Origin of the sequence: Comamonas sp. w2-DMI (assembly GCF_040187735.1) — a bacterium.
Classification (GTDB): Bacteria; Pseudomonadota; Gammaproteobacteria; order Burkholderiales; family Burkholderiaceae_C; genus Comamonas; species Comamonas terrae.
The window spans coordinates 56,237-166,785 of sequence record NZ_JBANEL010000005.1 but is presented as its reverse complement, the minus strand read 5'-3'; the positions used below and the strand labels follow the sequence as shown (position 1 = coordinate 166,785).

The window sequence follows — 110,549 nt, the reverse complement described above, 5'->3', positions numbered from 1 at the left end:
AATACCGACTGGGAGAACGAGCAGCGAGGCCAGGAGCTGGACGAAACCGCTGCGCAGTGGCCGCAGCTGGGCATCGAGGAGCCGGGCCGCCAGCTGCGCGACAAGGGCTACGCGATCACCAGCCTGGACCGCCAGACCGGCGACTGAAACGGCGGCCGCACTGTCAAGCAAGGGACGCCAGCGGCCGGCGCGGCACGCTAAGCTGGCTGCATGCACAGCCGCACCGCCCAACCCCCCTTCGTTCCCCAGATCCGCCTCTACCAGGACTGGCTGCGCGAGACGCGCGGCCTGCAGTTCGACAGCTACGACGCGCTGTGGCGCTGGTCGGTCAGCGATCTCGATGCGTTCTGGCAAAGCATCTGGGACTATTTCGACGTGCAGTCCCCCACTCCCCATACGGGGGTGCTGGCGCGCAACGTCATGCCCGGGGCGCAGTGGTTTCCGGGCGCCCAGGTCAATTACGCGCGCCAGGTGCTGCGCCATGTCGATGCCGCGCATGCGGCCGGCATGCCCGCGGTGGTCAGCCGCAACGAGAAGGGCCTGCACCGCGAGCTGTCCTGGCCCGAGCTGCGCCGCCAGGTCGCGGCCCTGGCCCTGCACCTGAAGGCCCAGGGCGTGAGCAAGGGCGACCGCGTGGCCGCCTACCTGCCCAATATTCCCGAAGCCATGGTGGCCTTTCTCGCCACCGTGAGCCTGGGCGCGGTGTGGAGCATCTGCGCGCCCGACATGGGCACGAATGCGGTGCTGGACCGCTTCCAGCAGATCCAGCCCAAGGCGCTGATCGCCGTGGACGGCGTGCACTACGCGGGGCGCGACCTGGACCGCACGGCCGTGCTCGACGAACTGCGGCACGGCCTGCCCAGCGTCTCCCATGTGGTGCTGGTCGCCAATCTGGATGCTGGAAAAAAGATAGCGGATACCGCAGACTACGCAACCGTTACGGCCAGAAATGATGCGGAAACGGCGGCCTTCGAGCCCGAATGGGTGCCGTTCGACCACCCGCTGTGGATCGTCTACTCCAGCGGCACCACGGGCCTGCCCAAGCCCATCGTCCACGGCCATGGCGGCATGGTGCTGGTGGCCCTGCAGCTCAAGGGCCAGCACAACGACATAGGCTGCAGCTACGACCCCAACAGCTGGGGCGAGCGCTACCACTGGTACAGCTCCACGGGCTGGGTGATGTGGAATGCCCAGGTTTCGGGCCTGCTGGGCGGCACCACCTGCGTGATCTTCGACGGCAGCCCGGGCGGCAGCAAGGAAAAGCCCGACTGGACCGTGCTGTGGCGCTTCGCGGCCGAGACCGGCGTGACCAGCTTCGGCTCGGGCGCGGCCTTCTATGCCAACTGCATGAAGGCCGGCGTGGATCTGTCCGCCTGCGGCGACCTTTCGCGCATCCGGGGCCTGGGCAGCACGGGCTCGCCGCTGTCGGCCGAGGTGCAGCAGTGGGGAACCGAGCAGTTCCGCAAGATCCGACAAATGAGCGGCGCCGGGCCGTCCCAAGCCGCGAAGGCCCCCCTGGGGGGCAGCGACCCACACGCAGTGGGGGAGCGTGGGGGCGACATCTGGTGGAACAACCTGTCCGGCGGCACCGACTTCGCCGGCGCCTTCATCGGCGGCAACCGCGAGCTGCCGCTCACGCCGGGCATCATGCAATGCCGCCAGCTTGGCGCGGCCGTCGAGGCCTGGAACGAGCAGGGCCAGCCCGTCATCGACGAAGTCGGCGAGCTGGTCTGCACACAGCCCATTCCCTCCATGCCGCTGTACCTGTGGGGCGATACGGACGGCAAGCGCTACCTGTCCAGCTACTTCGACATGTACCCGGCCGGCCACGGCCGCAAGCCCGGCGGCGGCGACGGCCCGGCCGGGATGGGGCCGGTCTGGCGCCACGGCGACTGGATACGCGTGCTGCCCGATGGCGGCTGCATCATTTACGGCCGCAGCGACGCCACCATCAACCGCCACGGCCTGCGCATGGGCACCAGCGAGATCTACAGCGCCGTCGAAGGCCTGCCCGAGGTGCTGGACAGCATGGTGGTGGACCTCGAATACCTGGGCCGCGACAGCTACATGCCGCTGTTCGTGGTGCTGCGCCCCGGCATGGCACTGGACGCTACCCTGCGCGAGCGCATCAATGCCGCCATCCGCGCGGCCCTGTCGCCGCGCTTCGTGCCCGATGCCATCTTCCAGGTGGCCGAGATTCCGCGCACGCTCTCGGGCAAGAAGCAGGAGCTGCCCATCAAGAAGCTGCTGCTGGGCCAGCCGCTGGCCAAGGTGGTCAACAAGGAAGCCATGGCCAACCCCGGCTGCCTGGACTGGTACGAGCAGTTCGCGCGCGCGCATCTGGCGCGCACGGCCCCGGCGGCCTAGGGCGGCCAAGAGGACCGGCCGCCGGCGCATCCGGGCCGCCGTGTGGCGATAATCGGCCATGCTGTTACTGGATGTCGGTTCTTGGACGCGCTGAGCTGTCGCATGGTGCGCGGTTTGCGCGCGGCGCGGCTCGGCCTGCTATGGGCCGCAGGGGGCTGCATGGCATGGGGCTGCGCGCTGGCATGCGAGGGCCCGCAGCATGTCCACCTGCTCCATCCCGTGGCGCTGAGCGCCGCGGAGCAGGCCGAATTCCGCGCCATGGCGCCGCTGCGCGTGCTGGCGGTCGACGCTCCGCCCATGGCGCGCTACGACCGGGAACGCAACCGCTACGCGGGCATCGGCGTCGACGTATGGTGCTTCATCGCCGCCGAACTGGGGCTGCGCTACGAGATCCTCCCGGACCGGGACATGACCGTCGCCGACAAGATCCGGCAGGTGCAGCAAGGGCGCGCCGACGTGTTCCTGCCGCTGAGCCAGCAGCCCGACCGGGCGCGCCTGGGCCTTTTCACGCTGCCCTACTATGCGAGCTACTACGCCATCATTGCGCGCACCGGGCGGCGCCTGCAGGTGCACGGGCTGGACGACCTGGCGCCCTACCGTGTCGGCGTGGTCAAGGGCGTGGCGCTGGAGCCGCGCCTGCAGGCGGCCCTGCCGGCCTCCCGGCTCACCAGCTTCGACCAGGCGAACAGCAACGGCATGTTCCAGGCCCTGCTCGACGGCGCGCTGGACGTGGCCGTGTTCAACAAGAGCATCTTCGACGAGAAGCGCTACGCCTACGACTACTTCGACCTGGAGGTCATCCATACCCTGCGCGACGATCCGCGCGAGTACAGCTTCTATTTCAGTCCCACGCCCGAGCATCGGCGCCTGGTGGAGGTGTTCAACCGCTATCTGGGCGCCATCGACGCCTCGGAATCGGTGGCACAGCACGAAAAGGGCGATCGCCAGCTCATCGAGCGCTATGTGGCGCAGCGCAGCCAGCGCACGCTGCTGCAGGTCGCCAGCGTGGCCGCGGTCCTGATGATGCTGGTGTTCGGCCTGGCCTTTCTGCGCTACCGGCGCCTGGCCCGTCTGCTGGCCCAGAGCAACCGGCAGATCCTGGAGCAGCAGCAGGCCCTGCGGGAGGCCAATGAGCAGCTGGCACGCCTGAGCCTGTGCGACGAGCTGACCGGCCTGGCCAACCGCCGCGCCTTCGGCCAGGCGCTGCAGCGCGAGCATGCGCGCCGCCAGCGCACGGGCGCGCCCCTGAGCATGCTGGTCATCGACGTGGACCACTTCAAGTGCGTGAACGACCACTACGGCCATGCGACGGGCGACGACTATCTGCGTTCCGTCGCGCAGGTGCTGTCCCAGGCGGCGGGCCGGGCCGCCGACCTGGCCGCGCGCCATGGCGGCGAGGAGTTTGCCTGCCTGCTGCCCGACACGCCGGCAGCCGATGCGCTGGCGCTGGCCGAGCGCATCCGCATGGCCGCGGCCGGGCTGGCCCTGCCCAATGCGCTGGCCGCCGCCGGCCGGCTCACGGTCAGCATAGGCGTCGCGACCCTGGAAGCCGGCCCGGCCACGGCGCAGGACCTGCTGGCCGAGGCCGACGCACAGCTGTATGCGGCCAAGCGCGCGGGCCGCGACTGCGTGCGCGCCGCCGTGGTGCGGGCCTAGCGCCGCGCGCCAGTGGCGTTCACCGGCCCAGGAACCGGGGCTCGCGCTTCTCGCGCCAGGCCGCGCCGCCTTCCTGCAGGTCGGCCGAGGCAATCGTGGCCTGCACGGCGGCATCGATGGCCGCGGCATCGGCGCGGCCCCGCGCAATTGCGTTCAGGTGCTGCTTCATGCCCAGCAGGGCCAGCGGCGCCATGCCCGTGAGCCGGGCCTGTAGCCGCTGCACCTCGCCGGCGATGTCGGCATCCGCTGCCAGATGGGTCAGGAAGCCGCAGTCCTTCATGGCCCGGGCGTCCAGCTGCTCGCCGGCGAGGAACAGGCGCTTGGCCGTATCCAGGCCCAGGCGCGTCACATAGCGCTCCAGGCCCGAGCGGTAAAAGTGCAGGCCCAGCCTGGCCGCGGGCATGAACATCTGGCTGCGTGCGCCGCCCACGCGGAAGTCGCAGGCCAGCGCCATGTCGGTGGCGCCGCCGAACACGCCGCCCTGGATGGCCGCAAGGGTCACGGCGCGGCATTGCTCTATGGCGTCCACCATCTCGCCGAACGCGCTGCCCTCGTTCTGGCTGTTGGCGATCTCGGCGATGTCGTAGCCGCTGCAAAAGTGTTTTCCCTCCGATTGCAGGATCAGCACCAGCACCTCGGGCGCGGCGTTGACCTCGGCAATGTGGGCGCGCAGCCGGCCCAGGTCTTCGGGCAGCAGCTTGTTGGCCGTTTCGGGGCGACGCAGGGTGATGCGGGCCGTGCGGCCCTGGATCTGGAGCTGTGGGGACATGGCTGCATTCTGGGCCATGCGGCGCCTGCACGACCGGGGCGCAGGCGCGTGAGCGGGTGTAACTGTTGTGGGCTCCTGGCACCAGCGGCGGCTGCGGATCGCGACTTCGGGCGGCGCGCAGGTACACTTTGGCGTCTTTGTTGTGCGCTTCGCAGTGCAATCTCCCTCCATGGCTGTTGAACCGACCGGCGCAGTGCGCCCCAGTTTTGACCTCAAGAGCGCGCAATTGCCCGTGCTGTCCGTCGTATTGCGGGACACCGATGTGCGCGTGCTGGTCGATGACCTGGCCGCGCGCCTGGCCGACGATCCGGACTTCTTCGACAACGATCCCGTCCTCATCGACCTCAGCCATGTGCGCGAGGCCGACAGCGAGATCGACTTCGCGGTGCTGGTCGACGCGCTGCGCTCCCACCGCACCGTGCCCGTGGCCGTGTGCGGCGGCAGCGACAGGCAGATGGCCGATGCGCGGGCCCTGGGCCTGGTGGCGGCGCCCGATGCGGCACCCGCGCGCCGGCCGGCGCCCGGGATCCAGGAAGTGGTGCGCGAAGTGGAGGTGGTGCACGAGGTCGAGGTGCCCGCGCCGCTGGCCGATGCCGTGATCGTTGACAAACCTTTGCGATCGGGCCAGCGCGTCTATGCCAAGGGCACTGATATCGTCGTGCTGTCCATGGTCAGCTATGGCGCCGAAGTGATCGCCGACGGCAACGTCCACGTCTATGCGCCGCTGCGCGGCCGGGCCGTGGCCGGGGCGCGCGGCAATACCGAGGCACGCATCTTCAGCACCTGCATGGAGGCGCAACTGCTGTCCATTGCCGGCATCTACCGCACAATTGAAACCGATCTGCCCGCCGACGTGGCCGGAAAGCCCGCAAAGGTCCGTCTGGAAGGCGAAAAAATTATCATCGAGCCGGTGTAACCGCCCCACCGGAAGTCCCATCAACCAGCTTCATCGTCTTTAAGGAATCGTGCAAACATGGCCAAAATCGTCGTCGTGACCTCTGGCAAGGGTGGGGTGGGCAAGACCACCACCAGCGCCAGCTTCGCCTCAGGCCTCGCATTGCGCGGTCACAAGACCGCGGTGATCGATTTCGACGTGGGCCTGCGCAACCTGGACCTCATCATGGGTTGCGAGCGCCGCGTGGTCTACGACCTGATCAATGTCATCCAGGGCGAAGCCAACCTCCACCAGGCCCTGATCAAGGACAAGCAGAGCGAGAACCTGTTCGTGCTGGCTGCCTCGCAGACGCGCGACAAGGACGCGCTGACGCAGGACGGCGTGAAGAAGGTGCTGGACGACCTGGCCGCGATGGACTTCGAGTACATCGTCTGCGACTCGCCGGCCGGCATCGAGAGCGGCGCGCTGTTCGCCATGCACTATGCGGACGAGGCACTGGTCGTGACCAACCCCGAAGTCTCGTCGGTGCGCGACTCCGACCGCATCCTGGGCATGCTCAGCTCCAAGACGGCGCGCGCCGTCGCGGGCGGCGAGCCGATCAAGGAGCATCTGCTCATCACCCGCTACAACCCCAACCGCGTGCAGGACGGCCAGATGCTGTCGCTGGAGGACATCCAGGACATTCTGCGCATCGAGCTGATCGGAGTGATCCCCGAGTCGGAGACCGTGCTGCAGGCCTCGAACCAGGGCATTCCTGCCGTGCACATGCAGGGCAGCGACGTGGCCGAGGCCTACCAGGACGTGGTGGCCCGTTTTCTTGGCGAGGAAAAGCCCATGCGCTTCACCGAAGCGGTCAAGCCCGGCTTCTTCAAGCGCATCTTCGGAGGGAGGTAAGCCCCATGTCCATGTTGTCGTTTTTGCTCGGGGAGAAGAAGAAGACCGCATCCGTCGCCAAGGAACGCCTGCAGATCATCCTGGCGCGCGAGCGCGTGGGCGGCGACTCCTCCAACCGGCCCGATTACCTGCCTGCGCTGCAGAAGGAGCTGATGGCCGTGATTTCCAAGTACGTGGACATCAATCCCAATGACATCAAGGTCCAGCTGGAGCGCCAGGAGAACCTGGAAGTGCTGGAAGTCAAGATCGAACTGCCCGACGCCGCGCAGCGCGCCTGACCGCGCGGCCCTGCCGGGAAACGCAAAGGAGCCCTCGAGGCTCCTTTTTCCTGGGCGCCCTTTGGCGCTTCAGGGCGCCACGGGTTCGCGCATGGTCACGAACTCCTCGGCCACCGTGGGATGGATGCCCAGCGTGGCATCGAACTGCGCCTTGGTGGCGCCGCACTGCAGGGCCACGGCAAAGCCCTGGATCAGCTCGCCGGCCTCCTCGCCCACCATGTGCACGCCGACCACGCGCCGGTCGGCGCCCGCGACCACGAGCTTGAGGAACACGGGCCGGGGTTCCTCGGCCATCCGGTTGCTCAGCGGGCGGAACGAGGACTTGAAGACCTGCACGTCGCCGTGGCATTCGCGCGCCCGGGCTTCGGACAGGCCCACGGTGCCCACGTTGGGGTGGGAGAACACGGCGGTAGGCACCAGCGCATAGTCGGGCGCGGCCTTGTCGCCGTTGCCGAACAGCCGGTGCGCGAGCACCGTGCCTTCGGCCAGTGCCACGGGCGTCAGCGCCATGCGGCCCACCACGTCGCCCACGGCATGGATGGAGGGCACGCTGGTGGTGAAGCCTTCATCCACCACGACGGCGCCCTGGCCGTCGAGCCGCACGCCGGCGGCTTCGAGGCCCAGGCCCTCGGTGTTGGGCACGCGGCCCGTGGCGAACAGCACGCAGTCGGCCGTCAGGGCCTGGCCGTTGTCCAGCTGCAGGTGCAGGCCGTCGTCGCGCTTGGCAATGGATTCGATCTGCCGCTCCAGCTGCAGCTGCATGCCCTGGCGGCCCATCTGCTCGGCCAGCACCATGCCGAGGTCTGCATCGAAATGGCGCAGCAGGCGCGCGCTGCGGTGCAGCAGCGTGGTCTCGGCACCCAGGCCGTGGAAGATGGAGGCGAATTCCACGGCGATATAGCCGCCGCCGACCACGACCACGCGCCGCGGCAGCGCGGGCAGCGAGAAGGCCTCGTCCGAGCTGATGGCCCATTCGGCGCCTGCAATCGCGGGCTTCTGCGGGCGTCCGCCCGTGGCCACGAGGATGTGGCGTGCGCTCAGCGTCCGGTCGCCCACGGCCACGCTGTGCGCGCCCGTGATGCGCGCGCGGCCTGCGATCAGCTGCACGCCGGCGTTGGTCAGCAACTGGTCGTAGACGCCGTTGAGGCGGTGGATCTCGCGGTCCTTGTGGGCGATCAGCGTGGCCCAATCGAAGCGGGCCTGCGGCAGCTGCCAGCCAAAGCCCGCGGCTTCGCCGAAGGCCTGGCTGAAATGCGCGGCATGGCTGAGCAGCTTCTTGGGAATGCAGCCCACGTTGACGCAGGTGCCGCCCAGCCTGCCGGACTCCACCACGGCCACGCGGGCGCCCAGCGAGGCCGCGACGCGGCTGGCGCGCACGCCGCCCGATCCGGCTCCGATGACCAGAAGGTCGTAGTCAAACTGGCTGATTGTCGTCATGCATGGCTCCTGCGGTGCAGCCGCCGGTATCGCGGCCGCTTCACTGCCGATCTTGCCAGAGCCGGGCCAGGCGTTCCCAGGAACCTGTTCTGGGGGTCAGAGAAGGCCGCGCGTATGCATGTGGCCCGCGTGGTAGAGCAGGGGCGCGCGCTCGCGGTGGTGCTCGCAGCGCTCCACCTCGCCGATGAAGATGACGTGGTCGCCTTCCTCGTGGCGGCTGCGGTTGCGGCATTCGAACACGGCGGCGCAGCCTTCGAGCAGCGGCACGCCCCGGGGGGAATCGTGGTGCGGCGTGTGGCCGAAGCGGTCGGCGCCCTTGCGCGCGAACAGCTCGGCCAGCGGCTTTTGAGCGGCACCGAGCACGTGGATGGCGTAGTGCGTGCAGCGCTGGAACACGGGCAGCGAACTGGCCGTGAGGCCCAGGCTCCACAGCACCAGCGGCGGGTTCAGCGACAGGGCGTTGAACGAGCTGACGGTGGCGCCCACGGGGTGGCCTTCGGGGCTGCGGGCCGTGATGATGGTCACGCCGGTTGCGAACTGCCCCAGGGCATCGCGGAATTCGCGTTGCGTAAACGGTGCGCTGGTGTGCAGGGCAGAGGAAGGCAGGGCGGAGTTCACAAGGCTGGGAGGCAAAGCCGCGGCCATCGCAGTGCCGCGCAGGAAGGTGAAAGGGCATGCAGCCCGGGCAACAGTGTCCGATTATCGGGGCTGCCCGGGGCGAATGCCGGCGATAGGGGTATGCGGGCCGCGCATGCGTTGTGCCGGGCAATGCAGGGTGCTTTTGAATTCATAGCTGCTGGCGCAGGATGAATGCGCAATAGAGGGCTATTCAATGGCCATATGCAGATGAGGCTGGCGCCAAATGCTATGGATAGGGGAGCTGCATCTGCCCGGCTTCCTGGACCTGGGCCGCATGCTGGCGCAGCCAGCCATCCAGCCGCGTCTTGCTGCAGCGCTGCAGCTGGGCCAGCAGCGCATGGCCGGGCCGGGGCAGGCCGTAGCGCAGGCTCAGGTCCTGCTGCATGCGGGCCAGCAGGGCGGCGGCCATTTCGGCGTCGGCCAGCGCGCGGTGGGCGCGGCCGGTATCGGGCAGCCGCAGGTGGCGGGCCAGCCTGCCCAGGCTGTGGCCCGGGGCATCGGGGTAGATGCGGCGCGCCAGCAGCACCGTGCAGGCAAAGGGCTGGGGCGCGGGCAGTCCGGCCAGGGCCAGCTCGGCCTGCCAGAACTTGCTGTCGAACGAGGCGTTGTGCGCCACCATGGGCGCCTGGCCCACGAAGCGTGCGGCCTCGCGCATGACCTCGGCCGCGGGCGGGGCCTCGCGCACCATGGCATTGGTGATGCCCGTGAGTTCGGTGATGAAGGGCGAGACCCAGGCGCCGGCATTCATCAGGCTCTGGAAACGGTCCACCACGCGGCCCTGCTCCAGCAGCGCGATGCCGATCTCGGTGGCCCGCGCGCCCTGGGCCGGGCTCATGCCCGTGGTTTCGAAGTCGATGACGGCAATGGTGCTGTGCATGCCGCCATTGTGAGGGCGGCGCCATGGGCCGCGCCGGCGCCGTGGGATTCAGTCCGCGTCGATGGCGTCCGGCGCGCCCAGGCGCTGCACCACCTGCTCCAGCACCAGGTACAGCTGCTGGATCTCGGCATTGCCCACGATGCGCTCGATCTCGGCATAGATCTCCTCGGAGTCGGGGCCGATCTCGGTCACGATGGCGCGGGCCGCCTCGGTCAGGCCGAACTCCGCGCCGCGCAGATCGCCCACGTGGCGGCCGCGCTTGATCAGCTCGCGGCCTTCCAGCGTCTTGAGCAGGCGCGAAAGGCTGGGCATGCTGATGAAGGTCATCTGCGACAGCTCCATGGGCCGCAGGCGATGGTCGGAGGCCGACAGGGCCCGCAGCACCCGCCACTGCTGTTCCGTCAGGCCGTGGGCACGCAGCAGGGGGCGAAAGCGCACCATGACGGATTCGCGGGCCTTGAGCAGTGCCATGGGCAGGGAGCGCGCGAAGGAGCGCAGGGGTTCGGTCGCGGCGGTGGTTCTGGGCTCGGTCATAGCGGGGATGGAAAAGATCGCCAGATTGTATGCACGCGGCCCGAAGCACTGTGCAAGCCCAGGTCATGGGTGTTTTTGCTCCCTGCCGGCAGCGGGGGCGCCGGCTGCGGACCGGTCAGTAGGTGCTGCCCGGGGCCACGGGCTGCACGTCCTTGAAGCGGGCAGCCAGCGCGCTCGTGGCCTGCACCAGCAGGTTGGTATCGAGGCCCACGGCCACGAAGCTGCAGCCCAGCTGCAGGTACTTGCGCGCCAGCTCCTCGTTGGGCGTGAGAATGCCCGCGGCCTTGCCCGCGCGGCGGATGCGCACGATCGCCTCGGCAATCGCCGCCTGCACTTCGGGGTGGCCGGGGTTGCCCACATGGCCCATGGAGGCCGAGAGATCGGCCGGGCCGATGAACACGCCGTCCACGCCCTCGGTGGCGGCAATCGCGTCGAGCTGCTCCAGGCCCTCGCGCGTTTCCACCTGCACCAGCACGCAGACCTGGGCGTTGGCTGCCTGGTAGTAGTCGGCGCGGCGGCCCCAGGCGGAGGCGCGCGCGCCGGCCATGCCGCGCATGCCGCCCTTGCCGTCGTCTTGCGGATAGCGTGCGGCGCGCACGATGCGCGCGGCCTGCGCGGCCGTGTCGACCATGGGCACGAGCAGCGTCTGCGCGCCCAGGTCCAGGTACTGCTTGATCAGCATCTCGCCGACCTCGCCATGTCCCATGGGGATGCGCGCAATCGCATGGCTGGCCGGATAGGCGGCAACCGCCTGCAGCTGGGCCAGCAGCGTCAGCGTGTCGTTGGGGCCGTGTTCGCCGTCGATCAGCAGCCAGTCGAAGCCCGCGCCCGCGCAGATCTCCGCGCTATAGGGGCTGCCCAGGCCCAGCCACAGGCCGATCTGCGGGCGGCCGGCCGCGATCGCGGCCTTGAAGGGATTGATGGGTGTTTGCATTGTCATGTCGGTTGTCCATAAAGTTTCGCGCCACCCGCTGCCCATGCAACTGACGCTCGCCAGACCAGGGCAGCCGCGCAAGGGCCGCCCCGCTGCGCTGGCTGAATCCCCCTTCCGTAGCGCGCGGCGCGTAGAGAGAGGGGGAAGGCGCGGGGCCGCCTAGGCGAAGCGACTCAGGGGGTGTTTCATCTCAATACCCCATGCACAGGTACTTGGTGCTCAGGTATTCCTCGATGCCTGCAGCGCCGCCCTCGCGGCCCAGGCCCGACTGCTTGACGCCGCCGAACGGCGCCACGGCCGTGCTGATGATGCCGCTGTTGATGCCCACCATGCCGTATTCGAGCGCTGCGCCCACGCGCCAGACGCGGCCCACGTCGCGGGCGTAGAAATAGGCGGCCAGGCCGTATTCGGTGTCGTTGGCCATGCGGATGGCCTCCTCCTCGGTGCTGAAGCGGAACACGGGCGCCACGGGGCCGAAGACCTCTTCCCTGGCGATGCGCATGCGGTCCGTGGCGCCGCCCAGGATGGTGGGTTCGTAGAAGGTGCCGCCCAGCGCCGAAGGCTTGCCGCCCGTGACCACCTCGGCACCCTGGGCCACGGCATCGGCCACCAGCTCCTCGACCTTGTCAATGGCGGCCTTGTCGATCAGCGGGCCCTGGGTGATGCCGGCATCGGCGCCGTTGCCCACCTTGAGCGCCTGCACCGCGGCCTTGAGCTTGGCCATGAAGGCGTCGTACACCCCGTCCTGCACCAGCAGGCGGTTGGCGCACACGCAGGTCTGGCCGGTGTTGCGGTACTTGGAGGCCATGGCGCCTTCCACGGCGGCATCCAGGTCCGCATCGTCGAAGACGATGAAGGGGGCATTGCCGCCCAGCTCCAGCGACATCTTCTTGAGCGTGGGCGCGCATTGCGCGGCCAGCACGCGGCCGACTTCGGTGGAGCCCGTGAAGGTGAGCTTGCGCACCGCCATGCTGGCCGTGAGCACGCCGCCGATGGCGCGCGCCGGACCGGTGAGGACGTTGAACACGCCGGCCGGCACGCCGGCGCGCTGGGCCAGCTCGCCCAGCGCCAGCGCCGACAGCGGCGTCTGCTGCGCAGGCTTGACGATGATGGTGCAGCCCGCGGCCAGGGCCGGCGCCACCTTGCGCGTGATCATGGCTGCCGGGAAGTTCCAGGGCGTGATCGCCGCGCACACGCCCACGGGCTCCTTGGCCACGACGATCTTCTTGTCGCTCCAGGGCGAGGGCACGGTGGAGCCGTAGACGCGGCGCGCCTCCTCAGCAAACCACTGCACATAGGAGGCCGCATAGGCGATTTCGCCGCGCGATTCGGCCAGGGGCTTGCCCTGTTCGGCCGTCATGATCTGCGCCAGGTCCTCCTGGTGCTGCATCAGCAGTTCGAACCATTTGTGCAGGATGGCGGCGCGCTGGTCGGCGGTGAGGGCCTTCCATTCACCGAAGGCGCGCTCGGCCGCCGCAATGGCGGCCTGGGTCTCGGTCTCGCCGAGCTCGGGCACGCTGGCCACCAGCTCGCCCGTGGCAGGGTTGTTCACGGCGATGGTGGCGCCGTCGCCGGCGGTCAGCCAGCGGCCGTCGATCAGGCATTGGGTCTTGAGCAGGCTGGGATCGCGTAATTGCAGAGCCATGGTAAATCTCCGTAATTCAGGTAAAGCGGAATTGCAGCGAGCCCAGCGGGCCGTAATCGGCCTCGAACACATCGCCGGGCTGGGCCGCCACGGGGCGGGTGAAAGAGCCCGCCAGCACGATCTGGCCGGGCTGCAGCGATTCGCCCCAGGGCGCGAGCTTGTTGGCCAGCCAGGCCACGCCGATGGCCGGGTGGCCCTGCACGCCCGCGGCAAGGCCGGTTTCCTCGACGATGCCGTTCTGGCGCAGTATGGCGCCGCACCAGGGCAGGTCAAGCGCCGCCGGCGCGGCGCGGCCGGCGCCGACGACGATGCCGGCATTGGCCGCGTTGTCGCTGATGGTGTCGAACACCTTGCGCATCGCCCTGGTGTGGCGGTCGAACTGCTCGATGCGCGCGTCGATGATCTCGATGGCCGGCGTCACGTACTCGGTGGCGGCCAGCACGTCGTCCAGTGTCACCTCCTTGCCGCCGGGCAGGCCCGGGCCGATGAGCGGCGCCTTGAGCACGAAGGCCAGTTCCACCTCCACGCGCGGCGCGATGAACTTCGCGGCCGCAATGTCGAGCACCTGGCCGGGCGTTGCGGTATGGAGCATGGAGTCCAGCAGCGTGCCGTAGTCGGGCTCGTCGATCTGGCTGGAGATCTGCATGGCGCGCGAGGTCAGGCCGATCTTGTGGCCTATGACCCTGCGGCCTGCCGCGATCTGCATGCGCACCCATTCGCGCGCGACGCGGTAGCCGTCCTCGACCGTCATGCCGGGAAAGCGCTTGGAGAAATGCTCGATCTGCTGGCGCGACTTCTCGCTGCGGTCGAGCTCGTGCGCGAGCTGGGTCAGAAGTTCTGCGGAAAACATGGCTTACTTTCTGGCAAACAGGGGGTGCAGGGTGCTGTGCTTGGCGTCATAGACCTGGCCCGGGGCCTCGTCGACCTGCACGGTCAGGCCCAGGTGCCTGCAGGGATGGTCGAACAGCGGCGCCAGATGCGCCCGGGCGCAGGCCAGCAGGGCATCGCCCGCGGCCTTCTGAACTGCGGGGGTGCGGCCCGCTCCCATGCGCAGGTTGATATAGACGAAGCCGTAGTCGCCGTCGCCGCCCGCGGCACGGCCCGCGGCGCCGCCGTCGGAGACCGCGTAATGCGGTGCCGGATAGGCATAGACGCGCGTGCCGCCCGTGGGAAAGACCTGGCTGCCGTCCTCGGCGCGGATGGTGAGCATGGTGTCGGCCATGCCGCGGCACAGGGCGCCCATGTCGGTCTGGGCTTCGAGGTTGCCGGTGTAGAGGATCACGACGTGGGGCATGCGGTGTCCTTCAGAGCCGGCCGGCCGGTGCAGCGGCACCGGCGCTGGCCTGGGGCGCGGGGATGGCGCGGCCGTCCTGCGGCGTGACGGGAAAGACCGCATTGATCTGCCCCGTGCCAGAGGCCGCGAAATACGGCGTGAGGATTTCGGCGCGGCCGTCGTATTCCGACCAGCCCAGGGCGCCCAGCAGCATGGCCGTATCGTGCATGAAGCCTTCGCCGTGGCCCTTGGCCGCGTACTCGGGCAGCATGCCGCAGAAGGCCTGCCATTCGCCGGCCTGCCACATGCGCACCACCTCGCGGTCGAGCTGCTCGAGGAACGGGCTCCAGATCCTGAAGGCGAAATCCGGCGCCTGCCCGTTCTGCGCAAAACGGTGCGAGAGCGAGCCGCTGGCCAGGATGGCCACGGTGCCGTCGTACTCGTCCTCGATGGCGCGGCGCATCGCCCAGCCCAGGCGGGCGCTGTCGCCGAGGTAGTGGGCCATGCACAGTGCGGAGACCGAGACCACCTTGAAGTGCCGGTCCGCATTCATGTAGCGCATGGGCACCAGCGTGCCGTATTCGGGGGCCAGCGTGGTGGCGTCGTGGGCCAGCGTTTCCACGCCCAGGCCGTTGGCTGCCTTGGCCAGCAGCTTGCCCAGCTGCGGGTTGCCGGGGAAGCCGTAGCCCATGTTGCTGATGAAGTGCGGCAGTTCGTTGCTGGTGTACAGGCCTTCGAAATGCGGGGCGCAGTTGATGTGGTAGCTGGCGTTGACCAGCCAGTGCGTGTCGCAGACCACGATGGTGTCCACGCCCAGGTCGCGGCAGCGCCGGCCGATTTCCTGCAGGCCGGCGATGGCGTCCTGGCGCGTGCCCTTGCGCGGCCCGTCCAGCTCGCTCAGGTAGATGGACGGAACATGCGTGACCTTGGCCACAAGTGCTAGCTTTCCCATGAGTTTTCCTTTCCAAATCCGCCGATCAGCGGTTCCGCGCGCGGCCCGCAAAATAAGCACGGCTCAAGCCAGGGACACCGAGCAAGGGCCGAGGCCGGCCGCGTAGCCCCGCAGCGCAGGTGTCGTCCCCTTGTTCCCCTGTTTCCGGGGAAGGCGCGTAGCGACTCAGGGGAACCATTGCTAACCCATGGTGATGTTGGCGCGGCGGATGATCTCGCCGTACTTGGCGATCTCGCTATGCACGAAGCCCGAGAACTGCGCGACCGAGCCGGCTTGCGAGACCACGCCGCTCTTGGCGAAGACCTCGACCACATGGGGCGAGGCCAGGGCCTTGTTGACCTCGGCGTTGACGCGCTGCACGACGGCTTCGGGCGTGCCCGCCGGAGCCAGCAGGCCCTGCCAGGAATTGGATTCCAGCGCCACGCCCTGCTCGGCCAGCGTGGGCACGTCGGGCGCGAAGCGCGAACGCTGGCGCGTGGCCATGCCCAGGGCGACGAGCTTGCCGCTCTCGATATGGGCGCGGAACTCCGACCAGTTGCCGAACATCACGCTCACCTGGCCGCCCAGCAGGTCGGTGAGCGCCGGGCCCTGGCCCTTGTAGGGCACGTGGACCATGTCCACACCCATCATCTGGCACAGCAGCGCCCCCGACAGGTGGGCCGAGGTGCCGTTGCCGAACGAGGCATAGGTCAGCGTGCCGGGCCTGGCCAGCGCGGCCTTCCTGAGGTCGGCCAGGCTCTTGAGCCCGCTGGACGGGTGGGTGGCCAGCACATGCTCGGACAGGCCCATGAGGGCCACGGGCTGCAGGTCCCTGGTGGTGTCATAGGGCAGGTTTTTGACCAGCGTCTTGTTGGCCGCGAAGCTGTTGGCCACGCAGACAAAGGTATGGCCGTCGGCCGGCTGCTTGGCCACGTAGTCCACGCCGATCACCGTGCCCGCCCCGGGCTTGTTCTCCACGATCACGGCCTGGCCCAGCTGCTTGCCCAGCTCGGTGCCGATCAGGCGCGCCACCATGTCGGTGGTGCCGCCGGGCGTGAACGGCACGATGATGCGTACGGGCCTGGCGGGCCAGCTGCCGGGCTGGGCCAGGGCCAGCCGGCCGGTGGCTGCCAGGGCGGCGGCCGGGCAGGCCTGCAGGAAGTGGCGGCGTTGCATGCTTGTCTCCTTTTATCGTGTTTTCAGGCGGCAGTGCTTGTGCAGAAAGCGCTGGCAGCTATCAAAATCGCAGGCGCTCATGCGCCCCAGTGCGGGATGTGGTGCGAGCCCATGGACACTGCCACGTTCTTGGGCTCGCAGAACACCTCGTAGCTCCAGGTGCCGCCTTCGCGGCCCGTGCCCGAGGCCTTGGTGCCGCCGAACGGCTGGCGCAGGTCGCGCACGTTCTGGCTGTTGACGAAGCACATGCCGGCCTCGATGGCCGCGGCCACTCGGTGAGCCTTGCCGATGTTCTCGGTCCATACATAGCTGGAAAGCCCGTACTGGATGTCGTTGGCCAGGCGTATGGCCTCTGCCTCGTCGCTGAACGGGATGATGCAGGCCACGGGGCCGAAGATCTCGTCCTGGGCGATCTGCATGCGGTTGTCCACGTCGGCGAACACCGTGGGCAGCACATAGTTGCCTTTTTTCACGCGCTCGGGCACCACGGGCGCGTCCAGGCCGCCACACAGCATGCTCGCGCCTTCCTTGCGGCCCAGCTCGATGTAGTGGCGCACCTTGGCCAGGTGGCCCTGGCTGATCATGGGGCCGACGATGGTTTTCTCGTCGAGCGGATCGCCCACGGTGATCTTTTTCGCGCGCTCCACGAAGCGGTCCACGAACTTCGCATAGATGCTCTTTTGCACCAGGATGCGGCTGCCGGCCGTGCAGCGCTCGCCGTTGTTGGAGAAGATCATGAACACGGCCGCATCCAGGGCGCGCTCGAAGTCGGCGTCGTCGAAGATCACGAACGGGCTCTTGCCGCCCAGCTCCATGCTGAACTTCTTGAGGCCTGCCGCCTGCACGATGCGGTTGCCCGTGGCCGTCGATCCCGTGAACGAAACGGCGCGCACGTCGCGGTGCGCCACCAGCGGCTCGCCGGCGTCCTTGCCGTAGCCATGCACGATGTTGAGCACGCCGGCCGGAATGCCGGCCTCCAGCGCCAGCTCGCCCAGGCGCGCGGCCGTCATGGGCGACAGCTCGCTCATCTTGAGCACGGCCGTGTTGCCGAATGCCAGGCAGGGCGCGACCTTCCAGGTGGCCGTCATGAAGGGCACGTTCCACGGCGAAATCAGCGCGCACACGCCCACGGGGTGGAACAGCGTGTAGTTCAGGTGCGTGGGCGTGGGGTAGGTGTGGCCGTCCACGCGCGTGCACATCTCGGCGAAGTAGTAGAAGTTGTCGGCCGCGCGCGGCACCAGCTGCTTGCCGGTCTGGGCGATCACCTGGCCGCAGTCGTTGGTCTCGGTCTCGGCTATCTCGGGCACATGCCGGGCGATCAGGTCGCCCAGCCTGCGCACCAGCCTGGCGCGCTCGGTGGCAGGGGTATGGGCCCATTTCGGGAAAGCTTGCTTGGCCGCGGCCACGGCGGCGTCCGCCTCGGCCGCACCGCCCGATGCCACCTCGGCCAGCACTTCCTGCGTGGCGGGGTTGACGGTTTCGAAGTAGTTCTTGCCGGCAACGGCCTTGCCGTTGATCAGATGGTCGATTCTCATCTCGTTTCTTTCTTCAGAACGTGTTCACGATCTCGGTTATCCATGGCGTAGCGCACCACCCAAGCCGCATCAAACTGGCGCGTTCCAGGCGAGGGCTGCGCCGGTAGCCCGTACGCCCCCTCCCATAGCGCGCAGCGCGTAGAGAGAGGGGCGCCCGGCTAGAGGGAAGCGGCGAAGCCGCTCAGGAGGAGCTTCATCTCAGTCCAGGCTGATGTTGCGGCTCTTGATGAGCGCATGCCATTTCTGCCGCTCGGCGTTGACGTAGGCCATCATGTCCGGTGCGTTGGTGGGCCGGGCCTCCCAGCCCGCGTCGTAGAGCTTCTGGCGCACGCCGGGGTCGCGCATGGTCTTCTGCAGCTCGGTGCTCAGGCGCTCCTGCACTTCGCGCGGCGTGCCGGCGGGCACGGCCAGGCCCTGCCAGGTATAGGCCTCCACGTTGGTGAAGCCCAGCTCCCTGGCCGTGGGCACGTTGGGCAGCTGGGGAATGCGCTCGGCCGACATGGCCAGCAGCGGCACGACCTTGCCGGCCTTGACGGCGCTGACGCCGCTGGGCAGGTCCAGCATCATCAGCGGGATCTGGCCGCCCATCAGGTCCTGCAGCGCGGGGGCGCCGCCCTTGTAGGGCACATGCAGCAGCGAGACCTTGGCTTCGCGCTGGAACAGCTCCAGCGCCAGGTGGTGGGGACTGCCCACGCCCGCCGTGGCAATGCTGTACTTGCCCGGCTCGCGCTGCAGCGCGGCGATCAGCGCCCTGGCATCGGTGAACGGGGTGCTGGGCGCGGCGGTGATGACCAGCGGCGAGCGGCCCATCATGCCCAGCAGCGCGAAGTCCTTCTGCGGCTCGTAATTGAGCTTTTTGTACAGCGCGCTGTTGTAGACCAGCACGCCGTTGTCGGCCGACAGCACGGTGTAGCCGTCGCCCGGCGCACGGGCCACGTATTCCGAGGCGATGATGGCGCCCGCGCCGGGGCGGTTGTCCACCACCACGGGCTGGCCCAGCTGCTGCGACAGCTGCGCGCCCGTGGTGCGCGCGAGGAAGTCGGTGCCGCCTCCCGCCGGGTAGCCCACTACCCAGCGCAGCGGCTTGGCGGGGTAGGTTTGGGCAGAGGTTCCGAAACTGGCACATGAGGCAGCCAGCGCAAGCAGCGCGGTGGCGAGGCGGAAATGGCGGCGCATGAGGGTTGTCTCCCGTTGTCGTGGTGGAAAGCTGGGGCTGCGGATGCCTTTTTTGGGGTCTCAGGCGGCGGCCAGGGTGTTGACCAGCGTGCCGATGCCGTCGATCTCGGTCTCGACCACGTCGCCGGCCTGCACGTTGACCACGCCGTCGGGCGTGCCCGTGAGGATGACGTCGCCGGCCTGCAGCGTCATGAAGGCGCTCAGGTACTCGATGAGTTCGGGGATGCGGTGGATCATGTCGCCCGTGTGGCCGCTTTGCGTGAGCCGGCCGTTGACGCGCGTGCGCAGGCCCAGCGCATGCGGATCGGGCACGTCGGCGGCATCCACCAGCCAGGGGCCGATCGCGGTGCAGGCATCGCGGTTCTTCACGCGCAGGTTGGGGCGATAGAAGTTCTCCAGGTAGTCGCGCACCGCATAGTCGTTGCACACCGTGTAGCCGGCCACGCAGGCCAGGGCATCGGCGGCCTTGACCTTTTTCGCCGTGCGGCCGATCACCACGGCCAGCTCGCATTCGTAGTGCATGAAGGCGGCGCCTGCCGGGCGCGGCGTGAAGCCGCGGTGGCCGACCAGGGCGTTCGGCCCCTTGAGGAACACCAGGGGTGCATCCTTGGCCGTGACCGTGAGTTCGCGCGACAGCTCCCTGACGTGGTCGGCGTAGTTCAGGCCCAGCGCGATGATGGTGCCGAACGCCACGGGTGGCAGCCATTGCACATCGGCTTCGGCCACGCTGCGGCCGTCGGGCAGCAGCACCTGGCCGTTCCCGCCTTCGGTGACCGCGAGCGTGCGGCCTTCGTGGATGATGCGTCCGTGCTTCATGCCAGCTCCTCCACCACGCTGTGGCGCAACACGCCCAGGCCGGGCACCTCGATGGCCACGGCATCGCCCGGCCGCGCCGTCGGCGCCCCTTCGCCGGGGCCGAGCAGCAGCACGTCGCCGGCGGCCAGCGTCATGAATTCACTCACGTCGGCGATCAGCCGCGCGGCAGGGCGCACCAGATCGGCAAAGCGGCGCTCGTAGACCGGCCGGCCGTTGATGGCGATGCGCAGGGTGGCGGCATCGATGTCGAAGCCATTGCCGGCCGGCACGAAGGCGCTCATGGGGCAGAAGCCGTCGCGGCAGCGCTGCACGATGGCCGGGCGGTAGTAGTTCTCGTGCGGCAGCGTCACGTCGCTGGCGATCACGTAGCCGGCCACATGGGCCATGGCCTGCTGCGCCGCCACGCGCGTGGCGGCCTGGCCGATCACCAGGCCGATCGTGGCGTCGATGCGCACCTCGCCGGGGTCGGCCGGTATGGCCACGGCCGCGCCGTCGCGGGCAAAGGTGTTGCGCGGCTTGATGTAGAGCACGGGAGCTTGGGGCGCGGCCTTGTACGGCGCGCTGCCGAACTGGGGCTCCAGGCGGGCGAGGGTGGCGCGGTCGTTGAGCAGCGCACCGTAGACGGTGCCCGGCGGCAAGCCGTGGTCCAGGGCAAGAGGCGGAATCTGCATGGTCGATATTTAATTAACATGGTAATTATTAAGGCAGCAACTACCGCCGTCAACAAGGCAGATACGGTGTTTTCCCGCGGTCTCTCCATGCATCGCGTGCCCCGGCGCGGTGCCCAAATGCCAAGGGCCGCGGCATGAACCGCGGCCCTTGGCGCAAAGAGGTGGCGTTATGCCCGGGCCGTCATGGCCGGCTGCGGCTGCAGGCCGCGCGTGCGCGGCAAGCCCACGAAGCCGAAGTCCAGCGCGGGCTGCTCGCCGCTGATCAGCGCGGCCAGGGCCTTGCCCGAGCCTGCGCCGTGCGTCCAGCCCAGGGTGCCGTGGCCCGCGTTGACCCAGATGCCTGCGGCTCCGGTGGCGCCTATGCAGGGAATGTTGGTGGGCGTGGCGGGGCGCAGGCCACACCAGAACTGCGGGTTGCCGCCTTCCTCGGGCAGGCGGGTGTCGCAGACGCCGGGCATCAGCTCCTCGATGCGCCGCACCAGCATGCGGCAGCGTGCGCGCGCCGTGTCACTGGACAGAGAGAGATCGAAGCCGCCGAGTTCGATGGTGCCGGCCACGCGCAGCGTGTCGCCCATGCGGCTCATGGCGATCTTGCGGCTGTCGTCGATGGCGGAGACAAACGGCGCCTTGTCGGGCTGCAGTATCGGCAGCGTGGCGCTGTAGCCCTTGCCGGGATAGATGGGCAGCTGCACGCCCAGGGGCTTGAGCAGCTGCGGCGTATACGAGCCGCAGGCCACGACGACGGCATCGGCGCCCAGCCAGCGGGCAGGGCCGCCCTGATTGCCGCGCACCTGCACATGGGCCGGCTTGCCGCTGCGCGCAGGCTGCAGCCCCAGGACCTGGTGGTCGTAGAGAAAGTCCACGCCCAGCGTTGCGCAGCGGCGTGCCAGCTGTTCGGTGAACAGGCGCGCATCGCCGCTTTCGTCGGTTTCAGTGAAGGTGCCGCCCGCAATGTGCTCGGCATAGGGCGTGAAGGCCGGCTCGATGCGCAGCAGCTCCTCGCGGCTGACCAGGCGGCGCTGCACGCCGTGGCGGCGCATCAGCTCCACGCCTTCGGCCGCCGCGTCGAAGGCCTGGCGGCTGCTGTAGAAATGGGCGATGCCGCGCTCCAGGCGGTGAAAGGCGATGCCCGTGCCGGCCACCACTTCCTTGAGCGCCACATGGCTGTAGGCGCCCAGGGCCACGATCTGCTGCACGTTGCGCGCGAAGGCCGCGTCGTTGCACTGGGCCAGGAACTGCAGGCACCAGCGCCACTGGGCCGGATCCAGCTGCGGGCGCAGCAGCAGCGGAGCCTCCTTGTCGAACATCCATTGGAGGGCCTTCCAGGGAGCCTGCCGGTTGGCCCAGGGCTCGCAGTAGCTGACCGAGATCTGCCCTGCGTTGGCAAAGCTGGTCTCCAGCGCCGGGCCGCTCTGGCGGTCCACGACGGTGACCTCGTGGCCGCGCTCGCGCAGGTGCCAGGCGGTGCTGATGCCGATGATGCCGGCTCCCAGGACGATGATGTTCATGGAGACCAGTGTCCGCACTCTTGTGGCTGTACAAAAGCACCATTAAATTTTCAGCAGATTCATCAGTTTGGCTAATGGAGTGCGTATGACATCCTGGGATCCCGCCGCGCTGGAATGCCTGGCCGCCATCGTCGAGGAGGGGGGCTTCGAGCGCGCGGCCGTCCGGCTGCACATCACGCAGTCGGCCGTGTCGCAGCGCCTGCGCACGCTGGAGGCGCAGATCGGCTCGGTGCTGGTGCAGCGCACGCGGCCCGTCAAGCCCACGAGTGCGGGCCGGCTACTGCTCAAGCATGCCAAGCAGCTGCGCCTGCTGCGCGCCGACCTGGCGCGCGAGCTGCAGGAGCTCGCGCCCCAGACCGGGCAGAGCCTGGCGGGCGAGACGATCTCCATCGCCATCAATGCCGACAGCATTGCCACCTGGGCCATGGAGGCGCTGGACGGGCTGGTGCGCGACGGGCTGCCGCTGGAGGTGGTGGTGGACGACCAGGATTTCACGCAGGAGCTGCTGCGCTCCGGCCAGGTCATGGGCTGCGTGACCACGCTGAGCCAGGCCCTGCGCGGCTGCGCGGTGCAGCCGCTGGGGGCCATGCGCTATGTGGCCGTGGCGTCGGCCGGTTTCGCGCGCGAGCGCCTGCCCGAGGGGCTCACGCGCAGCAACTGCAACCGGCTGCCGTATCTGTCGTTCAACCGCAAGGACGATATGCAGGCCGAGTTCGTGGCACGCTGCCTGGGCTTGCGCTCGGTATCGCTGCGCCAGCAGATTCTGTTGCCCAGCTGCGAGGCACAGCTGCGCGCCGTGCGCGCGGGCTGGGGCGTGGGCGTGCTGCCCGAGCTGCAGGTGAGGCCGGCGCTGGAAGCCGGCGATCTGGTGGATGTGGCCCCCGGCCATGCACTGGCCATAGACCTGTACTGGCACTGCTGGAACCTGGACTCGCGCGTGCTGGAGCGTGTGAGCAGGGCGCTGCTGCGCACGGCCAGGGTTCTGCTGGCGCAGCCAGGACGGGTCGAGGGAGAGTGAATTCCGATAGCTGGTTGCGCTTGCTCTATCTGGATTTCAGATGGCTTTGCCTTGGAAATCTAGATATGGAAAGCGCAGTCAGCTATCGTAAAAATAGCGCAGCGTTCAGCGCACCAGCAGCACGGGGATGGTGCAGCCGGCCAGCACCTGCGAGCTCACCGAGCCCATGACCAAGCGGCCCAGGGCGCCGTGGCCGTGCGTGCCCATCATGATGAGGTCGAACTTGCCGTTCTGCGCCTCCTGGATGATGGAATCCGCAATCGGCCCCACCTTGCTCACGCACTGCACCTGCACGCCGCGCGCCGTGAGGAAGTCGCGCACCGGATCCAGGATCTTGGCGATCTCCTCGTCGTAGTACTGCTCCACCACTTCCTTGCCCACGGCCGCGCGGGCGCGGGCCGGCAGCAGCGGCTGCACGGTGATGGCCGTGTACTCGTGGTGGGTGCCCAGCAGTTCCTGGTGCGAAGTCAGATAGGCCAGCATCTTCTGGGTGTAGGGGCTGCCGTCGACGGAAAGCAGAATCTTCATGCCAAGTCCTCCAGGTTGATGGAACCAGTCTACGAGCTTCGCTGCACAGAGTCTTTGTCTTGCCTCAAGTCAATTGTGGATACGGGCCGGAATCCCTGCTGCTCGCCCTTGCGCGCATAGCCCAGCGGATTGGCCACCACACGGCACTGCCAGGCCGAGCCGTCGGGCCGCAGGCCCTGGGCCAGATAGTCGCTGGGGCAGTGCAGGTGGCCGTGCAGCCACAGGTCGGCATAGGGCAGATAGTCGTCCATCACATTGCAAAAGCCCGCCGTGCCCGGCACCAGGCCGTAGCGCGGATCGGCGCTGCGCAGGCTGGGCGCGAAATGCGTGACGGCCACCGTGGGGCCGTCGAAGGGGCGGGCCAGCGCCGCGCGCAGCCAGTCCTGGCAGAGCAGGCATTCCTCGCGCATGGGCTCGGCCAGGAAAGGTTCGCCATGGCGCGTGCCCCCGGTCTTGGACAGATAGAAGTTGGCCGCGCGAAAGGCCTTCTCCCGCAGCCTGTGCAGGCGGGTGGGGTCGCTCACGCCTTCGTGCATGGCCATGGCGTCGAAGTCGCTCCACAGCGTGGTGCCCACGAAGCGCACGCCGTCCAGCACCGCGGTTTCGCGGTCCAGCCAGATCAGGCCCAGGCGCTCGCAGATGCGCTGCAGGCGCTCGCGTGCCGCATCGAAGTCCTGCATGTCGTACTCGTGGTTGCCCGGCACGAAGAGCACGGGCGCGGGCCAGCCTGCGTACTGGGGCAGCGGCGAAAAGCGCTCCAGCCCGAAGTTCTCGCCCTCCACCTGGCAGCCGCTCTGGTAGGCGCCGATATCGCCGGCCAGCACCAGCACATCGGCGCCCGGAGCGGGTTCGGCCACGAACCGGGGATGGACTTCGAGGTGCAGGTCGGACAGCAGCTGGATCTTCATGGAAAAGGAGTTTAGGGCCTTGGCCGGCCGCTCAGGGTGCGTGGACTGCGGCGGCGCGCGTCAGCGTTCTGAGCAGCCAGTCATAGGCCTGCGGGTGCGGGCCGCGGCGGCGCCACAGCGCATCCACATGCACGGGTGTCACGTCGAAGGGCAGGTCGCGCAGCACCAGCTGCTCCTGCATGCCGGTCACCGGCACGAAGTGGCGCGGCAGAATGGTCAGCAGGTCCGAGTCGATGACCACGCGGGCCGCGGTGAAGAACTGGTTGACCGTCAGCACCACCTTGCGCGAGCGGCCCAGCGAGGCCAGGGCCTCGTCGATGAAGCCGAAGGAGCGGCCCGAAAAGCTCACCAGCATGTGGTGGGCCGCGCAGTAGTTGTCCAGCGTGAGCTGTACCTGCTCGAGCGGATGGCCCTTGCGCATCACGCACAGGTATTCGCCTTCGTACAGGCGCCGGCTGTCGAAGGCCACCAGCGCGCCGGTCTGGGCACGGGCCGTGAGGTCGGCCAGCACGGCGGGAAAGTAGCCCACGGCCATGTCGGCCTCGCCGTCGTCGAGCAGCGGGCGCGGATCGCGCGTGGTCAGCGGCAGCACGCGCACGCTGATGCCCGGCGCCTCCTTCTCCAGGATCCGGTACAGCGGCGGGATCAGCGTGGCGGCCGTGGCATCGGCCATGGCGATCACAAAGGTGGTGTCGGCCGTGGCAGGGTCGAAGTCGTCGGGCACCAGCACGCCTTCGAGCTGCTGCATGGCTTCGCGCACCACGGGCCACAGCGCCTGCGCGCGTGGCGTGGGCTCCACGCCCTGGCCCTGGCGCACCAGCAGCTCGTCGCCCAGCACTTCGCGCAGCCGGCGCATGGCATTGCTCACCGCCGGCTGGGTGATCGACAGCTTGTGCGCGGCTCGCGTGAGGCTGCGTTCGGACATGACCTCGTCGAAGACGCGCAGCAGGTTCAGGTCCAGCGAGCGGAAGTTGATGGGTGGCGGCATGGCGATTGATACATCACTGATGTGAATGCTACAGATTCAAAATATAAATTTGAATGGATATGGGGTAAACCCTATAGTTACGTCATTCCCGCGGCATTCCGCCATAAGCGTTGGACCACAGGGTTATCTGCCATGAGCAACTTTATTTACAACTCCTACAGTGTCGAGCACCCCGGTGTGGTGCGTTTCTATCCCACCGACGAGCAGCGTCTGGCCGCGCAGCAGGCGCCTCGCCGCCACCGCTACGAGCCCGCGCCCCAGCCGCTGCTGACCTACCTGATCGCCGGCGCCGCCGTGCTGGTGGTGGTCTTCGCCGCCCTGTTCGAATCCGCCGAATCCTGGGGCAACGGCTTCCTGCTGAGCGCCTGGATGGTGCTGTGGGCCATCGCCTTCGCCGGCGTGGCACTGCTGTCCGGCCCGCTGCGCCGCACCTTCAAGCTGCTGGGCAACGGCTATCGTGCCTGGGTGCAGAGCCGCCAGCAAGCTGCCGCTGACGAGCGCATCTGGAACGCCGCGCTGCAGGACGCTCGCCTGATGGCCGACCTGGCCCGCGCCATGGACCGCCAGCGCCGCTAAGCACCGCGCTGCCCGTCTCGGAAAAAGCCGCTGCCTACCAGGCCGCGGCTTTTTTCATGCCGGCACGGTTTGCCGGCTGCAACGAAAAAGGCCCTGTGGCGCAATGCACACAGGGCTTTTTTGTGTTCCCGTTTCCGCGAAGGACCGCTCCCGGCCGGGAGCGGCCGCGCCGGTATCAGGCCGCCAGGCGCTCTTGCAGCCTGGCCTTGGTATCGAGCAGGGCCTTGGGCAGGTTGTAGGCCAGCTTGTCGAAATGCTCGCCGTGCAGCTTCATCTCCTCGGCCCAGGCCGCCGGATCGATGCTGGTCACGGTGGCGAACTGGGCGGGCGAGAACTCCAGGCCCGTCCAGTTGATCTCGGCATACTGCGGCGCGATGCCGAAGGCGGTTTCCTGGCCGGCGGCCTGGCCTTCGATGCGGTCGATCATCCACTTGAGCACGCGCATGTTCTCGCCATAGCCGGGCCAGACGAACTTGCCCTGCTCGTTCTTGCGGAACCAGTTGGTCGTGAAGATGCGCGGCAGCGTGGCACCCTGGCCGGCAATCTTGGCGCCCAGGTTCAGCCAGTGCTGGAAATAGTCGCTCATGTTGTAGCCGGCAAACGGCAGCATCGCGAAGGGATCGCGGCGCACCACGCCCTGGGCGCCGAACGCGGCGGCCGTGGTCTCGGAGCCCATGGTGGCGGCCATGTACACGCCTTCCACCCAGTCGCGCGCCTCGGTCACCAGCGGCACGGTGGTGGAGCGGCGGCCGCCGAAGATCATGGCGTCGATCTTCACGCCCTTGGGATCGTCCCAGGCCTCGTCCAGGGCCGGGTTGTTGGTGGCCGCCACGGTGAAGCGGGCATTGGGATGGGCGGCCTTGGCGCCGGTTTCCCTGGCGATCTGCGGCGTCCAGTCCTTGCCCTGCCAGTCGATCAGGTGCTCGGGCAGCTTGCCGGTATCGGCTTCCATGCCTTCCCACCACACGTCGCCGTCGTCGGTCAGCGCGACGTTCGTGAAGATCACGTTCCTGTCGAGGCTGGCCATGCAGTTGGGATTGGTGTGGTAGTTGGTGCCGGGCGCCACGCCGAAATAGCCGGCCTCGGGGTTGATCGCGCGCAGGCTGCCGTCGGCCTGGGGCTTGATCCAGGCGATGTCGTCGCCGATGGTCGTGACCTTCCAGCCTTCGAAGCCCTTGGGCGGCACCAGCATGGAGAAATTGGTCTTGCCGCAGGCGCTGGGGAAGGCCGCAGCCACGTGGTACTTCTTGCCGTCGGGCTTGGTCACGCCCAGGATCAGCATGTGCTCGGCCAGCCAGCCCTGGTCGCGGCCCATGGTGGAGGCAATGCGCAGCGCAAAGCATTTCTTGCCCAGCAGCGCATTGCCGCCGTAGCCCGAGCCGTAGCTCCAGATCTCGCGCGTTTCGGGGTAGTGGACGATGTACTTGGTCTTGTTGCAGGGCCAGGTCGTCGTGTCCTTCTCGCCGGCGGCCAGCGGCGCGCCGATGGTGTGCACGCAGGGCACGAACTCGCCGTCTTCGCCGATCACGTCGTAGACGGCGCGGCCCATGCGCGTCATGAGCTTCATGTTGACGGCCACATAGGCGCTGTCGGACAGCTCCACGCCCACATGGGCGATCGGGCTGCCCAGCGGGCCCATGGAGAACGGAACCACGTACATGGTGCGTCCGGCCATGCAGCCGTCGAACAGCGGCTGCAGTGTGGCGCGCATCTCGGCAGGGGCCATCCAGTTGTTGGTCGGGCCGGCGTCTTCCTTCTTCTCGGAGCAGATGTAGGTGCGGTCCTCGACGCGGGCCACGTCCGAGGGATCGGTCCAGGCCAGATAGCTGCCGGGGCGCTTGGCGGGGTTGAGCTTCTTGAAGGTGCCGGCATCGACGAGCTGCTGGCACAGCGCGTCGTATTCCTGCTGGCTGCCGTCGCACCAGTGGATCCTGGCGGGCTTGCACAGCGCGGCCATTTCGGCCACCCAGGCGACCAGCTGGGGATTCCTGACGTAGGCAGGCGCCTGGATATCCAGGACTTGGGTTGCGGTTGCGTTCATCGCGGAGCTTTCTTCAATTGAAAAACCAGTTTTCAAAGAAGCAGCGCCCGCGCTGCGCCTTTGGAAAATGGCTTGAAGACCGCGGCAAACCCATGTCCGCGTAGCCTGAAATCGGGTCTTCACTAGCCCTCAAAAGCGCAAAGCAGCCATGCATTCAACAGCGATGGTCCAGCCATTCTAGGGAGTGGGAAATTTCAGGACCAGCGCAAAAGCCACGATAAACAATGCATTTTTTGCATCAAAATATGCGCTGATTGGTATGAGGCACTTTGCGTCTGGGCATGAAAAAACCCGCCGGCGGCGGGTTTGTGCAGGGGCCTGGAGGTCTCAGGCCATGTGCACGGCGATGAAGGCCAGCAGGAACATCATGGCCGCCCCGACGGCGGGAATGACCACGGGAATGATGGGCACCACGGCATCGACGGCATCCTGGTGTTCCGGATCGTGGTTCATGGCGGGCTCATGTGACATGCGTGCAATGCTCCTGACGGCAGGTAGGGGATGGCGGGGTGGATTGCGGTCATTCTAGGCATGGCCTGCCCCCGGCCGCTAGGGGAAAGCCATGACGGGCGGTATCGCCGCGCGGGGCTCAGGCCGCGCTGACCTGCATGCCCGTGGCCTGCAGCGCCGCGATCACCTCGTCGATGTGGGCCTTGTTGCGGGTCTGCAGCACGAAGTCGATTTCCACGTTCTGCGCGGCCAGCATGGTGAAGGCGCGCTGGTGGTGCACTTCCTCGATGTTGGCGCCGGCGCCGGCCACGGTGGCGGTGATCCGGGCCAGCACGCCGGGCACGTCGCGCGCGCTGACGCGGATGCGCGCCAGCCGTCCCGAGCGCACCATGCCGCGCTCGATGATGGCGGCCAGCAGCATGGGATCGATATTGCCGCCCGAGAGGATGAGGCCGACCTTCTTGTCCCTGAAACGCTCGGGATGGCGCAGCAGCGCGGCCAGGCCCACGGCGCCTGCACCTTCGACCAGGGTTTTTTCGATCTCGAGCAGCATGAGCACGGCCTGCTCGATATCGCCTTCGTCGACCAGCAGCAGGTCGTCCACGCAGCGCTGCACGATGGCCTGGGTCACCGTGCCGGGCTGGGTCACGGCAATGCCTTCGGCGATGGTGGAGGTGCCCATGGGCAGCTCGGCCTGGCGCAGGGCATTGAACATGGACGGAAAGCGCTGGGTCTGCACGCCGACGACCTCGATGCCGGGGCGGACGGCCTTGGCCGCCGTGGCCACGCCGGCGATCAGGCCGCCGCCGCCGATGGCCACGACCAGCATGTCCAGGTCGGGCTGGGCCTCCAGCATTTCCAGGGCCAGGGTGCCCTGGCCGGCCGCAATGGCTTCGTCGTCATAGGGGTGGACAAAAGTCAGCTGCTGCTCCTGCGCGAGCTGGTAGGCATGGGCGCGGGCCTCGGCCAGCGAGTCGCCGTGCAGCACGACCTCGGCGCCGAAGCCGCGCGTGCGCTCCACCTTCACGCCGGGCGTGAAGCGCGGCATGACGATGACGGCCCGCAGGCCCAGGCGCTGCGCATGGTAGGCCACGCCCTGGGCATGGTTGCCCGCGCTCATGGCGATCACGCCGCGCGCGCGCTCGGCGTCGGACAGCAGCAACAGCTTGTTGAGCGCGCCGCGCTCCTTGAAGGAGGCGGTGAACTGCAGGTTCTCGAACTTGAGATAGACCTGGGCGCCCGTGATCTGCGAGAGCGTGCGCGATTCGACGCAGGGCGTCTGGAGCACGGCGCCTTGAAGGCGCCGGGCGGCGGCTTGGATGTCGGCGTGGGTCAGCATGGTGCTTGAAGGATCAGGCCTGGACGGTATGGGAGGAATAGATTGTCGGGCCTGGCACGGTTGTGGAGAGCTGCTTTGAAATCAGGAGCTGCCAGCGCTTGATTTTGAAAGGTTTCAGATCTCTTTGCATATGAAACTAATGGATATGGAGCGAAAAATGCTATCGAAAGAGAAATTGCCACCTGCTAGCGCCGGCGCGATTGCTCGTACAGCGGCATGACGCGCGGCACATTGTCCTCGAGCTGGCGTATGCGGTCCGGCCCCGTGGGGTGGGTGGACAGGAAGCCGATGCCGCCGCTGCCCGTGGCCTCGCCCATCTTGCGCCACAGCGAGACGGCCGCCTGCGGGTTGTAGCCGGCGCGCGCGGCCAGTTCCAGGCCCACGAGGTCGGCCTCGCTCTCGTCGTTGCGGCTGAACTTGAGCGTCAGCAGCTGCGTGCCCAGGCGCGCCGCGGCATTGCCCAGGTCGCCCAGGCCCAGCAGTTGCGCGCCCAGGGACAGGCCCATGCCCGTGGCCTGGCTCTTGGCCAGCTGTTCGCGCGAATGCTCGCGCAGCGCATGCGCCATTTCGTGGCCCATGACCATGGCGGCTTCGTCGTCGCTGAGCCGCAGCTGGTCGAGGATGCCGGTGAAGAAGGCGATCTTGCCGCCGGGCATGCAAAAGGCATTGATCTGCCTGCTGCGGATCAGGTTGACTTCCCAACGCCACTGGCGCGCGCGCTCGTTCCACTGCCCGGCGTAGGGAATCAGCCGCTGGGCGATGGCGCGCAGGCGCCGCAACTGGGCGTCGTCGCCGCTGGCCAGCGCGCCCTGGGCGCGCGCCTTGGCCAGAAGCTCCTGGTATTGCTCGGTGGCGGCGGTCTCCAGCGCCTGCGCAGGCACCAGGTTGCGCAGCAAGGAGGCGCGCCCCACATCGACCTGGGCCAGGGCCGGCGCTGCCATAGTTGCCAGGGCGGTACCGGCGAGCAGGCCCGTCAGCAGCTGGCGGCGTTGCCGGCAGGTGCAGCCGGCGGGATGGGATGCGGTGGGGTGCTTGGGCATGGGCGCAGTTTAGGGCGTGCGCCCATGCCCAAGCGTAGGTCTCAATCCGGAGCGCCGGCTTCGCGCATTTCCGCGCGCACCACCAGCCACAGCCCGCAGATGACGGCAGCCAGGCCCAGCACGGCCCACCAGGCCGGGCGCTCGCCCACCACGGCCAGCGACAGCGCAAAGGCCGTGATCGGCTCGGCCTTGCTCAGGGCCACGCTCGTGGCCACGGACATGCCGCGCAGGCCCATGGAAAACAGCAGATAGGCACAGCCCGTGGCCACCACGCCCAGATAGGCCACCACGGCCCAGCCTTCGGGCGTGGTGTGCAGGGGGCCGCCCAGCAGCGCCGCACATGGCAGCGACAGCAGGGCGGCGCAGCCGAACACCCGGGCATTGGCGCGCGCCACCGGGCCTGCGCGCACCAGGGCCTGATTGGCCAGCGCATAGGCCGCATAGGACATGCCGGCCAGCAGGCACAGGGCCATGCCGTGCCAGGGCAGTCCGCCTGCCGCGCCGGTCGATGCCAGGGCCATGACGATGCCGCCGCTCACCCCTATGCAGGTGCCCAGCCACCACAGGGCTGCGGGCCAGCGCTTTTGCACGGCCGCCTGCATGAAGCCGGCCCAGATGGGGCCGCTGCCTATGGCCAGGGCCGTGCCCAGCGCCACGCCGCAGACGCGCACGCCGGCAAAGAAGCTCAGGTTGTAGACGGCCATGCACAGGCCGCAGAAAAGGATGCGGGGTCCCATCCGCGAGGTGGGCTGCCGCGGCTGCGCTATGCCGGCCTGCGGCCGTGCGCAAAGCGCCAGTCCCCCGAAGAACAGTGCGGCCATCAGCATGCGCAGGCTGCCCACCCAGTAGGCGGACAGGTCGCCTGGCGCAAAGTGCTGGGCCGTGCCCGTGGTGCCCCAGAGCATGGCGGCCAGCAGCACCAGGCCTACCGGCCCCAGGCCGGTGGCAAGGGAGATGGTGGACGGTGCAGGATGCGTAGAGGTGTGGGTGGACATGGTGCCCCGATGTTGCGGCCACGCGTCGCGGGCAAATGTCGAGAGACTCTGGAACTGCGCGCTGTGGCGCGGGCTTTGTCCAGCTTCGCGATCATGCGCCGCGCGCTGCCTCGCGCAGCTGGCGCGAGGTCATGCCGCGCTCGCGCCGCAGCGCATAGGCCAGTGCGCTGGCCGAGGCATAGCCGCAGCGCAGGGCCGTGGCTTCCAGTGCCGCGCCGCGGGCGAGCTGGCGGCTGGCCGCATCCAGGCGCAGCGTGCGCACCCAGGCCTGCGGAGTCTGGCCGGCCAGCTCCACGAAGCGGGCGTGGAACTGTGCCACGCTCAGGTGCGCGCATTGCGCCAGCCGGGCCGTGGGCCAGCTTTCGTGCAGCGCCATCTGCACCTGCTGCTGCAGCTGCTGCAGGTCGATGCCGCGGCGCGCCAGCAGCGAAGGCGCCTGCAGCACCAGGGCCATCTGCGCGGCGGCCGACAGGTGGGAGACGGGAAAGCGCAGCGGCGGCGGCACGGCGAAGCGGCGCAGCCGGTCCAGCCCCGCGGCTTCGGGGGCGTCGATCACGAAGACCCGGGTCTGGGGCGCCGCCAGATAGCCGTGGCCGGTGCCGGCGGGAATCACCATGCCGCAGGCTGCATCGACAAAGCCGGGGCGGCCGTCGATTTCCAGCTCCATGCGCCCTTGCAGCGCGAACAGGATCTGCGCGTGGTCGTGGGCATGGGCCTCGTGCTCGCCGCTGTACCGGCGCACGGAGACCTGGGCCTCGCGCAGCGCGGGGCGGGAGGGTGCGGAGTCGGAGCGGTCGGATGTCATGGGCGGCGTGTGCCATGGTAGCGGCAACCGATAATGGCCGCTGCCGCAAGCTTCACGACCATGACCGAGCCGTCTTCCCCATCTTCCTCCTCCGCATCCTCCGAAACGCAAGACCGCGGCAACCGGCGCAGCTGGGCGCAGGCCCTGAAGATCTATGCCGAGCCCACCAGCCTGCGCATGCTGGCGCTGGGTTTTTCGGCGGGCCTGCCGCCGCTCCTGGTACTGGGCACGCTGGGCTTCTGGCTGCGCGAGGCCGGCATCGAGCGCAGCACCATCGGCTATCTGAGCTGGGTGGGCCTGGCCTACGGCTTCAAGTGGGTGTGGTCGCCGCTGGTGGACCGGCTGCCGATTCCGCTGCTCACGCGTCTGCTGGGGCGGCGGCGCAGCTGGCTGCTGCTGGCCCAGGGGCTGATCATGGCCGGCCTGCTGGGCATGGCCTTCAACGATCCCCGCGCCGCGCTGCATCCGCTGGTCTGGTGCGCGCTGGCCGTGGCTTTCGGCTCGGCCACGCAGGACATCGCCCTTGATGCCTACCGCATCGAGTCGGCCACGGTGGAGGACCAGGCCGCGCTGGCGGCCACCTACCAGACCGGCTACCGCCTGGCCATGATCTGGGCCGGCGCCGGCGTGCTGTGGGTGGCGGCCCAGGTGCAGGGCGATGCCAAGGGCTATGTGGTGGGCGCCTGGAGCGTGGCCTATATGGCCATGGCCGCCAGCATGCTGGTGGGCGCGCTCACGGTGCTGCTGTCGCCCGAACCCCGCCCCCGGCCGCTGCCGGCAGCGCGCAATCTGCGCGAGTGGCTGCAGGGCGCGCTGGTTGCGCCGTTTGCCGACTTCGTCAGCCGCTACCGCTGGCAGGCGCTGCTGCTGCTGGCGCTGATCGGCCTGTACCGGGTCAGCGACGTGGTCATGGGCATCATGGCCAATCCCTTCTATGTGGACATGGGCTACAAGAAGGAAGAGGTGGCCGCCGTCACCAAGGTGTTCGGCGTGGTGATGACGCTGCTGGGCGGTTTTGTCGGCGGCTCCATGGCCGTGCGCTGGGGCGTGATGCGCGTGCTCATGCTGGGCGCCATCCTGTCGGCCGCCACGAACATGCTGTTCGCCTGGCTGGCCACGCGCGGCCACGACCTGACGGCGCTGGTCTGGGTGGTCAGCGCCGACAACCTGGCCGGCGGCATCGCTTCGGCGGCCTTCATCGCCTATCTTTCGGGGCTGACCAATGTGCAGTACTCGGCCACGCAGTACGCGCTGTTCAGTTCCATGATGCTGCTGGCGCCCAAATGGCTGGCGGGGTTTTCGGGCACGTTCGTCGATGCCTACGGCTATGAGGCCTTCTTCCATGCCACGGCGGCCATGGGCATTCCCGTGCTGCTTCTCATCTATCTGGCGTCCAGAGTCAAAACGGCCGAAAGCGATTGATGGGCATGCGTATCCAGCTATCGTTTTGAGGTTTACCCAACTTTACCTGGGCGACAAGCGGGGCTGACGCGGCCGTGGGAGCATGGAAGGGAGGAGTCCCAACCGAGGCGCGAGCATGACTACACTGCCCCCTATGAGCACGCATCAACTGCTGATGATTGAAGACGACACCCGCCTGGCGCAAATGGTGGGTGATTACCTGGGCAACAACGGGCTGGAAGTCGCCCACATGGCCGACGGCAAAAGCGGGCTGGAGCGCCTGCAGCCCGCCGATGGGGGCTCGGCGCAGCTGCCCGACCTGGTGATCCTGGACCTGATGCTGCCCGACATGGACGGCCTGGAAGTCTGCCGCCGCATCCGTGCCATGTCCGGTGCCGCGGCCCAGGTGCCGGTGCTGATGCTGACGGCCAAGGGCGATCCCATGGACCGCATCATCGGCCTGGAGATCGGCGCCGACGACTATCTGCCCAAGCCCTTCGAGCCGCGCGAACTGCTGGCGCGCATCCGCGCCATCCTGCGCCGCAAGGGCAGCGACGGACCGGCGCCCGCATCGGCGGCCATGCGCTTCGGCAGCCTGGAGATCGACCGGGACGCGCGCACCGTGACCGTGGCCGGCCAGAGCTGCGACCTGACCTCCTACCAGTTCGACCTGCTGGTGGCGCTGGCCGAACGCGCGGGCCGCGTGCTCACGCGCGACCAGATCATGGAGGCTGTGCGCGGCCGCGAGCTGGAGGCGTTCGACCGCTCCATCGACGTGCACATGGGCCGCATCCGCGCCGCCATAGAGGCCGATCCCAAGAACCCCAAGCGCATCCTCACCGTGCGCGGCGTGGGCTATGTTTTTGCAAAGCAGCAGGATTAGCGCCCGCTGGGCGCGCTGCGCGGGACTTGCTGGTAGCCCGTGTCTGATGCAGGCGGGCCCAAGCCGCGCCCCGGGACAGCGATGGAGTTGAGTGAATGAAGCTGCTGCATGTTTTTTCCCAGCGCCTGTATCTGCGCATCTGGCTGGCCGTGGTGGGCGGCGTGGCCGTGCTGACGCTGACCGTGGCCTGGGCCTGGAAGATCGCCGACGAGCAGCGCGTGCAGAACAATGCCGCGCCGCCGGCGCGCGAGATCGTGCTGCGCAACGCGCTCGGCGAGGTGGTCACCGAAGGCCGGGCCTCGCGCATTCCAGGGCCGCCCGGCGAGGGCCTGCGCTTCGAGATCGCGGGCTCCGACGGCCAGACCTACGAGCTGCGCATGGCGCCGCGCGAGCGCCGCGAGGGGGGCGGGCCTTCCTCGCGCGACGGCGCCGTGGCCTTCTGGCTGCGGCCGCCGTTCGGCTTTCTGTGGATGCTGGGCCTGGTGGGCGTGGCGGTGGCGATCGGCGTCTTTCCCATCATCCGGCGCCTGCTCAAGCGATTGGAAAACCTGCAGCGCGGCGTCAAGCGCTTTGGCGAGGGCGATCTGTCGGTGCGCGTGCCCGAGCACGGGCATGACGAGGTGGCCGATCTGGCCCACCAGTTCAACGCGGCCGCTGCGCGCATCGAGGCCCTGGTGACCTCGCACAAGTCGCTGCTGGCGAACGCATCGCACGAGCTGCGTTCGCCGCTGACCCGCATCCGCATGGGGCTGGAGTTCATGGGCGAGGATCCTGTCAGCGCGCGCGCCAAGTCCGAGATCCAGCGCAACATCAACGAGCTGGACCAGCTGGTCGACGAGATCCTGCTGGCCAGTCGCCTCGACACGCGCGAGGTCGATGTGGGCACCGTGGAGTCCGTCGATCTGATCGGACTGGCCGCCGAGGAGTGCGCGCGCATCGGCGCCGAGCTCGAGGTGCAGGCCGGCGGCGCGCTGGAGGTGCAGGGCATTGCCAAGCTGCTGCGCCGCGCGATGCGCAATCTGCTGGAAAACGCGCGCCGCTACAGCCAGGGCGATATCACGCTCATCCTGTCGCGGCAGCATGCGCAGGCCGTGATCCGCGTGGAAGACCACGGGCCCGGCGTGCCCGCGGCGCAGCGGGAGCGCATCTTCGAGAAGTTCTACCGCCTGCCCGGCGCCAGCGAACGTTCGGGCGGCGTGGGACTGGGCCTGTCGCTGGTGCGCTCGATTGCCGAACGCCACGGCGGCAGCGCGCGCTGCGAAGGCCGCCTGGACGGCCAGGGCGGGGCTAGCTTCGTGCTGAGCCTGCCCCTGGTCTGAGCCCGTTCAGCGGCCGGATGCGCGGGCGCCGGTTCTGTCCAGCGCGCAGATGGCTCCCCAGAAGGCCGCCAGCGAGAAGATGTAGAACATCTGGCCGCTGTTGTGGGCAAAGAAGACCTGGGTCCAGCCAAAGCCGAAATAGGCCAGCGGCAGCAGCGAGGCCGCAGCCCTGAGCGCCAGCAGCCGCGGCTGCTGCGCGGCACCGGCCCGTGCCAGCCGCGAAGGGGTGGGCCAGAACGCATACAGCGGCGCCGCATAGAAAAACAGCAGGATCGCCAGCCCGGCCATGCCGCGCTTGACCCACATGTCCAGGATCTCGTTGTGCGCATGGCCGTAATCCATGACAGAGGGATGTGCAGCGCCCTTGTCCACCATGGCCTGCTTGGCACGGACATAGCCTTCCAGGCCCCAGCCCGTCACGGGACGCTCCTCTATCAGGTGGATGGCCAGCCGCCATTGCTCCAGCCGCTGGCCGATGGAGGTCTCTGCGTATTTCTGGGGCTCGGCCAGATAGTTCCGGGCTTCCTGGACAGCGGTATCCGCGCGCTGTTCGAACTTCTTGTAAGCGGGCAGCACCAGCGCCGCACCGCCGACCAGCATGGCCAGGATGGCGACGGAAGCAATGCGCCTGTAGCCATTGCGCCAGGCCATCAGCCAGAGCGCTGCCAGCAGCAGGGGCATGGTCACCCAGGAGCCGCGCGACTCCGACAGCATTGCGGCCAGTACGCCGCAGGCGCCGCACAGGCCCAGCGCCACACGCTGCGGCCAGCGCCAGCGCCCCAGCAGTGCCATGGCCCAGGCGGCGATGCCCAGGTACATGGCGATGCCGCCATACTGGATGGCATTGGTGAAGCCCCAGGCCTTGTTCCAGTGCAGCACCAGATACTGGTAGGCTGCCACCGCCAGCGCACCGACGGCGCCGGCGGCCACGCCCCAGATCACTGCACCGGCGGCCAGCCCTCTTTGGCTCAGCACCCAGAGGCTGAGTGCCGCCAGCGCATATTTGGCGCCATAGGCCATGCCCGCGCCCGACCATGCACGGTCCAATGCCGCCGTCCACAGCAGGCCGGTCAGAAACAGACTTGCGAGTAAGATTTTCGTTTCGCGGGAGAGCGCCTCGCGTGGAGCTTTTTGCCAGCAGCCCGCAATCGCCAGCAGCGCGAGCATGGCCGAGCCATAGGAGTAGCCGGACGGTACGGCCAGGCACAGGGCAAAAAACAAAAATGCCGAGAGATTCAATCCCCCGGCCAAGAAGTTCTTATACGAGTTCACTCAATTTCCTATCCAAACAGTCGTCGGATTTTCCGAATGTCCAACATTCCCATTGTTTATATCAACCTTGCCAAGGACATCGAGCGACATCAGCGCATGCAGGCGCAGTTCTCCCGGCTGGGATTGGAGGCTACCCGTCTTCCCGCCGTGTGGTGGAGCGATCTTCCGGATGAAGTGCAGGCGCGCCATTTCAACCCGGCGCTCAATTCCCATCAATACTTCAAGCCCATGGGCAATGGCGAAAAGGGCTGCTATTGCAGCCATATGACGGCCTGGCGCCAGTTGCTGGACGGCAATGCGGCCGCCATGGCCGTGTTTGAAGACGACGTGCGGCTGCTGCCGGCCCTGCCTCAGGCGCTGCAGGCGGTGGCCGCACTGCCGGCCGGCAGCTGGGACATGGTCAAGCTGTTCGGGCGCGCGCAAGAAAAGGTCGCCAGCCGGCGCCCCCTGGCGGAGCCCTCGCTCGAACTGATCACCTACCGCCGCGTGCCCAGTTTTGCGACCGGCTATGTGGTCAGCCGCAGCGGCGCGCGCAAGATGCTGGCAAGCCGCCAGCCCTTCGGCCGGCCCGTGGATGTGGACATGCGCTTCTGGTTCGAGAACGGCATGCGCGTTTTTGGTGTCCATCCTTCGGTCATCGCCCTGGACGACACCAGCGAGGTCAGCAGCATCTGGCAGGTGAAGGAGCCGCCGGCATCCCTGATGCAGCGGCTGCGCAAGTTCAGGATGAAGCTGCAGCTGACCTGGGGCAATGCCAGACATAGAGCCAGTGCTCCCCATGTGTCCGAGACTCTGTGATCCGGCGGCCTGGATTCAGGCACCGTCCCGGACCGGCTGGGCCAGCAGTGCGCGATAGTGCTCCCACATGTGCTCCCGGCCATAGGCGCTCAAGGCCTTTTGCCGGGCCGCCTGCCCCAGCCGCTGCGCAAGCAGGGGCTCCTGCAGCAGGCGCTTGAGCGCGGCAGCCATGGCCTGCGCGTCGGACTCCGGCACCAGCAGCCCGGTGCCTTCATGGTCAATGACTTCGCGCACCCCCAGCACATCCGAGCCTACGCAGGCGCAGCCGGCGGCCATGCCCTCCACCAGGGCCAGGGGCATGCCTTCCCAGTGGGTGGACAGCACGAAGATGCGCGTGCGGGCCAGGCGCTGGGGCAAGTCGGAGACATTGCCCAGGAAATGGACCTGCTCCTGCAGGCCGAGCTGCTGCACCAGCCGCTCGGCCTGCGTGCGCTGCAGCTTGCGGCCGGCTCCGGCCAGATACAGCTGCGGCGCCAAGCCTTGCGCGCGCAGCAGTCCCAGCGCCTTGATCAGCGTGGCCTGGTCTTTTTGCCGCGCAAAGCGCGAGGCCATGAGAATGGCGGCTTCGCGATCCTCCCAGCGTGCCGGAAGCATCTCTTGCGGAAAGCGCGCCAGGTCGATGCCGTTGCAGATCGCCACGCAGCGGTCCGCGGGAAAGCCGCGCTGGACCAGGCTGGTGCGCACTCCCTCCGATACGCCGATGCTGGCCTGGGTGAAGGGGGCCAGGGCCAGAGCCTGCCTCAGGCGGCGCGGCGTGTAGCGCTCCCGCGAGTTGTGTTCCACATGGAAGATGCGCGGCACGCCTTCGGCGACCGCAGCGCGGCGGCCCCAGATGTGGTCGCTGAAGCCGTGGGCAAAAACCACGTCGGGCTTCCAGGCGCGCAGGATCTTGCGCAACTCCCACACGGTCATGGCATGCAGCCAGTTGGAGACGACATGGACCTGCAGCCCCTGCTCGCGCAGCGCCTGGACCTTGGCATCGGACGTGCTGCGCTTGCGGCGCAGCACCAGCATGACGTCCATGTCCGGGCTTTTCCGGGCAGCAAAGCACAGATCGATGGCGACCTGGGTCGCACCCGAAAAGCCGCCGGTCACGAAATGCAGAATCCGGGTCGGGCGCTGTGTGCAAGGCTGGTGCGATGCCGCCAAATTGTTTTCCATGGGTTCTGACGGACAATCCGCCTGCGACGAAATTTGTGTATTCAACCTTCAGAGCGTGTTGAAGATCTCTACGCGGTGCGAGGAGATCGTCAACACGTTCCAACCCTGCTCAAACAGTCACCATGACGCGGATTCCAGCCAGCCTTTTCAAGGGCGTTCTGCAGCTTGTACAGCCCTCCAACCTCAAAGGCTCTGCCGGCTATGCGACACCGGCACCCGTCATGCTCGCCGGCAAGGAGCACGTCCTGGAAGAGTTCCAGGGCATTCCCAGGATTCTGTGGACCTACTGGAACCAGATCCAGCCTGATGCCTTCGTGCGCGAGTGCATCGACAGCTGGCGCCTGCAATGCCCGGATTATGAAGTGCGTTTGGTCCACCCGGGCAATCTGCAAGCCTATGTGGCTGCCGGCGATCTGCCGGCACAGTTTGCACAGCTGCATCCCACCAAGCAGTCGGACTGGCTGCGCCTGTATCTCGTGGCGCACCATGGCGGCTTCTGGCTGGATGCCAGCACGCTGCTGACTGCATCGCTGGACTGGATGCAAGCGCCGTCCGACGCGGCCGTGGAGTTCGTCGGCTTCTATCTCGAGAAGTTCACGCGCGAGGTGCGCCTTCCCGTCATCGAGAGCTGGGCGTTCGGCGCACGGCCGGGCTCGGCCTTCATCACGGCATGGCAGCGGGAATTCCACCAGGCGCTGGTCGTGGAGGGGACGCAGGAGTATCTGAAGCGCCAGCAGGATCTGCCGGCCCTGCAGCAGGGCATCGAGGACCCGCACTATCTGCTGATCCACATCACGGCCCAGAAGGTGCTGCGCAGCCAGGCGTTCACCCGAATGGCCCTGTACAAGGCCGAGGATACGGCCTACTACTATCACCGTGCGCTGCGCTGGAAGTGGTATCTGCTGTACCCGCAGCTGTGTCTGGTGGGGGCGCCGAAGGTTTCAGCGCCCATCGTGAAGCTGCGCGGAGGAGAGCGCAGGCACTTCACGGAAATGTTCCGCCTGCATGGCGGCGCGGTGCCCGGCAGCATCTGGCACCGCGCTTTCCAGCGACCTTGAACGGGCTGCTGCTGGCGCTGCAGGTATGAAAAGCCCCGGGGCCCAGAGCCACGTCTTCAGTGGCCGCCCTCAAACACCTCGCCGGCCTTGAGGCGGTAGGTGGTGCCGCAGTAGGGGCAGCGGGCTTCGCCGGTCTTGGCCACATCCAGGTAGACCTTGGGATGGCTGTTCCACAGCTTCATGTCTGCCTTGGGGCTGGGGCAAAACACGCCGCCCTGGTGGTTCAGATCCTTGGCGGCCAGTTCGACAACGGCGTTCGTGCTCATGTTTTCGTATCTTTCTCGTGATTTTCAATGATGCGCGGCCCGCGGAACCGGCGCAGCCCAAGCCAGGGGCGCCGAGCATGGGCCGCCCCCTCCCGGAGAGAGAGGGGGGAAGCGGCGCAGCCGCTCAGGGGGATTCTTACACCGGGGTCAGCCAGTGCGCGTATTTGGGATTGCGTCCGCCGACGATGTCGAAGAAGGCCTTCTGGATCTTCTCGGTGATGGGGCCGCGGCGGCCTTCGCCGATCTGGATGCGGTCCACTTCGCGGATGGGCGTGACTTCCGCGGCGGTGCCCGAGAAGAACAGCTCGTCCGAGATGTACAGCTCGTCGCGCGTGATGCGCTTTTGCACGACTTCCAGGCCCAGGTCCTGGCAGATGTGCAGCACGGTGTTGCGCGTGATGCCGTTCAACGCGCCGGCCGACAGGTCGGGCGTGTAGACCACGCCGTCCTTGACCACGAAGATGTTCTCGCCCGAGCCTTCGGAGACGAAGCCCGAGGCGTCCAGCAAAATGGCCTCGTCGTAGCCGTCGTCCAGCGCCTCGCTGTTGGCCAGGATGGAGTTGGTGTAGTTGCTCACCGTCTTGGCCTGGGTCATGGTGATGTTCACATGATGGCGGGTGTAGCTGGAAATCCTGGTGCGGATGCCGCGCTCCATGCCTTCCTCGCCCAGGTAGGCGCCCCATGCCCAGGCCGCGACCATCAGGTGGATGGTGTTGCCCTTGGGCGAGACGCCGAGCTTGCGGTCGCCGATCCAGGTCAGCGGGCGCAGATAGCAGGACTTGAGGCCGTTGGCCTTGACCACGTCGATCTGGGCCTGGTTGGCCTGGTCCTGGGTGAACGGGATCTGCATGCGCAGGATCTTGGCGCTGTTGAACAGGCGCCTGGTATGGTCCTGCAGGCGGAAGATGGCCGTGCCCTGCTCGGTCTCGTAGGCGCGAACGCCTTCGAAGGCTCCGCAGCCGTAATGCAGCGTATGGGTCAGCACGTGGATCTTGGCGTCGCGCCAATCCACCATCTGTCCGTCCATCCAGATTTTGCCGTCGCGGTCGGACATCGAGGGAACAACAGGACTCATAAAACCATCCTCTTGGGGGTTGTGTTCATTGGGCAGACACCGGGTGCCAGGGCCTGCCCGGTCGGCTGTCTCCAGAGAGCGCCATTTTAGGGCGCTCAGGCCTTCGGCGGCGTGTCCGTCGTCTCTGTTGTTTCCGGTGCGGCGGCGGCCTCCTCGTCCTGCACGGGGCGCTGCAGTGTCCACTTCATCAGCCGGCCACCCACGAATTCGCAGGTGACATGGGAGCGGGTGCCGTCGGTCCAGCGGTAGATCTCGGGGTCCCGGCCTTCCTCGGACAGGCGCTCGCCCAGCGAGCGCGTCATGGCCACCACATGCACCAGCGGCACCTTGGGCTTGAGCTTGGCATTGAGCATCACCGCGCTGCCCACATAGCCCATGGGACGGTCCGCCGCTTTTTTCATCACGCTCATCAGGCGCGTGAAATGCAGCAGAACCCACATCAGAATGCCGCCCGCCACGGCCGCGACGCCGGGCCAGCCCGCCGAGCGGAAGGCTGCGAACACCAGCACGATCAGACCCAGGGGAACCAGAATATTGCGCAAATTCATGGGCTTATTGTCTTACGGAGAGCGGGGGAGCCGGCTGTGGGCAGTGCGTATGCCCATGCAAGCCTGTCAAACCACAGAGGCTTTCAAAAACAGGAGCTGCTTGCGCCTGTCTTGGAATGATTTCAGAGGATTTTGTCGCTGATAACCATGTATTCCGGGCGCAACATGCTTCCATTATGAAAGCGAGCAAGCGCTTACCCCATGCCGCGCACAATGTTCATGGCCTCGTCCACGCGCTCCACGGCGTGGATGGTCAGGCCGGGAATGGCCTTCTTGGGCGCATTGGCCTTGGGCACCACGGCCATGGTGAAGCCCAGCTTGGCCGCCTCCTTCAGGCGCTCCTGGCCGCGCGGCGCGGGACGCACCTCGCCGGCCAGGCCCACCTCGCCAAAGGCGATGAAGCCCTTGGGCAGCGCCTTGCCGCGCAGGCTGGAAGTGATTGCCAACATCACGGCCAGGTCGGCCGCCGGCTCGTTGATGCGCACGCCGCCCACGGCGTTGACGAACACGTCCTGGTCGGCGCAGGCCACGCCCGCATGGCGGTTGAGCACGGCCAGCAGCATGGCCAGGCGGTCGCGGTCCAGGCCCACGGACAGGCGGCGCGCGGCCGGGCCGCCCTGGTCCACCAGCGCCTGGATTTCCACCAGCATGGGGCGCGTGCCTTCCAGCGTGACCAGCACGCAGGAACCGGGCACGGGCTCGCTGTGCTGGGACAGGAAGATGGCGCTGGGGTTGGTCACGCCCTTGAGGCCTTTTTCCGTCATCGCGAACACGCCGATCTCGTTGACCGCGCCGAAGCGGTTCTTGATGGCGCGTACCAGGCGGAAATTGCTGTGCGTGTCGCCCTCGAAGTAAAGCACCGTGTCCACCATGTGCTCCAGCACGCGCGGGCCGGCCAGCGCGCCTTCCTTGGTCACATGGCCGACCAGGATCACGGTGATGCCCGTGGTCTTGGCCGCGCGCGTCAGGTGGGCCGCGCACTCGCGCACCTGGGCCACCGAGCCCGGCGCCGAGGACAGCTGGTCCGAATACACGGTCTGAATCGAGTCGATGACCACCACGGCGGGCTGGGTGGCCTCCATGGTGGCCAGGATCTTCTCCAGCTGGATCTCGGCCAGCACATTCACCTGGCTGGCCTCCAGGCCCAGGCGGCGCGAGCGCAGCGCCACCTGGGCGCCGCTCTCCTCGCCCGTCACGTACAGCGTGGGCAGGCCCAGGCGATGCAGCGCATCCATGGCCTGCAGCAGAAGTGTGGACTTGCCTATGCCGGGATCGCCGCCGATCAGCACCACGCCGCCCTCGACCACGCCGCCGCCCAGCACCCGGTCCAGCTCCTCGATGCCGCTGGGCGTGCGCGCCACGTCCTGGGCCTCGATGGCCGACAGCGGCGTGACGGGCTGGGCATTGGCCAGGCCCGCATAGCCCTGGGGCTGGCTCAGGCGGTTCTTGCCGCCCGAGGCCGAGTCGGCCACCGTCTCGACCAGCGAGTTCCAGGCGCCGCAGCTGGGGCATTTGCCCAGCCAGCGCGGGCTGGTGCCGCCGCAGGCATTGCAGGTGAAAGTCGTTTTGTCTTTGGCCATGGGCGGCAACTATACAGAGCCGCCTCGGGCAGCGGCGGCGCCCGGGAATGACTGGCCTGCCTTTGGCCGGACGACAAATTTCAGAGCCAATAGCCATGAAAAAAGTGAGCTCATATAACTTGCATGCATGACAACAGAATTTCAGCTACAATTGCTTCCATCGACACAACGACAAGTTGCTGTCCCGAAATTACCGCGCGATGGAGCAGTCTGGTAGCTCGTTGGGCTCATAACCCAAAGGTCGGAGGTTCAAATCCTTCTCGCGCAACCAACAAAAAAGCCTTCTGGAAACAGAAGGCTTTTTTCGTTGTGCTCGCGCTAAAACAGGCACACCCCACAAAGAGATGCCGAGCAAGAGCCGCCTCGCGGCGAAGGCATCGTCCCCCTCCCTTGGCGCGAAGCGCGTAGAGAGAGGGAAGGCGCAAAGCGCCTCAGGGGGCTTATGGATACAGGCCGCGCATTTCGCGGGCATGCAGCATGCGCTTGCAGGCCACGATGAAGGTGGCGGTGCGCAGCGTCACCTTATGCTCCTGAGCCACGGCCCAGACCGCGGCAAAGGCCTCCTGCATGATGCGCACCAGGCGGGCGTTGATTTCGTCTTCGGTCCAGAAGAAGCTGGAGAAGTCCTGCACCCATTCGAAGTAGCTGACCGTCACGCCGCCGGCGTTGGCGATCACGTCGGGCAGCACCAGCACGCCCTTGTCGGTCAGGATGTCGTCGGCCTCGGGGGTGGTGGGGCCGTTGGCACCCTCGATCACCATCTTGGCCTTGATCTGGCCGGCGTTGTCCTTGGTGATCTGGCCCTCCAGCGCTGCGGGGATCAGGATGTCGCATTCCACGCCCCAGAAGTCCTTGGCATCCATGGCTTGCGCGCCGGCAAAGCCGCCCACGCCGCCCGTGTTGGCCACATGCTCGAGCAGGGCCGGCACGTCCAGGCCGTTGGCGTTATGAATGGTGCCGGTATGGTCCTGCACGGCCACGACCTTGGCGCCAGCCTCGGCAAACAGCTTGCCCGCCGTGCCGCCCACGTTGCCGAAACCCTGCACGGCGACGCGCGCGCCCTGCACCGACAGGCCCGTCAGCTTGGCGGCTTCCACGCCCACGGTGAACACGCCGCGGCCCGTGGCTTCCACGCGGCCCAGCGAGCCGCCCAGGTCGATGGGCTTGCCCGTGACCACGCCGGTGGCCGTGGCGCCGGTGTTCATGGAGTAGGTGTCCATCATCCAGGCCATGATCTGGCCGTTGGTGTTCACGTCGGGAGCCGGAATGTCCTTGGAGGGGCCGATCAGCAGGCCGATCTCGCTGGTGTAGCGGCGGGTCAGGCGCTCCAGCTCGCCCTTGGACAGTGTGCGCGGATCGACGCGGATGCCGCCCTTGGCGCCGCCGTAGGGCACGTTCACGGCGGCGTTCTTCACCGACATCCAGGCCGACAGGGCCATCACTTCGGACAGCGTCACGTCCTGGTGGAAGCGCACGCCGCCCTTGCCGGGGCCGCGGCTCAGGTTGTGCTGCACGCGGTAGCCCTCGAAGTGGGCAATGCGGCCGTCATCCATCTCGATGGGCACGTCCACCACCAGAATGCGCTTGGGGCGCTTGAGCGTTTCCACCCAGCGGGCCAGCGAGCCCAGATACGGCGTGACGCGATCAACCTGCTGCAGGTAGATGCCCCAGGGGCCGAGATGATCGGGGTTGAGGTAGGAGGGAAGAGCGTGCGCCATGGCGGGCGCCGAAGAGTCTTTGGCTTGCATGATGTTGCCTGGTTGACTGAAACAGGCGCTGCCGTTTTGCGGCGGCACCGGCTAGGTAGAGCAGATTAGAGCGGCGGCCGGCCGCTGTCCAAGGCAAGTTGCTTGCAGCTTTATGCGTTTTGTGCATAAGCAAAAAAACTGCGTTTCCGCAGCCCCGATTCGCGCCTGAAAACCGCATAGATGCACGAAATTTGCCATCATTGCCTTCATGCCTGAAAACAATGAATGCGAAAAAAGTGGGTGCGGTCCCGCCCCCTTTGCCAACACGCCGCCCATCGGCCTGGCGCCCGAGCTGCAGGAGCAGCAGGATGTGCTGCCTGACTGGAAGACGCTGGCGCCCGCGCTGCACGAGGACAGCTATGCCACGGCCGATGCGCTGTGGTGGTCGCGCAAGCTCGGGCAGACCATGGCCCTGGGCGCCGACGTGGCGCCGCTGATGCGCGGCGAGGACGATGCGCGCCAGGTGCAGCGGGCGCTGGCCCGGGCCTATGGCTGGTGGCCGGCCGATCGGGCGCCGCGCTACTGGAAGTCCGGCGCTGCCAGCCGCGCCGCACGCCTGCTGCATGTGCCGCTGCCGGAGGACGGCGTGCACCAGGACCGGCCCGTGGCACCGGCGCCGCAGGCCGTGTTCAATCTGCGCGGCGTGGAGGCCGAGGTGGCCCTGCGCCTGGGCCGCGAAGTGACGGCCGAGCAGGCGCTTGCCCTGACGGCGCAAGGCGCACTGGAGCTGATCGACGGCGTGGCCGTGGCCATCGAATGGGTGGATGTGCGCTGGCGCGACGGCCTCCAGGCGCCGGCGCTGGCGCTGCTGGCCGACGGCCAGTGCCATGGCGGGCTGGCGCTGGGCCCCTGGCTGCCGGCCAGCGTGCTGCTAGGCCGTGACTGGGCCCAGCAGGCCTGTACGGTACAGGTCAACGGCGGCGACCCCCAGCGCTTTGCCGGCACGCACAGCCTGGGCGATCCGGCCTGGCTGCTGGCGGACTGGCTGCAGCATGTGGCGGCCGAATACGGCAGCGTGCCGGCCGGCACCGTGGTGACCACGGGCACCTGGTGCGGCTGCCAGAAGCTGCAGGCGGGCGACCGTTTCGATATCGCGTTCGAAGGCCTGGGGCAGCTGGGCTGGCAGTTCTAGGTTTTGCTTCTGAAATGGAAGCGTCTTGCGCTTGGCAGGAAACGATTTCAGGTTTATCTCTCTCTGAAATCGATACGGATCTGGCGCTGCATGCTTCATTTATGTGAGCGCGGCATGGCCGCGCCGCGCCCCTATTTCACCTTGATCTTGTCGAGCGCCGGGGCGCCGGGCGGGTATTGGAGACCGAGGTTGTGCAGCACCTCGCGCAGCAGCGTGGCAATCATCAGGTTGCGGTGGGTCTTGGAGTCGGCCGGCACAATGGTCCATGGCGCCCAGGGCGTGTGCGTGGCCGCCAGCAGGCGGGCGTAGGCCTGCTGGTAGTCATCCCACTGGGCGCGCACCTGGAGGTCGCCTTCGTCGAATTTCCAGTGCTTGGTCGGGTCGTCCAGGCGTTCCTGCAGGCGCTGGCGCTGCTCCTCCTTGCTGATGTGCAGCATGAACTTGACGACGACGGTGCCGGTCTCGCTGAGCATGCGCTCGAAGTCGTTGATCTGCGCATAGCGCTGGGCCTGCTGTTCGGGCGTGATCCACCGGTTGACCACGGGCACCAGCACATCCTCGTAATGGCTGCGGTTGAAGACCACGATCTCGCCGCTGGCCGGCGCCTGCAGGTGGATGCGCCACAGATAGTCGCGCGCCTTCTCGGTCTCGGTGGGCGCCTTCCAGCCCACGGTGCGCACGCCCAGCGGCGTCATCTGGCTGAACACGCCGCGCAGCGTGCCGTCCTTGCCGGCTGCGTCCATGCCCTGCAGGATGACCAGCAGCTTGAAGCGGCGATCGGCATAGAAGACGTTCTGCAGCCTGTCCAGGTCCTGGGCGAGTTCGCTGACCAGCGCCTTGTCGTGGGCCTTGCCCTTGCCCGAGGAAAACGGCTTGGAAGCGGGGGCATAGCGGAGCAGGTCGATCGGCGGTGGCATCGCGTCCGCGGCCCGGCCTGCATCGCGCGCCACACCGGGTTGCCACTGCTGCCACAGGGCTTGCAGCGCGGCATCGCGGCTGACGAACGGCGGCAAAGGGGCGGGCAGTGCGGCGGCCGTGCCTGCCTTGGCAGCCTGTTTGCCCGAGGGCTTGCGGACAGGGCCCGACAGGCTTTGCGCGGCCTTGACCGATGCGCTGGTGGGAAACGGGACGGCGGGCAGCGCCGCCTTGGGCGGCCGGGTGGTCTTGCGGGTTTGCAGCATGGCTTTAGGCTCCGGGAACAAAAAGGGGCGCTGGGGCGGCGCGGGCATCGAGCGCTGTTTTGCCACAGCTTCGGTGCCGCCGCCGTCAGCCGACTTCCGCAGTCATGCCGTGTCGGGCGGGCGCTCGCGCAGCAGCTGCACGAAGCGGCGCGCCGCCAGTCCCATCGGGCGCTCCTTGGACCAGACCCAGTCCACGAACAGCGTGGTGCCGTTGCTCAGGCTTTGCACGGGTATCTCCATCAGGCTGCCGGCCGCGATATGGGGTTCGACCAGGGTCCGGGGCAGCCAGCCCCAGCCCAGACCCGCGCTGATGAGGGACAGCGCCGCCTGGTGGCTGTCCGTGCGCCAGCGCTGCTGGGCAAAGACAAAGCGCGTATCGATCTGGGCGGGGTCGCGGCTGGCCATCAGCACCTGGCGCGCGGCGGCCAGCTGCTCCACCGTGAGCCGGGCCTGGGCGCCATGCTCCGTGCGGGCCTGCTGCCACGGCGCAAAGCCGGGCGCCATCACGGCCACCAGGGTTTCGCGGCCCATTTCCTGGAAGCCTTCGCGGCCGTCGATGGCGGGGCGCTCGAAGACCAGGGCCAGGTGCGCGCGCCCCGCATGCAGCAGCTCCAGGGCGTCGGTCTGCGGGGCGGCCAGCACCTCGACGGGCAGGGCCGGGAATTCCTGCACCAGCTGGGCCAGCGTGCCGGTCCAGTGGGTGGACAGCAGCTCGGGCGCGATGGCCAAGGTCAGCCGTTCTTCCAGACCCTGGTGCAAGGCGCTGGCCTGCCAGTTGAGCTGCTGCAGCTGTTCGGCCAGCAGGCGTGCCTGGGGTTCCAGTGCACGGGCGGCGGCCGTGGGCACGGGCTCGCGCCCGCTGCGGTCGAAAAGCTGCAAGTCCAGCTCGGCTTCGAGCTGGGCAATGGCCATGCTGACGGCCGAGGGCACGCGCCCGAGCCGGCGCGCGGCCGCGGAGAAAGAGCCGGCATCGAGCACGGCCAGAAACAGGGGCACCTGGTCGGCGGCAAAGGGCATCGCTTGAACTTGTCAGAAAAACTGAAAGAAGCTGACTTTTATCTTCAATTTTCAGAACATACACTGCATCCCATGTCTCAACAAGTTTCTGTTTCCACCGCAGCGGCCGCCGCTGCGTCGTCTTCGGTTTCCAGCGCTTCCCGCACGTCCGGTTCCCGGCAGGCCACCGGCCTGCAAGGCCCCAAGCGCCGCGTCATCTACGTCTCCCTGTATGAGGCCATCGCCATCGCCGTCTCCAGCCTGATCTTCATGGCCATCGGCCAGGAAGCCGGCGCATCCGGCGTGATGGCCGTGGCCGCGTCGGCCATTGCGATCTGCTGGAACCTGGGCTTCAACTACCTGTTTGAAAAATGGGAGGCGCGCCAGAGCGTCAAGGGCCGCTCCGTGCTGCGCCGCGTGGTGCATGCGATCGGCTTCGAGGGAGGCATTGCCGCCATGCTGATCCCGCTGATGGCCTGGTGGTTCGAGGTGTCGCTGTGGCAGGCGGCGGTGATGGAAGCCGGCCTGCTGGTGTTCTTCATGGTCTATACCTTTGCCTTCAACTGGGCGTTCGACCGGATCTTCGGCCTGCCGGCATCGGCGCAGGGCTGATGACCTGTTGCGCCTCCGCGCCGCGGCGTGGGCAGGCGCTTTCACTTTCCCGGATTTGGTTACAACCGGGAGTCAACCGGGCCGCCTGGTGTCTCGTTGGAATCTCCACAAGTCATGGCGATGCCTGCGCATCGCCGGAGAGGTCAAGATGAACTACAGAAAGCTCGCCTTCGCCGGTTTGCTGGCCATGGCGGCCACCGGTGCCTTTGCCAGGGTGGACCTGAACATCGGCATCGGCGTGCCGGGCCCCGTCATGGTGGCGCCTTCCCCCGTGTATGGGCCGCCGCCAGCCTATGTGGTTCCCCGGCCCGTCTACACGCCGCGCCCGGTGGTGGTCATGCCGCAGCAGCCCGTCTATGCACCGGGCTGGCGAGGCTATGACGACGACCGCTGGGAACGGTGGGACCGGGGCTGGCGCAGGCACCACCATCGCCACTGGCGCCATGGCGATGACGATGACGACGATTGAGCCGCCCGCCTCCACGCTGCAGGACGGATGGTCACAGGTGCTTTGCGCAAGCCCCGGGGCGGCAGCTGCCGGAGGCGCGCGCTAGAATAGCGCTCTCTTCCGAGGAGCGCTGCAGCGCCCGCCAGTCCGTCAGGGTCTGAGCCGCGGCGTCAGGCTCGGAAGCGGCGGCCCTGCATGCCGCCCTGCATTCACAACGGCGCTCACCTGTCCTGTTTCTGTCTTGGTTTTCTACAGGTGAGCGTGATGTCTGCTGCGTCCCCCGTTTCCATTCCCCCCATGCGCCTGTCGGGCCTGGAGCCCGTCTTCATCGGCGAAGGCACGCTGTTCGTCAATGTGGGTGAGCGCACCAACGTCACCGGCTCCAAGGCCTTTGCGCGCATGATCCTCAACGAACAGTACGAGGAAGCGCTGTCGGTGGCGCGCCAGCAGGTGGAAAACGGCGCCCAGGTCATCGACGTGAACATGGACGAGGCCATGCTCGACAGCAAGGCCGCCATGGTGCGCTTCCTGAACCTCATCGCCTCCGAACCCGACATCGCCAAGGTGCCGGTGATGGTGGATTCGTCCAAGTGGGAAGTGATCGAGGCCGGCCTGCGCTGCCTGCAGGGCAAGGGCATCGTCAATTCCATCTCCATGAAGGAGGGCGTGGACGAATTCAAGCGCCAGGCCCGGCTCATCAAGCGCTACGGCGCGGCCGCCGTGGTCATGGCCTTCGACGAGCAGGGCCAGGCCGACACCTACCGGCGCAAGATCGAGATCTGCGAGCGCGCCTACCGCGTGCTGGTCGACGAGGTGGGCTTTCCGCCCGAGGACATCATCTTCGACCCCAACATCTTCGCCGTGGCCACCGGCATCGAGGAGCACAACAACTACGCGGTGGAGTTCATCGAGGCCACGCGCTGGATCAAGCAGAACCTGCCTGGTGCCAAGGTCAGTGGCGGCGTGTCCAACGTGAGCTTTTCCTTCCGCGGCAACGACCCGGTGCGCGAGGCCATCCATACCGTGTTCCTCTACCACGCCATCCAGGCGGGCATGGACATGGGCATCGTCAACGCCGGCATGGTCGGCGTCTATGACGACCTGGAACCCACGCTGCGCGAGCGTGTGGAAGACGTGGTGCTCAACCGCCGCCCCGATGCGGCCGAGCGCCTGCTCGAGATCGCCGAGGCCGCCAAGGGCGCGGCCAAGGACGACAGCAGGAAGCTCGAATGGCGCGGTACCCCGGACGCCCCCAAGACCGTGGGCGAGCGCCTGTCGCATGCGCTGGTGCACGGCATCACCGACTTCATCGTCGAGGACACGGAAGAGGCCTACCAGCAGATCGTGGTGCAAGGGGGCGGTCGCCCGCTGCACGTGATCGAAGGCCCGCTGATGGACGGCATGAACATCGTCGGCGACCTGTTCGGCGCCGGCAAGATGTTCCTGCCCCAGGTGGTGAAATCCGCGCGCGTGATGAAGCAGGCCGTGGCCCACCTGATCCCCTACATCGAGGAGGAAAAGCGCCAGCAGGAAGCCGCGGGCATGGACGTGTCCAGCAAGGGCAAGATCGTCATCGCCACCGTCAAGGGCGACGTGCACGACATCGGCAAGAACATCGTCACCGTGGTCCTGCAGTGCAACAACTTCGAGGTCATCAACATGGGCGTGATGGTGCCCTGCCACGAGATTCTGGCCAAGGCCAAGGCCGAGGGCGCGGACATCATCGGCCTGTCGGGCCTGATCACGCCCAGCCTCGAAGAGATGCAGTACGTGGCCGGCGAGATGGACAAGGACGAGTACTTCCGTATCAGGAAGATTCCGCTGCTGATCGGCGGCGCCACCTGCTCGCGCGTGCACACGGCCGTGAAGATCGCGCCCAAGTACGACGGCCCCGTGGTCTACGTGCCCGACGCCTCGCGCAGCGTGAGCGTGGCGCAGAGCCTGCTGGGCGAAGGCAAGCAGGCCTACCTGGACGAGCTGCAGGCCGACTACGACAAGGTGCGCACCCAGCACGCCAACAAGAAGAAGACGCCGCTGTGGCCGCTGGCCCAGGCCCGCGCCAATGCCACGCCCGTGGACTTCGCCGCCCACCCCCCCCGTGGCGCCGCGCGTGCTGGGCCGCCGCGTGTTCAAAAATTTCGACCTGGCCGAGATCGCCCAGTACATCGACTGGGGCCCGTTCTTCCAGACCTGGGACCTGGCCGGGCCTTACCCCGCCATCCTCGACGACGAGATCGTGGGCGCCGAGGCGCGCAAGGTGCTGGCCGACGCGCAGGCCATGCTCAAGAAGATCATCGAGGGCCGCTGGCTCACGGCCAACGGCGTGATGGCCTTGTACCCGGCCAACCGCGTGGGCGACGACATCGTGTTCTACAGCGACGAGTCGCGCACGACGGAGCTCATGACCTGGTACGGCCTGCGCCAGCAGACCGAGAAGCAGATGGTCGACGGCTCGATGCGGCCCAGCCGCTGCCTGTCGGACTTCGTGGCCACCAAAGAATCCGGCATCAAGGACTACGCCGGTTTGTTTGCCGTGACGGCCGGCATCGGCGCCGAGAAGAAGGACAAGGAATTCCAGGCCGCGCTGGACGACTACTCGGGCATCATGTTCAAGGCCCTGGCCGACCGCCTGGCCGAGGCCTTTGCCGAATGCCTGCACGAGCGCGTGCGCAAGGACCTGTGGGGCTACGCGGCCGACGAGCAGCTGACCAACGAGCAGCTCATCAAGGAGCAGTACCAGGGCATACGCCCCGCGCCGGGCTATCCGGCCTGCCCGGACCACACGGCCAAGATTGACCTCTTCAAGCTGCTGGACGCCAGGGAAATCGGCATGGAGCTGACCGACAGCCTGGCCATGTTCCCGGCATCGAGCGTGAGCGGCTTCTACCTGGGCAGCCCCGAGGCCACCTACTTCAACGTGGGCCAGATCGGCGAGGACCAGCTGGCCGACATGGCCCAGCGCCGCGGCATGGACATCGAGGAGCTGCGGCGCCTGCTGGCGCCGAACCTGGGCTGAGCATAAAAAGAAAAGCCACCTCGCGGTGGCTTTCTTATGGGCGCAGGCCGGTGTCAGAACGGCTTGGCCTTGAGTTCCTGCTCATAGGCCTCGCGCGCCTTCACGCCGGTGGACGTGAAGTCGGTGAACACGCCGTCGATGCCCAGGCGGAAATAGGCCAGGAATTCCTGTACGGGGTCACCCTTGTAGATGCCGGCCAGGCGTCCGGGCTCGTTGCGGAAGGTGAAGCTGTGCACCACCAGGCCTGCCTTGTGCGCATTCGCGATGAGGCCGGTGTCCTTGAGCGTGTTCACGTCCTTGAGGCCGGCACCGGCCTTGTATGGCACGACGGAATGGGCCAGCACTTCAGGCTTCCAGGGGCCGATGCCGTCGGCGTACTGCTTGATCTCGGCCAGGCCCGCAGGCGTGAGCATGGCGCCGAAGGTGCGCGCATCGCCGGCCAGCGTCCAGCTGTAGGGGCGGCCGCTGATGAAGGTCCATTCATCATTGGTGATGTAGACCATGGAGCCGTCCTGGTAGTTGATGTCGTTGCCGTCGATCAGCTGCACGCCCTTGGCCTGCATGCCGGCCTTGCGCAGGTACTTGAGGCTCTCGGGGTCGAAGCTCTGGATGTAGATGGGTGCATCCTTGGTGTTGAGGCCGTTCTTCTTGAGCAGGGCCATCACCGCGTCCTCGAACGGGCGCGAGCCCGGCGCGCCGCAGCCGTTGGCAATGGCCTGCTGGTTGTTCCAGTACGGGTTCTTGGTTTCCGCATAGACGGCGATGCTGCGCTTTTGCTCCTTGCCCTTGGCCACCGCGATGTCGATCACCTCCTGGGCGCTGATCAGCGGCAGCTTGCCGTTCCATTCGGTGGGGCGTTCGCTGGCGTTGTCCAGAATGGTGCCGGCCAGCAGGGTGCGCAGCTCGTCCAGCGTGAAGTCGCTGATGGACCAGTCGTTGGTGTGGTCCTCGCCGTCGACCACCAGCGGCTTGAGCACGGACTTGGGGTCGTTGGCGTCGATCTGGTCGCTCAGGTACCGTGCCGGGCCGTCGGCGGGGCCGTTCACCGGGTATTTCACGTCGACCCAGACACCGGGCGTGGTGCGCTTGCGCGCGGCGACGCCGGCATTGGTCTTGGCCACCTCGGCGACATTCGTGCTGTCGCCGAGCCAGGCATTGTGGCGCGCCACCAGCTGGCAGTCGCGCGTCATGTGCATGTCCAGCTCCAGCATGTCCGCGCCCGCATCGGCGGCCTTTTCGTAGGCCATGCGGGTCTGTTCGGGATACAGGCCGGACAGGCCGCGGTGCGCGATCACCTGCGGCGGCGTGCCGTCCAGCGTCTGGTAGCGGATTTCCTGGGGGGCGTCTCCGCCGCCGCAGGCGGACAGGGCCAGTGCGAAGAGCAGCATGGCGCCAAGGGCGGAGAGGCGGAACTGGGGCATGGATGGTTTCATGGAATATGCGTGGTCTGGTTGGAGCTTGGAGTGCGTGCCGCCCTGGACCCTAGGCGCAAAGCATGTCAGGGGCGTGACACGGAGATGGCAGCGGTGCAGGCGCCAGGGGATCAAATGCCCAGCACCTTGGCCACGTAGTCGGCATCCTTGTCGCCGCGGCCCGAGAGATTGACGAGGATGTGCTGGTCCCCGGGCAGCGTGGGCGCCACGCGCATGGCCCAGGCCACGGCATGTGCGCTCTCCAGCGCGGGGATGATGCCCTCCACGCGCGACAGCGTCATGAAGGCGTCGAGGCATTCCTTGTCGCTGGCAATTTCGTACTGCACGCGGCCCAGGTCCTTGAGGTAGCTGTGCTGCGGCCCCACGCCCGGGTAGTCCAGGCCCGAGGCGATGCTGTGCACGGCGGCGGGCGTGCCGTCGGCGTTCTCCAGCACGTAGCACTTCATGCCGTGGATTTCGCCGGGCTTGCCCATGGTCAGCGTGGCTGCATGGCGGCCGGGGCGGTCCGTGCCTTCGCCCGAGGGTTCCACGCCCACGAGGCGCACGGATTCGTCGCCGAGGAAGGCCGTGAACATGCCCATGGCATTGCTGCCGCCGCCCACGCAGGCGGCCACATGGTCGGGCAGCCGGCCGTACTTGGCCTGAAACTGCTCCCGGGCTTCGCGGCCGATGATGGACTGGAAGTCGCGCACCATCATCGGGAACGGGTGCGGACCGACCACGGAGCCGATGGCATAGATGTAGTCCGTGGGGTTGGTGAGGTATTCCTCGAAGGCACTGTCCACGGCTTCCTTGAGCGTGGCCGCGCCGCGCGTTACGGGCACCAGCTTGCAGCCCAGGATGCGCATCTTGGTGACGTTGGGGTGCTCCTTCTCGATGTCCACCTGGCCCATGTGGATCTCGCAGGGAATGCCCACCAGCGCGCAGGCCGTGGCCAGCGCCACGCCGTGCTGGCCGGCGCCGGTCTCGGCGATGACCTTCTTCTTGCCCATGAACCTGGCCAGCAGCGCCTCGCCCAGGCAGTGGTTGATCTTGTGCGCGCCCGTGTGGTTCAGGTCCTCACGCTTGAGGTGGATCTGCGCGCCGCCCAGCTGCGCGGACAGGCGCCGGGCATGGAAGATGGGGCTGGGCCGGCCCACATAGTCGGCAAACAGCTGAGCCAGCTCGTCCTGGAAATCCTGCCGCTTGGCGATCTCCGCATAGGCGGCGGCGATATCGTCCATGGCCTGCTTGAGATGGGGCGGCACCAGCTGGCCGCCATAGGGGCCGAAGAAGCCGCTGGCATCGGGCATGGCGGCGGGATTCTGGGTCATCTGTTGTCTCCTGGATTGTGGATATGGCGCGAAAGCGCATTCATACCACAGGACGCTGATTGGCAATGAAAAGCGCTTGAAACGCTTGCCTGTAAAGCGCTGCGTGCTCATTAATTTGCGAATACCGCATGCCACTGCGGGCTGCAACACAATAGCGGCATGAAAGCCAGCGCCCTCCGCGACATCGTTTTCGCCCATGCCATAGAAACCGCGCCGCCCCATGAGGCCCTGCCCACGGCCGCGCGCTGCGATGCCATCACGCAGGAGTGCCTGCATGCCCTGGGAAAAAGCGGCCAGAACGGCAAGAGTGGTGCGCCCCAGCGCGAGGCGTTCACCGCCTTTTTGCAGGAGCGGGCACTGCGCGTCATCGCGGCCGCGCAGCTGCCTGCAGAGATCCGGGCGCTGCGCGCGCAGGCCGCCGGGGTTTCGCGCTGGGCAGTGCTGGGCGTGCTGGCCGCGGCCTTTGCGGTGGGCTATGCAGGCCATGCGATCACCGATCCGCATCGCGTGGACCTGCTCTCGCCCTCGCTGATCGCCGTGGTGCTGTGGAATCTGCTGGTCTATGTGCTCCTGGTATTGAATGGCTTGCGCGGCCTGCTGCGGCGCACGCCAGCGGTGGCCGTGCCGCTGATGCCGGTGCAGGGCGTGGCTGCCGCACCGGCCGCCTCCGGCCCGGAGGGCTGGCTGCACAAGCTGCAGCCGAAGAAGATGCAACTGGCCGGCACGGGCCTGCGCAAGATGGCGCTGACTTTCGAGCGCAACTGGTGGCAGCTCAGCCAGCGTCCGCGCCGGGCGCAGTGGCTGATGTGCCTGCATCTGGGAGCGGCCATGCTGGCTGCGGGAGCATTGGCTTCGCTGTGGGTCACGGGCCTGACCCGGGCCTATCTGGTGGGCTGGGAGAGCACCTTTCTGTCGCCCGCTGCCGTGCAGTCCTGCCTGAACCTGCTGTTCGCGCCGGTCCATCACCTCCTGGGCACGGCGCCCTGGAGCCTGGAAGAGATCCGCGCCCTGCAGGGCTGGGCGAGCGCAGGGGGCGTGGCACAGGCCCCGCTCATGGAAGGCGAGCGCTGGGTGCAGCGCTACACGCTGCTGCTGGCCCTCACCGTGCTGGCGCCGCGCCTGCTGCTGGCGCTGTGGCAGGCCCTGTGCGCACGCTGGCTTGCCGGCCATATGGCGCTGCCGCTGCAGCAGCCGTATTTCCAGAAGCTGCAGCGCGACTGGGCAGGCCGCGCCACGGTGCTGCAGGTGCTGCCCTACAGCCTGGAAATCACGCCGCCGCGCCAGGCCGGGCTGCAGCGCCATGTGGCGCAGCGCTATGGCGCCGGGGCGCAGCTGGTGCTGCTGCCCACGCTGGCCTATGGCGGCGCCTTGCCGGCCTCCGCTGCCACCTCCGAAGGGGCGCAGCAGGTGCTGCTGCTCAATATGGCGGCCACGCCCGAGGCAGAGATCCACGGCCAGCTGCTGGCCCAGGTACAGCAGCGCTGGGGCGTGCATGCCGAAGTCTGGCTCTGGGCCGCCGACTTTGTGGCCCGCAACAGCGGCGCCCCGGCGCGCGTGCGCGAACGCGAGCATCTGTGGCAGGAATTTGTGCGCCAGCATGCGCGCGATGGCGGCCTGACGGCCCAGGTGATCACCGGCGAGGAAGCACGGCCATGAGCACGGAAAACCACGCGGAAACGCACAGGGGCGAATCCTTGCCGCCTGCTGCGCCGCCCGCGGCCGGCGAGGGCCGGAGCATCCAGTGGTGCCTGCTGTCGCACACCAATATCGGCAAGACCACGCTGACGCGCACGCTGGCCGCCGACGACGTGGGCGAGATCGAGGACGCGGCCCACATCACCAGCCGGTCCGAACGCTACCTGCTGCAGCAAACAGAGCAAGGCGACGAACTGTGGCTGTGGGATACGCCGGGCTTCGGCGATTCCGTGCGGCTGTACGAGCGCCTGCGGCAGCACGGCAATCCGCTGGGCTGGTTCCTCTCCAACGTCTGGGACCGCTGGCGCGACCGGCCTTTCTATCTGAGCCAGCGCGCGCTGCTGGCCGCGCGCGACCATGCGGACGTGATGCTCTATCTGGTCAATGCCGCCGAAGACCCGGCCGATGCGGGCTACTGGAGTGCGGAGATGCAGATTCTGCGGTGGATGGACAAGCCTGTCATCGTGCTGCTCAACCAGATCGGCAGCGACACCTCGCAGGCGCAGACCGAGGCCGACCTGCAGCGCTGGCGCAAGGCCACGCAAGGCTTTGCGGACACGGTGCGCGAGGTGCTGGTGCTGGATGCCTTCACGCGCAGCTGGTGGCATGAGCGGCACATGATGCAGGCGATCGCGCCGCTGCTGCCGGCGGCCAAGCAGCCGGCCTACCGGCGCCTGCTGCTGGCGCGCGAACTGCAGCAGCGGCAGTGCGAGCAGCAAAGCCTGCAGGCGCTGGCGCGGCAGCTGGTGGGCACGGCAAAGCTGCAGGAAAGCCTGGTCCCGGCCCAGGGCAAGCTGCTGGCCCGGGCCTGGCAATCGGTGAGCGGCAAGGTGGCGGCCACGCTGGGCGCGAAGGGTGCGGTGCAGGACGCGGACCTGCCTTCGGACCCCCGGGCCCAGGCCGCGATCCGCCAGCTGCTGCAGTCCGTGCAGCAGGCCGATGTGCAGTCCACGCAGCGCCTGCTGGAACTGCATCGGCTGGACGGGCTGGCCGCCAGCCAGATCCAGGAGCAGCTGCGCAGCCAGCTGCAGGTCAGCGCGCCCATCGACCCCAAGGCTGCCAGCCTGTGGGGCGCGCTCACGGCCGGCGCGGCCACGGGGCTGGGCGCCGATCTGGTGGCCGGCGGGCTGACGCTGGGCACGGGGGCATTGCTGGGGGCCCTGGTGGGCGCCGTGACGTTTGCCGGCGCCGCCTGGGGCAGCAACAAGATGCTGGACCGCGATGCGCAGCGCTTCCAGCTCTCGGGCGAGTATCTGACGGCGCTGGCGGGCCAGGTGCTGCTCAAGTACCTGGTGATCTCCCATTTCGGCCGCGGCCGGGGCCGCTATTCCAGTCCGCCGGCGCCGCAGCGCTGGAACGAGGCGGTTCAGGCCGCCATGGCCGCGCATGCGCCGCAGTGGTCGCAATGCTGGCAGGCCCTGCGCGCGCCGCAGCAGGGCGGCGAGGAGGGTGAGGAGAGGGTGGCCCGCCTGCTGCAGGACTGCCTGGGCCAGGTCATGGCGCAGCTATACCCTGATCTTCAGATCGAAGAAAAAAGCTGAATCGCCATCAAAGCCTGATGGACAGATCGGAGGCTGCTATCGCTTTGATACGGGAGCCAGCGTGGCCCGCAGCCAGCCGCTGGCATCGCTGGGCGGCACGGGCGTGATTTCCAGCGATTGCTCCACGGTGCCTATGTGCTCCAGCATCAGGGCCTTGGCCTCTTCGGTGTCGCCGCGCTCCAGCGCCGCGACGATGCGTTCGTGCTCGGCGCAGGACTGGCTGGCGCTGTGCGTGGACTGGTACAGCGTGGCCGCCAGCGTGGTGCGCGCCGTCAGGTCGCGCAGCGTGTCGGCCAGCAGCTTGTGGCCCATCTGCTCGGCCAGGCAGACATGGAAGTCCGCCAGCAGAAAGGCGCGCATGGCGTTGTCGGCGCCGGCGATCGCCTTCTGTTCCTGGGCGATGTGACGGCGCAGCTGGGTGATGACGCGCTGCAGCGGCTTGCCGGCCTCCTGCAGGATGCCGGTCTCGATGATGCGCCGCGCCGAAAAGGCATCCTTGGCCTCGGCGGCCGAGGGCTCCACGACATACCAGCCGCGGCGCGGGCGAACTTCCACGAAGCCCCGCGCCTGCAGCTGCATCAGCGCCTCGCGCACCAGCGTGCGGCTCACCCCGAACAGGTCGGCCAGCTCCTGCTCGCCCAGGCGCTCGCCGGGGGCCAGTTTCTTGGCCAGGATGGATTCCACTACCTGATGGGCGATCTGTGTCTGGTTGCTGCTCATGGTTCAAGATTAAGCGATGATGCGCCGCTGCGCGTAAAGTCAGGGCTTGCTAGTACGCCATGCTCAGTGCTCCAGGGCCGGCCTGCGGCTCCAGCGTGAAGCCTGCCACGGTGCGCGAAAGATGGTGGGCCTGCTCGTTGAGCACGGACGAGGCCGCCGTCGATTGCTCCACCAGCGCCGCGTTCTGCTGCGTGGCGTAGTCCATCTCGGCCACGGCCTGGTTGATCTGGCCGATGCCCACGCTCTGCTCGGTCAGCGTACCGCTGATGTCCCCGATGATCTGTGCCACGCGCTGGATGCTGGAGACGATTTCCTGCATGGTGGCGCCTGCGGGATGCACGCGCTCGGTGCCGGCAGCCACGCTGCTGCCCGAGGCATCGATCAGCTCCTTGATCTCCCTGGCCGCCGTGGCGCTGCGGTGCGCGAGGCTGCGCACCTCGGAGGCCACCACGGCAAAGCCCCGGCCCTGCTCGCCGGCGCGCGCGGCCTCGACGGCCGCATTGAGCGCGAGGATGTTGGTCTGGAAGGCGATGGAGTCGATCACGCCGATGATCTCGCCGATCCTGGCCGATGCGCCCGAGATGTCGTCCATGGTGCTCACGGCCCCGGCGACCACGGCGCCGCCCCGGGTGGCCGATTCCCTTGCCGAATGCGCCAGGCGCGTGGCCTGGGCCGCGGCTTCGGCGGACTGCTTGACGTTGGCGGTGAGCTGCGAGAGCGAGGCCGCGGTCTCCTGCAGATGGCTGGCCGAGCTTTCTGTGCGATTGGACAGGTCCTGGTTGCCGGCCTTGATTTCGTCCGTGGCGGTCTTCATGGATTCGACGCCGCCGCGCACGTCCTTGAGCACGGTGCCGATCTGTTCGACGAAGGCATTGAAGGAGGAGGCGATCTGGGCCACCTCGTCCTGGCCGCTGACGGGCAGGCGCTGCGTGAGGTCGCCGCCGCCCGAGCCGATCCGGTCCATGGCGTCGCGCACCTGGGACAGGCGGCGGAAGGACTTGGCGGTCAGCGTGGCGGCCGCAGCCGCGGCGATCAGCGCCAGCAGCACGATGGCGGCGGCCAGTGTCCCGAGCACGCTGCGCAGGCCGGCCGTGGCCTCGGCCTTGTCCAGCGCCACCACCAGCAGCCAGTCCGTGCCCTGGATGGGCCGCGCCCTGAGCAGCTTGGCGGCACCGTCGAGTTCCGCTTCCAGCGGCTGGGTGGAGCCGGCCAGCGAGGCCAGCATGGCCGGCGTGAGCAGCGGCGAGATCTCGGATACCGGCTGGAGCATGCGCTTGCTGTCCGCATGGGCCAGCACCTGGCCGTCGGCGCCGACCACAAAGCCCAGGCTGCTGGGGGTGGGATGGATGGCGGCCACCACGTCGCGCACGCCCGCGAGCGGCACGGCGCCGTTGAGCACGCCCTGCAGCGCGCCGTTGCGCAGCATGGGCGCGACGAAGGCCACGAAGGCCTGGCCTGTCGTGGAGTCGCCATAGGGCTTGGTCACGGCCAGCTTGCCGGCCTGCACGGCGGTCTTGTACCAGGGGCGGGCCGTGGGGTCGTAGCCTGCGGCGGCCTGCGTGGTGGTCTTGAAGCTCTTGTCCTCCCAGCCCACGGTGGTCACGGGAAAGCCGCCGGCCTGCCCCAGGTGCGCGGCAAAGCCCTGCGGATCGCCATGCTCGATCACCGCCGCGGCGGCATTCACGGCCATGGCCCTGGAGGCCACCCACTGGTCGATGGCCATGGCGTTGCCGGCCGCGATGGCATCCAGGTCCTGCTCGATGGTCTGGAAGGTGCTGGCGCGCGTGATGGCATAGGTGGCCGCGCCGGTCACCGCCAGGGCGCAGACCACGGTGGCAGTGCTGATCAGGAGAATTTTGGTGCGCAGGGACTTGAGCATGGGAATCGGAAACGCGTGGATATGTTCTTGAATGGGAAAAGGCGAAGCGGCATCCGGAGCCTCCTGCCCCGGATGCCGCCCGCGCTGCGCCTTAAGCTTCAGCCTGCATCGGCATCCTTGGGCAGGCGGCCGTCGAGCACGGCATGGGCACGCTCGCGGTCGATGTCGCCTTCCCAGGCGGCGATGGCCACGGTGGCCACGCAGTTGCCGATCAGGTTGCCCAGCGCGCGGGCGATGCCCATGAACCAGTCCACCGACAGCACCAGCACCAGGCCGATGGCGGGAATGGCGGGAATCGCATGCAGCGTGGCGGCCAGCACCACGATGGCCGAACCGGGCACGCCGTGCGCACCCTTGGAGGTGACCAGCGCGATGGCCAGGATGGTCAGCAGGTCGGCCATGCTGATGGGCGTGTTGGTCGCCTGGGCGATGAACACGGCGGCCAGCGTGATGTAGATCGAGAACGCGTCCAGGTTGAACGAGTAGCCGGTGGGAATCACCAGGCCCACGGTGGAATCGCGCACGCCCATGTTGCGCAGCTTGGCCATGATCTGGGGCAGCACGCTGTCGGACGAGGTGGTGGCGAACACGATGGTCAGTTCTTCGCGCAGGTAGCGCAGCAGCTTGATCAGGCTGAAGCCGGACAGGCGCATCACCAGGCCCAGCACCACGAACACGAAGATCAGCACCGCCACGTAGAACAGCGCCACCAGCATGCCCAGCTGCTTGAGCGAGCCGATGCCGTACTGGCCCACGGTGAAGGCGATGGCGCCCAGCACGCCCAGCGGCGCCAGCTTGATGATGATGCCCATGATCTTGAACAGCACCATGGACAGCGTGTCCACCAGGTCCGACACGGGCTTGCCGCGCTCGCCCAGCAGGGTCAGCGCGCAGCCGAACAGCACCGCGAACAGCAGCACCTGCAGCACGTCGCCCTTGGCGAAGGCTTCCACCACGGTGCCTGGGATGAGCTTCATCAGGAATTCCACCGTGCCGCCGCTGGTCAGCTTGTCGGCATTGCTGGCATAGGCCGCCATGGCCGAGGGATCGAGCTTGCTGGTGTCCACGTTCATGCCCACGCCGGGCTCGAACACGAAGGCCAGCACCAGGCCCATGCCCAGCGCGATGGTGGTCAGCACCTCGAAGTAGATCAGCGACTTCACGCCCACGCGGCCCACGCGCTTGAGGTCGCCCGCGCCGGCGATGCCGTGCACGACCACGCAGAACACCAGCACGGGGATGATCATCTTGATCAGCTTGATGAAGCCGTCGCCCAGCGGCTTGAGCTTGACGGCGAACTCCGGAACCAGGAGGCCGGCGAGCACCCCGACGATAAGGGCGATCACTACCTGCCCGAAAAGTGATTTTGCAAAACGGCGCATGTCTGCCTCTGCTGTTGGCTAATCTTGTATGCAAAGAAATCTTGTCGTTGCATACAAGAATGTAGACAAGTGGCCTGCAGAAAAACATAGGGGTTTCCTGGGCCGCGCACCGGCTTCGCGGCAAAAGAGCCTTGCCTTTTTTAGGCGGGAAATGAAATGGCGCCCTGCGTCCCCGCTGCATGGGGCCGCCGTCCCTGCGAGGAAGCGGTCCCTCCGGGCCGGCAATGAAAAAAGCCAAGGCGCGTGCCTTGGCTTTTGGCGGGTGCGGCTGCTGCCGCGGGCCGGCGCTCAGCTCTGCTCGTGGGCGCGGGCGTGGATGAAGAACGAGGCAATGGCACCCAGCGCCACGCCGAACATCACGTAGAAGGCCGGCGCCATGGGCGAGCCCGTGGAGCGGATCAGCCAGGTGACGATGAACTGGGCGAAGCCCCCGAACACCATGACTGCGATGTTGTACGCCATGGACATGCCGACCGAGCGCACATGGGGCGGGAACAGCTCGGCCATGACGGTGCTGAACACGCTGAAGAACATGGCCACGAACAGGCAGACCACGATCTGCGTGACCAGCAGCTTGTGCACCGTGGGTCCATCGGTGAGCCAGGAGTACATGGGGTAGAGCACGGCCAGGTAGCCGATCAGCGAGGCAATGGTCATGCCGCGGCGGCCGATGCGGTCGGACAGCGCGCCCATGAACGGCATCAGCACCACCATCAGCGCCGCGCCCGCCATCTGCACGAGGAAGGCGTCGTGTATGGGCAGCTTGAGCGTCACCGTGGAGTAGGTGACGAGGTAGGTGAAGGTGATGTAGATGGAGACCGTGGCCGTCACCACCAGGCCCATGCCCACCAGGGTCTCGCGCGCATGGGCGCGCAGCATTTCCAGCAGGCCCATCTGGCGCACCTTGCCGCTTTGCTGTTCCGCCTGCAGCTGCTTGAAGACCTCGGGCTCCTCCACGTGGCGGCGGATGTAGATGGCCACCGGCACGATGAGCAGTCCCACGGCGAACGGCAGGCGCCAGGCCCAGCCCATGAGCTGCTCCTGCGTGAACAGCTCGGTGATCAGCGTGCCCGTGGCCGCGCCGATCAAGAGGGCCAGCATCTGGCCCGTCATCTGCCAGGAGCCGTAGAAGCCGCGCTTGCCGGGCGGCGCCAGCTCGATCAGCAGCGCCGTGGAGGTGCCGAATTCGCCGCCGGCCGCAAAGCCCTGCAGCAGGCGGGCCAGCACGATGAACAGCGGCGCCAGGATGCCCACGGCCGCATAGGTCGGCGCCAGGGTGATCAGTGCGATGGCCACGGCCATCAGCATGGTCACCAGCACCATGGCGGCCTTGCGGCCCTTGCGGTCGCCGTACAGGCCCAGCAGGATGCCGCCCACCGGACGCATGAAAAAGCCCACGCCGAACACGGCCGTGGTCATCAGGATCTGGTTGATGTTGTCGTCCGGATTGTCGGGATTGCTGGGGAAGAACAGCTTGGCCACGATGGGTGTCATGAAGGCGAAGACCAGGAAGTCATACCACTCCAGGGCATTGCCAATCACGGCGGCAACGATGTTGCGCTTCGATACGGTGTGCGTTGTCACTTGGGTTGTCCTGTTGAAAGGGGCGCGGAGGCGGGACCGCAAAGGCCGACAGCCAGTATGGTGGCCTTTGCGTTTGCCTTACAGCATAGGTGAGAGCACTTACACTTTTCATAAGCACTGACCGCAGCGGCGCCGCCGGCTTCCCGCCCATCAGGAAGGTGCAGGATTCAGAGAACGAACATGACTTGGATGAACACCCGCCAATGGCTGGAGAAACTGGTGTCCTTCGACACCACCAGCCGCAATTCCAACCTGGCCCTGATCGAATGCGTGCGCGATGCGCTGGCCACCCAGGGCATACAGGCCGAGCTCATGCGCTCGCCCGATGGCGACAAGGCCAATCTGTTCGCCACCCTGCCTGCGCAGGACGGCAGCACCGAAGGCGGCATCGTGCTCTCGGGCCACACCGACGTGGTGCCCGTGGACGGCCAGCAGTGGGACACCGACCCGTTCACCCTGGTGGAGCGCGAAGCGCGCCTGTACGGTCGCGGCAGCTGCGACATGAAGGGCTTCATCGCCGCCTCGCTGGCGCTGGTGCCCGAGTTCCTGGCCATGCCGCGCGCCAAGCCCATCCACCTGGCCTTTTCCTATGACGAGGAAGTCGGCTGCGCGGGCGCGCCCGTGATGATCAACGCGCTCAAGCTGCGCGGCGCGAAGTTCGACGGCTGTGTCGTGGGCGAGCCCACGAGCATGCAGGTGGTGGTGGCGCACAAGGGCATCAACCTGTACCGCTGCCGCGTCCACGGCAAGGCCGCGCATTCCTCGCTGACGCCGCGCGGCAGCAATGCCATCGAGTATGCGGCGCGCCTGATCTGCCGCATCCGCGACATCGCCGACCACTTCAAGGCGCACGGCCCGTACGACGAGTTCTACGACGTGCCTTTCACCACCATGACGACCAACCAGATCCAGGGCGGCATTGCGGTGAACACCATCCCCGAGTTCTGCGAATTCGCCTACGAGTTCCGCAACCTGCCGGGCATGCCGGTGGACGGCATCCAGAGCCAGGTCGAGGCCTATGTGCGCGAAGAGCTGCTGCCGCGCATGCGCAGCGAATATGCCGAGGCGCGCATCGATATCGAGGCCGGTGCCAGCGCGCCGGCCCTCGAGGCTTCGGAAGAGGCAGCCATCACCCAGCTGGTGCGCGCGCTGACGGCCGACCAGGACAAGCGCAAGGTGGCCTATGGCACCGAGGCCGGCCTGTTCCACAACGCCGGCATTCCCACCGTGGTCTGCGGCCCGGGTTCCATCGAGCAGGCCCACAAGCCCAACGAATTCGTGGAGCTGGCCCAGCTCGATGCCTGCGAGCGCTTCCTGCGCAAGCTGGGCCGGTCGCTGTAGACCTGGAGCGCCGGTTTCCCCGGCTGTGTCCTGCGGTTTTCCCCGGTTTCGGCCGGCTTGCCGTTTGCCAGCGCTCGTAGCAGCATGTGCGGGTCACGCCTTTGTGACGAAGACCTCGCTAGGAGCGGATCTATGCGCAACATCTGGAAAGTTTGGCTGGCCTCGGCCTTGATGACTGGTTCGTTTGCAAGCTTTGCCCAGACCCCGGCGGCGCCGGCAGCGGCCGGCACGCAGACCTTTGTGTGCAAGGACGGCAGCACGACGAGTGCGGCCACGTCCAAGGGCGCCTGCAAGGGGCACAAGGGCATAGACAAGGACGCCACGGCCAAGGCCGCCGGCGCGGCTCCCGCTGCAGCGCCTGCCGCAGCGGCTCCGGCAGCCAAGGCCGCGGCCCCCGCAGCGGCGGCAGCCCCAGCGGCCGCGCCGGCCGCCAAGTCGGCCAAGGCACCTGCCGCGACCCCGGCTCCCGGCGGCGGCCCCGGCATGGTCTGGGCCAACGAGAACACCAAGGTCTACCACTGCCAGGGCGACCGCTACTACGGCACGACCAAGAACGGCAAGTACATGACCGAGGCCGAGGCCAAGGCGGCCGGCATGCATGCCTCGCGCAACAAGGCCTGCTCCTGACATCTCTGCCGCATGCGTGCAGGCACTGCCCCGGGCGGGGCGGTGTTTCCGGCGCGGAAAGATCCCGGCCGGCCCGCAGCGGCGACAATCACCGGGTCGGGCGCGCTTCGCGCCCTTTTCCATTCACTGCTTCCCGGTCCTCCCATGTCCCAGACGATTCCGGCCTGCCCCCAGTGCGGCCTTGAGAACACCTATGCCGACGGCGCCAGCTACATCTGCCCCGACTGCGCCTTCGAATGGCCTGTGCAGGCCGCTGAGGAAGAGGGCGACGCCGGCGCGGGCGACGGCATCGTGCGCGATGCCAACGGCAATGCGCTGGCCGACGGCGATGCCGTGATCCTGGTCAAGGACCTCAAGGTCAAGGGCTCGTCCTCGGTGCTCAAGAAGGGCAGCAAGATCAAGGGCATCCGCCTGGTCGACGGCGCAGACGGCCACAACGTGGACTGCAGGACCGAGCTGGGCTCCATGCTGCTCAAGTCCGAATTCCTCAAGAAGGCCTGAACGGCTCAGGCCGGCGCCGCGTCCTTCCACTGGCCTGGCGCCAGCCCGTCGATCGAATACGGGCCTATGGCCACGCGCACCAGCCGCAGCGTGGGATGGCCGACGGCGGCCGTCATGCGGCGCACCTGCCGGTTCTTGCCCTCGCGGATGACAAGCTCGATCCAGCAGTCCGGAATGTTCTGGCGTACGCGTATCGGCGGCTCGCGCTCCCACAGCGCGGGCGCGGGCTCCAGCCGGCGCGCCCTGGCCGGCAGCGTCATGCCGTCGCGCAGCTGTACGCCGTCGCGCAGGGCCTGCAGCGCGGCTTCGTCGGGAATGCCCTCGACCTGCACCCAGTAGGTCTTTTCCATCTTGTGGCGCGGATCGGCGATGCGGGCCTGCAAGGGGCCGTTGTTGGTCAGCAGCAGCAGGCCTTCGCTGTCGGCATCCAGCCGGCCTGCCGCGTGCACGCCGGGGACGGCGATCCAGTCCTTGAGCCCCTGCCAGCGCCCTTCGGGCGTGAACTGGCTGAGCACGCCGTAGGGTTTGTTGAAGCACAGCAGCCGCAGCGGCTCCTGCGGCCCGGCCGCGGGCGCATTCAGGAGGCGGGCAGGGCGGCGGGAAGGAGGTGGAAAACGGGAAGGCATGGGAGCGCGAGCATAGCCTGCGCCAGGGCGGCATGGCGCTGAACGGATATTGCTAAAAGAGGCCAAACATGCCGCAAGCGCTTGTCCATCCAGCGCGGGCAGCTATGCTTTTTTCAGGGCTGCTGCGGATAGATTTCGCGGGCGCAATCCAGGAAGGCGCGCGCCGCGCGCGACAGGTAGCCGCTGCGCCACATCAGCACCACGTCCCAGCCCAGCGCCGGGGCGATCAACGGGCGGCTGGAGACGCGGGCCGGATCGTACTGGGCGATCACATGCTCGAACATCACGGCCACGCCCACGTCGGCGGCCACCAGGTCGCCGATGAAGTCCCAGTAGCGCGTCTGCAGCTTGACCTGCGGCTCGAAGCCCGCGGCCGCACATTGCTCGAGCACGGCGTCGTGCAGCGCAAAGCCCGAGGTGTAGAGCACGAACGGCAGGTCGCGCAGGTCGCTCCAGCGCATGGGCTGTTCGGGATTCCTGACGCGATGGGCCGCCAGCGCCACGCGGGTGTGCTGGCGCGCCAGCGTATAGCTCTCCAGCCCGGCTTCGCTGCCGTTGAACAGACCGAGGGCCATGTCCAGCGTGCCGTCCAGCACGCGCTGGCGCTGGGCCTGGGCGCCCTGTTCGTCCACCTGCAGGGTGACGCCCGGATGGCGCTGCTGGTAGCGCGCGATCACCGGCGCCATGTAGTGCCCGAACGATGGCAGGATGCCCACGGACAGCTCGCCGCGCGCAATGCCGTCCACCTCGGCCACCTCCTGGCGCAGCAACCGGGCCTGGTCCAGCACGCCGCAGCCACGCTCGTACACCACGCGGCCGGCATCGGTAAGCTGCACGCCGCGGCCCTCGCGCAGCAGCAGCGGGCCGCCCAGCTCGTCCTCCAGGGACTTGACCATCTTGCTGATCGTGGGCTGGGTGACGTGCAGCGACTGTGCGGCGCGGGTGAAGCCGTTTTGCCGGACGACCTCGATGAAGTAACGCAGGGCGCGCAGGTCCATGGATATTCACTTGTTGCATCGAAAAAATGAGAATAATTCATTTTTAGAATATTGGTGTAAACCCTATACTCGATCCATGTCGAAAACATTGGATGACTCTGCGGCCGGCGGGCGGCCGCGCCTGCCCATCGGGGCATGCGCGGCCCTGCAGGCCGCCAAGGTGGTGCTGCAGATCGCGCTACTGAGCACGATCTGGCTGGCCGTGGACATGGCGCGCCAGCGCTTGGGCTGGAGCATGCCGGCCGGGCTGATCGGCTTTGCGCTGCTGGCCGTGGGGCTGTTCACCGGCCTGGTCAAGGCGCGCTGGCTGCAGGGCGGCACCAACTGGCTGCTGGCCGAGATGCTGCTGTTCTTCGTGCCCGCCATGCTGGTGGTCACCGAGTATCCGGACCTGATCCTTCACCAGGGCTGGCGCATCCTGGCCGTGATCGTCACCAGCACGGCCTGCGTGATGGCCGCCACGGCGCTGGCCGTGGACCGCGTCTACCGGCTGGAGCTGTGGCTGGCGCGGCGCCGCTCCACGCGCCATGCGGGCCGGGCGGCTTTCCGCGCGGGGGTGTAGCCATGCTTTCCAACCAGGTGATCGGCGTCGTCTCCCTGCTGGCCACGGTGGGCTGCTACTGGGCCAACAAGCGGCTGTACCGCCGGCATCCGCATCCGCTGCTCATGCCCATCGTGGCCACGCCCATTGTGCTCATCGGCCTGGCGCTGCTCACCCATGTGCGCTATCCGCAGTACATCGCCCAGACGCACTGGCTGGTCTGGCTGCTGGGCCCGACCACGGTGGCCTTCGCGCTGCCGCTGTACGAGCACCGCGGCATGCTGGCCAGGCACTGGATGTCCATTGCCACGGGCGTGGTGGTGGCCAGCGTGGTCTCCATCGGCACCACGGTGCTGCTGGCCCACTGGTTCGGCCTGTCGGACGCGCTGCAAAAGGGCCTGGCCGTGCGCTCGGTGACCACGCCTTTCGCCATCGAGGCCGAGCGCGTGCTCGGCGGCCCCACCGACCTGGCCGCGCTGTTCGTGCTGATGACCGGCGTGAGCGGCATGCTCATGGGCGAGACCGTGCTGCGTCTGCTGCCCCGGGTGCGCAGCAAGCTGGCCGCGGGCTCCCTCTTCGGCGCCGCGGCGCACGGCGCCGGCGTGGCCAAGGCACGCCAGGCGGGCGAGGTGCAGGCCGTGGTCGCCTCGCTGGTGATGATGATCGCCGGCGCGCTCAATGTGCTGATCGCGCCCTGGGTGCGCAGCCTGCTGTTCTGACGGCCCAGGAGCGGCCCCTTCTGACAGGCCGCGCAGATGGCGCGGCAGACAATAGCCGGCATGGCTTTTGACCTCTCCTCGCTGCAAAGGCGCGCCCAACCCCTGCTGCGGCCCGTGCAGCCGCTGATCGATGCCACCGAGCTCTGGCTGCAGGCCGGCGGCCCGCGCATGAGCGCCGCCATGTCGTTCTACGGCATTCTGAGCCTGGCCCCGCTGCTGGTGGTGGTCGTCGGCCTGCTGGGCTGGTGGCTGGACCGCAGCTACGTGGAAAGCACGCTGATCGGGCAGGTGCAGGGCGTGGCCGGCGAGCGCGTCGCCCAGGTGGTGCAGGGCGCGCTGTCCAGCGCCAGGCGCGCGGACGAGGGCTCGCTGGCGTCCGCGCTGGGCCTGGTCATGATGGTGTCCGGCGCCACCGGCGTGTTCGTGGAGCTGCAGGCCTCGCTCGAAAAGCTCTGGAGCGTGGGCGAGCCCCCGCTGGTGCGGCAGCGGGCCGCCTGGTGGAGCCTGGCCATGGCGCGCGTGCGCGGCCTGTCCTATGTGGGCGGGCTGGGCTTTCTGCTGCTGGTGTCCATGCTGCTGTCCACCATGATCCAGCTGGTCACCAAATGGGCCGGAGACCAGCTGCAGCTGGTGCCGCTGGGGCCGCTGCTGCGGGTCATCAACGAAAGCGTGTCCTTCGTCATCGAGGTCATCCTGTTCCTGGGCCTGATGCGCATCGGCCAGGGCATCAAGCCGCGTGTGCGCCATCTGCTGTGGGGCGCCGTGGTCGGGGCCGTGCTGTTCACGCTGGGCAAGCAGGGGCTGGCCTGGTACCTGTCCACGGCGGCCGTGGTCTCGGCCTATGGCGCGGCGGGCTCGCTGGTGGTGGTGCTGATGTGGTTCTACTTCACCTCGGCCATCCTGCTGTTCTCGGCCGCCACGGCCAAGGCCTGCAGCCGCTGCGACATGCGCCTGGCCCATCTCTGGCGCGGGCGGGACGGCGACGCGCAGGACAAGCCGGCCCAGGGCAACGGCCCGCAGCCCGGCCACGCGGGCGAAAATATATGAAAAATGCGGCATCCGCGCTCTGCCATCCTGCGCAAGCCGCTATTGTTTTTCATTCACCACAATAACAAGCATCATGGACCGTTTGCTGACCATGCGGGTGTTCCAGTCCGTGGCCGACGAAGGCGGCTTTTCCGCCGCCGCCCGGCGCCTGGACATGTCCGTGCCCACCGTCACGCGGCTGGTGGCCGACCTGGAAGAGCACCTGGGCACACGCCTGCTGCAGCGCACCACGCGCAGCGTGAGCCTGACCGAGGCCGGCGAGGCCTACCTGGAGCGCGTGCGCGGCATCATCAGCGATGTGGACGACGCGTTCTCCATGGCCCAGGCGCACACGGTGGAGCTGTCGGGCACGGTGCGCGTGCTCATGCCCCCGGTCTTTGCCGAGCACGTGCTGGCGCCGCTGATCACGCAGTTCCATGCGCAGTACCCCAAGGTCATCATCGACGTGTTCGTGGAATCGGCCACCGAGGCCGCGATCGGCGAGTACGACATCACCTTCCTGAGCGTGTCCGAGGGCTACAACGGCAACGTGATCGCGCGCCCCATCGTCAGCACCTATGGCTTGGCCTGCGCCTCGCCCGAGTACCTGCGCAAGTTCGGCACGCCGCTGCACCCCAGCGACCTGAGCGGCCACCAGGTGCTGCTGCGCCGCTCCCACCTGACGCGCGGCGACCTGCTGCACATGCACCGCATCGACGATCTGCGTGAGGAGGTCCCCGTGACGGTGACGCCGGTGCTGGTGGCCAACCACACGGGTACGCTGCTGCGCGCCACGCTGGACGGCGCGGGCATCAGCACCCAGCCGCTGGACCTGATCGCCCGCCACCTGAGCGCGGGTAGCCTGTGCCATGTGCTGCCGCAGTGGACCAGCGGCGTGTTCACGCTCTACGCCACGCTGCCCTCGCGCAAGTTCATGCCCGCGCGCGTGCGGGCGTTCCTGGACTTTCTCGTGGAGAACACGCGCGGCAACATCGCCGGCGTCCTGCCGGCCGAATTCCCCACGCTGCCGCTCACGCAGTGAACCGGCGGCCCGGGCCCTGGTGCGCCCGGGGCTGTCATCTGCGTTACTCCACGGGCCTCCGATTGCTCGGGGTTTGCCCCATGAATTCCGCACTGCAGAATCTTCCTCTTGTTGATCGCAAATAGCGCCCTCTAAGCTGGCCCGGCAGATGCGCAAAAGCCGCACTGCATGAGAACGGTTCCACGCGCTTCGCGCCCCCGCGCGGAGGCCGGGAACACGTTCCGGACCACTAGGGAGACAAGCATGCGTGACAACACCTCGATCCGCCGGCCCGGGGGCTGGCGGATTTCCCGGCACAGGGAGGCGTGATGGACGTCTTTCTGCAACAGGTGCTCAATGGGCTGACATTGGGCGGCATCTACGGTTTGGTGGCCTTGGGGCTGACGCTGGTGTACGGCATCCTGCACGTGCCCAACTTCGCCCACGGGGGCTTTTACATGATCGGCGCCTTCGTCGCCCTGCATGCCATGGTGGCCTGGAGCTGGGGCTACTGGCCGGCGCTGCTGATGGCCGCGGTGGCGGTGGCCGTATTGGGCATCGCGAGCGAGCGGCTGGTGTTCAACCCGCTGCGCAAGGCTTCGCCGCTGCATCCCAAGATCGCCTCCATCGGCCTGCTGCTGTTCCTGGAGGCCGGCGCCCAGGTGCTGTGGGGCGCGGACTTCCAGCGCATGCCCACGCCCTACACCAGCATCATCGAGATGGGCGGGCTGACGGTACCCGCCCAGCGCCTGCTGATCATCGCCGCGGCCTTTGCGCTGATGGTGGCCCTGCACCTGTTCCTGACGCGCACCGTGACGGGCTCGACCATCGTGGCCATGGCGCAGAACCGCGAAGGCGCCTCGCTGGTGGGCATAGACGCCAACCGCGTGTCCATGATGACCTTCGCCATCTCGGGCCTGCTGGCCGCCGCGGCCGCCACGCTGTACGCGCCCATCAACCTGGTCTATCCGGCCATGGGCCACCTGGTCATCACCAAGGCCTTCGTGATCATCATCCTGGGCGGCATGGGCAGCATTCCGGGCGCCGTGCTGGGCGGGCTGATCATCGGCTTCGCCGAGAGCTTCGGCGCCTACTACATCTCCACCGACTACAAGGACATCATCGCCTTCGTGCTGCTGGTCGTCATTCTGTCGCTGCGCCCCCAAGGGCTGTTTGCCAAGAGGAGCCGCTGAGATGAAGAACCTGATCGACAGCCGACTGGCCTGGGCGCTGCTGCTGGCGGCGGCCATCGCCTTTCCCTGGGTGGCGGGCAACGACTACCACCTCACGGTGATGAGCACGGCCTACATCTTCGCCATCGCCACGCTGGGCCTGAACCTGATTACCGGCTACACGGGCCAGCTCAACCTCGCGCACGCGGGCTTCATGGCCGTGGGGGCCTACACGGTGGGCATTCTCACGGTGGACCACGGCTGGACCTTCTGGGCCGCGCTGGCCATGTCGGGCCTGGTCTGCGCTGCCCTGGGCTATGTGATCGGCATCGTCTCGCTGCGCCTGAAGGGCCACTACTTCTCCATCTTCACGCTGTGCGTGGGCTACATCATGTTCCTCGTGATCGAGAAGTGGGAAAGCCTGACCCACGGCACGGTGGGCATCATGGGCATCCCCGAGCCCGAGGCCATCGGCGCGCTCACCTTCGACACGCCGGTACGCCTGTACTACTTCGTGCTTTTCTTCCTGGTGGTGCTGGTGTGGGTGATGCGGCGCATCGTCAAGTCGCTGCTGGGCCGCACCTTCATCGCCATCCGCAACAGCGACGAGCTGGCCGAGGCCCTGGGCATCAACCTCATGCGCAACAAGGTGCTGGCCTTCATGCTCAGCGTGTTCTACGCGGGCATCGCGGGCGGGCTGTACGCGGGCTTCGTTCGCTTCATCGGCCCCGACATGGCCGGCGTGCACCACACCTTCGACATGATGATCTTCGCCATGGTCGGCGGCATGGGCACGGTGCTGGGGCCGCTGCTGGGCGCCATCGCCATGCCCTGGCTAACGCAGTCGCTGCAGTTCCTGCAGGAGTACCGCTTCATCGTCTTCGGACCGATCCTCGTGGCGCTGGTGATCTTCCTGCCGTACGGCGTGGTCGGCAGTTTTCTGCAGTGGCGTGCGCGCCGCGATGCGAAGGAGGGCAAGCCCCATGCTCAAGATTGAACGCCTGACCAAGAAGTTCGGCGGCCTGGCCGCCGTGAACGACGTCACCACCACCATCGAGGAAGGCAAGGTCAACGCCATCATCGGCCCCAACGGCGCGGGCAAGACCACCTTCTTCAACCTCATCAGCTCCATGCACAAGCCCACCAGCGGCACCATCACCTTCGACGGGCAGGACGTGACCTCGCTGCGGCCGGACCAGGTGGCGCGGCTGGGCATTGCGCGCACCTTCCAGACCACCTCGCTGTTCGACCGCGCCACGGTGCTGGACAACCTCATCGTGGGCCACCGTCTGCGCACGCGCTCGGGCCTGTGGGACGTGCTGCGCGGCTCCAGCCGCCTGCGCGAGGAAGAGCGCGTGTGCCGCGAGAAGGCGCGCGAGGCGCTGGACTTCGTGGGCCTGTCCCGCATCGCCCACCGCGTGGCCGGCGACATCACGCAGGAGGAGCGCAAGCGCGTGGCCTTCGCGCTGGCGCTGGCCACCGATCCCCGGCTGATGCTGCTCGACGAGCCCGCGGGCGGCGTCAACCCCGAGGAGACCGAGGGCCTGGCCGAGCTGATCCGCAAGATCGTGCGTCACGGCATCACGGTGGCGCTGATCGAGCACAAGATGAACATGATCATGAGCCTGGCCGACAAGATCCTGGTGCTCAGCTACGGCGAGAAGATCGCCGAGGGCACGCCCGAGGAAATCCGCCGCAACCCGGCCGTGATCGACGCCTACCTGGGGAGCGAGCATGCTGAAGTTTGAGAACGTCTCGCTGAAATACGGCAGCTTCCTGGCGCTGGACCGCGTCAGCCTGCATGCGGACCAGGGCGAGCTGGTGGTGCTGCTGGGCGCCAACGGCGCGGGCAAGAGCTCGCTGTTCCTCACGGCCAGCGGCATCCACAAGGCCGCGGGCGGCTCCATCGCCTGGCAGGGGCAGGAACTGGTGGGGCGCAAGCCCTCGGCCATCGTGCAGGCCGGGCTGGTGCAGTGCCCCGAGGGGCGCAAGCTGTTCCCGCAGATGACGGTGCGCAAGAACCTGGAGCTGGGCGCCTATGTGCACCGGCGCGACCCCGGCCCCAGCCAGCAGACGCTGGAGGAAGTGTTCGAGCTGTTTCCCATCCTGCGCGACAAGCAGCACGACCCCGCCGGCTCGCTGTCGGGCGGCCAGCAGCAGATGGTGGCCATAGGCCGCGCCATGATGGGCCGGCCCCGCGCGCTGCTGCTGGACGAACCCTCGCTGGGCCTGGCGCCGCTGGTGATCAAGCAGATGTTCGAGGTCATACAGCGCATCAACCGGGCCGGCACCACGGTGCTGCTGGCCGAGCAGAACGCCTATGCGGCGCTCAAGATCGCCCACCGCGCCTATGTGCTGGAAAACGGCCGCATCGTGCGCGAGGGCGTGCCTGCGGAGCTGCTCGCGGATGACTCCATCCGCAAGGCTTATATAGGAGCCTGACACCCCCTGAGCTGCCGCGCAGCTTCCCCCTCTCTCGCTGCGCGGGAGGGGGACGACGCCCTCGCTGCGGGGCGGCGCGGCCGGCACAGGCCCTTGCTGGGCGTCTCTGGCAAGGGCCGTGTCCGGAGCAAAGCTCGGCGCTCAGTGGCCTTTTACGTTTTTTTTTCACGCGACACGACCATTTGCAAAGGAGACAGACATGACAGCATTTCCCCTGTTCACCCGCCGCCGCATGACCGCCGTGGCCCTGGCCGGCGCCGTGCTGGCCGCGGGCCCCGCGCTGGCGCAGGAAGTGGTCAAGATCGGCTATTCGGGCCCGCTGTCCGGCGGCGCCGCGCAGTACGGCAAGAACGTGCTCGACGGCATGCAGATGGCCGTGGCCGAGCTCAACGCGGCCGGCCCCGAAGTGGGCGGCAAGAAGGTCAAGTTCGAGATCGTGGCGCTGGACGACAAGTACAACCCGTCCGAGACCGCCATCAACGCCCAGCGCCTGGTGCAGCAGCACAAGACCGCGGCCATCCTGGTGCCGCACTCGGGCGGCATCTTCGCGCTGCAGACCACCAACGAGCGCAGCAACTTCATCGTTCTGGCCTACAGCTCCGTGCCCCAGATCACGGCGCGCGGCAACAAGCTCACGCTGCGCATTCCGCCCGAATTCACCTCCTACATCACGCCGTTTTCCAAGTACGAGATGGAGCGCTTCGGCAAGAAGGTGGCCATGATCGGCGCCGACCATGACTACGGCAAGGCCTGGGCCGCGGCCTTCAAGCCCGGCTGGGAGAAGCTGGGCGGCACCGTGGTGGCCGAGAATCCCATGAGCTACAACCGCGCCACGGACTTCTACAGCGGCGTGAGCAAGGCCCTGGCCGAAAAGCCCGACGTGCTGTTCGTCGGCGGCGCTTCCGAGCCCACGGCCCTGGTCGTCAAGCAGGCGCGCGAGCTGGGCTTCAAGGGCGGCTTCATCATCATGGACCAGGCCAAGCTCGACGAGATGGCGCGCGTGCTGGGCGGCGACTACAAGGTGCTCGAGGGCGCCATCGGCGTGATGCCGGTCTCCGAGGACAGCAAGCCGGCCAACCAGGCCTTCGTGCAGCGCTTCGGCAAGGCCTATCCGGGCCGCATCCCGGGCTCGGAGGCGCAATGGAACTACACGGCCGTGCATGCCACGGCCAAGGCCATGCAGCTGGCCGGCACCACCTCGGACCCCAAGGCCATCCATGCCAAGCTCGACGCGGCCTACAAGGCGCTGGCGGCCGACGTCAACCCCGGCGGCGTGATGGGCGTGGATGCTAAGGGCGGCACCCTGACCCGCGAGCGCGGCGCCGCGGTCAAGAACGGCAAGATCGAGCCCGTGCAGACCGAGCATTGATCCATCGCGCAAGATGCTGAAAGCATAGCTGCCAGCGCACGGCAGGTGAAGATTTCATATGCAAATCCATTTGAAACCTTTCACTGTCAAGCGCTGGCAGCTATTGTTTTGTCAGGCCGCCTGGTCTATGGCCTTCTGCAGGCGGCGCACCATGCGCTCCAGCTCGGGCTGCACGCGCTGGCGCAGGAAGTCGGCCGAGACCAGGCGGCTGGGCCCGCCGCAGCTGATGGACATCAGCGGCAGGCCGCGGCCCGGCGAGAAGGCCATGGCCACGGCGTTGACGTTGCTCTGCCAGTCGCCAAAGGAATGGCAGACCTGGCTGCGGTTTGCATCGCCGGGCAGCGGCCATTGCGGCAGCTGCGCCATGGCGGCCTGCCATTGCTCGGGCGCATGCGAGCGCAGGTAGTCCAGCGCCTGCTGGCGCTCGGCGGCCGTGCTGGCAGCCAGCCAGGCGCGGCCTATGGCTGTGGTCGCCAGCGGCAGGCGCGAGCCCATGTCCAGGTCGCGGTGGGCAAAGCCGGGGCTGGGGCAGTGCTCGATGTAGATCATGTTGTGCCGGTCGCGCGTGCCCAGCGCGACCTCGGTGCGCGTGGCCACGGCCAGCCGGTGCATCAGCGGCCGCGCGATCTGGCGCACGTCCAGGCGCGAGAGCATGGCGCTGCCCAGGGCCAGCGTGGCCGTGCCCAGGCGGTACTTGCCTTCCTCGGGCACATGGATCAGGTAGCCCAGCTCGGTGAGCGTATAGGTCAGCCGCGAGACCGTGGACTTGGGCAGGCCGCAGCGCCTGGCGATATCCTGGTTGCCCAGCAGCTTTTCGCCCGAGCGAAAGCACGACAGCACCTCCAGCCCGCGCGCCAGCGCAGTCACGAAGCGTCGGTCAAGCGGGTCGGAAGCCGGGGCGGGGCGCAGCGAGGAGGGCATGGCCGCATTATGGAAAGGCCTGCGGCTGCCGCTCTGGAAAAAGCCCCACGCATGCGGTCCGGCGGCAAAAAAGCCTGCGCGCACAAAGGCGGGCAGGCTTTGGTGGCGGCAGCGCGGGGCTGCCATCCGGGGGCGTGACGCCGGCTTATTTCTCGACGAAGGCGCGCTCGACCACGAAGTCGCCGGGCGTGGTGGTGTTGCCTTCCTTGAAGCCGCGGCTTTCCAGCAGCTCCTTGAGTTCGGCCAGCATGGCGGGGCTGCCGCACAGCATCACACGGTCGGTCTCGGGATTGAGCTCGGGCAGGCCGATGTTCTGCGGGAAGGTGCCGGCATTAATCTGGTTGGAGATGCGGCCCTGGTTGCGGAAGGGCTCGCGCGTCACCGTGGGGTAGTAGACCAGCTTGTCCTTGACGATCTCGCCGAGGAACTCGTGCTCGGGCAGTTCCTTCTCGAACAGTTCCTGGTAGGCCAGCTCGTTGATGTGGCGCACGCCGTGCACGACCACGACCTTCTCGAACTTCTCGTAGGTCTCGGGGTCGCGGGCCACGGCCAGCCAGGGCGCCAGGCCGGTGCCGGTACCGATCAGGTACAGGTTCTTGCCGGGCAGCAGGTAGTCGATGAGCAGCGTGCCCGTAGGCTTCTTGCCCACGATGATGGTGTCGCCCACCTGGATGTTCTGCAGCTTGGAGGTCAGCGGGCCGTCGGGCACCTTGATCGACAGGAACTCCAGGTGCTCTTCGTAGTTGGGGCTGGCGATGGAATAGGCGCGCAGCAGATTCTTGCCGTCCACCTTCAGGCCGATCATCGTGAAATGGCCGTTGGAAAAGCGCAGCGAGGTATCGCGGGTGGTGGTGAAAGAGAAAAGACGGTCGGTCCAGTGGTGGACCGACAGCACGCGTTCTTCAAGAAAAGCACTCATGATCGTCTACAAAAATCAATGCAGGTCAGACGGAGCTGCCGTTGCAGCAAAAGCCCGGCGGATTGCCATGAAGGCGTTGGTGGCGAAACACGCGGGCAGAAACTGCCTAATGCGATAGCTGCCGTTTGCCAAGCGGGACAACCTATATTGTCCGGGAAATGGCGGCAAATGGGTGCATCGCATGCCAATGTCTTGAGATTGATTAGTGATAAGCAGAATGACGCCGCCTCCATGCACCCTGGCCCGGCCTGGCTTGACAGCCGTTTGCGCGCTGAACTAGCATGGCCGCCTGTGCTCCGCAAGGCAGCACTTCTTTTTCATCTATTAATACTCAAACTGAGTATTAGTACAGACAAAATACGAGGAACGTGACGATGCAGATGCGCTGGACCCTGCCCCTGCTGACCCTGGCCGCGCTGCCGGCCTGGGCGCAGGGCGTGATCAAGATCGGCGAGATCAACAGCTACAAGGCCCAGCCTGCCTTCCTGGAACCCTACAAGAAGGGCATGGAGCTGGCCGTAAGCCAAGTCAATGCTGCCGGCGGCATTGCGGGCCGGAAGCTGCAGCTGGTCACGCGCGACGACAACGCCAACCCCGGCGATGCCGTGCGTGCGGCCGAGGAGCTGTACACGCGCGAGAAGATCGATGTGCTCACGGGCAGCTTTCTCTCGCACGTGGGCCTGGCGCTGACCGACTACGCCAGGCAGAAGAAGCGCTTTTTCCTCGCCTCGGAGCCGCTGACCGACAAGATCGTCTGGGCCGACGGCAACCGCTATACCTTCCGCCTGCGCGGCTCCACCTACATGCAGACCGCCATGCTGGTCGAGCAGGCCGCCAAGCTGCACAAGAAGCGCTGGGCCATCGTCTATCCCAACTACGAGTACGGCCAGTCGGCCGTGGCCACCTTCAAGAAGCTCATGAAGGAAAGGCAGCCCGACATCGAGTTCGTGGCCGAGCAGGCCCCGGCCTTGGGCAAGATCGACGCGGGCTCGGTGGTGCAGGCGCTGCAGGATGCCAGGCCCGATGCCATCTTCAACGTGCTGTTCGCCACCGACCTGGGCAAGTTCGTGCGCGAGGGCAATACGCGCGGCCTGTTCAAAGACCGTGAAGTCGTCGGCCTGCTCACGGCCGAGCCCGAGTACCTGGATCCGCTGAAGAAGGAAGCGCCCGTGGGCTGGACCGTGACCGGCTATCCCTGGTATTCGATTTCCACGCCCGAGCATGCGGCCTTCCTCAAGGCCTACCAGGAGCGCTTCAAGGAGAGCCCGCGCCTGGGCACCGTCGTGGGCTACAACGCCATCCAGTCGATTGCCGCGGGCCTGCGCAAGACCGGCGGCAGCGCCGATACCGAAAAGCTCATCGCCGCCTTCAAGGGCCTGGAGGTGGATACGCCCTTCGGCCGCATCACCTACCGCGCGCAGGACCACCAGTCCACCATGGGCGCCTATGTGGGCAAGACGGCCTACGACGCCAGGCTGGGCCATGGCGTGCTGGTCGACTACCGCTATGCCGACGGCAAGGACTACCAGCCCTCGGACGAGGACGTGAAGAAGCTGCGGCCCGCGGCCGCGAACTGATTGGGCATCGGCGAAAATGCCAGGCCACCTGCACTGCCGCAGGTGGTTTTTTCATGTCCGAGATCGTGAACCCGTTCTGAAGGGAGAGGTGGATGCCGACAAGGAGCTCTGCATGAGCGCGACCGGGCTGCTGGCCCAGCTGCTCAACGGCCTGGCCAGCGCATCGTCGCTGTTCCTGGTGTCCGTGGGGCTGTCGTTGATCTTCGGCGTCACGCGCACCATCAACTTCGCCCACGGCTCGTTCTACATGCTGGGGGCCTTCATCGCCTACAGCAGCGTGGAAGCGCTGTCGCCCCATATCGGCTTCTGGCCCGCGCTGCTGCTGGCGCCGCTGGCCTGCGGCCTGCTGGGAGCGGCCGTGGAAATGCTGCTGCTGCGCCGCATCTACCAGGCACCCGAGCTGTTCCAGCTGCTGGCCACCTTCGCGCTGGTGCTGGTCATCAAGGACGCGGCGCTGTGGCTGTGGGGCCCCGAGGAGCTCTTCGGCCCGCGCGCCGCGGGTTTCGAGGGCTCGGTGCAGATCCTGGACCGCCGGTTTCCTGCCTACGACCTTCTTTTGATGGCCATCGGCCCGCTCGTGCTGCTGGGCCTGACGCTGCTGCTGACCAAGACGCGCTTCGGCACGCTGGTGCGCGCGGCCACGCAGGACCGCGAAATGGTCGGCGCCCTGGGCGTGAACCAGGCGTGGCTGTTCACCGCCGTGTTCGCGCTGGGCACGCTGCTGGCGGGCCTGGGCGGCGCGCTGCAGCTGCCGCGCGAGCCGGCCAGCCTGGAGATGGACATGCTGACCATAGGCGCGGCCTTCGTAGTGGTGGTGGTCGGCGGCATGGGCAGCATTGCCGGCGCCTTCATCGCCGCGCTGCTGGTGGCCGAACTCAAGGCCGTGTGCATCTGGCTGGGTGTGCAGCAGATCGCCGGCGTGGAGATCTCGTTTTCCAAGCTCACGCTGGTGGTGGAATTCCTGGTCATGGCCGTGGTGCTGGTATGGCGGCCCTGGGGGCTGCTGGGCAAGCCCCAGGCGCTGGCGCGCAGCGGCGGCGAACCCGAGCAGCCGCTGCGTCCCGCGGGCCGGGGCGCCGGCGCGGCCTGGATCGCCTTGCTGGCCGCGCTGGTGCTGCTGCCGCTGGTGACGGGCGCAGGCGTCGGCAGCTATGCCGCCGTGCTGCTGACCGATATCTTCATCGCCGCGCTGTTCGCGGCCAGCCTGCATTTCATCCTGGGGCCGGGCGGCATGCACTCGTTCGGCCATGCGGCCTACTTCGGGCTGGGCGCGTATGGCGCGGCGCTGCTGGTGCGCCTGCTGGCGCTGCCCATGGAGGCGGCGCTGCTGCTGGGCCCGCTGGTGGCCGCGGCCGGCGCGCTGCTCTACGGCTGGTTCTGCGTGCGCCTGTCGGGCGTGTACCTGACCATGCTGACGCTGGCCTTCGCCCAGATCAGCTGGGCCATCGTCTTCCAGTGGGACGATTTCACGGGCGGCAGCAACGGCGTGACCGGCGTCTGGCCGCCGGAGTGGGCATCGAGCGGCGCGGTTTTCTACTGGGTGGCGCTGGCCGTATGCGCCGCGGGCCTCTGGCTGCTGCGCCGCCTGCTGTTCTCGCCGCTGGGCTATGCCCTGCGCGCCACGCGCGACTCGGCGCTGCGCGCCGATGCCATCGGCGTGGACGTGCGCCGCGTGCAGTGGACGGCCTTCGTGATCGCGGGCTTGTTCGGCGGCCTGGCAGGCGCGCTGTTCGCGTTCTCCAAGGGCGGCGTGGCGCCCGATGCCATGTCGGTCACCAAGTCCGTCGATGCGCTGGTCATGGTGCTGCTGGGCGGCGTGCAGACCCTGGCCGGCCCTGTGGCGGGCGCGGCGGTGTTCACCTGGCTGCACGACACCGTGGCGCGCAACACCGAATACTGGCGCGCGCTGATGGGCTCCGTCATGCTGGTGCTGGTCCTGGTGTTTCCACAGGGGATTTCCGGTTTTGCCCAGGCACTGCAGGCGCGGCTTGCTCCTGGAAAAAGAGAGGAACCCCAGCCATGAGCCTGCTGCAGATCGAGGGCATCAGCAAGTCCTTTGGCGGCGTGCAGGCCGTGCGGAACGTCTCCTTCGGCCTGCAGGCCGGCGAGCTGCTGGCGCTGATCGGCCCCAACGGCGCGGGCAAGAGCACCACCTTCAACATGGTGGGCGGGCAGCTCGCGCCGGACAGCGGGCGCGTGCGGCTGGCCGGGCGCGACATCACGGGTCTGCCGCCGCGCGCCATCTGGCGCCTGGGCGTGGGCCGCACTTTCCAGATCGCCCAGACCTTTGCCTCGCTCACCGTGGCCGAGAACGTGCAGATGGCCTTGCTGTCGGCCAACCGGCGCATCTTTGCCTGGTGGAGCCGGGCTGCTGCCCATCGCCGCGCCGATGCGCTGGCGCTGCTGGAGCAGGTGGGCATGCGGGCCCAGGCCGACCGCCCCTGCAGCGAGCTGGCCTATGGCGACGTCAAGCGCGTGGAGCTGGCCATGGCGCTGGCCCATGGCCCCCGGCTCCTGCTCATGGACGAGCCCACGGCCGGCATGGCGCCCGGCGAGCGCGTGGCACTGATGCAGCTGGCGCGCCGTATCGCGCGCGAGCGCCAGATGGGCGTGCTGTTCACCGAGCACAGCATGGACGTGGTCTTCGGCCAGGCCGACCGCGTGGCCGTGCTGGTGCGCGGCCAGTTGCTGGCCGAAGGCACGCCGCAGCAGATCCGGGACGATGCGCGCGTGCAGCAGGCCTATCTGGGCACAGGCCTGGTATTGGAAAAATCCGCATGATCGACCCTGACACGAAGTTGCTGGAGGTCGAGGACCTCAACGCCTGGTATGGCGCGGCCCACATACTGCATGGCGTGTCGCTGGCCGTGGGGCGTGGCGAGGTGGTGGCGCTGATGGGGCGCAACGGCGCGGGCAAGTCCACCACGCTCAAGAGCATCGCCGCACTGGTGCCAAGGCGCGAAGGGCGCATACGCTTCATGGGCCGGGCGCTGGAGAAGAAAGCCCCGCACCAGATTGCCCGCTGCGGCCTGGGCTATGTGCCTGAGGACCGGCGCATCTTCACCGAGCTCACGGTGCTCGAGAACCTCGAAGTCGGCCGCCAGCCGCACCGGCAGTGGCCGGACGGCACGGCCGTGCCGCACTGGACGCCGCAAAAGCTCTTCGCGCTGTTCCCCAACCTGGGCGAGATGCCCGACCGCCCGGGCGGGCGCATGAGCGGCGGCGAGCAGCAGATGCTGTCCGTGGCGCGCACGCTGATGGGCCAGCCGTATCTGGTGCTGCTCGACGAGCCCTCGGAAGGCGTGGCGCCGCTGATCGTGGAGCAGATGGCGCGCACCATCCTGGAGCTCAAGGCCCGGGGCATGGGCATTCTGCTGAGCGAGCAGAACCTGCCGTTTGCGCAGGTCGTGGCCGACCGCGCCTATGTGCTCGAAAAAGGCCAGATCGTGCATGAGGGGCCCATGGCCGAAGTGGCCGGCAATGCGCAGGTGAGAAGGCAGTACCTGGGCGTGTGAGCGCCGCCGCTATCCGGCCGAAAGGCGCACGCGCGCCCTGAGGTTTTCGAACACCTGGCGGGTCACGGGATTGACCACATGGCTGCGGATGTAGAGGTGGTAGACCAGATCGGGCAGGGCGGGCATGCCGTCGCCCGCGCCCAGCACGCGCAGGCCGGGGTCCAGCTGCTCCACGCCGCGTGCCGTGACGCCCAGGCCCGCGCGCAGCGCCGCGCGGATGCCGACCAGGCTGGTGCAGGTGTGGCGCGGTGTCCAGGCGATGCCGGCCGCGTCCAGCGCGTCGCAGCCCAGGCGCCGGAAGATGCTCGGGCCGTCGGCCATGACCAGGGGCACGGGCCGGGCCGGGTCGTGCGCATAGCCTGCGCCGCAGAGCCAGACCGTGGGGCTGGAACGCAGCACAAAGCCTTCGAAGCCCGGGTCCTCGCGGTTGGAAATGGCCATGTCCAGCTCGCCCTGGCGCAGCGCTTCCATGAGAAAGGGGCTGCGGTCCACATGGATGTCGATCTGCATGCCGGGGAAGTTCAGCGCGATCTCCTGCAGCACGGGCGGCAGCATGGTGTCGGCCGCGTCGTGCGGCGCGCCTATGCGCACCAGGCCCTGCACCTGGCGCTGCTGCAGATTGCGCAGCGCCTCGTCGTGGATGGCCAGCATGTGACGCGCATAGCCGAGCAGGCGCTCGCCATGGTCGGTCAGGCGCTTTTGCCGGCCCTGTTTCTCAAACAGCGCATGGCCTATCTTTTCCTCCAGCCGCTGCATCTGCTGGGTGATCGCGGATTGCGTGCGGCCCAGCTGCACGGCCGCGGCGGCAAAGCTGCCCTTGGCGCCTATGGTGGCGAGCGTGCGCAGCAGGTCCAGGTCGAGCGTGTCCATACTTCAATTTTATTGAAGTATTTATTGGAGCCACCTGGATTGTTGGCCCTGGGCCGCATGGCTAAAGTGGACGCAACGACTTGAAGGAGCCCCGCTTGAACCCGATCACCGAACAACGCCAGCAGGCCGTGGATACGGCCATTTCGTCCATGAAGAGCGTCATTGGCGCAGGGCCGGCCACGCGCGCCAGCCTCGACGCCGTGCTGCAGCAGCTGCTGGGCCTGGCCGCGCGGCGCGAGCTGTGGCAGCAGGCGGACTATCCGGCCCCCGAAGCCGGCGAGCACCAGGCGCGCTACCTGATCGCCGAGGACCCGGACCAGAGCTATGCGCTGTACCTGAACGTGATGCGCCCCGGCAAGAAGATCGTGCCGCACAACCATACGACCTGGGCCTGCATCGCCGCCGTCGAGGGCACGGAGCACAACCGTGTCTACGAGCGCACCGACGACGGCTCCGTTCCCGGCAAGGGCACGCTGCGCGAGACCGGCATGGTGGTGGTTGCGCCCGGCACGGGCATCGCGCTTATGCCCGAGGACATCCACTCGGTGGAGATCCGCGGCGAGCAGGTCATACGCCACCTGCACATGTACGGCCGCGCGCTGGAGACGCTGAACGAGCGCACCAGCTACGACCTGGAAGCCGGCACCTGCCAGACCATGTCCATCGGCGTGCAGACACGCCGCTAGCCCGCTTTTTTTCCATTTCCTCCTGCTGCCGCAGCATGCCGCCCCGGCGCGTGGGCGCAGCTTTGCCCGAAATTTCGCAATGACCACCTTCGTCAACGCTACCACCCTCAAATCCTGGCTTCACGACGGCCGGGAGATCGCCCTGCTCGACGTGCGCGAGCACGGCCAGTACGGCGAGTCGCACCTGTTCTATGCGACGCCGCTGCCCTACAGCCGGCTGGAGCTGGAAATAGAGCGCCTCGTGCCGCGCCGCCAGGTGCGTGTCGTCGTCTATGACGGCGGCGACGCTGCCGGCGCCGGCGTGGCCGAGCGCGCCGCGCAGCGGCTGCAGGCCCTGGGTTATTCCCGGGTTGCCGTGCTTGAAGGCGGAACGCGGGCCTGGAGCGCGGCGGGCCATGCGCTGTTCGCCGGCGTGAACCTGCCGTCCAAGACCTTCGGCGAGCTGGCCGAGCATGCCTATGGCACGCCACGCATCACGGCGCAGCAGCTGGCGGCGCGGCAGGCGGCAGGCGAGCCGCTGGTGGTGCTCGACGGCCGGCCGGTCCCGGAATTCCACAAGATGAACATTCCGCAAGCCGTCTGCTGCCCCAACGGCGAGCTGGCCTTGCGTGTGCGCAGCCTGGTGCCCGATGAGCACACCCCCATCGTCATCAACTGCGCGGGCCGCACGCGCTCCATCATCGGTGCGCAGACGCTGATCAACCTCGGCATTCCCAATCCGGTCTACGCGCTGGAGAACGGCACCCAGGGCTGGTATCTGGCCGATCTGCCGCTGGAACATGGCGGTACGCGCCGCTACGGCGACGATTCCGGCAGCGCGGCACTGCGCGCCCAGGCCGAGCAGCTGGCGCAGCGCTTCCAGGTGCCGGTGGTCGATGCGGACACGGTCCGCGGCTGGGCGCAGGAGGACGGTCGCACGCTGTTCCTGTGCGATGTGCGCACGCCCGAGGAGTACAGGGCCGGTACCTTGCCCGGCGCGCAGCACACGCCGGGCGGTCAGCTGATGCAGGCCGGCGACCAGTACGTGGGCGTGCGTGGCGCGCGCCTAGTGCTGTTCGACAGCGACGGTGGTGACTTCGGCATCCGCGCGCCCGTGGTGGCGAGCTGGCTGCGCCAGATGGGACATGACGCCTGCGTGCTGCGCGGTGGCCTGCAAAGCGGGCTGGCGCTGGAGGAGCCTGTGCCGGCGCAGGCGCCCGCGCTGGCCACGATCACGGCCCAGGAGCTGGACCGCCGCATGCGGCAGGGCGAGGTGGCCGTGGTGGACCTGCGGCCGGGCATGCAGTACCGGGCCGGCCACGCCGCCGGTGCGCGCTGGTCCATACGCCCGCGCCTGGCACAGGACCTGGCGGGCGAACCGCGCCAGGTGGTGCTGATTGCCGACGAGCCTGCGCTGGCGCAATGGGCCGCGCTGGAGCTGCCGCAGCCGCCATTGCTGCTGGCCGGCGGCATGGCCGCCTGGCGGCAGGCCGGGCTGCCGGTCGAATCCACGCCCGACAGCCCAGGTGATGCCGAATGCATCGACTACCTGTTCTTCGTGCACGACCGGCACGATGGCAACAAGGAGGCGGCGCGCCAATACCTGGCCTGGGAAACCGGACTGGTGGCGCAGCTCGATGCCCAGGAGCTGGCGGCTTTCCGCCTGCCAGGGGCGGCATGAAGCTCCCCCTGAGCGGCTGCGCCGCTTCCCCCTCTCTCGCTGCGCGGGAGGGGGACGGCACCCTCGCTGCGGGGCGGCCCTTGCTTGGTGCCCCTGGCCTGAGTTACGCCAGTTGCAAAGGCTGCGCCATGCATCGCTGACCTGCTGTAAAGCGCCATCAATCAGATCACATAACGACAGGAGACAAGACATGTTCGCAATCCCCACTCTGGCTAGGATGTTGGCCGCCAGCCTCGCGGCCCTGGCCCTGCTCTCGCAGGCAACTGCCGAGCCGCTGGCTGCGCGCAACGGCTTTCCGGCCCAGCCCATACGCTTTGTCTCGCCGTTCCCGCCCGGCGGCGGCAACGATGCCAGCACGCGCTGGGTGACCACGCGCCTGCCGGAAGTCACGGGCCAGCCGGCCGTGGTGGAAAACCGCGGCGGTGCCGGCGGCAACATCGGCGCCAAGGCCGTGGCCGAGGCCAAGCCCGACGGCTACACGCTGCTCACGGGCCAGGTGTCGCTGATGGCTGTCAACCCCACGCTGTACGGCGCGCCGGGCTTCGATCCGCTCAAGAACTTCGTGCCCATCACGCAGATCAATGCCGCGCCCCTGGCCATCGTGGTGCCGGCGGCATCGCCGCTCAAGAGCTTTGCGGACCTGGCGGAGCGCAGCAAGAGCGCGCCGGGCCGCGTCACCTACGCCACGCCCGGCAACGGCACGCTGTCGCACCTGGTGGGCGTGGTGCTGTCCAAGGAAAACGGCGTGCCCATGACCCATGTGCCCTACAAGGGAGCCGGTCCGGCCATCAACGACCTGCTGGGCCAGCAGGTGGATGTGCTGATTACGTCCACCTCCTCGGTGGCGGGCATGATCCAGTCCGGCCAGGTCCGTGCACTGGCCGTGACCAGCCCGCGCCGCATCGGCGTGTTCGGCAAGGTGCCGACGCTGGAGGAACTGGGCTACCGCAACGCCCGCTTCGAGGACTGGTATGGATTCTTCGCCCCGGCAGGCACATCGCCCGAGCGCGTCGCCTATCTGCACGAAGCCATTGTGCGCACGCTGCGCATGCCCGAGGTGACGCGCCTGATCGTCGAGGGCGGCAGCGAGGTCGTGGCCAGCACGCCCGAAGCCTTTGCGGCCCAGCTGCGCCAGGACATCGACCGCTGGTCGCGTGTGGTCAAACTGTCCGGCGCCAAGGTGGAATAGGCTGTATCCCTTGTCACACGGCCTGCAACATGAATCCCGAATTTCCCCCGGTTCCGCAATGGAACCCGCAAACCCGGCTGCTGCACGCCGGCAAGGCGCCGGCCTACGCCGGCGGCACGGCGGTCAATCCACCGCTCGTGCGCGCGAGCACGGTGCTGTTCGACAGCACGGCGCAGCAGCGTGAAATGCGCGGGCGCCGCGGCGACGAACGCATCTTCAGCTACGGCGCGCGCGGCACGCCCACGAGCTTTGCGCTCGAAGATGCGGTCAGCGAACTCGAAGGCGCCTACCGCACCCGGCTTCTGCCCACGGGGCTGGCGGCCATAGGCATGACGCTGCTGAGCTATCTGCGGCCCGGCGACCACGTGCTGCTCACCGACAGCGCCTACCAGCCCGTGCGCCATATGGCGCGGCAGTTCCTGCAGCCCTACGGCATCGAATACAGCTTCTTCGCGGCCGACGGCAGCGATGCCGAAGCCGGCATGCGCCCCAACACGCGCATGCTCTATGCCGAATGCCCGGGCTCGCTGGTCTACGAGATGTGCGACCTGCCCGCGCTCGCGGCCATGGCCCATGCGCGCGGCGCCCTGGTCGTGGTGGACAACACCTGGGGCTCGGGCGTGCAGTACCGGCCGCTGGCGTTGGGCGCCGATGTTTCCATCATGGCCGCGACCAAGTACCTCTCGGGCCACTCGGACGTGATGATGGGCACGGTCGCCACCACGCAGGCAGCGTGGGCGCCGCTGGCCGAGCGCTGCGACGCCTTCGGCATGGCGGTCAGCCCCGACGATGCCTGGCTGGTGCTGCGCGGCATGCGTTCGCTGGGAGCGCGCCTGCAGATGCATGGGCAGCATGCGCTGCTAGTGGCGCGCTGGCTGCAAGCCCATCCGGCCGTGGCCACGGTCTTCTGCCCGGCATTGCCCTCGCACCCCGGCCATGCGCTGTGGCAGCGCGACTGCCATGGCACGAACGGCCTGCTGTCGCTGGAATTGCGTCCCGGCACGCCGCAGGCGGCCGTGGATCGCCTGATCGACGGATTGCAGCTGTTCGGCATCGGCGCCTCCTGGGGCGGCTACGAAAGCCTGGTGACGCAGGCCCATATGGCCGAAGCCCGCAGCGTGACCGACTGGAGCCGGCGCGGCCCGGTGGTGCGGCTGCACATAGGGCTGGAAGACCCTGCCGACCTGGTGGCCGACCTGGCCCGGGCCATGGATCAGGCGGGCCTGGCCTGATGCTTCTCAGCCGGCACGCATCCTGCGCTGCTCGGCCCAGGCGTGGCGCGCCAGGGTCTGCCGGGCCATGTGGAGTATGGGCGCATCGACCATCTTGCCGTTGACCGTGCAGACACCGCCGTGGGCAGCCTGCATGGCCTGAACCACGGCGCCGGCATGGGCCACGGCCTGCTCGGAAGGCGCAAACACCTGATTGACCGTGGCGACCTGGGCCGGATGGATGCACAGCTTGGCGCCAAAGCCCATGCGCAGCGCGCGCTGCGTGTCGCTTTCGATGCGGGCGCTGTCCCGCGTATCGGTGGTGACGCCGTCCACGGGCCGGGCCAGGCCCGCGCGGCGCGAGGCCAGCACCAGGCTCAGGCGCACGGGCTGCAGTTCGGCTTCGTCCGGCGCGCACTGCATGCCGGCGTCGACCTGGAAATCCAGATGCCCGAAGGCCAGCCGCGCCACCTGCGGGACACGGGCCAGCGCATCGGCGGCATCCAGGCCCGCCACGCTTTCCACCAAAGGCACCAGCGCGCAGCGCGGGCCGGCGGCTGCGGCAATCTGCTGCAGGGCAGCGGCGCTTTCGGCCTTGGGCACCATGGTCCCGGCCGCGCCGACGGCCACCAGCCGCGCCAGGGCCTGCACGTCGTCGTCGAACCAGGGCGTGCCCGAGGCGTTGATGCGCACCAGCAACCGTGCGCGTTCGGCCGTGGAAAGCAGCTGCAGCGTCTGTTCCAGGGCGAGGCGGGCGGCCGGCTTGTCGTCCGGCGCCACGGCATCCTCCCAGTCGGCGATCACCATGTCGGCGCCGCTGGCCAGGGCCTTGGCCAGCCGCTCGGGCCGGTTGGCGGGAACGAACAGAAAGGTGCAGGCGTTGTGCAGCAAGGCGCTCATGGCTGCCTCATTCGGCCGATACGCCGGCCGCCTTGATGACGGTGCGCCAGCGGGCGACCTCGGCTTCCAGGTGCTTGCGCAGGCCTTCGGGCGTGGCCTTGTCGGGCGTGACGAGGTCCGAGCTGAGCTCGGCGATGCGTTTCTTGACGTTCTCGTCCTTGATGGCCACGTTCAGCGCCTTGTTCAGTCTGTCTATCACCTCCCCGGGCGTGCCCTTGGGGGCATACATGCCGTGCCAGACCTTGACGTCGAAGCCCTTGAGGCCCTGCTCGTCCAGCGTCGGGATATTGGGCAGGGACGACAGGCGCTGGGGCGTGGTCACGCCGAAGACCTTGGCGCGCTTGCCGTCCTGGATCACGGGCACGGTCTGGGTGGTCTGGTCGCACAGCAGGTCCACCTGGCCGCCCATCAGGTCGTTCATGGCGGGGCCGGCGCCCTTGTAGGGCACGACGGTCAGCTTCACGCCCGCCTGGTGCATGAATAGCATGCCGCACAGCTGCGATACCGCGCCCACGCCGGCATTGGCCAGCGACACCGTGTCCTGGTGCTTCTTCACGTAGTCCAGCAGCTCGGGGAAGGTGTTGGCCGGGAAGTCCTTGCGCGACAGCAGGGTCATGGGCACGTCCAGCACCTGGCCGATGTACTCGAAGTCCTTGAGCGGGTCGTATGGCAGCTTCTTGTACAGCGAGGGGGCCGTGGCCATGCCCATGTGGTGGATCAGGATGGTGTAGCCGTCGGGCCGGGAGCGCACGATGCGCGCCGGCGCCAGCGTGCCGCCCGCGCCCACGGTGTTCTCGACGAGCACCGTCTGCCCGAGGTACTGCCCCATGGGCACGGCCAGCAGGCGCGCCACCACGTCGGTCGGGCCGCCGGCGCTGTAGGGCACGACCAGGGTCACGGGCTTTTCGGGCCAGGTATTGGCCATGGCGCTTCCAGCCAGGCCCAGGGCCAGCAGGGCGCAGGCGGCCGTGATGCGGCGGCGGTCGGTACCGCGGCGATGGTTGAGGTGTGGCGATGTGGTCATGAATGTCTCCTTCATCTGGGTTCTGGCGGGCTTACTTCCGGTCTTGCGCCGGTTGTTCGAAGGTTCCCGGCCGGGCCGGCCGGGAGAGGGGAAAAGGCGATGCGGGAAAAGGCGATGCCAGGCTCACGCCAGCAGCGCGGCCGTGCGGCTCCACTGCGCCACCTGCCACAGCTGCTGCACGGCGGCCTCGGCCCGCGCTGCGGGCACGGCGCCGCCATAGGCGGCCAGGCGCAGCGCCTTGGCCGTGATCTCCTCGCGCGACAGCGTGTTGCCCGGGTCGCCCTTGGGCTCGTCGACGCGGCCCTGGAGCTGGCGGCCGTCCGTGGTCTGCACGGTGACTTTGCCGATCCAGCGCCGCGGGTAGGCCGTGTCCACTTCGGCATCGAGTTCCATGCGCACTTTTTCGCGCAGCTCCACGGTTTCGGGCGCCAGGTAGTCGCGGTCGAATTCGCCCAGGCCCGCATGGCCGTGGCGCGCGGCCAGGGCCAGCACGGTACCCATGGAAAACTTGCTCTGGTGCACGGTGCTGGGGCTGACCACGGGGCCCAGCACGTCGAGGGCGCCCTGGTGCACATGGCAGGTGACCTGCGCGATGTCGCCGGTCTGCAGGCCATGCGTGCGCATGACCTGCAAGAGCGCATCGGCCGCAGGGTGCGTGTGGCGGCATGACGCATGCCACTTGAACGAAGTCTCGGCCGTGGCCCAGCGTGTGCCCAGGCCGTCGGTGAGACGGGCGGGATCGGCGTCGCTGGACATGCCCGCGGCCATGCCCTGCGGCCCGGTGAAGATGTGCTGCGCGCCCGTGAATCCGTCCTGTGCCAGGTAGGCCGCCATCAGTCCCGCAGCGGCCGCGTGGGCCGTGTGCAGCTGTTTGCTGTCGGCGGCGGTGCGCAGGAATTCCCACAACCCCGCCGATTGCGTGCCGGCCGAGCCGAAGGCGTGCTGCATCTGCGCGGGCGTCAGCTCCAGCAGCCGGCCCACGGCAGCGGCCGCGGCCAGCGTGCCCGCCGTGGCCGTGGTGTGGAAGACCTTGTAGTGGCTGCGGCCCAGGAATTCGCCCACACGGATGCCGACCTCGTAGCCCGCCACGCAGGCTGCCATGAGCTCGGCGCCGCTCGCACCGATGCTCTGCGCCACGGCCAGCGCGGGCGGGAAGACCACGGCCGCAGGGTGGAACACGGAGCCGTTGTGCACGTCGTCCTGCTCGGCCACATGCGAGGCCGCGGCATTGGCCAGCGCCGCCATCATGGGCGAGGTGCTGGCGCCGTGGCCTATCACCTCGCTGGGTCCCTGGTCAGGCCCTTGCGCCAGCGCGAAGCGCGTGATGCTGGCCACGGGCCGCGCCTGGCAGCCTGCCAGCACGGAGCCGAACCAGTCCATCCACAGGTCTTCGGCGCGGCGCTGCACGGCATCGGGGATGTCGCTCCACTGGAGCCGGGCGGAAAACCGGGCCAGAGGATGGATGCTTGCTTGGGTTTCTTGCTTCATTTCGGGCTCTGTGGCTTTCGGAGAAAACGCTGGCAGCTATGGTTTTTGAATCAGATGGCCTGGGGCATCTGCAGTGCGTCGATCTGCTCGGCAGACCAGCCGAGTTCGGCCAGGATGGCCGCGTTGTGCTGGCCCACGGCGGGCACGGCGTCCATGCGGTAATCGAAGGCGCTGTTCACGCCGGGCGGCAGCAGCGCGGGCACCTCGCCCGCGGGCGTGGCCACCTGGCGCCAGCGGCTGCGGGCCTGCAGCTGAGGGTGGGCCCACAGGCCGGCCATGTCGTTGACGCGCGCGTTGGCTATTGCCGCCGCATCCAGCCGCTGCACCACCTGCGTGGCCGTGAGGCCGGCAAAGATGCCGAGGATCAGTGCCTGCAGCTCGGCGCGGTGCCGGTTGCGCCGGGCGTTGCTGTCGAAGCGCGCGTCGGTGGCGACTTCGGGGCGCTGCAGCACTTCGTCGCAGAACACCTTCCACTCGCGCTCGTTCTGCAGGCCCAGCATCACGGTGCCGCCGTCGCCTGCCACAAACGGCCCGTAGGGGTAGATGCTGGCGTGGCTGGCACCCGTGCGCGGGGGCGGGGGGGGCGCCGTCGAACGCGTAGTACATCGGGTAGCCCATCCACTCGCCCATGGCTTCGAGCATGGAGACGTCGATGTGGCTGCCCTCGCCCGTCCTGCCGCGCAGCAGCAGGGCCGAGAGGATGTTGGTATAGGCGTACATGCCGGCCGCGATATCGGCCACGGAGATGCCGGCCTTGGACGGTGCATCGGGCGTGCCGGTGATGGAGAGAAAGCCGGCCTCGCTCTGGATCAGCAGGTCGTAGGCCTTCTTGTCACGGTAGGGCCCGTCGCTGCCGTAGCCGCTGATGTCGCAGACGATGAGCCTGGGGTTGTGGCTTTTCAGCGTCTCGTAGGAAAGGCCCATGCGCGCCGCCGCACCGGGCGCGAGGTTCTGCACCAGCACGTCGGCCGTCGCCAGCAGCTGCAGCAGCGCGGCCTTGGCCTGTGGCTGTTTCACGTCGAGCGCCAAACTCTCCTTGCTGCGGTTGATCCAGGTGAAGTGCGAGGACTGGCCCTTGACGCGCTGGTCGTAGCCGCGCGCGAAGTCGCCGCTGCCGGGACGCTCCACCTTGATGACGCGCGCGCCCAGGTCGGCCAGCTGGCGTGTGCAGAACGGGGCAGCCACCGCGTGTTCGAGCGAGACGACGGTGATGCCGTCCAGAGGTCGGGGCTTCGGGGTCTGTGCGGTCATGGCAGGGGGGTCAGGTGTTTTCGGTATCTGTCGCTTTTCCTGGAAACTGCGGGCAGCGACGGGTCTGCAAGTCTTCAAGCCAGCAAGGCCGTGGCCTGCATGGTGAGAAATCCCTCGTGGTCCTGTGCCCACAGGGCGACGGTCTTGCCATCCTCACGGGGCCTGCCATGCACGCTGAACGGGTGCAGGTCGAAGGTAGGGCGCACGGCCTTGAAATCGAACGCAGCCAGCCGCGCGCCGGGCAGGCTGCGGCGCAACAGGTCGACCAGCAGCGTGGCGATCAGCGGGCCGTGCACGATCAGGCCCGGGTAGCCCTCGACCTGGGTCACGTACCGACGGTCGTAGTGAATGCGGTGGCCATTGAAGGTGAGGGCCGAGTAGCGGAACAGCAGCACGTCGTCGGGGACGATGGTGCGTGACCAGGTGGCCTGCCCGTGGAGCGGAGGTTGCTGGGGGATGGGCGCCGGATCACCGGGCTGGGCCAGGGGCCGGTAGACGATGTCGTGTTCCTCGGTCAGCGCCAGGCCGTTGGCGTTCGAGAATTGGTGCTCCACCTGCACGAACAACAGCTCGCCCGAGCGCCCGGCCTTGTGCCTGACGCTCTGGATGGTGGAGGAGCGCTGCACCTCCTGGCCCACCCGCAGCGGATTGCCGCCATCGCCCTGTACGTCCCAGCGCAGCCGTCCGCCGGCCCACATACGGCGCGGCAGCGGCACCGGCGGCAGAAAACCGCCGCGCCGGGGGTGGCCGTCGGGGCCGATCTCGCTCTGGCGCGCATGCGGCAGAAAGTACAGCCAGTGCCACAGAGGTGGAATCTCGGTGCCCGGCACGGGTGCGGCATCCTCGCGGTCCAGCGTGGCCGACAGCGCGTGCACGGGAGCGGCGGTCATGGTGTCGAGCGTGGTCTCGCTCCTGCCCTGCCAGGATTGCAGATGGGCCAGGGAGGCGGGGTCGATGGAGATGGTCATGGCGATGGTTCAGTGCAAGGTCCCGGGAAGCTGGCGCGCCCCACCCGGGCGTGGTGAGAGGCGCGCAGCGACACGGCGGGCGTTCAATTGATCGTCGCGCCCGAGGTCTTCACGATGCGGGCCCATTTGGCGATGTCCTGCTTCAAGGTGGCGGTTATTTCTTCGGGCGTGGCCTGGCGTGCCGGCGTGCCAGCGAGTTCAACGCCCTGGGCCTGCAGCTGGGCGCGCATGTCCTTGTCCGCCATGGCCTGGTGCATGCCGTCGCGCAGCCTGGCCAGCACCTCCTGGGGCACGCCCGCGGGCGCGAACAGCGCAATCCACAGCGTGCCGTTGTAGCCAGGCACGAATTCGCCCAGGGCCGGAACGTCGGGCAACACGGGCGAGCGTTGCGCGCTGCTGACCGCCAGCGCCCTGAGCTTGCCCGCCTTGATGTACTGCAGCGTGGACGGCAGGCTGCCGAACAGCAGCGGCAGCTGTCCCCCCCAGTACGTCGTTGAGCGCCGGCGCCACACCCTTGTAGGGCACATGCTGCAGCTCGATGCCGGCCATCTGGTTGAGCATCTCGCCCAGCAGGTGGTTGAGCGTGCCGTTGCCCGCGGAGGCGTATTGCAGCGCGCCGGCCCGGGACTTGGCCAGCGCCAGCAGCTCGGGAACCGTCTTGGTCGGAAACGAGGGATGGGCCGGCAGCACGTTCGGCACGGCGCCGATCATGCTGACTGGCGTGAAGTCCGCCACGGGATCGAAGCCCGGAGCCTTGTAGAGTGCGGGATTGATGGCCTGGCTACTGCTGATGGTCATGAGCAGCGTATAGCCGTCCCTGGAGGCCTTGGCCACGGCCTGCGTGCCGATATTGCCGCCAGCGCCGGGGCGGTTCTCCACCACCGTGGCCGCCGCCAGCTTCTCGCCCAGCTTCTGGGCCACGATGCGGCCGACGATGTCATTCGTGCCGCCTGCGGCCTGGGGCACCACCAGCACAATGGGGCGGCTGGGATAGCTGCCTTGCGCCACGGCCGGGAATGCAGCAGGCAGCCCCAGGCCCAGCAGAATGCTGGCGCAGGCGGTACGGCGGGATACGGGCGAAGCGGGGCAGGCATGCACGGCGGGTGTCTCCTCATTGGAATTTGCCGCTATGCTTGCCGCGCCTGCCGCACGGCACAATCTGTCATATTGGAAGCGAGGCTTTTGTTTTTTCGAAGCCTTGCCGGGCCTGGTACATACCCTCAAGCGCCATGCAGTTTGACCTCAAGGATCTTCGACTCTTTGTTTTGATAGCTCAAACTGGAAGCCTGACAAGGGCTTCGGAGCAATCCCATCTGTCACTAGCCGCCACCAGCGCGCGCATCCGCGCGCTGGAGGAGCAGGCCGGCATGCCTTTGCTGATCCGAGAGGCTAGGGGTGTAAGGCTTTCGGCGCCCGGCGAGGCCTTTCTGCACCATGCGCGGGCCATGCTGCAGCAGTCGCGCCAGCTTCAGGCCGACCTGCAGGAGTACGGCGCGGGACTGCGCGGCCATGTGCGCGTGTTTGCCAACACGACGGCGGTGGCGGACTTCATGCCCGACATCCTGGCGGCCTATCTCACCGAGCATCCCCATATCAGCGTGGACCTGCAGGAGCGCCCGAATGCCGGCATCGCGGCCGACATCCGCGACGGGCGCGCCGACCTGGGCATTGTTGCCGGAGCCGTGGATACCCATGGGCTGCGCGTGATGCATTTCAGCACCGACCGGCTGGTGCTGGTGGCGCCCGATACCGAGCGCTGGGCAAAGCTGGATTGCGTGGCGTTCGCCGATGTGCTGCACGAGCGCTTCGTGGGCATGCACCGCGGCAGCACGCTGCAGACCTTTCTCGACCATTTGGGCCAGCAGCTGGGGGCCACGCTGAAGCTGCGCATACAGCTATCCAGCTTTGACACCATGTGCCGCATGGTTGCCGCCGGCGTGGGCATTGCCGTGGTGCCCGAGACGGTAGCCCTGCGCTTTCGCGGCACGCCGCAGGTATGCCGCGTGCCGCTGACAGATGCCTGGGCTGTGCGCCCGCGCTACATGCTGGTGCGCGAGGAGCAGCAGTTGTCGGCCCACCTGCAGGAGTTGATCGCCGCCATCGAGGACTATCACGATTGCCCGACGCCGGAGTTCCCCGGGGCTTGCGCCCGCTAGGCCCGGGCTTGCGCGTTCAGCTCACGCGCCAGCGTGGCCACCAGATCGGCCGCCGGCATGGCCCGCGCCAGCGGTGCGCCCTGGCCCGCCCAGTGGGCTGCGTAGTCGCTGCTGCCCTGGGCCGCCGCGGCCTGGTGCAGGGCCTTGCCGGCGTCGTACACCATGGGGTAGCCGGGCAGAGCCTGCCCGTAGCCGCGGCCCAGCAGGTGCAGGCGGTTGACCATGCCGCGCGCTGGGCGGCCCGAGATGGCGGCCGTGATGCCGGTGTCGTAGGCCCTGTCGCTCTGCAGTTCGGCCCGGTAGGCCGGGCTGGCGGCGGACTCGGGGCAGAGGATGAAGGCCGTGCCCATCTGCACCGCGCAGGCGCCCACCTGCAGCGCGGCCGCGATGCCGGCGCCGTCCATGATGCCGCCCGCGGCCACCACGGGCAGGCGCGTGTGGCGCACGAGGATCTGCACCAGCGCCAGGCTGCTCAACAGCCGGTCCTGTTCCGGATCGAAGCAGCCCCGGTGGCCGCCGGCTTCCATGCCCTGGGCCACGATCACGTCCACGCCGGCCTGCTGGATCTGCAGGGCCTCATCGAGCGAGGTGGCGCAAGCCATCGTGGTGGTGCCGGCCTGGCGCAGGGCCTCGATGAATGAAGCTTCGGGCAGGCCGAAATGGAAGCTCACCACTTGCGGGCGCTGGCGCAGCAGCATGGCCTGCAGCGGCGGGTTGCCGACGGCGCTTGCGTAGATGCAGCGCAGCGCCGTTGGCGGCGCGGCGCCGAAGCGCTCGAACTCCGGCGCCAGATAGTCCAGCCATGCGGCTTCGCGCTGTACATCGGCCGCGGCATCGCGGTGGCAGAACAGGTTCACGTTGAAGGCGCGTGCCGTGAGCGCATGGGTCTGCGCGACATGTTGCTCGGCCTGGTCCACGCCATAGGCGCCGATGCCGACCGAGCCCAGGCCGCCTGCATTGCTGACGGCCGCCGCCAGCTGCGGCGTGGACGTGCCGGCCATCGGGGCCTGGATGATGGGGTGCTGCATGCCCAGGCGGGCCATCCATGGGGTAGGGGCGGTGTTGGCGTTCACGGGTTTCCTTTCAGGCGGCGGCAGTCTTTGGCTGCGCGCGGCTGGTGGCGATCATGATGGTACCCAGCAGCAGGGCGCAGCCGGCGATGGCGAACAGCGGACGGTAGGTGCCCAGGCCGGCATACATCCAGGCCATGAAATAGCCCGAGGTGGCCTGCATGAGGGCAAAGGCCGCCGTGGCATAGCCCCACATGCGCTTGTGCTGCTGCGGGCCGATGAGCTGCATCAGATAGCCCGAGGTGATGGCGGCCATGCCCGGCGAGAGCGCGCCGACCAGGAACGAAGAGGTGGCGTGGCCGGCAAAGCCGGCCCAGAACAGCGGCATGGCGATGGCCAGGGTCTTGATCGCATAGGCGCCCGTGGTCGTGCCCCACCAGCCAAAGCACGTGGCGCAGAAAGCCGCCGCCAGCGGCCCGATGATGGCGCCCACGCCGAAGAAGGCCCATTGCGTGGACGCATAGGCCGTGCCCAGCTGTTGCTCGCGCGCCAGATAGTCCACCCAGAACACGGTGTGCGGCACAAAGCCGAAGGCGTCGCACATATAGGCCAGCATGACCAGGACCACGGCAGCGCTCCAGGCGGCGCCGGGCGCCGGGCCGGCGGCGCGGGCGGCTGTCGCAGCAGGGCTGCCGAAGCGCCGGGCCTGTGTCAGGCCCACCGACCAGGCCAGTGCGCTGCACAGCGCCATGGCGCACCACACGGCCGTGAGGCTGAGCCGTGCAAGGGCGGGAACCAGCGTGGCCGAGAGCAGTGCGCCGAAGCCGATGCCGCAGAACATCAGCGGTCCGAGCACGGAGCGGCGCGGCAGCGGTGCGGCCGCCATGGCCATCGATGGGCCCAGCACCATCAGCACGGCGCCGGTCACGCCCGAGATGCAGCGCCACACAAAGAACCAGGCCATGCCCAGGTCCGCGCCCAGGCCCGGCAAGTCGGGCCGGGCGCAGGCCGCAAAGCTCAGCGCGGTGGCGGCCCAGCTCCAGGCCAGCGTGCGCAGCATGCCCAGGCGCTCCGCCAGCCGCGCCGCGGCCAGCGCACCGAACAGATAGCCCAGCAGGTTGGCGGCCCCGAGATAGGCCACCTGCTCGCCGCTGAACCAGCCGGCCTGCACCATCTGCGGCATCAGGGCCGTATAGCCGAAGCGGGCCAGGCCCACGCCGGCCAGCGTGGCCATGAAGCCGGTCAGCAGCAGGGGTAGTTCGTTGCGTTGGATCACGATGGTCGGCCCGATGGGCTGGAGACACTGACAGGAGGGCAGGTTAGTGGCTTGGAGAAATCATGTCCAATGATTGAAAATGATGATGTAAATCTCAAGGAAAGATGGGTGCCATGCAACTCAAGTCCCTGCGCATGCTGGAGGCCGTCTGCGATACCGGCAGCTTTGGCGCTGCCGCCCAGCTGCTGCACACGGTGCAGTCCAATGTCACGGCCCATGTCAAGAAGCTCGAGGAGGAGACCGGCGCCCAGCTGCTGGAGCGGGCCAGCCCTGTCCACCCCACGCCGGCGGGGCGCCTGCTGCTGGAGCATGCGCGGCACATGCTCCGCACGCATGACCTGGCCCTGGCCCAGCTGCAGGGCCTGGACCCGCAGGGCGCCTCGCAGGTGGCCGGCACGCTGCGCATCGGCTCCATGGAAACCACGGCCGCGCTGCGCCTGCCGGTGCTGCTGGCCCAGCTGCGCCGCCAGCACCCCGGCATCGACCTGGAGCTGGAGGCCCAGCCCACGGCCGCGCTGCTGGAAGCGCTGATGGCCGGGCGCATCGATTGCGCTTTCGTGAACGGCGCGGCGCCGCAGTCCGGGCTGCAGTCCTGGCCGGTGTTCCGCGAGGAGTTGGTGCTGGTCAGCGGCCAGCCGCTCACGCGCTTTCCAACGCCCCAGGAATTCTGCGCATCGGTGTTCCTGGCCTTCCGCCAGGGTTGCAGCTACCGCCAGCGCGTGGAGCTGCTCATGGCCTCGCAGGGCGTGACGGCGGTGCGCATCATGGAGCTGGGCATGCTGGACACTATCCTCGGCTGCGTGGCTGCCGGCATGGGCTATGCGCTGCTGTCGCGCGCGCTGGTGGAGGCGCAGCAGCAGCGTTTCGGCGTGCACTGGATTTCGCTGCCGCCCGGGCTGGCCGAGGAATTCGCGTGGGTGGACACCTGCTTCGTCACCGGCTCCGTCGCGGGCTGGTCGCCGGCCCTGCGTGCGTTCGCGCAGCTGCTGGGCATCCATGCACAGGGCATCGCGGCCGGCGAACACGTCCAGCCGGGGCCGGCGCAGCGGGTACACCGGCGGCAGGCCGAGCCTATGCCTGCATGAGCGCACGGCGGTACTGCATGGCCTCGGCCACATGGACCGGCGCAATCGCCGTGCTGCCGGCCAGGTCGGCAATGGTGCGGGCAACCTTGAGCGTGCGGTGCGTGGCGCGTGCCGACCAGCCCAGCTTGGCTGCGGCCTTGTGGGCGAACTGCAGGGCCTCGGGCTGGAGCTGCAGATGGGCGTCGAGCAGCGCACCCTGCAGCAAATGGTTGGGCATGCCCTGGCGCTGCATGGCGGCATTTCTCGCTTCTTCCACGCGGGCGCGCACTTCGCTGCTGGACTCGCCGCCAGGGGCTTCGAGCAGCTCCTGTGCGGGCAGGGCCGCGACTTCGACATGCAGGTCGATGCGGTCCAGCAGCGGCCCGCTGATGCGCGCCTGGTAGCGCGACACCTGGTCGGGCGTGCAGCGGCAGGCGCGCACGCGCGAGCCCCAGTAGCCGCAGGGACAGGGGTTCATGGCTGCGACGAGCTGAAAGCGCGCGGGAAATTCCGCACGCTGCGCTGCGCGCGCAATGGTGATGCAACCGGTTTCCAGAGGCTCTCTCAAGGCCTCCAGCGCGCTCCTGGCAAACTCGGGCAGCTCATCCAGAAACAGCACTCCATGGTGGGCCTGCGAGACCTCTCCGGGTCTTGGGGGCGAGCCTCCTCCCACCAGGGCCACGGGGCTGGCCGTATGGTGGGGCCCGGCAAACGGGCGCTGGCGCCAGCGCTCGGGGCTGAAGCGGCCGCCGAGGCTGGCAATGGCCGCGGTTTCCAGCGCTTCTCCGTCCGTCATGGGCGGCAGCAGGCCCGCGAAACGCTGGGCGAGCATGGATTTGCCCGAGCCCGGTGGCCCGACCATCAGCACCCCGTGCGCGCCGGCCGCGGCGATCTCCAGCGCGCGCTTGGCCTGGGCCTGGCCGCGCACATCGCGCAGGTCGGGTGCATCCGTCACGGGGGCGGGCGGCGTCGCCGTCACGCGGTGCCAGCCGGCTGCACCGCAGGCACCGTCGTCCGGTGGCGCAGCGGGCGTTTCCCCGGCATCCGCCGCAACCGGCGATACATGGGCCAAGAACTGCGCCACCACGTCGAGCAGGTGGTGGGCGCAGAATACCTGGGCCGAGGGAACAAAGGCCGCTTCCTGGGCGCTGCCGGGCGGCAGTACCAGTGCCGCCGTCTGCTGCTGGCGCTGCAGGGCCAGGGCCGTGGCCAGAGCGCCGCGCACGGGGCGCAGCGCGCCGGTCAGCGACAGCTCGCCCGCGAACTCGAAGTCCTTGAGGCGCCGGGCGTCGATCTGCCCGCTGGCTGCAAGAATGCCCAGCGCGATCGGCAGATCGAAGCGACCCGAATCCTTGGGCAGGTCGGCCGGCGCGAGGTTGACCGTGATGCGCCTGTTGGACGGGAACTCCAGCCCCGCATTGAGGATGGCGGCGCGCACCCGTTCACGCGCCTCCTTGACTTCCACATCGGCCAGGCCCACGAGCGTGAACGACGGCAGGCCGTTGGCCAGATGGACCTCCACGGTGACGCCCGGGGCCTCCAGCCCCAGCAGGGCACGACTCTGGATCAGCGCAAGACTCATGGGCCTCTCTTTGGCATAGCGGGGTTGGCGCCTAGCTTATGCGCGCGTGCGGCCGGCGGGCAAGAGGGCTTGTCACGGCTTGCCGGCGGGGCGTTGCTGGCTGCGGTTGCGCGGCGCCTTGGGAATGCTGCCCTGCTGCTGCATGGCGGCCGCGCGCTCCCGGATGCGGGCGAAGGCCCGGGACACGGCTTCCAGCTCCTGCTGCGGCACATCGCGCAGCAGTTCCCGGTTGATGGCCTGGACCTGGGGAAACAGCTCGGCATGCAGCGCCCGGCCCGAAGGCGTGAGCTGCAGCAGCGCCTGGCGCGCATCGCCGGCCAGGCCGTGCTTGCTCACCAGGCCCTTGGCCACCAGGGCGGAGATGGCGCGCGAGGTGCGGGTCCGGTCCAGCTGGGCCTGCTCGGCCAGCTCGGAGGGGCGCATGGGGCCGATGTCGGCCAGCAGGCCGACCATGCGCCATTCGCGGCGCGTGATGCCGAAGCCGCCTTCGCACAGGCGCACCACCATGCTGCCGGCCGAGCCCATGAGGCGGGCCAGGTGGTAGAGGAACATGTCGTCCAGCGTGGATGCCTGCTGCCAGGGATGGAGCGGGGCCGCAGAGGCCTTGTCGTCAGCCATGGGTCGTGCCTGTGGGTTTTCTCTAGGAATGATGGATTAGATCCATTATGGGGAGGCTGCTTACAGTGGCGCAAACGACAAGCGAGGAGACAACCCATGCCCAGCCCCCTTTCTTTGCGCCGCGCCGGCCGCCTTGCCGGCCGCATCGCCGGCATCGCGGCCCTGCTGGCCAGCCCCTGGTGGGCGGCGGCGCAGGCCGCCGATGCCTGGCCCAGCAAGCCCATACGCATCATCGTGCCCAATCCGCCGGCCGGGCCTTCGGACATCGCCATCCGTCCGATTGCCGCGGCCGTGCAGGGCGTATTGGGGCAGGCCGTGGTCGTGGAGAACAAGCCCGGCGCCAACGGCAACATCGGCGCGGCCGAGGCCGCCCGCTCGGCCGCCGACGGCTACACCTGGCTCTGGGCCATGGACCCGGTGATCACCGTCAACAAGCACATCTACAAGAACATCGGCTACCAGAGCGATGCGCTGGTGCCCCTGAATGCCGCGGCCCGCTTCTCGCAGGCGCTGGTCTGCAACCCCAGGCTGGGCTTCAAGACCGTCAAGGACATGATCGACGCGGCCAAGACCCGCGACCTGACCTATGCCACGGGCGGCGCAGGCTCGCCCGGGCACCTGGTGATGGAGTCGCTGCTGAGCACCGCCGGAGTCAAGATGGTGCACATCCCCTACAAGGGGCCGGCGCCCGCCATGCAGGACCTGATGGGAGGCCAGGTGGATTGCGGCTTTCTGGCTGCGCCCACTGCGCTGCCGCAGATCCAGAGCGGGCGTGTGACGGCGCTGGCGACTTCGGGCAGGCAGCGCTCGGCGCTGCTGCCCAAGCTGCCCACGATTGCCGAGTCGGGCTATCCGGAGTTCGACGGCACCTTCTGGCTGTTCCTGGCTGCGCCCAAGGGCGTGCCGCCCGAGATCCAGAAGCGTTTCCTCGCGGCCATGGATGCAGCCATCCGCTCGCCGGAGCAGCAGGAGAAGGTCAAGTCCGTGGACATCGAGATGGTCGGGTCGAGCCCCGAACAGGCCCAGGCCAAGGCCCGCGAGCTTTCCGACAAATGGGGTGCGCTGGCGCGCAGGATCCAGCTCAAGACGGATTGATGAAAAGGCCGGAGGCTGCGCCGCAATCGCGCCGGCAGCGCGCTGAAAAGGCGCGTTGCCCAGGTCCGGCATGGCCGGCGGGCTGGCCTACACTGCATTTTTTCGGCGATGTCGCGGGAGATCTATGACGATGCAAAGAAGAACCCTGGTCCGCATGCTGGCGTGCGCCGGCATGGCGGCGGCCGCAGCCAGCGCGCAGGCGCGTGCCGAGGAAGCGCTGTTCCCGAACAAGGCGCCGCTGCGCATCGTGGTCGGCTATCCGCCCGGCGGCGCCACCGACCGCGTGGCCCGCATCGTGGCCGACAAGCTGCAGGCCCGCATGGGCAGCCCGGTGATCGTGGAAAACAAGCCCGGCGCGGGCGGGCGTCTGTCGGCCCAGCAGGTGAAGAACCTGCCGGCCTCCCAGCCCACGCTGCTGCTGGCCAATCCGGCCGCCATGGTGGTGGCGCCGCTGGTGTTTGCCGACTCCGGCTACGACCCCGAGAAGGACTTCCGCCCGGTCAGCGAGGTCAACCGCTACGAATTCGGCCTTGCCGTGGCCAGCGCCGTGCCGGTCAAGCAGCTGTCGCATCTGTTCGCCTGGCTCAAGGCCAATCCGCAGCAGGCCAACTTCGGCGTGCCGGCCACGGGTAGCCTGCCGCACTTTTTCGCGCTGATGCTGGGCGAGGCGGCCAAGGTGCCCGTGGAGGTCGTGGGCTACAAGGGCTCGGGTCCGCTGCTCACCGACCTGATGGGCGGCCAGGTGCCGATCGCCGTGGACACCCTCGACACACAGATCGCCCAGCACGAAGCGGGCAAGCTGCGCGTGCTGGCCACCTCGGGCGAAAAGCGCAGCCCGATGGCGCCGGGCATTCCCACGCTCAGGGAGCTGGGCGTGGACCTCGTGGGTACGGGCTGGAACACCTTGTTCGCCCCGCAGAGCATGGCGCCGGCCACGGTGCAGCGCCTGTCGCAGCTGGTGCAGGAGGTGATGAAGGATGCGGACACGCAGCAGAAGTTCGTGGCCTCCAACCTGGTGCCCGTGGTCAGCAGCGCCGAGGAAACCGCGCGCATGCTCCGGGCCTACCGCGCCCAGTGGGCGCCCGTGGTCCAGCGCTCGGGCTTCAAGCCGTGAAGCGTTGAGGGCTTATGAATTGAGGAGCGGCTGACGCAGAACCTGCATGGATTTCATGCTGAAAATGTCTTGAAGTCGATGTGAATCAAGCGGTAGCTGCTTCTGTTTTTGAAACCAAACGCATGGCGCTCCGGTTCGCCGGGACGGCTTTGCATATTTCTTTTCACCATGGCTGATCCCCGCCCCAATCTGATCTTCATCCTGGCCGACGACCTCGGCTATGCCGACCTGGGCTGCACCGGCGCGCGCGATGCGCACAACAATGCCTGCGACGTCTCGCCGCGCCTGGACGCCATGGCGGCCCAGGGCCTGCGCTTCACGCGCGGCTATTCCAACTCGGCCGTGTGCTCGCCCACGCGCTTTGCGCTGGCCACGGGGCGCTGGCAGTACCGGCTGCGCGGCGCGGCCGAGGAGCCGATTGCCAGCGTGCACGGCGACAAGGTGCTGGGCCTGCCGCCCGACCATCCCACCGTGGCCTCGCTGCTGCGCGACGCCGGCTATGCCACGGCCCTGGTGGGCAAGTGGCACCTGGGCTATCCGCCGCATTTCGGCCCGCGCCTGTCGGGCTACGAGGAGTTCTACGGCTTCCATGCGGGCGGGGCCGACTATTTCGCGCACTGCGATCCGCGCGGGCGCCCCGACTTCTGGCTCAACGAGCAGCCGCACGAGGAGGACGGCTACCTGACCGACCTGCTGAGCCGCCGCGCCGTGGATTTCGTCGAGCGCCAGACGGCCGACAGGCCCTTCTTCCTGTCGCTGCACTACAGCGCGCCGCACTGGCCCTGGCTGACGCGCGAGGACCGCGAGGAGTCGCTGCGCATCGCGGGCATCGGCAAGCACACCGACGGCGGCTCCATCGCAACCTACCAGCGCATGATCCATCACATGGACGAAGGCATAGGCTGGCTGCTCGATGCGCTCGAGAAGAAAGGCATGGCCGAGAACACGCTCATCGTCTTCACCAGCGACAACGGCGGCGAGCGCTTTTCCAACAACTGGCCCTTCGTGGGCCAGAAGATGGACCTGCTCGAAGGCGGCATCCGCGTGCCGCTGCTGGCGCGCTGGCCGGCACGCATCGCACCGGGCGCGGTCAGCGACGTGCCCAACCTGACCATGGACTGGAGCGCCACCTTCCTGGCCGCGGCCGGCGTGGCCGCGCATCCGGACTATCCGCTGGACGGCATCAGCCTGCTGCCGCTGATGGACGATGCGCAATGGAATCCGCAGCGCGACCTGGCCTGGCGCATGAAGCACCGCGACCAGCGCGCGCTGGTGCGCGGCGACTGGAAATACCTGCAGGTCGAAGGCATCGAATACCTGTTCAACCTCGCGGCCGACCCGCGCGAGCGCGCCAATCTGCGCGAACGCGAGCCCGGGCGGCTGGCCGAACTGCGCCAAGCCTGGCAGGCGTGGAACGCGGCGCTGCCGCCGATTCCCGAAGAAGCCAGGGTTTCACTGGTGTTCACCAGGGCGGAGCTGCCCCAGGCCAGCTATTGAAACTGCGCTCCCGGACTTCGGGCCTGCCGGCATGCCGGCAGGCTTTTTTTTTGCGTCACTGCGGTGCATGCATGCCGCGGGCCGCTGCGTCCTGCCCGGGCAGCGCGTCGTTATCCATGGTGAGGTAGATGAGCACCATCAGCAAGGTGATGAAAAAGCGGAAGGCGTCGGGCACGCCGTTCCATTGCTTGGACATCCACATGCCGAACCATTCGCCGCCCACGGACATGAACGCCACCTGCCAGGTCAGGAAACCGAGGGTCAGGCCCCCAATGGCCCAGTTCTTGGCGGCGCGAAAAGCCCCGGGCGCCGCGTTGCGCGCCTTGAGCAGCCTCGCGCCGCCGATCCAGCACAGCACCGCCGTCAGGGTCTCCAGCGTGATGATGCCGATATAGCCGGCATGGTGCACCCATTCCTGCTGGATCGCGCGGTACATGATGCCGTTGCCCGGGAAGGTGGTGTCCATCAGGAACACGTGGTGCACGAAGGCGAAATTGGTGGCGTAGTCGGTGATGTTGCCGAAGGCGACCAGCGTGGCGAAGAAGGCCATGGCGAGCACCATGGCGGATTTGGACAGACGAATAAGCATTCGAGGCTCCGAATAAACAACAAGGATGGGATGAATGAACAGGCCGCCGCAGACGCGAGGTCCGGGCCGGTATTCAGGGAGACACCAACGGGGTTGGCAAGGAGACGTGCTGGCGCACAAAGGCACGGGGATCGGGACTGGAAAACCTGAAGCCGGCTGAAAGCTGGGGAAGCTTTCATTTCCGGCTGGATCGAGTCCGTGCCAGGAGGGGGCCCGATTGTCCCTGCTCTGGTCGATGCATGTCAACAAAGGTGCACCGCACTCCAGGCCGCCCGTGGATGCACTGTTTTGGTGCCGCTCGCTCGCCCGGCCCGGCCTGGCGCGGCTTGCGCGAAACGGTGCACCGCTTGTGCACAGAAGCGGTGCATGGGAGCCGGCCTTCCCAGCGCCTGCGGGGAGAAGGCAGGGGGCGGCGCAGGGCCTGCGCCAGCTGGCACGGTCTGTGCTTTATCCGTTGTGACAAATTTTTTTGCAAACCGGAGGAACCCAGAATGCCCCGTCTCGCTGCCATCCGTTTCACAACCTTCGCCAAGACCGCTGCCCTGGCATGTGCCGTGATGTCTCCGCTGTGGGCCCACGCCGAACTGACGGCCAACGTGGCGCTGACCAGCAACTACAAGTTCCGCGGCCAGGATCAGGACAGCAGCCGCAAGAAGGCCGTCAAGCCCGCGCTGCAGGGCGGCTTCGACTACAGCTTTGGCGACAGCGGCTGGTATGTGGGCAACTGGAATTCCACGGTGGACTGGCTGCCCGGCAACTCGCTGGAAAGCGACTTCTACGGCGGCTACAAGTTCAAGGCCGCCGACGTGGACTGGGACCTGGGCATGCTGACCTATGTCTACCCCGGCAATGCGCGCGGCAACACCACGGAGCTGTATGGCGCCGCCACCTACGGGCCGTTCACGGCCAAGTACTCGCACACGGTCTCCAAGGATTATTTCGGCTGGGCCGGCGCCCGCGACGGCTCGGGCCTGAAGGGGCGCAACACCGGCTATCTGCAGTTCGCCTTCAGCCAGGAGGTCATGCCCAAGGTCACGTTCAAGGCATCGGTGGGCTACACGCATTTCTCCAGCGACATCCGTAGCCTGGGCGTTCCCAGCTACGTGGACTACAGCGTGGGCGGCGCCTACGACTTCGGTTCCGGCGTGGCGCTGGCAGCCGCCGTGACGGGCGCGACCCAGCGCTCCTACTTCGGCGATGTCAACAAGCCGCGTCTGATTCTGACGCTGTCCAAATCCATGTAATCGTTCAGGAGTCCGTCATGAAAATGGTGATTGCCATCATCAAGCCCTTCAAGCTCGACGAGGTGCGCGAAGCCCTGTCCCAGATCGGCGTGCAGGGCATTACGGTGACCGAGGTCAAGGGCTTCGGCCGCCAGAAAGGCCATACCGAGCTGTACCGCGGTGCCGAGTATGTGGTGGATTTCCTGCCCAAGCTCAAGATCGAGGCCGCCATTGCCGACGAGCTGGTCGACGCGGCCATCGATGCCATCGAGGACGCGGCGCGCACCGGCAAGATCGGCGACGGCAAGATCTTCGTGCTGTCGCTGGAGCAGTCCATCCGCATCCGTACCGGCGAGACCGGCGACGCCGCGCTTTGAGCCCCTTATCCGTCAGAGAAAGATTGCCATGACCAAGAAGCTTTTGAGTATGGGCCTGGGAGCGGGCCTGCTGGCCGCCTGCGCCTCCGTGCTGGCCCAGGACGGCGGTGCCGCGGCAGCGCCTGCCGCTGCGGCCGCCGTGGAGGTAGTGCCCACGCTGAGCGCGGGCGATACGGCCTGGATGCTGACCTCCACCATGCTGGTGATCCTGATGGTCATCCCCGGGCTGGCGCTGTTCTACGGCGGCCTGGTGCGCAGCAAGAACATGCTGTCCGTGCTGGCGCAGGTGTTCGTGATCTTCTCGCTGATCACCGTGCTCTGGGCCATCTACGGCTTCACGCTGGCGTTCGGCGGCGAAGGAAAGTTCTTCGGCGGCTTCGACAAGCTGTTCCTCATGGGCATTGCGCCCGATACGCTGTCGTCCGCGCTCAAGACCATTCCCGAATACGTGTTCGTGGCCTTCCAGTCCACTTTCGCCGCCATCACCGTGGCGCTGATCGTGGGCGCGTTCGCCGAGCGCATCAAGTTCGCGGCCGTGATCGTGTTCTCGGTGCTGTGGTTCACCTTCAGCTACATCCCCATGGCCCACATGGTGTGGGGCGGCGGCCTGCTGGCCGAGGACGGCGCGCTGGACTTTGCCGGCGGCACCGTGGTGCACATCAATGCCGCCGTGGCCGGCCTCGTGGGTGCCTACATGCTGGGCAAGCGCATCGGCTTCGGCAAGGAGGCCCTGCCTCCGCACAGCCTGACGCTGACCATGGTGGGCGCCTCGCTGCTGTGGGTGGGCTGGTTCGGCTTCAATGCAGGCTCGGCCGGCGCGGCCAACGGCATTGCGGGCCTGGCCTTCATCAACACCATCGTGGCCACCGGCGCGGCGGCCCTGTCCTGGATCGCGGCCGAAGCGCTGCACCGCGGCAAGGCCTCGATGCTGGGCGCGGCCTCGGGCGCCGTGGCGGGCCTGGTGTGCATCACGCCGGCCGCGGGCCTCGTCGGCCCCATGGGCTCCATCGTCATGGGCCTGATCGCCGGCCCCCTGTGTCTGTGGGGCGTGTCTGGCCTCAAGCGCATGCTCAAGGTCGATGACGTGTGCGACGTGTTCGGCGTGCACGGCGTGGGCGGCATTCTGGGCGCCATCCTGACCGGCGTGTTCTGCGCCAAGGGCCTGGGCGGCATCGAGCCCGAAGGCTTCAACATGGGCCACCAGGTGTGGGTGCAGGTCAAGAGCGTGCTGCTGACCATCGCCTGGTCCGGCGTGGTGTCCCTGGTGTCCTACAAGATCGCCGCGCTGACCGTGGGGCTGCGCGTCAGCGAGGAGTCCGAGCGCCAGGGCCTGGACATCACCTCGCATGGAGAAGTCGCCTACACCCGCTGAGCTGGGCCAGCTCCCTGTACCGTTTCATTACGTTGGCCCCGCGGCGCAAGCTGCGGGGCTTTTTTGCGGGCGGGGGCTCGGACAAGGGGCGGCGAGGGCGGTCCAATCCGCGTCACAGTGCTTGTTCAAAAAAATCAAGCACCCGGGGATGGGGGCGGGACGCGCCAGCCGCTACCATGCGGGCCATGGACTCAGCCATCAGCCCCTCTCCCCGGATCCACCCACTGGCCGAGCGCATCCGCGCCGCGGCCGCCGACAAGACGCCGCTGCGCAT

Annotated in this window: 101 protein-coding genes, 1 tRNA gene, 3 pseudogenes and 1 riboswitch (2 of these 106 running past the window's edge); of the genes and pseudogenes, 49 read left to right on the top strand and 56 right to left on the bottom strand. The window is 67.9% G+C overall.

Annotation, left to right across the window (positions count from 1 at the left end; all coding sequences use genetic code 11):
* The 3 genes from V8Z74_RS07730 to V8Z74_RS07720 form a co-directional block, all read left to right on the top strand.
* Positions 1-147, top strand: partial view of a DUF6139 family protein gene (locus V8Z74_RS07730; RefSeq protein ID WP_349708763.1) — the 3' portion only. Its footprint begins 93 nt before the window's first position; only the last 147 of its 240 coding nucleotides appear in the window; its start codon lies beyond the left edge, outside the window; it ends in the stop codon at positions 145-147.
* Positions 148-210: 63 nt separating this feature from the next.
* Positions 211-2,367 (top strand): acetoacetate--CoA ligase, encoded by a 2,157-nt coding sequence (locus V8Z74_RS07725; RefSeq protein WP_349708762.1) that lies wholly within the window; start codon positions 211-213, stop codon positions 2,365-2,367.
* 102 nt (positions 2,368-2,469) lie between these two features.
* Positions 2,470-4,023, top strand: coding sequence for a transporter substrate-binding domain-containing diguanylate cyclase (locus tag V8Z74_RS07720; protein WP_349708761.1), 1,554 nt, complete (start codon positions 2,470-2,472; stop codon positions 4,021-4,023).
* Positions 4,024-4,042: 19 nt separating this feature from the next.
* Here the strand turns inward: V8Z74_RS07720 and V8Z74_RS07715 are convergent, their stop codons facing one another.
* Positions 4,043-4,792 (bottom strand): enoyl-CoA hydratase/isomerase family protein, encoded by a 750-nt coding sequence (locus V8Z74_RS07715; protein ID WP_349708760.1) that lies wholly within the window; start codon positions 4,790-4,792, stop codon positions 4,043-4,045.
* A gap of 169 nt (positions 4,793-4,961) precedes the next feature.
* Between V8Z74_RS07715 and minC the strand changes: the two genes are divergently transcribed.
* Genes minC through minE form a run of 3 tightly spaced genes read left to right on the top strand, consistent with a single transcriptional unit; the run spans position 4,962 to position 6,859 of the window.
* A complete protein-coding gene (gene minC / locus V8Z74_RS07710; RefSeq protein WP_066474710.1) occupies positions 4,962-5,708 on the top strand; it encodes a septum site-determining protein MinC in 747 nt (248 codons plus the stop codon).
* 57 nt (positions 5,709-5,765) lie between these two features.
* Complete coding sequence (gene minD, locus V8Z74_RS07705; protein ID WP_066474721.1) at positions 5,766-6,581, top strand: septum site-determining protein MinD; 816 nt, start codon at positions 5,766-5,768, stop codon at positions 6,579-6,581.
* 5 nt (positions 6,582-6,586) lie between these two features.
* The gene (gene minE / locus V8Z74_RS07700) at positions 6,587-6,859 is read left to right on the top strand and encodes a cell division topological specificity factor MinE (RefSeq protein WP_066474724.1); all 273 of its coding nucleotides are present in this window, start codon (positions 6,587-6,589) and stop codon (positions 6,857-6,859) included.
* A gap of 69 nt (positions 6,860-6,928) precedes the next feature.
* On the opposite strand, the gene gorA is transcribed toward minE, so the two are convergent.
* The 15 genes from gorA to V8Z74_RS07625 form a co-directional block, all read right to left on the bottom strand.
* On the bottom strand, positions 6,929-8,296 hold the full coding sequence (gene gorA, locus V8Z74_RS07695; RefSeq protein ID WP_066474735.1) for a glutathione-disulfide reductase: 1,368 nt from the start codon (positions 8,294-8,296) through the stop codon (positions 6,929-6,931).
* A 96-nt stretch (positions 8,297-8,392) separates the two neighbouring features.
* A complete protein-coding gene (locus V8Z74_RS07690) occupies positions 8,393-8,941 on the bottom strand; it encodes a flavin reductase family protein (RefSeq protein WP_174522900.1) in 549 nt (182 codons plus the stop codon).
* Positions 8,942-9,161: 220 nt separating this feature from the next.
* Positions 9,162-9,812 (bottom strand): 3'-5' exonuclease, encoded by a 651-nt coding sequence (locus tag V8Z74_RS07685; RefSeq protein WP_349708759.1) that lies wholly within the window; start codon positions 9,810-9,812, stop codon positions 9,162-9,164.
* Positions 9,813-9,860: 48 nt separating this feature from the next.
* The gene (gene hpaR / locus V8Z74_RS07680) at positions 9,861-10,346 is read right to left on the bottom strand and encodes a homoprotocatechuate degradation operon regulator HpaR (RefSeq protein WP_066474738.1); all 486 of its coding nucleotides are present in this window, start codon (positions 10,344-10,346) and stop codon (positions 9,861-9,863) included.
* Positions 10,347-10,461: 115 nt separating this feature from the next.
* Positions 10,462-11,280: an aldolase/citrate lyase family protein gene (locus tag V8Z74_RS07675; protein WP_349708815.1), complete on the bottom strand. Its 819-nt coding sequence runs from the start codon at positions 11,278-11,280 to the stop codon at positions 10,462-10,464.
* A gap of 190 nt (positions 11,281-11,470) precedes the next feature.
* Positions 11,471-12,925: an NAD-dependent succinate-semialdehyde dehydrogenase gene (locus tag V8Z74_RS07670; RefSeq protein ID WP_349708758.1), complete on the bottom strand. Its 1,455-nt coding sequence runs from the start codon at positions 12,923-12,925 to the stop codon at positions 11,471-11,473.
* Between the two features lie 16 nt (positions 12,926-12,941).
* Complete coding sequence (gene hpaH, locus V8Z74_RS07665; RefSeq protein ID WP_349708757.1) at positions 12,942-13,775, bottom strand: 2-oxo-hept-4-ene-1,7-dioate hydratase; 834 nt, start codon at positions 13,773-13,775, stop codon at positions 12,942-12,944.
* Positions 13,776-13,778: 3 nt separating this feature from the next.
* Positions 13,779-14,219, bottom strand: a complete 441-nt coding sequence (locus tag V8Z74_RS07660; RefSeq protein WP_349708756.1) for a 5-carboxymethyl-2-hydroxymuconate isomerase — start codon at positions 14,217-14,219, stop codon at positions 13,779-13,781.
* A gap of 10 nt (positions 14,220-14,229) precedes the next feature.
* Positions 14,230-15,150: a 3,4-dihydroxyphenylacetate 2,3-dioxygenase gene (gene hpaD, locus V8Z74_RS07655; protein WP_066474758.1), complete on the bottom strand. Its 921-nt coding sequence runs from the start codon at positions 15,148-15,150 to the stop codon at positions 14,230-14,232.
* Positions 15,151-15,330: 180 nt separating this feature from the next.
* Positions 15,331-16,305 (bottom strand): tripartite tricarboxylate transporter substrate binding protein, encoded by a 975-nt coding sequence (locus V8Z74_RS07650; RefSeq protein ID WP_349708755.1) that lies wholly within the window; start codon positions 16,303-16,305, stop codon positions 15,331-15,333.
* Between the two features lie 77 nt (positions 16,306-16,382).
* Positions 16,383-17,840: a 5-carboxymethyl-2-hydroxymuconate semialdehyde dehydrogenase gene (gene hpaE, locus V8Z74_RS07645; RefSeq protein WP_349708754.1), complete on the bottom strand. Its 1,458-nt coding sequence runs from the start codon at positions 17,838-17,840 to the stop codon at positions 16,383-16,385.
* Positions 17,841-18,038: 198 nt separating this feature from the next.
* Complete coding sequence (locus V8Z74_RS07640) at positions 18,039-19,016, bottom strand: Bug family tripartite tricarboxylate transporter substrate binding protein (RefSeq protein ID WP_349708753.1); 978 nt, start codon at positions 19,014-19,016, stop codon at positions 18,039-18,041.
* A gap of 60 nt (positions 19,017-19,076) precedes the next feature.
* A complete protein-coding gene (locus tag V8Z74_RS07635) occupies positions 19,077-19,832 on the bottom strand; it encodes a fumarylacetoacetate hydrolase family protein (RefSeq protein ID WP_349708752.1) in 756 nt (251 codons plus the stop codon).
* Complete coding sequence (locus tag V8Z74_RS07630; RefSeq protein ID WP_349708751.1) at positions 19,829-20,503, bottom strand: fumarylacetoacetate hydrolase family protein; 675 nt, start codon at positions 20,501-20,503, stop codon at positions 19,829-19,831. Before V8Z74_RS07630 ends, V8Z74_RS07635 begins: the two co-directional genes overlap by 4 nt.
* Before the next feature lie 167 nt (positions 20,504-20,670).
* Positions 20,671-22,011, bottom strand: a complete 1,341-nt coding sequence (locus V8Z74_RS07625) for a D-amino acid dehydrogenase (RefSeq protein WP_349708750.1) — start codon at positions 22,009-22,011, stop codon at positions 20,671-20,673.
* An 85-nt stretch (positions 22,012-22,096) separates the two neighbouring features.
* On the opposite strand from V8Z74_RS07625, the gene V8Z74_RS07620 reads away from it, so the two are divergent.
* Complete coding sequence (locus V8Z74_RS07620) at positions 22,097-23,029, top strand: LysR family transcriptional regulator ArgP (RefSeq protein WP_349708749.1); 933 nt, start codon at positions 22,097-22,099, stop codon at positions 23,027-23,029.
* A 105-nt stretch (positions 23,030-23,134) separates the two neighbouring features.
* Here V8Z74_RS07620 and V8Z74_RS07615 read toward each other — a convergent pair whose 3' ends face one another.
* From V8Z74_RS07615 to V8Z74_RS07605, 3 genes are read right to left on the bottom strand one after another with little or no spacing between them, the layout of a single operon-like run.
* Positions 23,135-23,557: a universal stress protein gene (locus tag V8Z74_RS07615; RefSeq protein WP_066474786.1), complete on the bottom strand. Its 423-nt coding sequence runs from the start codon at positions 23,555-23,557 to the stop codon at positions 23,135-23,137.
* 29 nt (positions 23,558-23,586) lie between these two features.
* Entirely contained in the window at positions 23,587-24,465 is an 879-nt protein-coding gene (locus V8Z74_RS07610) for a metallophosphoesterase (protein ID WP_349708748.1), read from the bottom strand.
* A 31-nt stretch (positions 24,466-24,496) separates the two neighbouring features.
* Positions 24,497-25,453, bottom strand: a complete 957-nt coding sequence (locus V8Z74_RS07605; protein WP_066474793.1) for a LysR family transcriptional regulator — start codon at positions 25,451-25,453, stop codon at positions 24,497-24,499.
* A 132-nt stretch (positions 25,454-25,585) separates the two neighbouring features.
* Between V8Z74_RS07605 and V8Z74_RS07600 the strand changes: the two genes are divergently transcribed.
* A complete protein-coding gene (locus V8Z74_RS07600; protein ID WP_066474803.1) occupies positions 25,586-26,029 on the top strand; it encodes a hypothetical protein in 444 nt (147 codons plus the stop codon).
* A gap of 175 nt (positions 26,030-26,204) precedes the next feature.
* Here the strand turns inward: V8Z74_RS07600 and V8Z74_RS07595 are convergent, their stop codons facing one another.
* From V8Z74_RS07595 to V8Z74_RS07570, 6 genes are all read right to left on the bottom strand, one after another.
* Positions 26,205-28,070, bottom strand: coding sequence for a phosphoenolpyruvate carboxykinase (GTP) (locus V8Z74_RS07595; protein ID WP_349708747.1), 1,866 nt, complete (start codon positions 28,068-28,070; stop codon positions 26,205-26,207).
* Positions 28,071-28,397: 327 nt separating this feature from the next.
* Entirely contained in the window at positions 28,398-28,523 is a 126-nt protein-coding gene (locus tag V8Z74_RS07590; protein WP_281178764.1) for a hypothetical protein, read from the bottom strand.
* A 136-nt stretch (positions 28,524-28,659) separates the two neighbouring features.
* The gene (locus tag V8Z74_RS07585; RefSeq protein WP_066474809.1) at positions 28,660-29,859 is read right to left on the bottom strand and encodes a threonine ammonia-lyase; all 1,200 of its coding nucleotides are present in this window, start codon (positions 29,857-29,859) and stop codon (positions 28,660-28,662) included.
* A 185-nt stretch (positions 29,860-30,044) separates the two neighbouring features.
* Entirely contained in the window at positions 30,045-30,800 is a 756-nt protein-coding gene (locus tag V8Z74_RS07580) for a M48 family metallopeptidase (protein ID WP_349708814.1), read from the bottom strand.
* A 140-nt stretch (positions 30,801-30,940) separates the two neighbouring features.
* The gene (locus V8Z74_RS07575; RefSeq protein WP_502879476.1) at positions 30,941-31,894 is read right to left on the bottom strand and encodes a DMT family transporter; all 954 of its coding nucleotides are present in this window, start codon (positions 31,892-31,894) and stop codon (positions 30,941-30,943) included.
* Between the two features lie 91 nt (positions 31,895-31,985).
* The gene (locus tag V8Z74_RS07570; RefSeq protein WP_066474820.1) at positions 31,986-32,699 is read right to left on the bottom strand and encodes a helix-turn-helix domain-containing protein; all 714 of its coding nucleotides are present in this window, start codon (positions 32,697-32,699) and stop codon (positions 31,986-31,988) included.
* A 60-nt stretch (positions 32,700-32,759) separates the two neighbouring features.
* Here V8Z74_RS07570 and V8Z74_RS07565 point away from each other — a divergent pair, with 60 nt between their 5' ends.
* The 3 genes from V8Z74_RS07565 (at position 32,760) to V8Z74_RS07555 (ending at position 36,302) form a co-directional block, all read left to right on the top strand.
* Positions 32,760-34,121, top strand: a complete 1,362-nt coding sequence (locus V8Z74_RS07565; RefSeq protein ID WP_245633317.1) for an AmpG family muropeptide MFS transporter — start codon at positions 32,760-32,762, stop codon at positions 34,119-34,121.
* Positions 34,122-34,236: 115 nt separating this feature from the next.
* Positions 34,237-34,983, top strand: a complete 747-nt coding sequence (locus tag V8Z74_RS07560; protein WP_066474826.1) for a response regulator — start codon at positions 34,237-34,239, stop codon at positions 34,981-34,983.
* A gap of 95 nt (positions 34,984-35,078) precedes the next feature.
* On the top strand, positions 35,079-36,302 hold the full coding sequence (locus V8Z74_RS07555) for an ATP-binding protein (RefSeq protein ID WP_349708746.1): 1,224 nt from the start codon (positions 35,079-35,081) through the stop codon (positions 36,300-36,302).
* Positions 36,303-36,308: 6 nt separating this feature from the next.
* On the opposite strand, the gene V8Z74_RS07550 is transcribed toward V8Z74_RS07555, so the two are convergent.
* Entirely contained in the window at positions 36,309-37,574 is a 1,266-nt protein-coding gene (locus tag V8Z74_RS07550) for an O-antigen ligase family protein (protein ID WP_349708745.1), read from the bottom strand.
* Between the two features lie 36 nt (positions 37,575-37,610).
* On the opposite strand from V8Z74_RS07550, the gene V8Z74_RS07545 reads away from it, so the two are divergent.
* Positions 37,611-38,372 carry a glycosyltransferase family 25 protein gene (locus V8Z74_RS07545; protein ID WP_349708744.1) on the top strand — a complete coding sequence of 254 codons (762 nt, stop codon included), beginning with the start codon at positions 37,611-37,613 and terminating at the stop codon, positions 38,370-38,372.
* 15 nt (positions 38,373-38,387) lie between these two features.
* Here the strand turns inward: V8Z74_RS07545 and V8Z74_RS07540 are convergent, their stop codons facing one another.
* Entirely contained in the window at positions 38,388-39,533 is a 1,146-nt protein-coding gene (locus tag V8Z74_RS07540) for a glycosyltransferase (protein ID WP_349708743.1), read from the bottom strand.
* A 122-nt stretch (positions 39,534-39,655) separates the two neighbouring features.
* Between V8Z74_RS07540 and V8Z74_RS07535 the strand changes: the two genes are divergently transcribed.
* A complete protein-coding gene (locus V8Z74_RS07535; protein WP_349708742.1) occupies positions 39,656-40,591 on the top strand; it encodes a glycosyltransferase family 32 protein in 936 nt (311 codons plus the stop codon).
* A 56-nt stretch (positions 40,592-40,647) separates the two neighbouring features.
* On the opposite strand, the gene V8Z74_RS07530 is transcribed toward V8Z74_RS07535, so the two are convergent.
* From V8Z74_RS07530 to radA, 4 genes are all read right to left on the bottom strand, one after another.
* Positions 40,648-40,857, bottom strand: coding sequence for a zinc-finger domain-containing protein (locus V8Z74_RS07530; RefSeq protein ID WP_066474847.1), 210 nt, complete (start codon positions 40,855-40,857; stop codon positions 40,648-40,650).
* A gap of 136 nt (positions 40,858-40,993) precedes the next feature.
* On the bottom strand, positions 40,994-41,932 hold the full coding sequence (locus V8Z74_RS07525) for a branched-chain amino acid transaminase (RefSeq protein ID WP_066474849.1): 939 nt from the start codon (positions 41,930-41,932) through the stop codon (positions 40,994-40,996).
* A 95-nt stretch (positions 41,933-42,027) separates the two neighbouring features.
* Complete coding sequence (locus V8Z74_RS07520) at positions 42,028-42,480, bottom strand: glycerate kinase (RefSeq protein WP_066474853.1); 453 nt, start codon at positions 42,478-42,480, stop codon at positions 42,028-42,030.
* 194 nt (positions 42,481-42,674) lie between these two features.
* Complete coding sequence (radA, locus tag V8Z74_RS07515) at positions 42,675-44,060, bottom strand: DNA repair protein RadA (protein WP_066474856.1); 1,386 nt, start codon at positions 44,058-44,060, stop codon at positions 42,675-42,677.
* Positions 44,061-44,254: 194 nt separating this feature from the next.
* Between radA and V8Z74_RS07510 the strand changes: the two genes are divergently transcribed.
* Positions 44,255-44,331: transfer RNA gene (locus tag V8Z74_RS07510), tRNA-Met, on the top strand.
* A gap of 169 nt (positions 44,332-44,500) precedes the next feature.
* On the opposite strand, the gene V8Z74_RS07505 is transcribed toward V8Z74_RS07510, so the two are convergent.
* Positions 44,501-45,808 (bottom strand): Glu/Leu/Phe/Val family dehydrogenase, encoded by a 1,308-nt coding sequence (locus V8Z74_RS07505; RefSeq protein WP_349708741.1) that lies wholly within the window; start codon positions 45,806-45,808, stop codon positions 44,501-44,503.
* Between the two features lie 208 nt (positions 45,809-46,016).
* Here V8Z74_RS07505 and V8Z74_RS07500 point away from each other — a divergent pair, with 208 nt between their 5' ends.
* Positions 46,017-46,940, top strand: coding sequence for a fumarylacetoacetate hydrolase family protein (locus tag V8Z74_RS07500; RefSeq protein WP_349708740.1), 924 nt, complete (start codon positions 46,017-46,019; stop codon positions 46,938-46,940).
* Positions 46,941-47,071: 131 nt separating this feature from the next.
* On the opposite strand, the gene V8Z74_RS07495 is transcribed toward V8Z74_RS07500, so the two are convergent.
* Together V8Z74_RS07495 and V8Z74_RS07490 are read right to left on the bottom strand one after the other, a co-directional pair.
* Positions 47,072-48,121 carry a PPK2 family polyphosphate kinase gene (locus V8Z74_RS07495; RefSeq protein WP_349708739.1) on the bottom strand — a complete coding sequence of 350 codons (1,050 nt, stop codon included), beginning with the start codon at positions 48,119-48,121 and terminating at the stop codon, positions 47,072-47,074.
* A gap of 102 nt (positions 48,122-48,223) precedes the next feature.
* A complete protein-coding gene (locus V8Z74_RS07490) occupies positions 48,224-49,138 on the bottom strand; it encodes a LysR family transcriptional regulator (protein WP_066474865.1) in 915 nt (304 codons plus the stop codon).
* 72 nt (positions 49,139-49,210) lie between these two features.
* Here V8Z74_RS07490 and V8Z74_RS07485 point away from each other — a divergent pair, with 72 nt between their 5' ends.
* The 3 genes and pseudogenes from V8Z74_RS07485 (at position 49,211) to metH (ending at position 53,193) form a co-directional block, all read left to right on the top strand.
* Positions 49,211-49,729, top strand: coding sequence for a PACE efflux transporter (locus V8Z74_RS07485; protein ID WP_083526554.1), 519 nt, complete (start codon positions 49,211-49,213; stop codon positions 49,727-49,729).
* A gap of 148 nt (positions 49,730-49,877) precedes the next feature.
* A complete protein-coding gene (locus V8Z74_RS07480; protein ID WP_349708738.1) occupies positions 49,878-50,198 on the top strand; it encodes a hypothetical protein in 321 nt (106 codons plus the stop codon).
* 95 nt (positions 50,199-50,293) lie between these two features.
* A riboswitch (S-adenosyl-L-homocysteine riboswitch) is annotated at positions 50,294-50,407 on the top strand.
* A 34-nt stretch (positions 50,408-50,441) separates the two neighbouring features.
* Positions 50,442-53,193, top strand: a pseudogene (gene metH / locus V8Z74_RS07475) (methionine synthase).
* Positions 53,194-53,246: 53 nt separating this feature from the next.
* Here metH and V8Z74_RS07470 read toward each other — a convergent pair.
* Both V8Z74_RS07470 and trpB read right to left on the bottom strand, forming a co-directional pair.
* Positions 53,247-54,614: a glycerophosphodiester phosphodiesterase family protein gene (locus V8Z74_RS07470; protein ID WP_502879482.1), complete on the bottom strand. Its 1,368-nt coding sequence runs from the start codon at positions 54,612-54,614 to the stop codon at positions 53,247-53,249.
* Positions 54,615-54,736: 122 nt separating this feature from the next.
* A complete protein-coding gene (gene trpB, locus V8Z74_RS07465) occupies positions 54,737-55,939 on the bottom strand; it encodes a tryptophan synthase subunit beta (RefSeq protein WP_349708736.1) in 1,203 nt (400 codons plus the stop codon).
* 159 nt (positions 55,940-56,098) lie between these two features.
* Between trpB and V8Z74_RS07460 the strand changes: the two genes are divergently transcribed.
* Both V8Z74_RS07460 and V8Z74_RS07455 read left to right on the top strand, forming a co-directional pair.
* Positions 56,099-57,595, top strand: coding sequence for a DUF2868 domain-containing protein (locus V8Z74_RS07460; RefSeq protein ID WP_349708735.1), 1,497 nt, complete (start codon positions 56,099-56,101; stop codon positions 57,593-57,595).
* Positions 57,592-59,175: a DUF3482 domain-containing protein gene (locus tag V8Z74_RS07455; RefSeq protein WP_349708734.1), complete on the top strand. Its 1,584-nt coding sequence runs from the start codon at positions 57,592-57,594 to the stop codon at positions 59,173-59,175. Before V8Z74_RS07460 ends, V8Z74_RS07455 begins: the two co-directional genes overlap by 4 nt.
* Positions 59,176-59,211: 36 nt before the next feature.
* On the opposite strand, the gene V8Z74_RS07450 is transcribed toward V8Z74_RS07455, so the two are convergent.
* From V8Z74_RS07450 to V8Z74_RS07435, 4 genes are all read right to left on the bottom strand, one after another.
* Positions 59,212-59,895 (bottom strand): GntR family transcriptional regulator, encoded by a 684-nt coding sequence (locus V8Z74_RS07450; RefSeq protein ID WP_066474880.1) that lies wholly within the window; start codon positions 59,893-59,895, stop codon positions 59,212-59,214.
* 49 nt (positions 59,896-59,944) lie between these two features.
* Positions 59,945-61,774 carry a methyl-accepting chemotaxis protein gene (locus tag V8Z74_RS07445; RefSeq protein ID WP_349708733.1) on the bottom strand — a complete coding sequence of 610 codons (1,830 nt, stop codon included), beginning with the start codon at positions 61,772-61,774 and terminating at the stop codon, positions 59,945-59,947.
* Between the two features lie 98 nt (positions 61,775-61,872).
* Positions 61,873-63,156 carry a C4-dicarboxylate transporter DctA gene (locus V8Z74_RS07440; RefSeq protein WP_066474885.1) on the bottom strand — a complete coding sequence of 428 codons (1,284 nt, stop codon included), beginning with the start codon at positions 63,154-63,156 and terminating at the stop codon, positions 61,873-61,875.
* A 288-nt stretch (positions 63,157-63,444) separates the two neighbouring features.
* Entirely contained in the window at positions 63,445-64,740 is a 1,296-nt protein-coding gene (locus V8Z74_RS07435; RefSeq protein ID WP_349708732.1) for an MFS transporter, read from the bottom strand.
* Positions 64,741-64,929: 189 nt separating this feature from the next.
* Between V8Z74_RS07435 and argE the strand changes: the two genes are divergently transcribed.
* From argE to V8Z74_RS07420, 3 genes are all read left to right on the top strand, one after another.
* On the top strand, positions 64,930-66,081 hold the full coding sequence (gene argE, locus V8Z74_RS07430) for an acetylornithine deacetylase (protein ID WP_349708812.1): 1,152 nt from the start codon (positions 64,930-64,932) through the stop codon (positions 66,079-66,081).
* Between the two features lie 132 nt (positions 66,082-66,213).
* The gene (locus V8Z74_RS07425) at positions 66,214-66,708 is read left to right on the top strand and encodes a DUF3761 domain-containing protein (RefSeq protein ID WP_066474890.1); all 495 of its coding nucleotides are present in this window, start codon (positions 66,214-66,216) and stop codon (positions 66,706-66,708) included.
* A gap of 144 nt (positions 66,709-66,852) precedes the next feature.
* On the top strand, positions 66,853-67,209 hold the full coding sequence (locus V8Z74_RS07420) for a zinc ribbon domain-containing protein YjdM (protein ID WP_066474893.1): 357 nt from the start codon (positions 66,853-66,855) through the stop codon (positions 67,207-67,209).
* Between the two features lie 5 nt (positions 67,210-67,214).
* Here the strand turns inward: V8Z74_RS07420 and V8Z74_RS07415 are convergent, their stop codons facing one another.
* Positions 67,215-67,835 (bottom strand): pseudouridine synthase, encoded by a 621-nt coding sequence (locus V8Z74_RS07415; protein ID WP_349708731.1) that lies wholly within the window; start codon positions 67,833-67,835, stop codon positions 67,215-67,217.
* 113 nt (positions 67,836-67,948) lie between these two features.
* Positions 67,949-68,833: a LysR family transcriptional regulator gene (locus V8Z74_RS07410; protein ID WP_066474898.1), complete on the bottom strand. Its 885-nt coding sequence runs from the start codon at positions 68,831-68,833 to the stop codon at positions 67,949-67,951.
* A 76-nt stretch (positions 68,834-68,909) separates the two neighbouring features.
* Between V8Z74_RS07410 and V8Z74_RS07405 the strand changes: the two genes are divergently transcribed.
* The 9 genes from V8Z74_RS07405 to V8Z74_RS07365 all read left to right on the top strand — a co-directional run bounded on the left by V8Z74_RS07405 (position 68,910) and on the right by V8Z74_RS07365 (position 77,123).
* Positions 68,910-69,395, top strand: coding sequence for a CidA/LrgA family protein (locus V8Z74_RS07405; protein ID WP_349708730.1), 486 nt, complete (start codon positions 68,910-68,912; stop codon positions 69,393-69,395).
* 2 nt (positions 69,396-69,397) lie between these two features.
* On the top strand, positions 69,398-70,093 hold the full coding sequence (locus tag V8Z74_RS07400) for an LrgB family protein (protein ID WP_349708729.1): 696 nt from the start codon (positions 69,398-69,400) through the stop codon (positions 70,091-70,093).
* A 60-nt stretch (positions 70,094-70,153) separates the two neighbouring features.
* Positions 70,154-71,140 (top strand): YihY/virulence factor BrkB family protein, encoded by a 987-nt coding sequence (locus tag V8Z74_RS07395; protein ID WP_349708728.1) that lies wholly within the window; start codon positions 70,154-70,156, stop codon positions 71,138-71,140.
* Positions 71,141-71,213: 73 nt separating this feature from the next.
* Entirely contained in the window at positions 71,214-72,161 is a 948-nt protein-coding gene (locus V8Z74_RS07390) for a LysR family transcriptional regulator (RefSeq protein ID WP_066474904.1), read from the top strand.
* A 308-nt stretch (positions 72,162-72,469) separates the two neighbouring features.
* Positions 72,470-73,333 carry a branched-chain amino acid ABC transporter permease gene (locus V8Z74_RS07385; protein WP_066474907.1) on the top strand — a complete coding sequence of 288 codons (864 nt, stop codon included), beginning with the start codon at positions 72,470-72,472 and terminating at the stop codon, positions 73,331-73,333.
* Position 73,334: 1 nt separating this feature from the next.
* Positions 73,335-74,309, top strand: coding sequence for a branched-chain amino acid ABC transporter permease (locus tag V8Z74_RS07380; RefSeq protein WP_349708727.1), 975 nt, complete (start codon positions 73,335-73,337; stop codon positions 74,307-74,309).
* A complete protein-coding gene (locus tag V8Z74_RS07375) occupies positions 74,296-75,060 on the top strand; it encodes an ABC transporter ATP-binding protein (RefSeq protein ID WP_066474921.1) in 765 nt (254 codons plus the stop codon). The genes V8Z74_RS07380 and V8Z74_RS07375 overlap by 14 nt, the downstream gene beginning before the upstream one ends.
* Positions 75,047-75,754, top strand: a complete 708-nt coding sequence (locus V8Z74_RS07370) for an ABC transporter ATP-binding protein (RefSeq protein WP_349708726.1) — start codon at positions 75,047-75,049, stop codon at positions 75,752-75,754. Before V8Z74_RS07375 ends, V8Z74_RS07370 begins: the two co-directional genes overlap by 14 nt.
* A gap of 199 nt (positions 75,755-75,953) precedes the next feature.
* Positions 75,954-77,123 (top strand): ABC transporter substrate-binding protein, encoded by a 1,170-nt coding sequence (locus tag V8Z74_RS07365; RefSeq protein WP_349708725.1) that lies wholly within the window; start codon positions 75,954-75,956, stop codon positions 77,121-77,123.
* A gap of 111 nt (positions 77,124-77,234) precedes the next feature.
* Here the strand turns inward: V8Z74_RS07365 and V8Z74_RS07360 are convergent, their stop codons facing one another.
* Together V8Z74_RS07360 and V8Z74_RS07355 are read right to left on the bottom strand one after the other, a co-directional pair.
* Positions 77,235-78,044, bottom strand: coding sequence for an IclR family transcriptional regulator (locus tag V8Z74_RS07360; protein ID WP_066475400.1), 810 nt, complete (start codon positions 78,042-78,044; stop codon positions 77,235-77,237).
* A 145-nt stretch (positions 78,045-78,189) separates the two neighbouring features.
* Positions 78,190-78,963 (bottom strand): ferredoxin--NADP reductase, encoded by a 774-nt coding sequence (locus V8Z74_RS07355; protein WP_066474930.1) that lies wholly within the window; start codon positions 78,961-78,963, stop codon positions 78,190-78,192.
* Between the two features lie 374 nt (positions 78,964-79,337).
* Between V8Z74_RS07355 and V8Z74_RS07350 the strand changes: the two genes are divergently transcribed.
* The 4 genes from V8Z74_RS07350 to V8Z74_RS07335 all read left to right on the top strand — a co-directional run bounded on the left by V8Z74_RS07350 (position 79,338) and on the right by V8Z74_RS07335 (position 84,055).
* Positions 79,338-80,540 (top strand): ABC transporter substrate-binding protein, encoded by a 1,203-nt coding sequence (locus V8Z74_RS07350; protein WP_349708724.1) that lies wholly within the window; start codon positions 79,338-79,340, stop codon positions 80,538-80,540.
* Positions 80,541-80,652: 112 nt separating this feature from the next.
* Positions 80,653-82,563 (top strand): ABC transporter permease, encoded by a 1,911-nt coding sequence (locus V8Z74_RS07345; RefSeq protein ID WP_349708723.1) that lies wholly within the window; start codon positions 80,653-80,655, stop codon positions 82,561-82,563.
* A complete protein-coding gene (locus V8Z74_RS07340; protein ID WP_349708722.1) occupies positions 82,560-83,321 on the top strand; it encodes an ABC transporter ATP-binding protein in 762 nt (253 codons plus the stop codon). Before V8Z74_RS07345 ends, V8Z74_RS07340 begins: the two co-directional genes overlap by 4 nt.
* Entirely contained in the window at positions 83,318-84,055 is a 738-nt protein-coding gene (locus V8Z74_RS07335; RefSeq protein WP_349708721.1) for an ABC transporter ATP-binding protein, read from the top strand. The genes V8Z74_RS07340 and V8Z74_RS07335 overlap by 4 nt, the downstream gene beginning before the upstream one ends.
* A gap of 9 nt (positions 84,056-84,064) precedes the next feature.
* Here the strand turns inward: V8Z74_RS07335 and V8Z74_RS07330 are convergent, their stop codons facing one another.
* Positions 84,065-84,925 carry a LysR substrate-binding domain-containing protein gene (locus V8Z74_RS07330; RefSeq protein ID WP_349708720.1) on the bottom strand — a complete coding sequence of 287 codons (861 nt, stop codon included), beginning with the start codon at positions 84,923-84,925 and terminating at the stop codon, positions 84,065-84,067.
* Positions 84,926-85,074: 149 nt separating this feature from the next.
* On the opposite strand from V8Z74_RS07330, the gene V8Z74_RS07325 reads away from it, so the two are divergent.
* The 4 genes from V8Z74_RS07325 to metC all read left to right on the top strand — a co-directional run bounded on the left by V8Z74_RS07325 (position 85,075) and on the right by metC (position 89,692).
* The gene (locus V8Z74_RS07325; protein WP_502879481.1) at positions 85,075-85,611 is read left to right on the top strand and encodes a cysteine dioxygenase family protein; all 537 of its coding nucleotides are present in this window, start codon (positions 85,075-85,077) and stop codon (positions 85,609-85,611) included.
* Positions 85,612-85,690: 79 nt separating this feature from the next.
* Complete coding sequence (locus tag V8Z74_RS07320) at positions 85,691-87,271, top strand: rhodanese-like domain-containing protein (RefSeq protein WP_349708718.1); 1,581 nt, start codon at positions 85,691-85,693, stop codon at positions 87,269-87,271.
* A 190-nt stretch (positions 87,272-87,461) separates the two neighbouring features.
* Complete coding sequence (locus V8Z74_RS07315; RefSeq protein WP_349708717.1) at positions 87,462-88,460, top strand: Bug family tripartite tricarboxylate transporter substrate binding protein; 999 nt, start codon at positions 87,462-87,464, stop codon at positions 88,458-88,460.
* A 29-nt stretch (positions 88,461-88,489) separates the two neighbouring features.
* Positions 88,490-89,692 (top strand): cystathionine beta-lyase, encoded by a 1,203-nt coding sequence (gene metC, locus V8Z74_RS07310; protein WP_349708716.1) that lies wholly within the window; start codon positions 88,490-88,492, stop codon positions 89,690-89,692.
* Between the two features lie 6 nt (positions 89,693-89,698).
* Here metC and V8Z74_RS07305 read toward each other — a convergent pair whose 3' ends face one another.
* The 6 genes and pseudogenes from V8Z74_RS07305 to V8Z74_RS07280 form a co-directional block, all read right to left on the bottom strand.
* On the bottom strand, positions 89,699-90,571 hold the full coding sequence (locus tag V8Z74_RS07305) for an HpcH/HpaI aldolase/citrate lyase family protein (protein ID WP_066474975.1): 873 nt from the start codon (positions 90,569-90,571) through the stop codon (positions 89,699-89,701).
* Positions 90,572-90,578: 7 nt separating this feature from the next.
* On the bottom strand, positions 90,579-91,595 hold the full coding sequence (locus V8Z74_RS07300) for a tripartite tricarboxylate transporter substrate binding protein BugD (RefSeq protein ID WP_066475402.1): 1,017 nt from the start codon (positions 91,593-91,595) through the stop codon (positions 90,579-90,581).
* A gap of 123 nt (positions 91,596-91,718) precedes the next feature.
* The gene (locus V8Z74_RS07295; RefSeq protein ID WP_349708715.1) at positions 91,719-93,083 is read right to left on the bottom strand and encodes an MmgE/PrpD family protein; all 1,365 of its coding nucleotides are present in this window, start codon (positions 93,081-93,083) and stop codon (positions 91,719-91,721) included.
* A gap of 50 nt (positions 93,084-93,133) precedes the next feature.
* Positions 93,134-94,334 (bottom strand): annotated as a pseudogene (locus tag V8Z74_RS07290) (CaiB/BaiF CoA transferase family protein).
* A 74-nt stretch (positions 94,335-94,408) separates the two neighbouring features.
* Positions 94,409-95,302 (bottom strand): HTD2 family dehydratase, encoded by an 894-nt coding sequence (locus V8Z74_RS07285; RefSeq protein WP_349708714.1) that lies wholly within the window; start codon positions 95,300-95,302, stop codon positions 94,409-94,411.
* An 83-nt stretch (positions 95,303-95,385) separates the two neighbouring features.
* Positions 95,386-96,400 (bottom strand): annotated as a pseudogene (locus V8Z74_RS07280) (Bug family tripartite tricarboxylate transporter substrate binding protein).
* A gap of 131 nt (positions 96,401-96,531) precedes the next feature.
* On the opposite strand from V8Z74_RS07280, the gene V8Z74_RS07275 reads away from it, so the two are divergent.
* Positions 96,532-97,458: a LysR family transcriptional regulator gene (locus V8Z74_RS07275; RefSeq protein WP_349708713.1), complete on the top strand. Its 927-nt coding sequence runs from the start codon at positions 96,532-96,534 to the stop codon at positions 97,456-97,458.
* Here the strand turns inward: V8Z74_RS07275 and V8Z74_RS07270 are convergent.
* Together V8Z74_RS07270 and V8Z74_RS07265 are read right to left on the bottom strand one after the other, a co-directional pair.
* Complete coding sequence (locus tag V8Z74_RS07270) at positions 97,455-98,501, bottom strand: NAD(P)H-dependent flavin oxidoreductase (RefSeq protein ID WP_349708811.1); 1,047 nt, start codon at positions 98,499-98,501, stop codon at positions 97,455-97,457. The two genes, V8Z74_RS07275 and V8Z74_RS07270, sit on opposite strands and share 4 nt — an antisense overlap.
* A gap of 40 nt (positions 98,502-98,541) precedes the next feature.
* The gene (locus V8Z74_RS07265) at positions 98,542-99,744 is read right to left on the bottom strand and encodes a YbfB/YjiJ family MFS transporter (protein WP_349708712.1); all 1,203 of its coding nucleotides are present in this window, start codon (positions 99,742-99,744) and stop codon (positions 98,542-98,544) included.
* Positions 99,745-99,857: 113 nt separating this feature from the next.
* Between V8Z74_RS07265 and V8Z74_RS07260 the strand changes: the two genes are divergently transcribed.
* Positions 99,858-100,829 (top strand): LysR substrate-binding domain-containing protein, encoded by a 972-nt coding sequence (locus V8Z74_RS07260; RefSeq protein ID WP_349708711.1) that lies wholly within the window; start codon positions 99,858-99,860, stop codon positions 100,827-100,829.
* Here V8Z74_RS07260 and V8Z74_RS07255 read toward each other — a convergent pair.
* A complete protein-coding gene (locus V8Z74_RS07255; protein WP_349708710.1) occupies positions 100,816-102,390 on the bottom strand; it encodes a YifB family Mg chelatase-like AAA ATPase in 1,575 nt (524 codons plus the stop codon). The two genes, V8Z74_RS07260 and V8Z74_RS07255, sit on opposite strands and share 14 nt — an antisense overlap.
* Before the next feature lie 72 nt (positions 102,391-102,462).
* On the bottom strand, positions 102,463-103,008 hold the full coding sequence (locus tag V8Z74_RS07250) for a MarR family winged helix-turn-helix transcriptional regulator (protein ID WP_349708709.1): 546 nt from the start codon (positions 103,006-103,008) through the stop codon (positions 102,463-102,465).
* Positions 103,009-103,104: 96 nt separating this feature from the next.
* Here V8Z74_RS07250 and V8Z74_RS07245 point away from each other — a divergent pair, with 96 nt between their 5' ends.
* The 3 genes from V8Z74_RS07245 to V8Z74_RS07235 all read left to right on the top strand — a co-directional run bounded on the left by V8Z74_RS07245 (position 103,105) and on the right by V8Z74_RS07235 (position 106,714).
* Positions 103,105-104,103 (top strand): tripartite tricarboxylate transporter substrate binding protein, encoded by a 999-nt coding sequence (locus tag V8Z74_RS07245; RefSeq protein WP_349708708.1) that lies wholly within the window; start codon positions 103,105-103,107, stop codon positions 104,101-104,103.
* Between the two features lie 130 nt (positions 104,104-104,233).
* Positions 104,234-105,217, top strand: a complete 984-nt coding sequence (locus V8Z74_RS07240; RefSeq protein WP_349708707.1) for a Bug family tripartite tricarboxylate transporter substrate binding protein — start codon at positions 104,234-104,236, stop codon at positions 105,215-105,217.
* A gap of 168 nt (positions 105,218-105,385) precedes the next feature.
* Positions 105,386-106,714, top strand: a complete 1,329-nt coding sequence (locus tag V8Z74_RS07235) for a sulfatase family protein (protein ID WP_349708706.1) — start codon at positions 105,386-105,388, stop codon at positions 106,712-106,714.
* A 55-nt stretch (positions 106,715-106,769) separates the two neighbouring features.
* Here the strand turns inward: V8Z74_RS07235 and V8Z74_RS07230 are convergent, their stop codons facing one another.
* Complete coding sequence (locus tag V8Z74_RS07230; protein ID WP_066475026.1) at positions 106,770-107,303, bottom strand: DUF2165 family protein; 534 nt, start codon at positions 107,301-107,303, stop codon at positions 106,770-106,772.
* A gap of 491 nt (positions 107,304-107,794) precedes the next feature.
* Between V8Z74_RS07230 and V8Z74_RS07225 the strand changes: the two genes are divergently transcribed.
* The 4 genes from V8Z74_RS07225 to glcE all read left to right on the top strand — a co-directional run.
* Positions 107,795-108,547, top strand: coding sequence for a TorF family putative porin (locus V8Z74_RS07225; protein WP_349708705.1), 753 nt, complete (start codon positions 107,795-107,797; stop codon positions 108,545-108,547).
* Between the two features lie 17 nt (positions 108,548-108,564).
* Positions 108,565-108,903 carry a P-II family nitrogen regulator gene (glnK, locus tag V8Z74_RS07220; RefSeq protein WP_066475036.1) on the top strand — a complete coding sequence of 113 codons (339 nt, stop codon included), beginning with the start codon at positions 108,565-108,567 and terminating at the stop codon, positions 108,901-108,903.
* 28 nt (positions 108,904-108,931) lie between these two features.
* The gene (amt, locus tag V8Z74_RS07215) at positions 108,932-110,275 is read left to right on the top strand and encodes an ammonium transporter (RefSeq protein ID WP_174522902.1); all 1,344 of its coding nucleotides are present in this window, start codon (positions 108,932-108,934) and stop codon (positions 110,273-110,275) included.
* A gap of 176 nt (positions 110,276-110,451) precedes the next feature.
* Positions 110,452-110,549, top strand: the 5' end (the start) of a protein-coding gene (gene glcE, locus V8Z74_RS07210; RefSeq protein WP_349708704.1) for a glycolate oxidase subunit GlcE. Its footprint extends 1,060 nt past the window's final position; only the first 98 of its 1,158 coding nucleotides appear in the window; the start codon lies at positions 110,452-110,454; its stop codon lies beyond the right edge, outside the window.

What these genes read in the sequence shown, in the direction of transcription:
- V8Z74_RS07725 (WP_349708762.1), top strand. Translation starts at nt 211, where the DNA reads ATGCACAGCCGCACCGCCCAACCCCCCTTCGTTCCCCAGATCCGCCTC.
- V8Z74_RS07720 (WP_349708761.1), top strand. Translation starts at nt 2,470, where the DNA reads ATGGTGCGCGGTTTGCGCGCGGCGCGGCTCGGCCTGCTATGGGCCGCA.
- V8Z74_RS07715 (WP_349708760.1), bottom strand. Translation starts at nt 4,792, where the DNA reads ATGTCCCCACAGCTCCAGATCCAGGGCCGCACGGCCCGCATCACCCTG.
- minC (WP_066474710.1), top strand. Translation starts at nt 4,962, where the DNA reads ATGGCTGTTGAACCGACCGGCGCAGTGCGCCCCAGTTTTGACCTCAAG.
- minD (WP_066474721.1), top strand. Translation starts at nt 5,766, where the DNA reads ATGGCCAAAATCGTCGTCGTGACCTCTGGCAAGGGTGGGGTGGGCAAG.
- minE (WP_066474724.1), top strand. Translation starts at nt 6,587, where the DNA reads ATGTCCATGTTGTCGTTTTTGCTCGGGGAGAAGAAGAAGACCGCATCC.
- gorA (WP_066474735.1), bottom strand. Translation starts at nt 8,296, where the DNA reads ATGACGACAATCAGCCAGTTTGACTACGACCTTCTGGTCATCGGAGCC.
- V8Z74_RS07690 (WP_174522900.1), bottom strand. Translation starts at nt 8,941, where the DNA reads ATGGCCGCGGCTTTGCCTCCCAGCCTTGTGAACTCCGCCCTGCCTTCC.
- V8Z74_RS07685 (WP_349708759.1), bottom strand. Translation starts at nt 9,812, where the DNA reads ATGCACAGCACCATTGCCGTCATCGACTTCGAAACCACGGGCATGAGC.
- hpaR (WP_066474738.1), bottom strand. Translation starts at nt 10,346, where the DNA reads ATGACCGAGCCCAGAACCACCGCCGCGACCGAACCCCTGCGCTCCTTC.
- V8Z74_RS07675 (WP_349708815.1), bottom strand. Translation starts at nt 11,280, where the DNA reads ATGCAAACACCCATCAATCCCTTCAAGGCCGCGATCGCGGCCGGCCGC.
- V8Z74_RS07670 (WP_349708758.1), bottom strand. Translation starts at nt 12,925, where the DNA reads ATGGCTCTGCAATTACGCGATCCCAGCCTGCTCAAGACCCAATGCCTG.
- hpaH (WP_349708757.1), bottom strand. Translation starts at nt 13,775, where the DNA reads ATGTTTTCCGCAGAACTTCTGACCCAGCTCGCGCACGAGCTCGACCGC.
- V8Z74_RS07660 (WP_349708756.1), bottom strand. Translation starts at nt 14,219, where the DNA reads ATGCCCCACGTCGTGATCCTCTACACCGGCAACCTCGAAGCCCAGACC.
- hpaD (WP_066474758.1), bottom strand. Translation starts at nt 15,150, where the DNA reads ATGGGAAAGCTAGCACTTGTGGCCAAGGTCACGCATGTTCCGTCCATC.
- V8Z74_RS07650 (WP_349708755.1), bottom strand. Translation starts at nt 16,305, where the DNA reads ATGCAACGCCGCCACTTCCTGCAGGCCTGCCCGGCCGCCGCCCTGGCA.
- hpaE (WP_349708754.1), bottom strand. Translation starts at nt 17,840, where the DNA reads ATGAGAATCGACCATCTGATCAACGGCAAGGCCGTTGCCGGCAAGAAC.
- V8Z74_RS07640 (WP_349708753.1), bottom strand. Translation starts at nt 19,016, where the DNA reads ATGCGCCGCCATTTCCGCCTCGCCACCGCGCTGCTTGCGCTGGCTGCC.
- V8Z74_RS07635 (WP_349708752.1), bottom strand. Translation starts at nt 19,832, where the DNA reads ATGAAGCACGGACGCATCATCCACGAAGGCCGCACGCTCGCGGTCACC.
- V8Z74_RS07630 (WP_349708751.1), bottom strand. Translation starts at nt 20,503, where the DNA reads ATGCAGATTCCGCCTCTTGCCCTGGACCACGGCTTGCCGCCGGGCACC.
- V8Z74_RS07625 (WP_349708750.1), bottom strand. Translation starts at nt 22,011, where the DNA reads ATGAACATCATCGTCCTGGGAGCCGGCATCATCGGCATCAGCACCGCC.
- V8Z74_RS07620 (WP_349708749.1), top strand. Translation starts at nt 22,097, where the DNA reads ATGACATCCTGGGATCCCGCCGCGCTGGAATGCCTGGCCGCCATCGTC.
- V8Z74_RS07615 (WP_066474786.1), bottom strand. Translation starts at nt 23,557, where the DNA reads ATGAAGATTCTGCTTTCCGTCGACGGCAGCCCCTACACCCAGAAGATG.
- V8Z74_RS07610 (WP_349708748.1), bottom strand. Translation starts at nt 24,465, where the DNA reads ATGAAGATCCAGCTGCTGTCCGACCTGCACCTCGAAGTCCATCCCCGG.
- V8Z74_RS07605 (WP_066474793.1), bottom strand. Translation starts at nt 25,453, where the DNA reads ATGCCGCCACCCATCAACTTCCGCTCGCTGGACCTGAACCTGCTGCGC.
- V8Z74_RS07600 (WP_066474803.1), top strand. Translation starts at nt 25,586, where the DNA reads ATGAGCAACTTTATTTACAACTCCTACAGTGTCGAGCACCCCGGTGTG.
- V8Z74_RS07595 (WP_349708747.1), bottom strand. Translation starts at nt 28,070, where the DNA reads ATGAACGCAACCGCAACCCAAGTCCTGGATATCCAGGCGCCTGCCTAC.
- V8Z74_RS07590 (WP_281178764.1), bottom strand. Translation starts at nt 28,523, where the DNA reads ATGAACCACGATCCGGAACACCAGGATGCCGTCGATGCCGTGGTGCCC.
- V8Z74_RS07585 (WP_066474809.1), bottom strand. Translation starts at nt 29,859, where the DNA reads ATGCTGACCCACGCCGACATCCAAGCCGCCGCCCGGCGCCTTCAAGGC.
- V8Z74_RS07580 (WP_349708814.1), bottom strand. Translation starts at nt 30,800, where the DNA reads ATGGCAGCGCCGGCCCTGGCCCAGGTCGATGTGGGGCGCGCCTCCTTG.
- V8Z74_RS07575 (WP_502879476.1), bottom strand. Translation starts at nt 31,894, where the DNA reads ATGTCCACCCACACCTCTACGCATCCTGCACCGTCCACCATCTCCCTT.
- V8Z74_RS07570 (WP_066474820.1), bottom strand. Translation starts at nt 32,699, where the DNA reads ATGACATCCGACCGCTCCGACTCCGCACCCTCCCGCCCCGCGCTGCGC.
- V8Z74_RS07565 (WP_245633317.1), top strand. Translation starts at nt 32,760, where the DNA reads ATGACCGAGCCGTCTTCCCCATCTTCCTCCTCCGCATCCTCCGAAACG.
- V8Z74_RS07560 (WP_066474826.1), top strand. Translation starts at nt 34,237, where the DNA reads ATGACTACACTGCCCCCTATGAGCACGCATCAACTGCTGATGATTGAA.
- V8Z74_RS07555 (WP_349708746.1), top strand. Translation starts at nt 35,079, where the DNA reads ATGAAGCTGCTGCATGTTTTTTCCCAGCGCCTGTATCTGCGCATCTGG.
- V8Z74_RS07545 (WP_349708744.1), top strand. Translation starts at nt 37,611, where the DNA reads ATGTCCAACATTCCCATTGTTTATATCAACCTTGCCAAGGACATCGAG.
- V8Z74_RS07540 (WP_349708743.1), bottom strand. Translation starts at nt 39,533, where the DNA reads ATGGAAAACAATTTGGCGGCATCGCACCAGCCTTGCACACAGCGCCCG.
- V8Z74_RS07535 (WP_349708742.1), top strand. Translation starts at nt 39,656, where the DNA reads ATGACGCGGATTCCAGCCAGCCTTTTCAAGGGCGTTCTGCAGCTTGTA.
- V8Z74_RS07530 (WP_066474847.1), bottom strand. Translation starts at nt 40,857, where the DNA reads ATGAGCACGAACGCCGTTGTCGAACTGGCCGCCAAGGATCTGAACCAC.
- V8Z74_RS07525 (WP_066474849.1), bottom strand. Translation starts at nt 41,932, where the DNA reads ATGAGTCCTGTTGTTCCCTCGATGTCCGACCGCGACGGCAAAATCTGG.
- V8Z74_RS07520 (WP_066474853.1), bottom strand. Translation starts at nt 42,480, where the DNA reads ATGAATTTGCGCAATATTCTGGTTCCCCTGGGTCTGATCGTGCTGGTG.
- radA (WP_066474856.1), bottom strand. Translation starts at nt 44,060, where the DNA reads ATGGCCAAAGACAAAACGACTTTCACCTGCAATGCCTGCGGCGGCACC.
- V8Z74_RS07505 (WP_349708741.1), bottom strand. Translation starts at nt 45,808, where the DNA reads ATGCAAGCCAAAGACTCTTCGGCGCCCGCCATGGCGCACGCTCTTCCC.
- V8Z74_RS07500 (WP_349708740.1), top strand. Translation starts at nt 46,017, where the DNA reads ATGCCTGAAAACAATGAATGCGAAAAAAGTGGGTGCGGTCCCGCCCCC.
- V8Z74_RS07495 (WP_349708739.1), bottom strand. Translation starts at nt 48,121, where the DNA reads ATGCTGCAAACCCGCAAGACCACCCGGCCGCCCAAGGCGGCGCTGCCC.
- V8Z74_RS07490 (WP_066474865.1), bottom strand. Translation starts at nt 49,138, where the DNA reads ATGCCCTTTGCCGCCGACCAGGTGCCCCTGTTTCTGGCCGTGCTCGAT.
- V8Z74_RS07485 (WP_083526554.1), top strand. Translation starts at nt 49,211, where the DNA reads ATGTCTCAACAAGTTTCTGTTTCCACCGCAGCGGCCGCCGCTGCGTCG.
- V8Z74_RS07480 (WP_349708738.1), top strand. Translation starts at nt 49,878, where the DNA reads ATGAACTACAGAAAGCTCGCCTTCGCCGGTTTGCTGGCCATGGCGGCC.
- V8Z74_RS07470 (WP_502879482.1), bottom strand. Translation starts at nt 54,614, where the DNA reads ATGCCCCAGTTCCGCCTCTCCGCCCTTGGCGCCATGCTGCTCTTCGCA.
- trpB (WP_349708736.1), bottom strand. Translation starts at nt 55,939, where the DNA reads ATGACCCAGAATCCCGCCGCCATGCCCGATGCCAGCGGCTTCTTCGGC.
- V8Z74_RS07460 (WP_349708735.1), top strand. Translation starts at nt 56,099, where the DNA reads ATGAAAGCCAGCGCCCTCCGCGACATCGTTTTCGCCCATGCCATAGAA.
- V8Z74_RS07455 (WP_349708734.1), top strand. Translation starts at nt 57,592, where the DNA reads ATGAGCACGGAAAACCACGCGGAAACGCACAGGGGCGAATCCTTGCCG.
- V8Z74_RS07450 (WP_066474880.1), bottom strand. Translation starts at nt 59,895, where the DNA reads ATGAGCAGCAACCAGACACAGATCGCCCATCAGGTAGTGGAATCCATC.
- V8Z74_RS07445 (WP_349708733.1), bottom strand. Translation starts at nt 61,774, where the DNA reads ATGCTCAAGTCCCTGCGCACCAAAATTCTCCTGATCAGCACTGCCACC.
- V8Z74_RS07440 (WP_066474885.1), bottom strand. Translation starts at nt 63,156, where the DNA reads ATGCGCCGTTTTGCAAAATCACTTTTCGGGCAGGTAGTGATCGCCCTT.
- argE (WP_349708812.1), top strand. Translation starts at nt 64,930, where the DNA reads ATGAACACCCGCCAATGGCTGGAGAAACTGGTGTCCTTCGACACCACC.
- V8Z74_RS07425 (WP_066474890.1), top strand. Translation starts at nt 66,214, where the DNA reads ATGCGCAACATCTGGAAAGTTTGGCTGGCCTCGGCCTTGATGACTGGT.
- V8Z74_RS07420 (WP_066474893.1), top strand. Translation starts at nt 66,853, where the DNA reads ATGTCCCAGACGATTCCGGCCTGCCCCCAGTGCGGCCTTGAGAACACC.
- V8Z74_RS07415 (WP_349708731.1), bottom strand. Translation starts at nt 67,835, where the DNA reads ATGCCTTCCCGTTTTCCACCTCCTTCCCGCCGCCCTGCCCGCCTCCTG.
- V8Z74_RS07410 (WP_066474898.1), bottom strand. Translation starts at nt 68,833, where the DNA reads ATGGACCTGCGCGCCCTGCGTTACTTCATCGAGGTCGTCCGGCAAAAC.
- V8Z74_RS07405 (WP_349708730.1), top strand. Translation starts at nt 68,910, where the DNA reads ATGTCGAAAACATTGGATGACTCTGCGGCCGGCGGGCGGCCGCGCCTG.
- V8Z74_RS07400 (WP_349708729.1), top strand. Translation starts at nt 69,398, where the DNA reads ATGCTTTCCAACCAGGTGATCGGCGTCGTCTCCCTGCTGGCCACGGTG.
- V8Z74_RS07395 (WP_349708728.1), top strand. Translation starts at nt 70,154, where the DNA reads ATGGCTTTTGACCTCTCCTCGCTGCAAAGGCGCGCCCAACCCCTGCTG.
- V8Z74_RS07390 (WP_066474904.1), top strand. Translation starts at nt 71,214, where the DNA reads ATGGACCGTTTGCTGACCATGCGGGTGTTCCAGTCCGTGGCCGACGAA.
- V8Z74_RS07385 (WP_066474907.1), top strand. Translation starts at nt 72,470, where the DNA reads ATGGACGTCTTTCTGCAACAGGTGCTCAATGGGCTGACATTGGGCGGC.
- V8Z74_RS07380 (WP_349708727.1), top strand. Translation starts at nt 73,335, where the DNA reads ATGAAGAACCTGATCGACAGCCGACTGGCCTGGGCGCTGCTGCTGGCG.
- V8Z74_RS07375 (WP_066474921.1), top strand. Translation starts at nt 74,296, where the DNA reads ATGCTCAAGATTGAACGCCTGACCAAGAAGTTCGGCGGCCTGGCCGCC.
- V8Z74_RS07370 (WP_349708726.1), top strand. Translation starts at nt 75,047, where the DNA reads ATGCTGAAGTTTGAGAACGTCTCGCTGAAATACGGCAGCTTCCTGGCG.
- V8Z74_RS07365 (WP_349708725.1), top strand. Translation starts at nt 75,954, where the DNA reads ATGACAGCATTTCCCCTGTTCACCCGCCGCCGCATGACCGCCGTGGCC.
- V8Z74_RS07360 (WP_066475400.1), bottom strand. Translation starts at nt 78,044, where the DNA reads ATGCCCTCCTCGCTGCGCCCCGCCCCGGCTTCCGACCCGCTTGACCGA.
- V8Z74_RS07355 (WP_066474930.1), bottom strand. Translation starts at nt 78,963, where the DNA reads ATGAGTGCTTTTCTTGAAGAACGCGTGCTGTCGGTCCACCACTGGACC.
- V8Z74_RS07350 (WP_349708724.1), top strand. Translation starts at nt 79,338, where the DNA reads ATGCAGATGCGCTGGACCCTGCCCCTGCTGACCCTGGCCGCGCTGCCG.
- V8Z74_RS07345 (WP_349708723.1), top strand. Translation starts at nt 80,653, where the DNA reads ATGAGCGCGACCGGGCTGCTGGCCCAGCTGCTCAACGGCCTGGCCAGC.
- V8Z74_RS07340 (WP_349708722.1), top strand. Translation starts at nt 82,560, where the DNA reads ATGAGCCTGCTGCAGATCGAGGGCATCAGCAAGTCCTTTGGCGGCGTG.
- V8Z74_RS07335 (WP_349708721.1), top strand. Translation starts at nt 83,318, where the DNA reads ATGATCGACCCTGACACGAAGTTGCTGGAGGTCGAGGACCTCAACGCC.
- V8Z74_RS07330 (WP_349708720.1), bottom strand. Translation starts at nt 84,925, where the DNA reads ATGGACACGCTCGACCTGGACCTGCTGCGCACGCTCGCCACCATAGGC.
- V8Z74_RS07325 (WP_502879481.1), top strand. Translation starts at nt 85,075, where the DNA reads ATGAAGAGCGTCATTGGCGCAGGGCCGGCCACGCGCGCCAGCCTCGAC.
- V8Z74_RS07320 (WP_349708718.1), top strand. Translation starts at nt 85,691, where the DNA reads ATGACCACCTTCGTCAACGCTACCACCCTCAAATCCTGGCTTCACGAC.
- V8Z74_RS07315 (WP_349708717.1), top strand. Translation starts at nt 87,462, where the DNA reads ATGTTCGCAATCCCCACTCTGGCTAGGATGTTGGCCGCCAGCCTCGCG.
- metC (WP_349708716.1), top strand. Translation starts at nt 88,490, where the DNA reads ATGAATCCCGAATTTCCCCCGGTTCCGCAATGGAACCCGCAAACCCGG.
- V8Z74_RS07305 (WP_066474975.1), bottom strand. Translation starts at nt 90,571, where the DNA reads ATGAGCGCCTTGCTGCACAACGCCTGCACCTTTCTGTTCGTTCCCGCC.
- V8Z74_RS07300 (WP_066475402.1), bottom strand. Translation starts at nt 91,595, where the DNA reads ATGACCACATCGCCACACCTCAACCATCGCCGCGGTACCGACCGCCGC.
- V8Z74_RS07295 (WP_349708715.1), bottom strand. Translation starts at nt 93,083, where the DNA reads ATGAAGCAAGAAACCCAAGCAAGCATCCATCCTCTGGCCCGGTTTTCC.
- V8Z74_RS07285 (WP_349708714.1), bottom strand. Translation starts at nt 95,302, where the DNA reads ATGACCATCTCCATCGACCCCGCCTCCCTGGCCCATCTGCAATCCTGG.
- V8Z74_RS07275 (WP_349708713.1), top strand. Translation starts at nt 96,532, where the DNA reads ATGCAGTTTGACCTCAAGGATCTTCGACTCTTTGTTTTGATAGCTCAA.
- V8Z74_RS07270 (WP_349708811.1), bottom strand. Translation starts at nt 98,501, where the DNA reads ATGGCCCGCCTGGGCATGCAGCACCCCATCATCCAGGCCCCGATGGCC.
- V8Z74_RS07260 (WP_349708711.1), top strand. Translation starts at nt 99,858, where the DNA reads ATGCAACTCAAGTCCCTGCGCATGCTGGAGGCCGTCTGCGATACCGGC.
- V8Z74_RS07255 (WP_349708710.1), bottom strand. Translation starts at nt 102,390, where the DNA reads ATGAGTCTTGCGCTGATCCAGAGTCGTGCCCTGCTGGGGCTGGAGGCC.
- V8Z74_RS07250 (WP_349708709.1), bottom strand. Translation starts at nt 103,008, where the DNA reads ATGGCTGACGACAAGGCCTCTGCGGCCCCGCTCCATCCCTGGCAGCAG.
- V8Z74_RS07245 (WP_349708708.1), top strand. Translation starts at nt 103,105, where the DNA reads ATGCCCAGCCCCCTTTCTTTGCGCCGCGCCGGCCGCCTTGCCGGCCGC.
- V8Z74_RS07240 (WP_349708707.1), top strand. Translation starts at nt 104,234, where the DNA reads ATGCAAAGAAGAACCCTGGTCCGCATGCTGGCGTGCGCCGGCATGGCG.
- V8Z74_RS07235 (WP_349708706.1), top strand. Translation starts at nt 105,386, where the DNA reads ATGGCTGATCCCCGCCCCAATCTGATCTTCATCCTGGCCGACGACCTC.
- V8Z74_RS07230 (WP_066475026.1), bottom strand. Translation starts at nt 107,303, where the DNA reads ATGCTTATTCGTCTGTCCAAATCCGCCATGGTGCTCGCCATGGCCTTC.
- V8Z74_RS07225 (WP_349708705.1), top strand. Translation starts at nt 107,795, where the DNA reads ATGCCCCGTCTCGCTGCCATCCGTTTCACAACCTTCGCCAAGACCGCT.
- glnK (WP_066475036.1), top strand. Translation starts at nt 108,565, where the DNA reads ATGAAAATGGTGATTGCCATCATCAAGCCCTTCAAGCTCGACGAGGTG.
- amt (WP_174522902.1), top strand. Translation starts at nt 108,932, where the DNA reads ATGACCAAGAAGCTTTTGAGTATGGGCCTGGGAGCGGGCCTGCTGGCC.